The organism is Virgibacillus sp. MSJ-26, assembly GCF_018918075.1.
Classification (GTDB): Bacteria; Bacillota; Bacilli; order Bacillales; family Amphibacillaceae; genus MSJ-26.
Window position 1 is genome coordinate 1 of sequence record NZ_JAHLPW010000007.1, and the last position, 115,343, is coordinate 115,343.

Here is a 115,343-nt window from a genome sequence, read left to right on the forward strand (position 1 = left end):
AAGGCAAAATCACTTGATTCATGGTATAATGTTTAAACATAAGAGCACCTCCGGTGAGTAATGGTTTGGTCACTTTTATCTTACCAGAAGGTGCTCTTTTTGTTTACTAATTATTAGCAGAATAATCAATTATTTTAAATCTAAAGCGAAAAAGGAATCCAGTATACTGAATTCCTTTTTCGCTATTTAGCTGAGTTTTGTCCCAGCCTCGAAATAGCATAAATTTTTTTAAAATAATTTTGTTACTAGCCATGGTGCGGCATATAACGTCATAAACAACACACCATAGTTCACGCCCCAGCGGTGAAGCACACCGGCAACGAGACCAACTAATAAAACACCACCAATATTAATCCAACCTGCATCCATATAAGCGAGCATCAATACGAGTCCAAAGAACAGACCTAGCATTGCCTCATGCGGAATGTATTTAAAGACGAACGCACAAATTTGTTGGGAATACTTTATTGTTACATAATAGGTCAAGCTTATAGCTACAGCTGCGCCAATGACTGTCGCAATGATAAAATCACCAGTTGATAAAATATGATGTAAATTATGCTCTTCAGTAAAGACAGGGGGTGCGTTGAACAAAGCAATTCCTGGCCCTAGTGCTGTTGGAGAAAGTGGGACACCTAAAGCAATTAAAGGCACTAAGACACCTGCCAAATAAGCTGAGTTTGTTAACCCGTCCATACTTGAGATGGCTCGTGCTGCCTTTTTCACTGGATCTTTAATACGACTTGTTAAAGTTTCCCCTAGAAAGATTGTCATCCCGACTGGACTCATAAAAAAAGTCAGGACACCTAAAGACGATGCTAGTGAAGTAGTTCCAATTTCTTTTTTATCCAATATTTTAAAAGGATTGGGAAACCCTTTTTCTCCTGCTCTCCGTTTAACTTTAATTTCCTTCTTATCTTGGTGTGGTAAAGCATTTCGTATATCAACATTCAACAATTCAAAAAGCTTTAAAATAACTGGTCCAATCGTTATTCCTAAGAAAAAGGATGTAAACACCGTCGTATCTTCAGGTACCACTCCAAGTCCCCAATACAAATGCCTGAGACTTTGAATTAATAAGGCAAAAGGGACAATAGCAATAAGGGCAAGCCATCTATTCTTTGTCATAAAAGCTAAAAATAGCGCTCCACCAAAAAATATCTGATCTGAATATTGTGTAATATGACCTCCCCAAGGCGCGATTAAGCCTGCCAAAAGAAGACTTAATGGTACACCTATTAATGTCCCGATGACTGAACCTGACGCCATTTTTCTAATACTGACATCCGGCATGCCATATTTTTTTAAAACCATAGCATGATCGACCATAGGTGCAGACATTACACCGCCTGGGATACCAGCAACAGCTACAGGGATTGAATCTGTCAATTTTTTTGCAACAATGGCTGATATAAAGAAAGATAAAATGACTACTGGTTTAAATCCCATCATAACAAGTACTAATGTAACAGGAGCGAGAACCGCTGTTTCATCTGTACCTGGAGCAATCCCAATTAAAGTATATAATACAGCTGCTAATACAGCTGCTATAATCATTTCCATTATCAACATGATATCCATGGTTTATTGCTCCTCTTCATCTATGTACTCAAATGTTCGTTTTGGTTTAAACAGTACGCTACAAATTACAAATCCTATCACTGCCCCAATCAGTCCAAAAATAAGTGGTTTGGACGCATCGTTTGGAGCAATTAAATATCCACCAAGTGTTGTCACACTACTGATGATCAAACTAAAAATCAAATCTCGAATATTAACTACATCTTCCCAAACTTCAATGTTTTTGCTAGTTGTTTCATTTGACGGTTTTTCAGTCATTCAGACAACCTCCTGTATCCGTATGAAGCATGTTTACTTAAATATTAATAAACAAAAATATCATTGTTCAGAATATCACATAAAGCCCTTTCACTCAACAGTTATTAACGTATATTTTATGCCTTTACGCTCAAAATAACCATGATCACTTAACAAGGAGGAAATTCCGATGCAAAACCAGCAACCACAACAAAATTTTCAACAATCAAGTCAAATGTCACCTCAAATGAATCATGGTGCTCATGAATTGATTGAAGCGCATAGTGCGATTGGTGGACTCGTTGGATCAATGGAACAGTCCCTGCTCTATGAGCAACATATCCAAGACCCCGAATTAAAAGCAATGTCCAAACGTCATAAAGCTTTTAAAACACAGATTTATAACACGATAGTTGATACGTTGCAGTCCGGCCAAGATCCTAACACACCGACTCAAACGTATGAAATGAATGAAAGTAATAATGTCGTTTACGGTATGAAACCTTCTCAACCTAAATCACCAGCACAGTCTGTTAATGAAATTAATGATGAGTGTATTACAGGTTTTATGATGGGGAACATAAAGTCTTGTGCTACCACATTTACAACTGTGGCGTTAGAAGCAACAAACCCTGTATTAAGAAGAGTATTCGCTGATAGCATTCCAAATATCATTGAGATGGGTTACGAACTGTTCCTATACCAAAACAAGCACCAGTATTATCAAGTGCCGCAGCTGAACCAACAAGATATGCAAAATTATATGAATTCATTTTCACCGGTTCAAGGCGGCGGTCAGATGTTCCACTAAAGTTAAAAGTATGAACTAAAAAGGTTCCGAAAATAGAAGAAGTCAGGCAGCTTAGAAGGCGCACCTGACTTTTTTTATGTTAGGAAAGAAAAATTAAAATGTCGATTAGGAAGGGCTAGCGTACCTGGAATAACACCTACTGTGAATTCTAGGGAGGATAAGTGAGCTAGCGTACCTGGAATGCACTCACTGTTTATTCCAGGGGGGATTAAGGGGTTAACGTACCTGGAATTGCGCTCGCTCTGAATTCCTGGGAGGATAATGTGATTATCGAACCTAGAACGACTGCCGACTTTAATTCTTATTCCAGAGATGATATGACGCCTTTCGCATCTTGCAAAGTGATTTCATGGAGTTTCAGAGAATCACCCACAAAAAGTATTGTATCCGGTTAACTTAAAAACAAAGAACCTTGTCTCTGAACTATCGATAATAGATAGTTATCCGAGACAAGGCATTTTTTTGATTTTTGTTTGATCTGTGAGTTCATTAGTCGCATTTAATCTAACAAACGATTGTTTTCATCAACAGACATGACTTTGGTATTTACAGTTTTATGGATGCCGTCGCCGTGACATACGCTACACTCATACTGCCATCCTTCGTCGTCAGCTAACATACCTGTTCCATCACAGGCTTTACAGCGATCAGTTTTTTCTGCCATGACTACTTTCTCCTTTTATTAGATATTATGTCCGGTCTTTTACCCAGTTAATAATACCGCCTTTGAGCATGATATCAATTTGCCTTTCAGATAAAGCATGTTCAACGTTAATTTTTTCATTTTTTCCTTTGACCGCAATATTAAATGGCTTAGCTTTCCTCACATTTTCCCTTAGGTTATTAATTTCTAATACGTCACCTTGTTCAAGCAAACCATAATCTTCTTCGTGAACAAAGGTCAAAGGTAACACGCCAAAGTTAACAAGGTTCTGCCAATGTATACGGGCAAAGTCTTTAACGAGTGCGACTCTAAGTCCAAGATAGCGAGGCGCTAAAGCTGCGTGTTCGCGGCTTGATCCTTGCCCATAGTTATTTCCCGCAACTACAGCATGGCCTCCTTCTTCTACTGTTTCCCTACCCCGGGTATAATATGTCTCATCCACAATTTCAAATGTAAATTTACTTATCTCAGGCAGATTACTACGATATGGTAGGACCCGCGCTCCACCTGCTAGGATTTCATCTGTCGAAATATTATCTCCCATTTTCAGTAAAACAGGAATCTCAACTGAATCCGGTAAATCATCCATCGTCGGGATGGAGGCAATATTAGGTCCTTTCTCTAATTTTACCTCTTTTGCTTCTTCATATGGTAAAGGTTTATCCAATAAATTGGCGTCAATTGTTGGTTGCTTAGGATCTTCTAGTTTTGGATACTTCATGTTCAACGTTCTTGGATCAGTAATCTTTCCTGTTAATGCAGAAGCTGCTGCAGTTTCGGGACTACATAAAAAAACACTATCTTCCTTTGTTCCTGAACGTCCTGGGAAATTTCTCGGGGTTGTTCTTAGGCTATTTTTACCTGATGCTGGCGCCTGCCCCATACCGATACACCCGTTACATCCAGCCTGGTGCATGCGAGCACCTGCTGACAGTAGACTAGCTATATGGCTCTCTTTTACAAGATCAGTCAGCATTTGCTTAGATGTTGGATTAATATCAAAAGAAACCCCATCTGCAACCCGTTCACTATCAACAATTTCTGCTGCTACTGCAAAATCTCGGAATCCAGGATTAGCAGATGACCCAATATAGGATTGATAAATAGGTGTGCCTTCCACTTCTGTAACTGGAACAACATTTCCCGGGCTAGAAGGCTTCGCAATAAGCGGTTCAATCTGTGATAAGTTTAATTCTTCTTCAATATCATAGGTTGCACCCTTATCTGCCTTAAGTTCTATCCAGTCATCTTCTCTTCCTTGAGATTTCAAGAATTTCTTAATCTCTTTATCAGAAGGGAATACTGTCCCTGTTGCACCGAGTTCAGCACCCATATTAGCAATCACATGGCGATCCATTGCACTTAAAGTCTCTACTCCTGGACCATAGTATTCAATGACTTTTCCAACACCACCCTTAACATCATATTTCCTTAATAATTCTAAAATGACGTCTTTTGCACTAACCCAATCAGGGAGTTCGCCAGTTAATTTAATTCCCCATACTTGAGGCATTTTGACAAAAAAGGGCTCTCCTGCAATTGCTAAAGCAACATCTATTCCACCTGCTCCCATGGCTAACATCCCCATACACCCATTTGCACACGTATGGCTGTCAGATCCCAGTAACGTTTTTCCCGGTTTTGCTAAATGCTGCATATGAACAGGGTGACTGACGCCGTTGCCCGGTCGACTATGGTACAGGCCGAACCTTCTCGTTGCACTGTATAAAAACAAATGATCGTCTGGGTTTTTACTATCTTCTTGTATAAGATTATGGTCAACATACTGGGCTGAGGCTTCCGTCTTTGCCCTGTCCAGTCCCATCGCTTCTAATTCCAACATCACTAAAGTACCTGTCGCATCTTGAGTTAATGTCTGATCAATTTTCAAACCAATTTCTGTACCAGGTTGCATTTCCCCAGAAACAAGATGATCCTTGATTATCTTTTGTGTAATATTTAAGGCCATTACGTTATCTCCTCCCATTAAAATATAATCTTCATTACTTGCCTTATTAAAATTGGCTAATGAAAAAATATCTCCCTCCTCAATGAAAGGTTTTGTTTATGATTGAGTCAATTTCATAATCATTAAGTAACATCATTGATTTCCATGTAACACTTACTCATGATATTGATTCGATTAAAATGATAATAAGTATTTCGGAATTTTGATAATAGTGTAGGTAACATTTAGTTATTAATAGGTCTCTTTTGGATTATTCCCTTAGATGTGTTTTTTACCCGAAGAAATTTGTAGAAGTATTTTGTTTTGGTGAACTATGTAGTATGTTATTAAATGTAAAAGACATATAAAATCGCCGTCAATCCCATCATACCAATGCTTTGAATTGAATATCAAGATAAGCAAGACTAGGCCCACTATTATTATATGAATGTTTTTAATTAAGTATTAATATTTTCATAAAAAAGCTGTCGGTTTGACAGCTTTTTTTATGTTTTTTTGATTGTTAGAGCTTTTGACCATAATACTTTTCTAATGAAAACCCACGTCCTAATATATCTGAAGCATCAAGGAAAATCACAAAAGCATTTGGTTCTTCCTCTTGCAATATTTTTCTCAAGAAAAATGCTTCTTGCTTTTCTGCAACACAAAGAATCATTGTTTGGCTTTGATTGGTATAGCCCCCAACTGACCTTACTTTTGTCAATCCACGATCTATACCATCTTTAATAAGTGATTGAATTCTTTCCTCTTTATTTGTAATAATCATAACTAACTTAGTTGCTGAAGTCCGTAACTGAACAGCGTCAATGGCTTTACTTGTTATATAGATAGCCGCTAAGGCAAATAAAGTTAATTCTAAATTAAATACGATTAATGAAGATGTGACTACAATTCCGTCGACAATTAATTGGGAATAACCACTTGAAAGGTTGGTGAATTTCTTAACGATTTGTGCTATTGCTGCAGTGCCACCGGTTGATCCATTTCCTTTATATACAATGCCAAGACCAATACCGAGTATAATTCCTCCATACAAAGAGCCTAACAATGGATTTGTAACAGTAATTGGAATGTCTTTGCTCAACCAAATGACAAACGGTACCCAAAATGTACCTAGAATTGTTCGACCGCTAAATTCTTTTCCTAATGTTATCCAGCCTACAATAAAAATAGGGATATTCATAATAACTTGTGTATAAGCTGGACTCCATTCATATAATTCAAATAAGATGGTACTTACACCTGATAAACCACCTGCAGCAATCTTTGCGGGCAGCAAGAAAATATTATAGCCAAGACCGACCAGTGTCGCACCAATAATAATATATACATAATCTTTAACACTTTTGTTTTTAAATATCTTGTTGACCATTCCTCTTCTTTCCCTTCATTAGAAACCTTATCAATCATCACAGACCGTGATATCAAATTGTTATACGCTTGTACTTAGTTAAGACTACCTTTTTAAAACACAAAATTCATTTTAACATAAACCCCTTATATTGACAGGATGTAATTCAGCTCTTTGAAGAATTTAGTTTAGATTTCGTCATTAGGGATATAGGGTAGTTAATAGAATGCAAGTGGCGAGCAATTCAAGTAGTTAGAAAGAATGGTAATTATTGTAGAAATAGATATGATTACAAGGTGATAATTTTTAAAAGTTTGTAATGGCCACATTCTTAACTATCCATAGTTCAATAGTCACTACTTTTATTTTCGCTTTTTAAAGTTGCTTTTTTGACTCATATCAATTATAATAAGTTTTTGCAAGAAAAAATGAGGTGACATATATGAAAAATATAAAAGTGTCAAAAATGAACTTCTTTTTCATAGCAGTTATTCTACTTTGGCTGAAATCGTATGTAATTTATCTTACCGAATTTAATTTAGATGTTTCAAATACTATACAACAATTTCTATTATTCTTTAATCCTTTAAGCTCTGCGTTAATCTTTCTAGGGATTGCTCTTTTTGCCCGGGGAAGGCGTGCAGGAATTTGGGTCATAGTCATTCAATCATTGATGAGTATTTTCCTTTATGCTCAAGTCGTTTTCTTCCGAGCAAATTCGGATTATATAACACTACCAACTCTAACACAGACGAATAACTTTGGAAGTCTAGGTGGAAGCATCGCTAGTTTGGTGACTTGGACTGACCTGTTTTTCGCACTAGACATTGTCATACTGATTGCTCTTTATGTTGTCTCTAGAAAAGATTGGTCATTATCCCGTTTACAAATCAGAAAACCTCTATTTGTTTTAATGGCTGGTGTTATTGCTTTCACAGTTAATCTTGGACTAGCTGAAGCAGATCGCCCACAACTACTAAAGAGAACATTTGACCGAAACTATATTGTTAAATATTTAGGTGCTTACAACTTTGCAGTTTATGATGCTGTTCAAAACATCAAAACATCGTCACAACGTGTTTTAGCTGATAGCAGTGATATTACTGTAGTTGAAAACTATACTAAAAATAAATTTGCAGAACCAGATCCAGAAATGTTTGGTATAGCGGAGGATAAGAATATAATTAAAATTCACCTTGAATCCTTTCAAACTTTCTTAATAGACTACGAGCTTCATGGTGAAGAAGTAACACCTTTCTTAAACTCTCTTGTACATGATCAAGATGAAGATTATACGTATTTTGAAAACTTCTTCCATCAAACCGAGCAAGGTAAAACAGCTGATGCTGAACTTATTTTGGATAACTCGATATATGGAACACCACAAGGTGCAGCTTTCATGACTAGAAGTAATAACACGTATCAATCATTACCGGCGATCATGCACCAAGAAAAAGACTATACATCAGCAGTATTCCACGGTGATGATAAATCATTTTGGAACCGCGATGAGATGTATAAAAAGTTAGGTATTGATCAGTACTTTGATGCAAGTTACTATGATATGAGTCCTGATAAAGTTATTAATTATGGTTTAAAAGACAAACCATTTTTTGAAGAATCCGTACCCTTACTTGAATCAATGGATGAACCATTTTATGCACACTTGATGACACTGACACACCATCATCCTTACTTAATCGATGATGATGATACTACCATTGATCCAGCTGAAACAGGCGATGGCTCAGTAGATAGATATTTCCAGACGGCGCGTTATTTAGATGAAGCTTTAGAACAATTTATCCAAGACTTAAAAGACGATGGCCTATATGATGATTCCGTTATTTTAATCTACGGTGATCACTACGGCGTATCAACAAATCATAACCGTGCAATGGAAGAGTTACTTGGAGAAGAAATCACGCCATTTAAAAACGCACAACTACAGCGCGTGCCTTTACTAATAAAAGTACCTGGTGTTGAAGGAAAAGGAACTGTAGACGAATACGCAGGACAGATGGACGTTATGCCTACACTGCTTCACTTAGTAGGGGTTCATGGTCAAGATTATATCCAATTCGGTACGGATCTATTTTCCGAAGATCATAAAGACTTTGTGCCATTCCGTAATGGTGATTTTATTACACCTGACTATAGCATGATACAAGAAACATTCTATGACACAGATACGGGTGAAAAATTAGAACCAACTGAAGAAATGGAAAAAATGCGAGATACAGTTCGTAAAGAATTAGAGCTTTCAGATAAAATGTTAAATGGTGACCTGCTCCGTTTCTACTCACCAACAGATGACTGGGAGCCTGTCACACCATCAGATTACTCATACGGTAACAAAGAAGAAAAAGAAGTGACCAATGACAATTAAACAAAAGCGCAGGTGCCCGGTTAGCCTCGAATAGCTTAAGTAGAAAAACGTAGTGGTGGCTTTTGCCACGCAGTTTTAATGCTTAAGACCTCGAGGGGCTGGGCCCCTGAGCTGGACATGGCAACTTCAAGATGAATGTATCCACAGAAATTTTAATATTTTAGTTTCCTAAACAACAAGCAATCCAAAAGGCTTCCCCTTTTTGATTGCTTTTTACATTTTTAAAAGCTTTCACCACATACTAAAAGCTAAGCTTAAGTGAAATGAGGTGAAAAAGATGGGAAGAGATGAACACAAAAAGTCACGAGGGAAACGCTTTATGGCACAGACTCCAAAAAATCAATTATCAGATGGTGTAGATGTGGAATTATCAGCAGAGCTATCCGATGAGGATGATAAAAAAGCGCTAGAAAGAAGCCGCCAAGCAGATCGACGTGCTAGGAATAAATAAGTAGTAAGTTATTTAATCCGAACAGATTCGAATCTTTTAAAAAGTCCATTGAGATAACTGTTCGGATCTTTTTATTCATTTGGTATCATTCAAAAGTTTCTTCTTTCTTTAACTCGGATTAACGCTATTTTTTTGCATATTCAACCTTATCCTCGTACAATTAAATTAGATTAAATAAAGTGAGGAATTTCTATGACTAACAAAAATATTGATGATTATCTCACCGAAGGCATGCATGGAACACGTTTACCTAAACAAGCTGAACGTGATTACTTTTTAGGTACCCTAAGAGAAAGAGTCATCTTGGCACTTAAAATTGGTGAAGTGATGCAAGATAGAGGTCTAAAGGAACTAGATCAATTTATGCGTGAGTATCCTGAGGCTAAATTAATATTTAACGGACATGTGGCACATCGTTTTCAGGTTGAAGAAAAGAAATTAGCCGCTAAACATAAAATTGACTATACTGTCATAACGAATGAAGAAAACCAAACTGATATCGGTGCAGTCCTAGCATTTGATACAGCGGTTGATCGAGAGAAAATTTATCTAGCTGACTTTCAAACACAAGAGGATCAATTGCCTGATAAAAAAGAAGAGTCATCGCAAACATCGTCAAAATTTTTTTCGCGAATTAAAGATTGGCTTTCATAACCTTTCCGCCTTTGCCTGCCCTAAACCACTTATCACTTTTTCTTAATTAGGGCGGGCAGCTTTTTCTTTGTATAAATCACCCACCATATCAAACACTAACGAATGGAGGTGTTCGATATGAGTCATAAATATTTATGCCCCAACTGCAAAACTAACCGTTCACGATTCAACTTAATTAAACAAATAGCTGAACCGATAAAAGTGGATCCAAAAACCGGCGAAATTACAGGTGATTATAAACATGAAGAGACAGCCCTGTTTCACGTACAATATCAAGGCCCAGATTATCGGGTGCAGTGTGGTGTTTGCGGATTGATTGAAGAAGAAAATTCTTTTATCCAGTATGCTAAATATGATCCCCTCTAATAAGGCAATCCTCTCCCGCTACATAAAATCATCTTTCTGTTAGATTGGTGATTAATAGGGATAAGTGCAGATGTGATTAAAGGATACACGAATCAATTTAGCCTCTGTAGCATAACGTTACAGAGGTTATTTTATTTGCAGACAGTTCTTTAAGTATTTTTTCACCTTTACACAAAGTAAACGGTTTCATATAATGGTAGTTATACAATTATTGTTTGCAGGAGGATTTAGATGAATAAGATACAGGAAGGCACATTATTATGGGAGCCAACCGAGGAAGACAAAGTACAGACTGCTCTCTATGATTATATGAAATGGCTTAAAGATCATAAACAAATTTACATTGACAACTTTACTGACCTATGGGAATGGTCTGTTAATGAAGTAGAATCCTTTTGGAAATCTCTTTGGCAGTATTTTGATATTCAATCTAAAGATCCATATCAAACCGTTCTTACGACGCATGAAATGCCAGGCGCAGAATGGTTCCCTGAGGCAACCATTAATTATACTGAACATATTTTTAAAAAATTCGTTAATCAAGAGACAGCCATCATTCATGCTGCTGAAAATCGCAAGACGACGGAGACAACGTGGAATGAATTATATAAAGACACTGTCGGCATGCAGCAGACATTAAAAAATTTGGGCATAGAAAAAGGAGATCGGGTTGTTGCATATAGTGCAAACATCTATGAAACTATTGTTGCCTTTCTTGCTACAGCAAGCCTTGGAGCCATTTGGTCAAGCGCTTCGCCAGACTTCGGAACCGAAAGTGTGATTGATCGTTTTAAGCAAATTGAGCCTAAAGTTCTTATTACTGTTGATGGCTATTTTTATGGCGGCAAGGAATTTGATCGCTTGCCTATTGTTAAAAAGATACAAGATGAGCTTCCGACTCTTGTAGCAACAATTGGAATTCCTTATCGAGATGAGCAGGCAACATTCAAGGAATTGGATCAGATTATGTTATGGAAAGATGCCATCAAGCCTGGTGACCAAACAGAACTCGAGTATGTTCATGTCCCGTTTAATGATCCGTTATGGGTGTTATTTTCTTCAGGGACTACAGGTAAACCAAAACCAATTGTCCAGAGCCAAGGTGGAATTCTAATTGAACATCTCAAGGCCTTAACATTTCATTTAGACCTATCAGAAGATGATCGCTTTTTCTGGTTTACAACAACAGGTTGGATGATGTGGAATTTCCTTGTTGGCGGTCTGTTAACCGGAAGTACAATTGTTTTATACGATGGAAATCCTGCCTATCCAGATCCGAAAAGTTTATGGAAATTTGCAGAAGAAACCAAAATGACAGTCTTTGGAACAAGTGCCACCTATATTACAGCTTGCATGAAAGATGAGTCTCTCGTCCCTAAAGATGAGTTTGACTTAAGCCACTTAAAAAATATAAGTTCAACGGGATCTCCACTTCCTCCTGAAGGCTTTCAGTGGTGTTATGACAATGTGAAAAGTGACTTGTGGATTGCATCTTCTAGTGGGGGCACTGATGTATGTACAGCATTTATTTTAGGAGCTCCCATCCTTCCTGTATATGCAGGTGAGCTTCAGTGTCGTGGTCTTGGAGCTAAAATAGAAAGCTTTAATGATCAAGGTAAACCCGAATTAGATGAGGTGGGTGAACTGGTCTTAACAGAGCCCTTCCCTTCCATGCCAATCTACTTTTGGGGCGATGAAGATGGAACACGTCTACATGAAAGTTATTTTGATGATTTCCCTGGTATTTGGCGTCATGGTGATTATTTAAAAGTAACAAACCGTGGTACATGTGTTATTTATGGTCGGTCTGACGCAACAATTAACCGCGGAGGCATCCGAATTGGTACAAGTGAAATATACCGAGCAGTCGACTATATAAAAGAAGTGTCTGATAGTTTGATTGTTGACATTCCTGATGGAGAAGGAGATTCTTCTGTATTTTTATTTGTTATGATGAAGGAAGGCGCTGACTTGGATGATTCTATAAAGAAAAAGATAACTAAGCAAATTAGGACACAATGTTCACCAAGACACGCACCAAATGAAATATATCAAGTACCTGACCTTCCTCGAACTTTGAACGGGAAAAAACTTGAAGTACCCGTTAAGAAAATACTTATGGGGAAAGATGTGGATAAAGTTGTTAATAAGGGATCTCTCAGCAATGAAAAAGCCCTAGACTATTTCATTCAATTTGCAAATAAACAAAAAGAATTGAGTTAATGTATAAAAATACGCCTTCCTCTTTTAAATGAGGAGGGCGTATTTTGTTTTTAAAAAGTAACATCATAATATTGTCTATACCGTATTAACTTAACTTTCGCATCAATAGAATAAGCTTAAATAGCGAACAGGCTATGAGCTTACAGTTCATCTAATCATCTTCTTGACACAACCTATTTAAAGGGGGTGTTTCTAAAAAGTTGAACTATGATTACCCGTTGAACCATTAAAAAATAACTATTTATACACAAAAGATATATAATGTGCAGTGACATTAGACTGAATTTCTCTATCCACTTGAAAAATAGTATTAAACCATCGCTACGGAAATACATTTCGCTTTCCAGGGGCGGCTGGTGAGCCTCCGAATGCTAACGCATTTCGGGGTCTCACCGAAGCCTCTGGGGCTGCGCGTGAATGCTCGCCCCACCGAAGACCATAGCTCCCCTAGGAGTCTCAATGTATTTCCTTCGCTAGATAAAGACTCCTGATTCCAATATATTGAAAATTATTATTTTGGTAGTTTGAGGTGGAGGTTTTTCGACTCTCGCGAGAAAAACGGTTTTCAATGGCGAGTAATTGCAGCTCAGTAAGTGTCTGAAGTTCCCCGGAGAGAGTACTACTTAATTTACTCCTCGTAAGGAAGCTGTGACTTAGCATTACTAGAAAGCAAGGCGAATAGTTATAGAAAAACAACATAGTGACTCTATTAGACAAAGTTTCGTTTATAATTATGCTTAATACGCGGGATTAGTCCGTCATAACATCTTGTAATCCTTTTTTAGCGGAGGAAAAAACACGGAGACTCCAGCGGGAGAAAAAGCCTAGGTGAGACCCCGCAAGAGCGACAGCTCGAGGAGGCTCAGCAGCACCCGCGGAAAGCGTAGTGTTTATTTCCGTAGCGTGGTCTAGCACTTACCCATCATTAAAGATATGAGAAAATCCTATACCTAGTTACTACGCTTTATATATCAACTGTACAATAATAAAGATTTTGTGAACTTGATAATCCCGGTTTTCTTATGGTTGGTTCATTAGCGAAAGTTGAAATATTAATTAAGTTAATTTCCCGGGATGGTCAATCCGTTGATGTGTTGCTAAGCTCACGAGCACATAGGCAAAAAAGGCTATCACTACTGGTAGGACAACTGAGTGCAGTCCAAATGGCTCGGGATAAAACGTATCAGACAAAACATATAACCCGACTCCAGCCACGATTGATGCCAAGGCTCCATATTTATTCCCTTTTCTCCAGTATAACCCCATAACAATTGGCCAAATAAAGGCTGCTTCCAGACCACCGAATGCAAATAAGTTCAGCCAAATAATTAGATCTGGTGGGTTTAACGCGAGTAAGAAAACAATGACTCCAAGAAATGCTGTTACACCAATGCTTAAACGCTTGATTTGGTGATGACTTGCGTCGGGCTTCAAATAATTAATATAGACGTCTTTCACTATTGCTGAACTAACTAGTAAAAGCAACGAATCCACTGTTGACATAATCGCTGCCATTGGCGCAGCAAGAACAATACCCGCAAGCCAAGCCGGCATCACTTCAAGAGCAACAAGTGGCATGACTTTATCAGGAACGTCAATTCCTGGCAAAATAGGTCTAGCAAAAACCCCAATTAAATGCATATTCAACATAATAAATCCAACGACAATCGTTCCAATAATTAAAGCGCGATGCATCGATTTAGAACTTTTATAGGACATTGCTCGAACAGCAATTTGCGGAAGCGCTACAACCCCTACCCCAACTAAAATCCAAAATGACGACACAAATTGAGGTGTTAATGTCCCCTCCGCCCCATAAGGTGTGATCAAATTAGGATTTTCCGCAGTTAAATCGGAAATGATATTAGGAATGCCCCCGCCAGCAATAATGACAGCGATTAATAGAATCAAAGTTCCGATAAACATGATCGAACCTTGAATGGCATCTGTAATAGCTACAGCTCGAAAACCACCAATCGTCACATAAACAAGCACAGATATAGCAAAAATAAATAAGGCAGAAATATAAGACATTCCTGTCAATGATTCTATTAATCGTGCGCCACCAATCCACTGGGCAGCCATAGCAGAAAATAAAAAGATAATAATACTAAATGCTGACAACAAGACGACCCACTTCGATTGGTAACGTTCTTTTAAAAAATCTACCATTGTTACCGCTTTAAATTTTCGCGTAACAATAGCAAACTTTTTCCCAAGGACCATTAAGATAAAATAACCTGTTGCAACCTGTGTCATGGAAAGCAATACCCAAGCAAGTCCCTCATTATATGCAGCTCCAGGTCCTCCTAAAAAACTACTCGCACTTCCATAAGTAGCTGTCATGGTCATCGCTAAGACAAAGCCGCCTAAGCTGCGTTCACCAAGAAAGTACTCTTCTAAGAAAGATTTAGATGAGGCAACATATTTACTCGCCCAAAATCCAATAACAAAGATAACTATTAAAAATACTATAAGAGGTATTAGTGCTTCCCAATTCATGTGTCATCCCTCTTTTCTTCCTCATCAAAAGAGACTTCTACAAAAAATAATTTAACAACTACTGTGACCAAGATTGACATCACGACAAACCCTAAAACACAACTATAAAAAAACCATGCAGGCAAACCAAAGATGTATGTATACTCTGATGGATCACGACTGCCTAACCCATAGGCAAAACCATACCACCAGATGAAGTTGAAAATCACTAGTCCAACGCCAATCAAAGCTTCCCGATTAGCTATATGAAACCGACTATCTTCTTCCGGCCACATAAAGCACTCTCCTTCCTACTTCATAACTATATGTATTAATATAGCTTATATAGCAAGTAAATGTAAATACTAGAAAGCTTTCAATTGATCATTTTTAAAATAAAAGAGGTTGGGACAAAACTAAGTATTAGTAATTAAAAGACGAACAATTTTAAGCGAGCGTTATTCGCTTCGGAAAAATACTTCGCTTTCCGCAGGCGCTGATGAGCCTCCTCGAGCTACGCTCTGCGGGGTCTCATCTAAGCTTTTCATCCTGCAGGAGTCTACGTATTTTTCCTACGCTGATTTTAAAAGTGTATATTAAAAGAAATATACTTTAATACGTTCGCTTTTACATTAACTAAAATACTTATGTCCCATCCTCTCTATCACAGTAACTTATTTTATCTAACACCTTTCATATAACTTTGAATTTTAGGTGATAGAAGGTATAACATTAATCCAAGTAAAATGGATATCCCACCAATGGCGCCAAAATATATAATTTCTGTTTCAGGTTTATACAATTTTACAATTTGCGCATTAATAGCTTGAGCAGACGCATTTGATAAAAACCAAAGACTCATCGTTTGGGCCGAAAAAGCTTTAGGTGCTAATTTTGTTGTCGCTGATAACCCCACTGGAGATAAACATAATTCCCCAATCACTACAAATAAGAAACTAAAAACAAGCCATATCGGACTTACTAAGGTATCCACACCTCCAAGCATAGCAGGAATGATCATCACTAGAAATGACAGACCTGCAAAAAAGAGTCCATATGAGAACTTTTTCGACGTGGTTGGTTGGCGTTCGCCCATTTTCAACCAAAGTCCAGCAAAAAGGGGTGATAACGTTATAATAAATAAAGGATTTAATGACTGGAACCAAGATGATTGCAGGTTAATTCCAAAAGCACTTAATTGTGTGCGTTTATCCGCATACTCAGCAAGTATGATTGAACCTTGTTCAGCAATCGCCCAAAACATAATTGCTGCAATGAATAATGGAATATACGCTATCAAACGTGACTTTTCATCTTCGTTCGTTTTCGGACTACGGTACATAAAGATAAAGTATAAAGTAGGTATGATGATTCCTAGAATACTAACCAAATATGTGAAGCCGTTAATCGTTAATATGCCTGTTGGAATCGTAATCGCAGCAATAACCGCAATAATGATACCACCAATGACAAATCGGGAGTAAACTTTTTTCTTTTCGTCACCTTGAAGCGGATTCGGAACATATGTCCCGGCAAGCCCCAAATATTTCCCACGAGTGATTAAAAAGATCACCAACCCTAAGAACATTCCTACAGCAGCTGTACCGAAACCTAAATGAAAGTTATACTCTTGACCAAGCGTACCCACGATAAATGGAGCAATAAAGGCTCCCATATTAATACCCATATAAAAAATACTAAAGCCAGAATCACGGCGTAAATCTTGAGGACTATACAGATCCCCTACAACGTTCGACACATTCGGCTTCAATAGTCCAGTTCCAATAACAATCAAGAACATCGAAACAAATAAAGCTATAGCTCCTAATGGCAAGGCTAGAACAATATGCCCTAGCATAATAAGTACACCACCGTAAAACACGGTCTGCTGAGTCCCCAGTAACCTGTCAGCTATCCAACCTCCGATAATACCTGACATATAAACAAGAGATCCATAGATAGCCATAATTGATTTTGCCGTACCATCGTCTATTCCAAGACCACCTGCTGAGACCTCTGTATACATATAAAATAACAATAAAGCTCGCATGCCATAATAAGAAAAACGCTCCCAAAATTCAGTGAAAAATAATGTAAAGAGACCTTTAGGTTGTCCAAAAAAACCTCTTTGCGGCACACTCTTCAAAATTTCTTCTTTGCTGATATTGGCCATGATGTAAAACTTCCTTCCCTAATATTTAGACAATTTATAATTTAAAAGTAGAGATATAGCCATTTTATGATTCATCCCCCCTATCGTCAATGGCGTATAATTTAGTCATACTTTTTAGAATAGTTGCCTTATTTCGATAGTACTATAAAAAAACTTTGCCCTTGCCAAATCAGTTATAAGGTTATATAATATTCTTTGGTAAGTCCTTCGGGGCATTAGCTCAGTTGGGAGAGCGCTTGCGTGGCACGCAAGAGGTCAGCGGTTCAAGCCCGCTATGCTCCATCTACATGAAACGCCTATACATCAATATGTATGGGCGTTTTTACTTGTGGCTTATTATTATTACTGTTAGACCTATTCTACCGAAACTAATTGTTACAAAATAATAGTGTTAAACTGGCCTCACTGTAATTTCATTCACATTCACATGGTCCGGCTGTGTCACAGCATAGATAACTGCTTTTGCAATATCAGCTGGGTCAAGTTTTTTTCGATCAGATTCAAAAGGACTTTTTGAGCTTAATGGAGTTTCCACCATTCCCGGTGAAATGTTGGTGGCCCGTACACCAGTATTGGCGAGTTCTTTTTCTAATCCAGTGGAAATTGCGCGCACGGCAAATTTTGTGGCACAATATACCGTAAGTCTTTCAATAACCTCAAAGCCTGAATCAGAGGCTATATTTACAATGTGTCCACTCTTTCTCTCAAGCATCGCTGGTAAAACTGAATGAATGCCATACAAAACACCTTTAATATTGATATCAATCATTTGATCCCAGTCAGAGACTTCCCCTTCCAAGACTCTACTAGACCCCATCTTCCCAGCATTATTCACATAAACATCTATACTTCCAAAGGCTTCTCTTGCACGTTCTGCTAAAAAATCAACATCTTGTTGCTTTGTCACATCAGTTTGGACACATATTATTTTATCTTTTTCACCAATTTCTGTAACTAAGTTTTCAAGTTTTTCTTTATTTCTTGCTGCAAGGACTACATTGGCACCTGCCTTAGTAAGTTCTTTAGCAATTGCAGTCCCAATACCACTACTAGCTCCAGTAACAATGGCTGTTTTGTTGTTCAATTCGTTTGACATAATATTTTTCCCCCTGTTTATAACTTAACCCGATAATGGGTTACAAAATCCTTTATTCGATTAAAGTGACCATTAAAAGTAATCTAGTTAAACCCAACTGATATTTTAAATTTATCTAGTATTCATTGTGATAAGAATATTAATGTTCATAATTAATTTTATCAACAGGTTTACTTTTGGCTTCTCTTGGGCCAAGCATTATTGAGATAATACCCATAAATCCATAGATAACAAAAGTTGGAGCAAATCCGACAAAGTCAATAATCACACCGGCAAATAAAGAACCGATCACTTGCCCGATTGCCAGAAGTAAAAAGGGTGTTCCAATGCCTAACGAAGCATTCGTCATAAATACTCTAATTCCCCAAACCATTAACAAACCTGTGATAAAGATATATGAAATTCCGAATAATGCAGCCGAAAGATAAGACATAGACCATTGTTCTGGATGCCAAGCAAGCAAGAAACTAGCTGCACTAATGATAAGGCATCCCCACTTGTAGGTAAATGAAAGACCGAATTGTTTAACAAGTCTTCCAGAGAACCCTCCTAATAAACCAAAAATGCCAAGGATAACCCAAAATAGAGGAAGCTGCCAACTACTATAATTACCCGTTGATTTTATAAAATCAATAGCAAAGGTCCAAAATACTGCAGTCGATATTCCGAGCGTGGTGGAACTGATAATTAAAAGTGTGGCACCTCTCACTCCTTTAAAGGATAATTTCCCCATTTTAAAAATGACGTGCTGGTTAGCCTCGGCACGTGGTAACACTTTTGCATTCCATATGAATGCAATCAATCCAATAAAGGCATATATCAAATAAGTGAATCGCCATGATGATGCTAGAAGGATTGCACCGATTCCTGATAGGACAAGGCCAATGCTGGTTCCAGAATTAATCCATGTATTGGCGCTTCCTTGCTTGTCACTTTCAATCCAAAGCGTAATCGCTGTACCATATGGTGGTGATGCAAACCCTGTACTGGCACCAGCTAATAGGACACCAAAGCCTAGCACCCATACATTAGGGGACACTCCCATGATGATTAATCCAACAATCGCGAGAGCCCCAGCGATAAGAACTATGACTCGAGGTCCCTTATCCACTGTCAAAACGGTGGAGAGAACAATAGCAAAGCAATAGGATAAATAAAAAAGAGATGAAATGATGCCAGAAATCGATGGGGACATGGCTAGATCTTGGCTAATATTTGGAAGTAATAAACCATAGCTGAATCTTGCCAGCCCATAAGTAACGGCAATCATCGTAATCCCCGGAAAGACCAACCTTGACATTCTCATGACATTCGTCCTCCCTCTCCATTATATAGAACGACCTTTCTATTCCTTGGTTAAAAAAATATTATATAGAATAAACAATCTTTTTTGCAATATCTTTTGCGTATGCTGTCGCTTCCTTTGGTCCAATTAATGGTGTCATTGAAGTGGCTCCTTCAAGTAATAGCGTAAAATAGTAAGCTAAATCTTGATGGTTTTCCTCATCAATTCGTTTAGCTAGGTCTTGAAAATAACTTAGTAATTTTGATTTATGTGAACGAGCGATATTTTCAATATCATTATTTGTTCCTGCATAATCTTCAATAGCTCGTAAAAACATGTCTCCTTTATATGATTCTTCCTCTAGCCATTTTCCATGTGCTTCGACTGCAACAAGAAACGGTGTATCGTTTTCTCCTTGTACAAAATAATCTAGATATGACCAATATCTTTCTTCTCTTTGCTTTAGAACCTCTTCAACTAAATGTTCTTTAGATGAAAAATGATTATACAGCGTCATGTTTGCGACGTTTGCCTCACTAATAATTTGTTTTAAACCAACGCCTCTGAAGCCATGTTCATAAAATAATCTTTCTGCCGCATTTAAAATATCTTCTTTTTTCTGTGATATATTCATCAATCCTCCAATTATAGATAGAATGACCTTTCTACCCAAGATATCATTTTGTTATTAATGAGTCAATCATTATTTGTCCATTCCAGAGCTTCGCATTCGCACTGCTTTTCACCTAATCATTAAGAGCGGATGACAGGGTTATGAGACTTCAAAAGTGCCCGTGTTTCACTGAAAGTATTTTTAGGATAAAAATCAAAATATAAAAGTTTTCTTCATCTGGATAAGTAGTTAAGATGATGAACCGTCTTATTCATCAAAACGACACTGCCTATTCAGAATCCATGCCAAAAAAGAAGATAACGTGTAAAATAAATACAGTACTCTTTTAAAGGAGGTTGTCAATATGAAACGAAGAGTGGTCGTGACTGGGACAGGCACTGTTTCCCCACTTGGTCATGATACAGAAACACTGTGGGAAAATATTAAGCATGGGAATTCTGGTATAAAGCGGCTAACTTCTGAAGGTTTCAAAGAAATTAACACGCAAATCGCAGGATATATTGAAGACTTTCAAGGTGAAATGTATCTCAATTCTAAAGAAATGAGACGATATGATTTATTTATCCAATATGCTTACGCTGCAGCTGTCCAGGCAATTAACGAATCCCGTGTAAATCTAGAGAAAATAGATAAAGACCGGGCGGGAGTTTATATTGGATCAGGTGCCGGTGGGCTCACAACTATGCTTGACAACTATCAAACTATGCTTAATAAAGGAGCTAAGCGCGTGTCTCCATTCATGCTGCCAGCTTCAATCACCAATATGGCAAGCGGGTTAACTGCAATTAAAACAGGATTTAAAGGACCGAGTTTTTCACCTGCATCTGCTTGTGCAACAAGTAACCATGCCATCGGGGAGGCTTACCACAACATCGCACATGGTTATTCAGATGTTATGCTTGCGGGTGGTACTGAGGCAACGATTACTCCATTTTACTTTGCGGGTTTTTCAAAAATGAGAGCCATGTCTACATATAATGATGATCCTGAAAAAGCATCACAACCTTTCAACAGGGATCGAGATGGGTTCGTGATGTCTGAAGGTGCTGGCGTATTACTACTTGAAGAGTATGAACATGCTAAACGTCGTGGAGCTGAAATTCTAGGTGAAATCATCGGTTATGGAAGTACAACAGATGCCTATCATATTACAGACCCCGCACCCCATGGAGCACAGAAAGCAATGCAACTTGCGATTGAGCGAGCCAATATTCAGCCTGAGGATGTTGATTACATCAATGCTCACGGAACGAGCACTCCAACGGGGGATGTATCTGAAACAAAAGCCATTAAGGACACCTTTGGTAACCACGCCTACAAACTAAAAGTCAGCTCTACCAAATCAATGACTGGTCATTTGTTCGGAGCTGCCGGTGGAGTAGAAAGTATTATTACATTAAAAAGTATGAATGAAAATATTTTTCCACCAACAATCAATTTGCATAATCCTGATCCGGATTGCGACCTTGATTACGTTCCGAATGAAGCAGTGGAAGGAAATATTAATATCGGCTTATCCAATGGATTCGGCTTTGGCGGTCATAATGCCGTCCTTTGTTTTAAAAAATGGAATGAATGAATAGATAGTTAATATTTTAACGAGGTGATTACATTGTCTAAACTTTCATTAGAAAGCATTGAGGATAGACGAAATAACATAGAAAGTCGTTTTTCTGTCTGGTCCCGTGATACTGTAGCCAGACATTTCGAGAAAGCATCTAAAACATATACTGACAAGCCTTTTCTTTACATAAACGGTGAAGAACATCGTTACGGAGACATTTGGGATCAGGCAGTCGACTATGCAAAAAGCTTCATGCAGCTTGGAGTAAAGCGCCGTGATCATATTGCGATTTTAATGGAAAACGATGCGTCATTCCCTTCTTTCATGATTGCTACGTCCATGATTGGGGCTGTATTTATTCCCATTAATTCCATGCTTACTAAAGAAGAAATAGAATATATTTTAACTCAGTCAGACACAAAGTATTTAATTTTACAGGAAAAGGTTAAAGATAAACAGCATGGAAAAGCTGTGAAAGAACTTTTGTCCACTCCTTCTTTCCAGAAACAAAGTAACCTTGAGGAAGTTATCTCTTTTGACACCGAGGTAAAGGAACTAGTAGATGAGCAATTCCTGACTTGGGAGACCTTCTTAAAAGGAGCAGAGGCAGTTTCCGATTCTGAATTGAACGCACGCTGGGAGCTATCTCGTTATCCCTATGAAGTCGCCATTATTATGTATACATCAGGCTCCACCGGTAGTCCAAAAGGGGTGATGCTGACTGATGACATGCTCCTCAGGTGTGCATATGGTACCGTCTTAAGCAGGGCGATTGAAGAAGGTAGAGTGACATTTGCACCACTGCCATTCTATCATTGCTTTGCGATTGTAGAAGCAATATTAGCTATGTCATTTGTCGGTGGTTGCGTGATTTCCGCGTTAGGCGCATCCCCACTAAAATCACTAGAACTCATGGAGAAATATAAAGCAAATGATTATCTCTGCGTGCCGTCCACCCTCATGCCTTTATTGAATCATCCGAGGGTAGAGGAATTTGATTTATCTAATCTTTTTGCAATGTGGTGCGGAGCCGCTGCAGCTCCCGTGTCAGTCTGGCAAAAAGCGATTGACGTCCTCGGAGTAACCGAAATGATCACCGGATACGGTCAAACAGAAGTCGTCTCATCTGGAGTAACAACGGAAATTGGTGATCCATTAGAACGTATCTCTTCCCGGGTCGGCCGACCTAAATTAAATGGTGTGAGCGGGCTGCCTGAGTTTAACGGTAGTAGTGTGCAATATAAAACAATCGACCGTGACACTTATGAAGATTTACCAGAGGGCGAGGTTGGCGAGCTTGTTGTTAGAGGCGCCACGGTAACACACGGCTATTATAAAAAACCTGAGGAAACGTCAAAAGTCATTGATAAAGACGGCTGGTTAAGGACAGGGGATGTCGGTCGAATTGATGAAAATGGATATATTCAAATGTTAGGCAGAAGTAAAGAGATGTATAAAGTGTCCGGAGAACTTGTTTCACCAAGAGAAGTTGAAATTATCATTTCTCATCATCCGGCAGTTGAAGAAGTGCAAGTCATCGGAGTGAATGATAAGATGACCACGGAAATTGGAGCAGCTTTCATCGAAGTAAAAGAAGATAAAAGCTTAAAACGAAAAGACGTCATCGACTGGTGTGCCGAACGATTAGCCAAGTTTAAAATCCCGAGACACGTCTGGATGGTCGAGTCCTCAGACTGGCCCATGACAAGCACGGGCAAAGTTCAGAAGTTTCGTTTGAAAAAAATTGCTGAGGAGCGGCTCATGAAATAATGAATTCTCAACCATTAATTAGCTTTTTCACTGAAACTAAACAAGAAAGGAGATAGTCATATTGACAGCAGCATGGCATCAAACAAATTACCGCGTCCCTTATAAGGACACAGACCGTATGGGAGTTGTCCATCACGGAAATTACATCAACTGGTTTGAAGTAGCTCGCACCGAATGCATGCGTCATTACGGAGTCGCCTACAGCGATGTGGAAAACAAGGGCTTATTACTTCCAGTCCTCAATGTTGAATGCAATTACAAAAAGTCAGCGACGTTTGACGACTGTATCGCAATTTATACAAAAATTGCTGATTATTCACCTATCAAACTAACATTTACTTACGAGGCAAGAAAAATAACGGAAGATGATTTTGCAAAAAGCCATAATAAAATTGTCACTGATCCAACAGGTGAACTTATTACAACTGGCATCACGAAGCATATGTGGGTCAATAAAGACTTTAAACCAACCCGACTCCATCGGACTGCACCTGAATTTTATAGGGTTCTGGAAAGGTTTGGAGAGAAAAAATAAAAGATTCGCATTATAAATTTCAACTTTTTTGGCTGGAACTTTACTGGCAATGATGAACCTCTTATTATTAACCTGAACGATCATTCGATTTCTTAAAAGAATTCGAAAGTTCGTTCGGGTTTTTTTATTGCAATTTTAATCCGAAAAATTGTTTTTCTACTTATATCTAGCAGCAAACCTATCACCTCTTAACTCAACTCGCGATGACCTTTTTTAACATGATGTAAAAAGTATGTTACCAATAAACAAAATTTCCATGCAGACAGCAGCACTATTCTTGTTTTTCATAAAAATTTTCTCTGATATTGAATCGGGACATAAGGCACGTATAACGGAAAGTTTTCCAGTACTTTTTATCCATCAAATCTTCTTTGATATAAATGATACTATGAAAAATCAAGAGGTATGGGAGAGGCAAAACTTAATAGATATATCTATGGTCAAATCGATTCATTTTTCTTTCATTTTATCGAGAAATGATTTTCAGCTTTTCAATGAAGGACGGTTTATATAACTTAGTAAAACCTCTATGACGAATCTCACAGCCTATTTTAAGTTTTGTCCTCAGGTCGATAGAATTGGCAGAACAATAGGTAAAATTGTTTATTTTGCAATACCTGAATTTTATTCGACGAAATCCGACACATTTAAGTTATCTTTTATTCTATAGTTTAGTTAGCACCATGAAGGGATAGACAACCATTTCACTTCATTAAGAAAGGAGGCCTTTTAGGAACTTTCTATTTTAATTAAATTATTAAGGGAGGACTAGCATATTGAGTTATAACAAAAAACGATTTGCAAAGTTATTTAGCATATTCGCAACAATTCTGATGGTCTTTTCGTTATTTGCTCCAACATTAAGTGCTGAATCCTTATCAGTATCAGTTGGAAAAAATGATAATAACGGAAAACTACATGAATCAGCAGTTGATTCTAATAAACTTGCCAAACAAAAAGTAAGCGATCGTTTAGTGAATCAATTTAAAGATAATGATTCCGTAACATTTTTAGTGAAATTTGAAGAAAAGGCAGATACGACAAAAGCGGCCAATGAAGCTAGGAAAGCAGCTGAATCCAAGCAACTTTCTTCACACAAAGCAGAGCTTAGTCAAAGATCTGCTGTCATCTCAGAATTAAAATCCGTTTCAATTGAATCTCAGGCTAACGTAAAGGAATTTTTGGAAGAACAAGTTGAAAATGGAACGGTAGAGGACTTTCATTCTTACCACATTGTTAATGGAATGGCTGTCACAGCACCTAAAGAAATCGCTGAGAAGATAGCTAGTTTTTCTGAAGTAGAAAAGATTCTACCAAACGAAGAACGTACATTAAATGAAACAGTCACTATTAAAGAGGAAGCACCAAAAGCGAGTTTACAAGATGACGATATTGAGTGGAACGTCAATCAAGTTAATGCGCCAGATGCATGGGCATTGGGCGTTGACGGATCTGGTACGGTAGTGGCGAGCTTAGACACAGGTGTTCAGTGGGACCATCCTGCATTAAAAGAACAATACCGTGGATATGATGCTGAAACGGGTGTTGTAGAGCATGAATACAGCTTCTACGATGCTACTTCTGATAATTACGACGAACCAGCTGATGATAACGGCCATGGAACACATGTAACTGGTACCATGGTTGGACATGAAACAGATGAATCCAATCAAGTCGGTGTTGCCCCAGGTGCAAAATGGATTGCTGCAAGAGTTTTTGATGCTAGTGGTAATGCTATGGATGCGGATTTACTTGATGCTGCAGAATGGATTCTAGCTCCTGGTGATCGTGCTGACATGGCACCAGATGTTGTTAACAACTCTTGGGGTGGCGGTCCAGGCCTTGATGAGTGGTACCGTGATGCTGTTCAAGCATGGAGAGATGCTCAAATTTTCCCGGAATTCGCGGCTGGTAACACAGATTTATTTAATCCGGGTGGACCTGGATCAGTTGCAGCTCCAGCTAATTACCCTGAATCATTCGCTGTTGGTGCAACAGATAAAAACGATGACTTAGCAGACTTTTCCTTACAAGGACCTTCACCATATGATGAAATAAAACCAGAAATTGCAGCTCCGGGTGTTAATATTCGTTCTGCTGTACCTGGTGATGGATACGGATCAATGAGTGGAACATCAATGGCTAGTCCAGCTGTTACAGGAATAGCTGCACTACTTCGTCAAGTTAATGCTGATATTAATGTTGATGACATGGAAGAAATACTCATGAATACAGCTAAACCTTTAACAGATAGTGAGTTTGAGGAGTCTCCAAATAATGGCTATGGACATGGATTAATTGACGCTCAAGCTGCTGTCTCGTCGATACTAGACGGTGTTGGATCGATTGATGGAACAGTCACTGATTCTAGTGATAACTTACCATTAAGTGCAAAAGTTAGTGTACTTGAAACAGGTAGCTCAACTAATACAAATGCTGAAGATGGAAGCTACTCTATCATGAGTTCAGAGGGTACGTTCAATGTCAAAGCAGAAACATATGGATATGAATCAGCTGAACAAGAAGTTTCAGTAGAAGTAGATGAAACAACAGAAGCAAATTTCGAATTAGACGAACTTGCTCAATCTACAGTTTCAGGAACGGTTACAGATGAAGCAACAGGTGACCCAATTGCTGGAGCAACCCTTCTTCTTGTAGAAGATGCTAACATTGACCCTGTTGAAACAGATGAAGATGGAAACTTCTCTCTGACGGCTTATGAAGATTCCTACACATTAAAAGTTATGGCTAAAAATTACCACAGTACAGAAGTAGAAGTTGATCTAAATGAGGATGTCGACTTAAACATCGAGTTAGAGCCATTCTATACAGTACCTGGTGGAGAAATAGCATATGATGACGGCGTTGCAGATAACGCTCGTGCCTTTTATGATGCAGGTAATAGCTGGGCTGTTAAGATGTCCCTTCCTGAAGGCAAAGAAAAAGCAGTCGTAACAGATGGTGTATTCAAGTTCTGGAATCCTGAATTCCCAGTACCAGGCGGAACAGACTTTGCGGTTGAAGTATGGGATGCAGGCGATGATGGTCTACCTGGTGAAAAACTAGCAGGACCTGTCGATGCTGAAGCAATCCGCGATGAAACAGATTGGACAGTCGTTGATCTATCAGATCACAATATCATCGTTGACGGAGATTTCTTCATGGTTTATGTGCAAACTGCACCTAATACAGGCGCCCCTGGTTTAGCTACAGATGAAACAAGCCCGAATGCGGAAAGAAGTTACCAAGGAGTTGGCGGTTCATGGGAGCCCTCTCCAGCAAATGAAGGAAACTACATGATCCGTGCTCGTGTAGCTTATGAAGTCGAAGAACCAGTCATTACTTCACCTTCCGATGGATTGATTACAAATGAAACAGACGTTACTGTTGAAGGTAATGCATCTGAGGGCACAACTATCGAACTATTGAAGAATGGTGAAGCGGTTGAATCAGATGAAGTTGGTGATGACGGTGCCTTTTCATTTGAACAGGAATTAGATGAAGGAGAAAATGAGTTTGAAGCTGTTACGAAGGTCGATGGTGCTGCAACAGGGGAATCTGACCCGGTTGTTGTCACACTTGATACTGAAGCACCTGAATTAACAATTGATAACCCAGTTGATGGTGACAAAACTAATCGCGAAACAGCTACAGTTGAAGGAACCGTACAAGATGAACATCTAGATTACGTTGAAGTTAATGGACAAGATGCAGATGTTGACGAAGACGGGAAGTTTTCTAAGCGCATCTTATTAGATAACGGTGAGAACACTATTGAAGTTGTTGCAGCTGACGAAGCTGGTAATACAACAACGGAAACTGTGACTCTTGACGTTAAATATGATGCTCCTGAAATTGATAACTTAACTCCAACTGAAGATAAAAGTCTTAATGCCGGAGAAAGTGTCATGATTGAATTTGATAGTGAGCCTGGAACTCGCGCAACATTCGTTGTTCATATGCCACTAACAAATGCAGGTCTTACGCAAAATCCTACAGAACTACCTATGATGGAAATGGAAGACGGCCATTATGTAGGATACTGGACAGCTACGAATAACGCCTATGCAGAAGGCGCGGTTATCGAAGTCATTGCAGAAGATGCTTACGGTAACAAAACACGCGAACAAGCAGACGGTAAATTATTCATAAATGTAGAAGATTAATAGTTTAAATTAAGAGGCCGAACTCTTTTATAGAGTCCGGCCTTTTTTATTCAACTCTTACACACCCTTCGAGCCCCTTTAAGTATATTTTATAAAAATTGACGTCTGTCAAAGCAAAGTTTTCTCTTCTAACAGATAATGAAGAAAAAGCAGGTACTAGGAGGGTGAATCAAAATGAGAAAATACATTTATTTAATTTTAATATTCGTATATGCCTTTATTCCTTTATTCGTTATGAGTGATCAAATTGTCAATAAAAATTTTGATGAAACACTTAATATTTCTTCACATGAGATCTCAAAATTAACCATGGATACGCCGAGCAATCGGCATTATAAAAGCACTACAAATAAGAAGGAAATCAAACGCATTACTGATTATTTTAATTGTGTAACATATGAGCGTATGTTAGCTGACCGTACTGGCTACATGCCTGATCGTGCTTCAATTATATATTTAGATGGTAACGGCCACACGAATTTTATTGTGCCTTACAAAAAAGAAGTGATGATCAACCATAAACTTTACAAAGTGAAAAATGGCGAAATTGAAGGCAAATTTTTAAAGTCCTTTTATGACTCTCTAGGTGATTAATTTACTAAACATAAGCACTCATTCTTTTATCTTCCAGCAAATCTTTTCTTCTCACGTCTCCCTTCTCTTGAACTATCATTTTAATCTGATTAACATGACAAAACCCTTTTCTTCTGATATGGTGAAAGTAACAACTGAATAATAAGTAACTACTAGGGGTGCCCAATATGCGGGCTGAGAGGAAAGCGCAACAAGCTTTCTGACTCTTACGGACCTGATCTGGTTAATACCAGCGGAGGGAAGTAGTCGGAGAAAATATATATAATAGTCCGAGCCAGGTCCCGTCCGTAGACCTGGCTCTTTTTATTATTATAAGGAGGTAAATAAACAATATGAATCGAACCCGTTTACTTACCCTAATGGCAGTATTTGTAGCTATTGGGACATTAGGCTCACAATTTCTATGGTTTCCTGCAGGAATAGCTAAAGCCTACCCTGTTCAACATGCCGTCAATGTGATGGCCGCAGTAATGCTCGGCCCCGGACCCGCTGTAGGCATTGCATTTATGATTGGATTGCTTCGTAATTTACTTGGCATTGGCTCATTGTTAGCTTTTCCAGGTGGTATGATCGGTGCTTTTCTAGCAGGATATCTTTATAAAAAGTTTCGTAGGGATGGATGGGCAGCTTTTGGAGAAGTGGTGGGTACTGGGATACTCGCTTCATTATTCTCCGTACCTTTTGCCAAGTTATTGATGGGAAGTTCTTTCGGTGCACTTTTCTTCATGCCGTCATTTCTCGTCAGTAGTATCTCAGGCGCAGCGATAGGATGGTTGATCGTCGGCAGAGTTAAACAAGCCGCTCAAGTACCACGTATGTCAACAAAGTAATTTTTTTGAAAATCTATCTATTATTTTATATCAACTGTTTTTAAATACTTTTGTACCTTAGGTGCAATCAGAAAAGGATGAGACTTATAATGAGTAAAACATCATGTGCTTTAACAATTGCTGGAACAGATCCAACAGGCGGCGCAGGAATCCAAGCCGATTTAAAGACGTTTCAAGAATTAAAAAGCTACGGAATGTCAGTGGTTACTTCTGTCGTGGCTCAAAATACAACAGGCGTTCAAGACGTCCATCATCTGCCCCTCTCCATGATTGAATCGCAGTTAAATTCAATCATAGACGATGTGTCACCTCAAGCATTTAAAACAGGCATGATTGCTAATATCGAAATGATGAAAGTTATTAAAGATAAAATACCATATCTAAATGCACCATATGTGATGGATCCCGTCATGGTAACAACAAGTGGGGATACTTTAATAGATGAAGATGCCCGTTTGTTTTTAAGAGATGAGCTGCTTTCTATGACAACAGTTGTGACCCCTAATATTCCTGAAGCAGAGCACCTACTGGAACGAAAAATCGAAACAAGTGAAGATATGAAAAGAGCAGCGAAAGATATTGTGACGACACTCGGTGCAAAAGCTGCTCTCGTTAAAGGCGGTCATTCTAAAGGAGATGCAACCGACTTTTTATACGATGGAAGTGAATTTCACGCGTATTCAGTTAAACGAATAGATACAGAAAATACACACGGAACTGGGTGTACTTTGTCGGCGGCTATCACGGCATATTTAAGTAAAGGAAAGTCACTAACTGAAGCTGTTCAACAAGCTAAAAATTATGTGACGCTTGCAATACAGCATTCGCTCGACATCGGACGTGGAAGTGGACCGACCAATCACTTTGCACCGCGCCTTGAAATGGTGATAAAATGAACCAAAATATTATTGCAGATGTTCGCCGCAACCAGCCGCTCATTCACCATATTACAAATCAAGTAGTCATGAATTTTACAGCCAACGGATTACTAGCCTTCGGTGGCTCGCCTATCATGGCTAAGGCCACTGAAGAAGTAGCCGATATCGCTTCAGTTTCTGACGGTTTACTTATTAATATAGGCACATTAATGCAAGCAGACCATAAAGCTATGATCTTAGCGGGGAAAGCTGCTAATGACAAGGGCATCCCTGTTGTTCTTGATCCAGTTGGCATCGCCGCTACGCCTTATCGAACAAAGGTCGTTCATGATATTCTCGACCAAGTTGATGTGACAGCGATTAAAGGAAATGCTGGAGAAATGGCCCACCTGGCAGAGATAGCTTGGGAAACCAAAGGTGTCGAATCACTTGGGGATGGTAATGTCGATGAGATCGCCCGAAAGGTAGCAAAGACATATCGGACCGTAGCAGTCGTCACAGGAAAAACAGATACCATTTCAACAGGTAAACGTCTTTTGCATAATGATAAAGGACATTCTTTGCTTGAACAGGTAACGGGGGCTGGCTGTTTACTAGGATCCATATTAACAGCATGCCTAACAACAGATCACCCTACTGAAGAGCAAGCATTATCAGCCCTCATATTCTATGGACATGCAGCAGAATTGGCTGCTTCTCAACCTAATGTATTAGGACCAGCATCATTTAAAACTAATTTTATAGATGCATTATCTTTTGACGTCACACGACTTCAGGGGAGGTAGAAGATGCCTGAACTTAGACAAAAATTGCGGAAATACTTTATTATGGGAAGCCAAAATTGCACCGGAAATCCGGTTGAAATTTTAGAAGAAGCTATTGCCGGTGGAATAACAGCCTTCCAATACCGTGAAAAAGGAACTGGTTCCTTAACAGGGCAAGCTAAGCTAGAACTAGGTAAACAACTAAGGGAAATATGCCGAGTTAACGGTATTCTCTTTTTTATTAATGATGATGTTGATTTAGTAGTTCCATTAGAAGCAGATGGAATTCATGTTGGCCAAGACGACACTCCTGTCGATGTAATTCAACGGCAATTTCCCAATAAAATTATTGGTCTCTCTGTATCAAATAATCAAGAAGTAACTCAGAGTCCAATTGAATTGGTCGACTATATAGGGGCCGGCCCCATGTATGCTACAACTACAAAAAAAGATGCAAAAACACCTGTTGGCGTGAAATGGATTCATACGCTAAGGGACAGATTTCCACTACTACCCATTGTAGGAATTGGTGGAATTACTACCAACAATGCTTCCTCCGTTATCGAGGCAGGAGCAGATGGCGTCTCAGTCATCTCAGCTATAACAGAAGCAAGGGATATAAAGAAAGCGGTTGGAAAGTTGTGATGGAAGTGTTTTTAATGTAGTGTCGCTCGATTTGGGTGGTTTGCTGTCGATTTGGACGGGATGTCGCTCGACCTGGGGGTGGCACCGCTCGAGTTGAACAAGTTGTCGCCCGAGTTAGGAGGGATGTCGCCCGACCTAGGGGCAGTACCGACCGAGTTGGGCGAAGTATCGACCGAGTCGGAGGTGGCACCGACCGACCTGAACAAGTTGTCGCCCGAGTTGGGGGCGTCACCGACCGAGTTGGGCGAAGTATCGACCGAGTAGGATATTTACTACCCGAGTGCTTAACAAAGGGAGGTTGATGTATTGCCACACCTCCCTCCCTTTAAAATTTTACGAGTGGCGATTCGCATAAACTGCCATCGCATCACACATAAATTGGGCTAAGCCTTCCCCGTATCTATCAATGTTCTTTGTAAATCTTTCATCACTGACATACATCTGCCCTAATCCTTTAAATGCATCTAATGGGTAGGTTCCTATTTTATTTAAATAGTGATACCATTCTTCAATCTCTGCTTGAGCTTCTTCTGAATCTGGTGCCTGATGACGAAGTTGGGCAAGCTTTTTATAAATCATATCAAAGTCATGAGCCAAGTCCTGTTTCCCCTCTTCTGACATTTTGTTAATCTTATCTTTTGATTCCTCAACCGCTTGGTCACCCCACCGCTCGCGTGCTTCTTGTTCATAAGGATTATTTTTAAAATCAAATCCTGAAAATCGTTCGTGCTCTGACATTTTCCGTTCTCCTTTCATATGCTGGATTGTTTTATCAATCGTGTGAAGCATGTCGTTGATATGTTCTTTTTTCTTACGCAACATCTTTTGTTGGATGATTAATGCTTCTTCTTGATTGAATGAAGGGCTGTTCATTATTTCTTTAATCCTTTTCAACGGGAATTCTAACTCTCTAAAAAACAAAATTTGTTGAAGCATCTCCAAGTCACGCTCAGAATAAATCCGATAACCAGAGTCAGTTATTGAACTTGGCTTTAGTAAGTTAATGTCATCATAATGATGAAGTGTCCGCACACTAACACCTGCTAAGTCAGCAACTTCTTTCACTTTCACTTTTTAACCTCCCTTCAAATTTTACTATAATCTATTACGTAACGTCATAGTCAAGGTTTCTTTTCAGACATACAAAACCCGTTTATTCATCCATGATGGAATAAACGGGCTATTGTTCAGCTTAAATAATATATTAACCTTCATTAGTTAAGGCTTCCTTAATGGCTCCTTGTGTAATACTGGAATGAGACGTATTCCATAGTACTTGCTTATCTTTGACCAAAAAAATTTGCGGTGACTGATGTTGAATTCCAGTTTCTTCTGCAATTTGATTTGATAGTTCACGTGTTTCTCTTACCTTAACAAAATAAGTTCCAACATCTAAATCTGTTTCGTCGATGAAAGCATTATATTGTTTGAAAGCCTCAGCGCTGATCGGACAAGTTGTGCTTTGTTTAAATAATAAGACTGGCTTTTCTTTTGACATATCCCAAGCTTTTTCTAAGTCTTCTTTTGTTAGTAATTCAGTTAATTGTGCCATTTCTTTTCCCACCTTCGATTATTTTTGTTTATATCTATTCTTCCCTTTATGTCCAAAAATTAACTTATGAAAAGTACCATACTAGACATTTGTTCATATATTAGTACTGTAAGTTATCATTAAGGAGGAAAATAAGATGTATCATCATTATCCACCCAATTCAAATGAAGAAAGACAGATGAATATCCCAGGGATGATAGGTGGCTTGTTTGGTTTTCCGACTACCAGTCCACCTTTTTACGGACCACCACCTATGCATCCTCAATATCCATATTATCCAGGAGGAGGTTCATATCCTAATCAACCAACAGCTCCACAGACAGGAGGCCCACCAACAACCCCACCACCAAATTTTGAACCGACACAGCCAAGCTTTCAAACATTTGCTATAGATCCAGGGGCCATTCGTGGATGCTTGTATAAGTTCACGTATGTTTGGTTGAACCGTGAGTCGTTTTGGTTTTACCCTGTCTATATTGGGCGTCAGTCAGTCGCTGGATATCGCTGGAGAAGAAACAGGTGGGTCTACTTTGGTATCGATTTAGATCGAATCCAATCTTTCCAATGTTTTTAATTATCTCTCTGACATTCATACAATCTAACCCCCTTTCCATTTCATAGAAATATAGTGAAAGGGGGGTAAAACTATGAATAATTTAGTTTTGACTTTTTTAGCGTCAATATTAGCTGGTTTTGCATTAGCTAACCTACCCACCTCTACTGTTATCACCGCTGGAGTAGCCCAGTTCTTTACAGTTATCGGCGGAATAGCGATTGTCGTATTTGCTTTAGCTTTATTATATCTTGGCGTAAAGAGCTTAATAAATAATCGTCGGTACTAAATTCTAGAGACCATTTATTTGGTCTCTTTTTTACGTACCAAATAACGAACCTGCTCTCCTATACAAATTCTTGCGAGATTCTCATAGATTTTTAATCTTTCACACAGAGAACTATAAGGCTCCAAGGTTATTGTATAAGTATCGAAGCGAAAGGAGATTGTATGACATGGCCATTGAGATATTTACACGCCGTGAACAAAAGTATCTTATTACCATCGAACAATATGAGGCATTAATTGAGAGAATTTCCCTCTACATGAGGCCAGATCTAAATGGAGTGAACGGCAGGTACACGGTTACAAGTCTATACTTTGATAATGCGCAGCACTCTATTTATTTTGAAACAAAAAACAAACTAAGGTTTCGTCAAAAACTGCGATTACGTGTGTACGATGAAACTGATATTAATGGAACTGCTTTCTTTGAAGTAAAGCAAAAACATAAAAAGGTTGTGAATAAGCGACGAATGGTTTTACCGTTAATGGAAGCTTATCGGTATTTAATAGAGGACTCTAGTATTCCACTAGAAGAATATAAAACATCAAACACCCAAGTTTTAAAAGAGATTGACCATTTTCGCCATCTGTACAATTTACGTCCCGAGATGGTAATTAGCTATGACAGACACGCCTTGCATGGAATTGACGATGACGGTCTACGAATCACCTTTGACTTGAACTTACGTTGTAGAAATCATGATTTGTTCGTCGAAAATGGCCCTCAAGGTGAACATTTTATCGATAGCAATCTCGTTATACTCGAGGTGAAAGTAAATAATAGTGTTCCATTATGGCTAACACGTATTTTGCAGGAATTGGAGTGTAAGCAACGAGGAGCCTCAAAGTTCTGTACAAGTTTAGAGCATTTAAGAAAAGATGAATTACCAAATGGAATTGAAGAAGAAAAGATATTAATTGGAGGAGGCGTTTAAAATGGACTTTTTAGAGAATTTATTTTCATCACAATCGGTTGCTGACGAATCAACAATATTTATGATTTTACTAGCAATGGTTACAGCAACAATATTGAGTCTAGTTATTACTAAAGTATACCAAGTTACGTTTACAGGTGAACGTTACTCACAAGCATTTGTGCATACAATTATTATGATGAGTGTCATTGTCTCCGTTGTAATGAATGTGATTAGTGATAATGCTGGAGTAGCTTTTGGATTGTTTGCTATATTTTCATTAATTAGGTTTAGAAGTGCAGTAACTGATGCTAAAGATATTGCTTATATTTTCTTCGGGCTTTGTGTAGGGATGACGAGTGGTCTTTATCATTTTGATCTAGCAATTATTTTAACCTTGTTTGCTAGTTTCATATTTTATTTGTTGTACAAATTTGAATATGGTAAGGGAAAAGATACACAAATTTTAAAAATAACTGTTCCAGAAAATTTGAATCATGAGAATATGTTTGACGATCTGTTTGAAAAGTTTACAGAGAATCATTCTCTGCGTCAAATTGAAACGACGAACTTGGGAACTATGATTCTATATACGTATGCTATTCGTAGTAAAAATTCTACCAAAGATAAGGAATTATTAGACCAAATACGAGAAAAAAATGCTAATTTAAAAGTATCTCTCACTTATTTAAACAATGAGGACTAGCTTCATTAACAGGTTGATCGGTTGTTAAAGATTCCCAATAAAAAATACCGATGCTCACCGTGGACATCGGTATTTTTTCAAGGTTTATTATTTAGTCATTAATAATTTCATCGACGGTTTCTTCAACTTCTTGACGTGACATCTTTTCTTTGCCACTTTTAAGTGCTTTTAACGTTCTTTTAGCTAAGCCGAGTGGGATTTTACAAAACAGAGTGATGTTTCTTGTCTTAATGTCTTTCATATATTCATCTGCTTTGTCTAAATTCTCATTTGCATACGCAAACATATCATCTCGTGTCCAGTTTTCAGGGAAGAAACGCACCCCGCGCTCTGCATCTTCGTCTTTATTTCGCAAGACGTTAACAGCTTGCAGGCCACGTCCATAACCAATCGCCAAGTCGCGGTCTGTTTTCGTCCCATCATACCATTCCCATATATCAGACAGCATGACTCCAACCAATCCTGCTACATAGTATGTATAGTCATCAAGGTCTTCTTCTGTTTTAACTTGCCATTCTTTCCCAGCCCATTTTGCCATTCCTGTTGCCATAACGCTTGTTGACTCGGTCACTTTTCCAACAATTCCTTCTGGACAAAAGCGAATCCAATCTCCTAGTCTTAGGGTCACTTCAGGCAGTATATCCCTGTAAGGTGCCAGAAGTTCTGAATAAGCTTCCTCATCAAAATCACTTTTTAACAAGACGCTCGTCTCATTAAGAAGTTGTTGTTTGACGTCAATATCTAAGGTCTCATGATCTTCAATTTCATCAATTGCACGCATGCATAAATAAGCAGATCCCACGGTCTCTCGCAATGTTGGCTTTAATAACTTTATCGGTATATAAAATGTCCTGCTTGTCAGCTTTAACATATGCATTGCTTCTTTTTCTAAGATCTTATCTGTTTGGCTCACTAAAGTTCCTCCTTAAAAATGAGGTTACTTTAAGTATATCAAACAATTGCTATTTTTTCCTGAAGAATGACCATTTTTGTTTTTCCTTTTCTCATTCTATAATAATTGAGTTCTTGTATTTTGAAGGCTAGGAGGTTAAGATTAAATTTGTATCTTAACTAGGAAGGCGTCTGTTATATGGATAAACGTGTTTATTTTTTAATGATCGTATCTTTTGTAGTCGGTATGGTTGAGCTTATCATTGGTGGAATTCTTGATTTGATTGCTGACGATTTAAATGTGACTGTTGGAATGGCGGGGTTACTAATCACGATATTTTCATTGATTTTTGCCATTGCCGCTCCGATTTTACTCGTAGTAACTGGTAACATCGAGAGGAAAAAGTTAACCCTTATTTCTTTGTTAGTTTTTTTAGTTGGTAATTTTGTCACGATTTTCAGTCCTACCTATACAGTTCTTTTTATCGGTCGTATTATTTCGGCATTAAGCGGGGCTTTACTGATTATTTTATGTTTAGTGATGGCTCCGAATATTGTTGAACCTAAGTACCGTGGTCGTGCGATTGGCATCGTATCTATGGGTGTCAGTGGATCGATTGTACTTGGTATTCCTGTTGGGCTAATTCTAGGGCAGGCCTTTGGTTGGCGAGCGCCGTTTGTGCTCATTGCCTTATTAACCATCCTTTCAATGGTTGGTGTGTACTTCTTAATGGAACGTGTGGAACCACGACCAGCCGTGCCACTTAAAAACTTATTAACAACCCTTAAGGTTCGTAAAATACTCACAGCTCAATTAACGACATTCTTCTTTTTAACTGGACACACTGTTTTATATGCCTATTTAACTCCCTTTGTAAAAGAGACTATGGGAATCGGTGGCGTTTGGATTAGTGTTATTTATTTAATATTCGGGATAGCAGCTGTTAGTGGTGGTGGAATCGGAGGAGCTTTTTCGGATCGATTTGGAGCAAAACTAACTATTTTCATTTGTACTATCTTATTTACATTTGTGCTGTTTGCCGTTCCCTACACAACATTTTCAATCCCCGTTTTCTTAGTTACACTAATGATATGGGGCATATTAAGCTGGGCTATTACACCCGCTGTGCAAAGTTATCTGATTGTCACTTCACCAGAGACGTCCGATATTCAACAAAGCTTGAACAATTCGGCTCTTCATTTTGGAATAGCATTTGGATCCTTCATTGGTAGTCTTATTATTGATCACGCTACGGTTGAAAGCAATGCCTCTGTTGGCGCTATATTCGTTATAATTTCTCTAATCACAGCTATCATTTCTGTTAAGTCGAAAATAAAAACGACCTCAAAAATGAGTGGTCATACAGAAGCTTAAATATAAAAAGCTCTTTCATTAAACAAAAGAGTTCCTTATATTTAATATCTTCTGTATACTTCTAATAAGTAATTAACTTTCGCAGAATGGCATTAACAACTAACCTTTAGGATCATGGGGGTAGGATAAAATCCATTGCACCAGTTGACATTTTAATGAATTGACCCGAAGGAACTGGATCATCAAGCCAAAAAAAATCTTTATTACTGCGCAATTGATATAAACTGCACTGCGACATAGTTTGGATTAAGAGTCTTTCCCACTTCTGTGAAAGTAAGCAATAATCCGAACGCTACGGAAAAAACGCTGATTTCAGCGTAATATCATTGTACAGAAATGCCTTATAATAGCATTAAATAACTTTAATAGTCTGGGTGAGCGCAGGGCGGTGACTCCTGCGGGAATAGCGCGAGTCCGAAGACCCCCGCAAGAAGCGTTCTTTGCTTCTGAGGAGGCTGAGGCCGTGCCCGCGGAAAGCATCCGCCCGGAGCGATCCCAGACGGTGGCGATTACGCTTGCTCTGAAAACAACCTTATTGGTACTGCACAGTTTATAACTTTTGTGTATAAACAGCTATTTTTTAATGGTTCAATGGTAAGCATAGTTCGATTTTTTAGTCTCATTTAAACAGATTGTTAAGAGGATGATTAGACGAACTATAAGCTCAGGTCCTGTTCAATATTTAGGCTTATTCTATTGATGCGAAAGTTGAATAATTAATTTAAGACAGGAGTGTGTTAACGTGCTATCTGAGAATAAAAATGAAACTTTACCTGAAAAATCTTGTACGATTGAAAAGCTGGTCACTATTCCCGAAGATGTCGCAAAAGTGGTTAACGGTGAAAAGACAGCTACAAGGCGAAATGGCATTTATGCAGATATTGGCGAGGTTATGGAACTAGAAGGCCATCAATTTAAGGTCGAACGCATCTACTCTCAGTATTTAGGCGACATGTCTGATGAAGATGCGAGGCAAGAAGGATACACGGACCTTGAAGCTTATAAACAATCCATTTTAGATATTCATCCAGGGATGAAGTGGGCTCCAAAAATGAAAGTATGGGTTCATGAATATGCGCCCCTAGAAAAATAATAACTTTTTCCATAAAAAATAAGCGCGTGTTAATCCGTCACAGAGCCATTAACACGCGCTTATTTTATATTTAATTTACCAAAGGACATTAGACTCACTAAAGTACCCCCTGATCCATCATTTCTACAATGTCATCGATGATAAATCTTTTCCCTTTTAAGATATTTTGCTTTGTAGTTTTGACCTTTTCCTTAAATTCTTCGCACTTAATATCATTATTTTTTATCTGTTCAGGCTCCTCAATCAGTGATAAATAATATCGCTTATCATCCATTTCAATCACTGCATCATTTTCATGAATAATATCCTTAATGAGGCTAGCTTCCTTTTCTTTTAACTTTTTCACTGAAGTACCTCCTATACACTTTTTTGTATGTTCCCTATGTAAATTTCCTCTAAATTCATATACCCGACTTTAGATTTCTTTAAACCATTCGAGGGAAAACTTATTTTTATGAGGATAATAATCAAAAAGTAGTTCACAGCTCATACTTTAATTATCTTAGTAAGAGCTTTAATATATTAATAAGAGAATTTTCTTTTGAAATCAGTTATAATATGTAATTAAGTTTTTCTAATAATTGTACTCATTTATCGATGAAGGAGCGATGTATAGTGAATCTCAAACGGCCAACCCCTTTAATGAAGTTCATTGGGGGGCCCAATTTAATTTATAGTTTAATTGTTTTAATTTTAATTGGTATTACTATATTCATTTACAGTAAGGTATCTTTTATCTTCCATCCATTGATTATTGTATTTTCAACTATTGTTGCTCCGACTATTTTAGCTTTTATAGCTTATTACTTATTGAATCCCATTGTAGATTTGTTAGAGAAACTTCATATAAAAAGAGTTTGGGGCATTATAATTATCGCATTAACTGTTACTGGTATTTTAACCGGGATTATTTTAGTGACCGCCCCTATCATTGAAAGACAAATTACAGAATTAATAACTGCCTTTCCGCGGTATCTCAACCAAATGGGTGATAATATTCAATCATGGTTAAAACATTCGATTCTCGGCCCTTATTATGACGAAGGCTATAATTGGCTTGTGGAAAATTTAAGTGATTTACCTAGTAAAATAAGTGACTATCTTGGTGGGGCGGTTGAAGGTTTTAAAAATGTGGCAAGTACTTTAACCAACGTAGTTGTCGCCATCATTACGTTCCCTGTCATCTTATTTTTCCTTTTAAAAGATGGCAAGCGATTCAAGGAATATTGTCTAACCTTATTGCCGCCAAAATTTCGGAAAGATATTGATCAAATCCTTAAAAACATGGACAATCAAGTTGGTTCCTATATCCAAGGACAAATCATCGTTGCACTATGTATTGGTATATTACTTTACATTGGTTATTTAATTATCGATCTAGATTATGCGATTGTGCTAGCAATTACGGCGGCAATCACGAGTGTTGTTCCTTATCTCGGACCAATGATTGCTATTTCACCTGCCATTATTATCGCGATTGTGACGTCTCCGTTTATGCTGCTTAAACTTGCTGCAGTCTGGGGAGCTGTTCAATTTTTAGAAGGAAATTTCATTTCACCGAACGTGATGGGAAAAACTATGAAAATTCATCCTCTCACTATTGTCATTGTCTTACTTGTTGCAGGAAATTTATTCGGGCTAATTGGAGTCATCTTAGGTATTCCAGGTTATGCCATCGTTAAAGTCCTTGTCGTTTATTTATATAACAAATTTAGGTATAGATATAATCGCTACTTTGGTGATGATTATGGTTATTATCAAATCTCAGATAAGAATGATGACTGATTTTATATAAAAGAGGAGGTAAGTTATGAATAAGAAGGCTTTTGCTTTGGCTTCAATCGCCATTATTATCTGGGCTTCCTCTTTTGCTGGAATCAGAGCGAGTTTATTAGGCGGCTACACACCGGCCCATTTAGTCCTTGTTCGTTTTTTAGTCGCCTCTGGTGTCTTTATTCTTTATAGTCTGCTACCGAACGTTCACTTTCAAATACCTAAAACGAATGATTTAGGTCAAATTTTCCTTTTAGGTTTTCTCGGTATTACTGTATACCACATCGGTTTAACATTTGGCGTAGAAACAATACCCGCAGGAACTGCAAGCATGATTGTTGGAGCAGCCCCAATATTTACGGCTCTTATTGCCGTTCTTTTTATGGAAGAGCGCCTAGAATGGTTTAGTTGGATTGGTCTAGTGATTGGATTCATTGGAATTATATTGATCACTATTGGAAGTTCCGGCGCTTCGTTTTCCTTTAATGTAGGAGCCCTTTTCGTCTTAATTGGGGCTATATCTACTGCGGCTTTCTTTGTTCTGCAGAAACCACTCTTTGCGCATTACAAACCGATTGAGCTCACTGCCTATTTCACATGGGCTGGAACCCTCCCTCTGCTCATTTTCTTACCTGGCCTTTGGAATAATGTACAGCAAGCAACAGTTGAAGCCAATTTATCAGCTATATTTGTCGGTATTTTCCCTGCAGCCATTGCCTATACAGCCTGGACCATCGCCCTTTCGTTAGGTAATGCCACCAAAATATCAATGATGCTTTATATTGAGCCTGCTATAGCGATAATCATAGCTTGGGTATGGCTTAATGAGTGGCCTGAGAACCTCTCGTTAATTGGTGGATTAATTGCTATTTCAAGTGTGTTAGTTGTCAATATCTTAGGCAGAAAGTCACGAATAAAGGAAGAAAAGTCATAAGCATAATATTGAACCGTTTAGGAATCCCAAGCAATGATGTCACCGCTTGGGATTCTTTTTTATATAATCTGTTGGTTAATTTTCTAGTTACCATATTTTTTTATAGTATTTTGAAGTGGAGTGTTATATAATTAGATTGTGAATAAGTGAACTTTATTTCATGTTAAAACTTGTTACTATAATAACAATTCATTAACAGAGTTTGAACAAAACATTAAAAAGTCATAAGTCATACATTGTACAAATCTCCGACATCAAATCGTCAATAAACCTTGCCAATTCTGTAACCTATAGGTATTTATTTAAATGAATAAAGTTATATAATAGTAGTGTATAAGGTTTTCAACACATCCATAGTATTAAATTTAATTATAAACATTTGCTATTAATTTATGGAAAATATGTGAATAACATCACTTATTAATAGGAGGTTAACCATCTTGGGCACATTAGAATTAGCTAGACTTCAATTCGCGTCCACAACGATTTTTCACTATTTTTTCGTCCCTATGTCGATTGGTTTAGCTCTCATTATTGCTATCATGCAGACGCTGTACGTAAAAAAAGGCGATGAGATTTATAAACGAATGACAAAGTTCTGGGGAACTCTCTTTCTTATTAACTTTGCGGTCGGAGTCGTTACTGGTATTCTGCAAGAGTTTCAATTCGGTATGAACTGGTCCACTTATTCTCGTTTTGTTGGAGATGTCTTTGGCCCTTCATTAGCCATCGAAGGTTTGCTTGCATTTTTTATGGAATCTACTTTTATCGGAATTTGGATTTTCGGTTGGGATCGACTTTCTAAGCGAGTACACCTGATTTCAATTTGGCTTGTTTCAATCGGAACAATCTTATCTGCGTTTTGGATATTATCAGCGAACGCTTTTATGCAACATCCTGTTGGTTATGAGTTAGCTGACGGTCGAGCACAAATGACGAGTATTAAAGAAATTTTAACGAACGGGCATTTATGGGTACAATTCCCTCACACTTTATTTGCAGCATTCGCAACAGGAGCTTTCCTAATCGCGGGTGTGAGTGCTTGGAAGATTGCTAAGAAACACGACGTCACTATGTTTAAAAAGTCATTTAGAATTTCAATTATTGTAGCGACTATTTCGGCTATGTTTGTGATGGTCTTTGGCCACCAACAAGCACAGAATTTGGTTGAAACCCAACCAATGAAGTTAGCTGCTGCTGAAGCGTTATGGAATACAAGTGATGATCCAGCACCATTTACTGTACTTGCAGGAATAGATACGGACGCTAAGGAAAATAGTTTCGAAATTCAAATTCCATATCTTCTCAGCCTATTTTCTTATAGTAAGTTTAGTGGTGAAGTTGAAGGGATGAACCAAATTCAAGCAGCCTATGAAGCAAAATATGGACCGGGAGATTATATCCCACCTGTCAAAACCGTATTTTGGAGTTTCCGTGCCATGGTAATGAGCGGAACAGCAATGCTATTACTTGGCCTTTATGGCTGGTATGCTTCTCGAAAAGATTTACTAGAGAAAAAACCCTGGTTTACAAAAATTATGGTTTACGCTATATCACTTCCATTCATCGCCAATACAGTTGGTTGGATTATGACGGAAATGGGACGCCAGCCTTGGGTTGTTTTTGGAGTGATGCAAACAAAAGATGCTGTTTCACCATCTGTAACCTTTAATGAAGTGTTATTCTCCTTTATTTCATTTACGTTAATGTACGCCATTTTAGCTGGCGTCACTGTTTATCTATTTGTGAAACATATTAAAAAGAAAGATCAACCAGAAGATACATCTGGTAATTTAGACGATCCGTTTGATGTATCAGAAGAGGAGGCTACTCCAAATGTCACTTAATGAATTTTGGTTTTTACTCATTGCAATTCTTTTCGTTGGTTTCTTCATTTTAGAAGGGTTTGACTTTGGCGTTGGAACCGTTGCACGGTTTTTAGGTAAAGATGATGCAGAAAAACGAACGTATATTGGAACGATAGGACCATTCTGGGATGCAAACGAGGTATGGCTGATCACCGCGGGAGGTGCGATGTTTGCAGCCTTCCCTCATTGGTATGCGACTTTATTCAGTGGCTTTTATATTCCGTTCGTTTTTATGTTACTGGCGCTTATTTTACGAGGAGTTTCATTTGAATTTAGGGAAAAAGTTAATACAGAACGTTGGAAAAACATCTGGGATTGGACCCTGTTTATTGGTAGTGCCCTTCCTCCTGTCCTTTGGGGTGTGGCTTTAACCAATTTTATGACTGGGATGCCTATTGACGGCGATAAAGAAATGGTTGGAGGCTTCTTACAGTTTCTGCATCCTTTCGCGTTATTAGGTGGCGTGATGTTTCTATTGCTTTGCATTGTGCATGGTCTGCAATTTATCACGATCCGAACTGAAGGTGAATTACAAGAGAGGGCGCGACGAGCCAGTAAGAGATTTGCTCCTTTCGCCTTGATCTCTTTGCTCGCCTTTGCAATAATCGGATGGTTAACAACAGATATCTTCACGTATCATGGAACTTTCTGGATCATACTTCCAATTGGAGCATGGGCAGCACTTTTAGTTGCGAGCATGCTTAATATTAAAAAATCAGATATCTGGGCATTCACATTAACAAGTGTTACGATAGGGCTACTTATAGCAAGTGTCTTTATTGGTATGTTCCCACGTGTCATGATCAGTACAATCAGTGAAGCCCATAATTTAACGATTTTAAATGCTGCATCGGGAAGCTATACGCTTAAAGTTATGTCTTACTTCTCGCTCACGTTGTTACCATTTGTGTTAGGTTATCAAGGATGGAGTTACTACGTTTTCCGTCAGCGACTTAAAAAAGATGATGAGTTGGGATATTAATGAAACGAAAAAAAGGTCTGCCTTCCTATCCGGGAAGTCGCAAGCTTTACGCTAGTCTAACCATATTAATAATCTTTGAAACCATTGGTATAATTGCCCAAGCTTATTTTTTAGCTCGGGCAATTACACTTTTATTTGATCGTGTACCTCTTAATGACACCGCTCCATATATAGCGTTATTCTTTCTCGCTTTTATTCTGCGTCACGCCTTATCACATTTCCAAGAGTATTTAACTGAAAACTATGCTCAAAAAACGAGTACAAATTTACGAAAGAAACTAGTGAAGGCCTATTTCCGTCAAGGACAGCAATTTATTCAAACAGAAGGAACAGGACGCTTAGTTACACTCGCTATTGAAGGTATGGATCAATTAAAAAAATACCTTGAAATTATTTCAATCCGTATGATTCGGACGTTCATTGTACCGCTGATGATTGTACTTTATGTGTTCACTCTTGATAAAATCTCAGCTGTTATCCTCGTCGTGACTGTACCGATTATAATAATTTTTATGATTTTATTAGGACTTGCGGCACAAAAAATGGCTGATAAACAATATGCGACTTATCGTGTTTTATCAAACCACTTTCTTGATTCGTTAAAAGGCCTGGAAACTCTTAAATATTTAGGACAAAGTGTTAAGCATGTCTATAAAATAAATAAAGTTAGTAAGCGATACAGAGAAGCTACAGTAAAAACATTGCGTGTGGCATTTCTTTCTTCATTTGCCCTTGATTTTTTCACCAGTCTTTCAATAGCTTTTGTGGCTGTTGGACTTGGTTTTCGCTTAATTGACGGGGCAATGGTACTTTTTCCGGCTTTAACAATCTTGCTTTTAGCTCCTGAATACTTTTCACCAATTAAAGAAGTTGGTAGTGATTTTCACGCTACACTAGACGGGCAAGTAGCGATGGGAGAAATTGATAAAATTATTGCGGAAGACGAAAAAAGTGACATGACAGATCAAGTCACTTCATTTACGTGGACACCATCGAGTCAGATCACTTTAAAAGAAATCAATGTTGGCGATAAAGGATCGCTTATATTAAAAAATATTAACTTCTCTTGGCAAGGTACAGGTATGATTGGCATTATTGGCGAAAGTGGGGCTGGAAAATCGACACTGATTAACTTATTCGCTTCATTTTTAAGTCCAACAAGTGGGGAATTTAAAATAGACGAAAAAGATGTTAATACGATGAAAAATGATTGGTTGAAAAACATTGCATATATTCCTCAACATCCGTATATTTTCCCTGCATCACTTGCCGATAATATTCGCTTTTATGCTCCAGAAGCGACTGACGAAAGAGTCAAACAGGTTATTCGTGAAATTGAACTTGAGGATTTTGTAAATGAAATACCAGAAGGCATGCACCAAAAGATTGGTGAAGGCGGGCTTACGTTAAGTGGTGGTCAAGAACAACGTATAGCGATGGCTCGTGTTTTACTAAGTGATAAACCAATTATCTTACTTGATGAACCAACAGCACATCTTGATATTGAGACAGAATACGAGGTAAAGCAAGTCATGTTGCGCGTCTTTAAAAATCGTCTTGTTTTCCTAGCGACTCACCGCCTGCATTGGATGCATCATATGAATGATATCATCGTTTTAGATAATGGACGAGTTGCTGAACAAGGAACTCATAACCAATTAGTCAAAAAAACTGGCACTTACTTTAACCTACAACACCGGCTTAAAGGAGGGACTTGAAATGAAGGATTGGATTTTGCCATATTTAAAACATCATAAAGGACGAATTAGCCTTGGTATTTTCTTTGGTTTATTAGGCATTGGCTCAGGTGCCATGTTACTATTCGTATCCGGTTATCTTATTTCAAAATCCTCCCTCCGTCCGGAAAACATCATGCTAGTTTATGTGCCCATTGTCGCTGTAAGAGCGTTTAGTATTGGGCAAGCCGTTTTTGTTTATTTAGAGAAGCTCGTTAATCATGATATCGTGTTACGCATCCTTGAAAAGATGAGAACCCGATTATATAAAATGGTCGAGCCACAGGCTTTATTCTTAAGTAGCCGTTATCAAACTGGCGATTTACTCGGTGTTTTATCGGACGATATCGAACATTTACAAGACTTTTATTTACGGACTATTTTTCCAAGTATCTTCGGAGTGATTACTTATGCTGTTTTCGTAAGTGTTCTTGGAGTGTTTGATTGGATTTTTGCTTTATTGATGCTCCTTGTTTTAGGTACGCTCGTCTTCCTTTTACCACTTTTATCACTGTTAACGACGAGACGACAGCATACAGATGAAAAACAACAGACAAATAAATTATATAGTCAATTGACAGACGCCATTTTTGGGCAAGTTGATTGGCAAGCCAGTGGCAGAACTGATGAAATTCTAGGACGCTTGGAGGAAGAAAATCGTCTTCTTGTAAAAACGGAAAACAATCTCCGTAAGTGGAAACATGTCCGTAATGCTCTGCTCCGCCTCATTATAGGTTTTGTTATTGTTCTGATGATTATTTGGACAGATAAACAGACAGGTCAGGGAGCCTTTTCACCGACAGTCATTGCTGCTTTTGTTCTAATGACTTTTTCCATTATGGAGGCTCTTTTACCGATATCAGAGGCCGTTGAACACGTTCCGACATACAAGGACTCTTTAACGCGTATTCAGAAAATAGAGGACGAACAAGCGGAAGCAGTTGAATACGCAAATGATATTTCCCTGGACAACACCTCCCCAACGGTAACGCTTAAAAGACTCAGCTATCACTATCCAGGCCAATCGAAAAAAGTAATTGATCAACTATCTTTAAACATATTACCTGGTAAGAAAATAGCTATTCTCGGGAAAAGTGGCATGGGGAAATCAACATTGTTAAAACTCATGGCTGGAGTGCTTCAGCCTAATGAAGGCAATGTATTAGTTAACGGACAGTCAATGACAAATGAATTATTATCAAAAACGGTATCAGTTTTAAATCAAAAACCTCACTTATTTGATACAACAATAAAAAATAATATACGTATGGGACGACCTCAAGCAACAGATGAGGAGATATTAGAAGTTATCGAGCGAGCTCAATTAACCAACTTAATCGCTTCCCTACCTCAAGGTTTAGATACACCCATGCAAGAAATGGGCCAGCGATTTTCAGGAGGAGAACGACAGAGAATTGCATTCGCACGTGTGCTCCTTCAAAACACGCCGATTATTTTATTTGATGAACCCACTATAGGGCTTGATCCAATGACAGAGCAAGAAGTGTTAAATACAATACTAACAGCAACAAAAGAAAAAACAATCATCTGGGTAACCCATCATTTAGCAGGAATTGAAAAAATGGATCAAGTCATTTTTCTAGAAGATGGCAAAATTGCCATGCAAGGATCCCACGAAGAATTAGTACAAAACAACAAACGTTACCAAAAATTGTATCAAATGGACCGCGGGACATAGGGGCAGGTGCGCTGTCCCAGTTTTACTGGGACGCAGTGCCTGTCCCCACGTCCCGAATTAAGAAATCACTGATTAGTGACATATACTTATCCGTTTCCTCTATTCCTGGAGCATGGCCAGAGTTTTCAAATTCTACAAATCTTGCGTCAGGAATCAAATCAGCAATTTCTTTTCCTTCTTCAGGTGGGTTAAGCCCATCATGCTTTCCGCTAATGATTAGAGTTTCTGCTTTTACATTTTTTAGGTTTGGTCTGAAATCAAAGTCAGCAAGTGCATCAGCCGCAATCACTTGTTGTTCAGGTGTCAATCCTCCTGGAATACTCTGCAACCACTTACCGACTGCTTCCATATTATAAAAAATATGACCGGCCATCTCTCCCATCTGGTCTTCAAAGCTTAAATGTCCAATTTCCTCCCGATGTTCAGCTAGCAAACCCTCGGCTTCACCCTTGGCATGTGTGTTGCCGGAAACTAGAATCATTTTTTTAACTCGTTCAGGAACCTTAATAGCCACGCCTTGAGCAATATAAGTCCCCATTGACATACCAATCAAGTTGACTTGATCTACGCCTAGTTTATCCATTATAGCAATGGTGTCCTCTATATGGTCATCAAGTGTGTAGGATGACGGTTTTTCCGACTTACCATGTCCTCTGGCGTCTATAGCGATTACTCGGAAATAGTCTTTAAAATACTCCATTTCTTGCTTAAGCATTAGATGATTACTGGTTAAGCCATGGAGTAAAATTAATGCTTCACCTTCCCCTTTTTCTTCATAAAAGAGTGTTGTATTATTTACATTTACTTCAGGCATTCTACTTTCCTCCCATTCATTAAACTAAAGCTTCTCTTAGTATAACATGTCCCAACACTGCCTTCGTAATAATCCGTTATCGCACTCTAAGAAACGGGACGCAGTGCCTGTCCCCTTGTCCCGCACTAGATTAATTGACAAATGAACTTTACTCCTTTTACATAGAGTTTGAGAATTGATAAATGAGCAACAAAGGGGTTTATTATGAAAATATACGTTGATGCGGATGCAAGTCCGGTAACAGATATTGTGATTAATGAAGCTAAGCAATACCACATTCCTGTTGTACTTGTGAAAAGCTACAGTCATTTTTCACCAAAACAAGAAAATTCAGGTGTACAAACTATCTATGTCGATACGGGGGCGGATTCGGCCGATTATCGAATTTTAAAAGAAGCTAAAGCAGAAGATATAATCATTACTCAAGATTATGGTTTAGCTTCTTTAGGTTTAGCAAAAAGTTGTATAGTGCTTCATCATAAAGGGTTTTCTTATACTGATAAAAATATAGACACACTACTGCAAACACGCCATTTAAGTGCACAAGCTCGGAAAGCTGGCAAAAAAACAAAAGGACCCAAACCTTTCACGGAAGAAGACCGGAAAAAATTTAGGGAACTACTTATTTTTACATTAGAAAAATATCATACCAAGGGGGAATAGAAAGATGCCACGATCAAATGTTTATCAAACCATTTCCAACCGTTTCCCAGAGATGAGTAAATCTCAAAGAAAAATTGCCACATATATTTTGGAAAATACCCATTCAGCTCCTTTTTTAACAGTCGGCAAATTAGCTAAGATGTCTGATGTTAGTGAAGCGACAGTCGTACGATTCGCTACATTTCTAGGCTATAGTGGCTATAATGAACTACAACAATATATGTATGATTCTGCTGAAAAACAATTGAACACGGTTGAACGACTACAAATGTCACGTGACGTTTATAGTGAAGAAGAAAAGGGTATCTATGAAGTATTTGAGGATGACATTACAAATATTCGAATGACAATGGAAAATTTAAAACTGAAAGACTTTGAAAAAACAGCTTCATATTTATTAGAAGCTGAGAATATTTATATTGTGGCTAGCCGTAGTGCCGTTTCATTAGCGTCATTTTTACATTATTACTTAGATATTATGTTTGGAAACTGTGAACTCATCCAATCAAATGAAACAGCCATTGAACGACTTTATGATTTAAATAAAAACGATGTCGTCATTGGCCTTAGCTTCGCTCGCTATACCAAAGCCACTCTCGATATAGTTAACCATACTAAAGGTAAAGATGTCCCCATCATTGCCATAACAGATAGTTTATTATCACCAATCACTCAACTCGCGACGATATCTTTAGTAGCTTCGAGTAAAATGCCCTCATTTCTTGATTCCTTCGTCGCACCCTTAAGTATAATCAATGCTCTTGTTACCTATCTCGGAAAGCAAAAACCTGACCAGATTAATAATAGATTAAGGGAATTAGAACAATTATGGGACGATAACGATATTTTTCATCAACACAGAGATCATATGTAATGAAATTAATACTTCATCAATGATTATATTATGAAATATTAATTGCATAAATATCCTTTAATGCATATACTATAATTAAGTCATATAATTAAGGGGCTATAAAAATGGGATTAAAAGTTTCCTTTGAAAGTGGGAAAAAAGTACAATCACAAGGTTTGTTTCAAAAAGCAGAAAAAGTGATACCTGGAGGAATTTCGGCTAATATCAAATACTTCCCACCACATCCTATCGTGATGGAAAAAGCGTCCGGAAGTAAATTATTTGATGTTGATGGTGAGGAATATATCGATTATTCATTATGTTATGGCGCGCTCATTACGGGGCACGGTCATGAACGGATTACCTCGGCGACTACTAAATACATGGAATCCATCGGGACAGCGATCTTCGGCACACCGCATAAATTAGAAATTACAATGGCAGAAAAACTAATCGAACTTTATCCCGGCATCGATATGGTGAGATACACGAATTCAGGTCTAGAGGCGACGTTATTCGCCATCCGTTTAGCAATCGCTTATACAGGAAGAGGCAGAATCGGTAAGTTTGAAGGTCATTACCATGGTGGTTATAACGAGGTTCTCGTTAGTGTCAATCCTAATGAGCAGGAAGCAGGTGAAGCAGGGAATCCTTCAGCTGTCCCAGAATCAAAAGGAATCCCAGAAGATAAACTTAACCAAACAATTATTCTACCCTTCAATGATTTAAAAGCAACAGAGCAACTTTTACGAAAACATGCTCATGAGCTTGCAGCAGTTATTTTAGAGCCAGTTCAGGGGGGCTTTATTCCAGCTGAACCTGAGTTCTTAGAAGGATTGCGGAAGATTACCAAAGAACTTGGCATTCTACTCATATTTGATGAAGTTAAAACAGGTTTTAGAGTCCATCTTGGCGGAGCTCAAAGCGTTTATAATATTACACCTGATTTAACAGCGCTTGGAAAAGTCCTTGGTGGGGGATTTCCGGTCGGAGCCATCGGAGGCCGTCGAGATATCATGATGTTAAGCGCACCGAATGCGGGTAGCGATGTCTTCTCAGTCGACGGAAAGAGTCACAAGAAAAACGATGTCGTATTCCATAGCGGAACATACAATGGGCATCCAATTGTCTTATCTGCTGGACTAGAAACCATCCAGTTACTAGAAGAAGACAATACAATGGGACAACTTTTTATGCAAACAAATAAACTAAGAAAGCAACTGGAAGAACTTTATGCCTCCTACGATATTCCAATGCAAACGATTGGCATGGGTAGTATTTTTAATATCGTTCTCAGCTCAAATCCCATCCGAAATTACCGTGACATGTGGCAAGCTGATAATAAGCTTCGTGAAGCGATTGACCGTGAACTGCTCGATCTTGGTGTGTTCTTGAAGCCACTTAACCGGTATTCCATGTCAACAGTTCATGACAACATTGATATCAGAAAAACTGTCGATGCACATGAAAAAGCGATTAGACGTTTATATTATTAATTAGGTTGGAAAAGGCTAGGATAAAAGCTCGGACATAAGTGTGTTTAGCACAAAAGTATCCGAGCCATCGTAGCTGCATATCACCCGCTCCGGAAATATACTTCGCTAAGACAGCAAAAGATTTCCATTTCAAGTTAACTATCCCAATCTTCTTCCTAGCCTTGTTAGTTTCATCAAACCTTCCTAACTTTAAATTCGTTTTTTAGCACTGGCCAATTTTGGGGAAAGTCATTCCCAAGCACCCAGTAACTTACACCCCTTATGCCATATTTCTTAACCGTTTCATATTTGACCTGCATACTTCTAGCATCTTCGAACCATACTTCATGTTCCTGTCCCGTATTATCTGTATATCTAAAGAAGGGCGATTGGTATGTGTCATTGTATTGAATGGACACACCATTTCTAGCAGCCAAATCAACTGCTCCCTCTGGACTAACGGTTCGTGCAAACGTTCCTTCTTGCCACGGAACTTTCCAATCACGTCCATAAAGTGGCGCACCCATCATAATTTTTTGTCTTGGGATGACCGTTACGGCATAGTCCAATACATCGCGCACTTTATTAATCGGCGCAATTGCCCATGGCCTACCGCCTGCCCAACCCCATTCATAAGTCATAATGATGACAAAATCAACAATTTCACCGTGAGCCGCATAATCATGTGCTTCATACAGTAACCCTTGCTGGTCGCCACTTTCTTTTGGAGCGACAGCGGTGGATAGTAGGAAACCTTCTGGACGTAACCGAGCCGCAAGTCTTCTTAAAAAGTCATTATAGTTCTTTTGGTCTTCTGGATAAACATATTCAAAATCAATATTAAGCCCTCGATAACCTTTAGCTCGCATTGTTTGTAGTAAGTTGTTGATAAGTGTATTTTGAAGTGTCGGATTCCCGAGGATTGTCGCTGCCAAATCCGAATCAAAATTATTGTTTCTAAAGTTCGTTAGCGCAAGGAGTGGTGCGACGTCATTTACTTTAGCAGCATTAAGAAGTGCTTCTTCTTGCATTGATGTCAATGAACCATCTTCTTTTACGCTGTACATAAAGGGCGACAAATAAGTAAAATTGTTTCCAAGTAAGAGAACTTCATCTCTCCCTCGCTCATTGATCGCCGTCGTATACGCATTGACTTCTTTAATTGGCCGTGGTTTTTGTGGAATTCGTAAGTCCTGACCTACTGTAAGTTGGGAGGGATTGGTTAAATGATTTAATTGAATAAGATTATTCACTGAAACATTAAAGCGCTCACCAATCGCCCACAATGTATCTCCCGCTTGAACAGTATACGTGGAATAAGGTAGTTTTAACAATTCACCAACATGGATTAAAGTTGGGTCTGTTATATTGTTAGCGTGCGCTAATTCTTCAACTGACACCCCGGACTGAAAAGCAATTTTCCCAAGTGTGTCACCTGCTTCGACAACATAGTCACTCCCTGGTTCAGGAATAACAATCGATTGTCCGACAACAAGCACACTTGGATCCTTAAATTGATTAACTAAGATAATTTGATTCAAATCCGAACCATACTGAGCGGCTATCCGCCATAAGGATTCGCCACTTTTAATAACATGAATTTTCATCTTTCTTTCCCCCAATAAAAATAAGATCTCTTTTCATGTTATTCTAGTGGCCTATTTTTGTGTTGTGTTACAAAAGGGAAAGTTATTTTCTCTTAACGTTAGTCATTATAAAACGGCTCTTCGGCAAACTAGGCATCCGGTTCATACTAAAGTCTAAATCTTGTGGTGGAACGTCATATTCCATATGATTAACCATCATATCTAGACAAGCCTTCATAATTTCAATCGTTAACCATTCGCCTGGACAACGATGCCCCATATAATAATCCCCTCCACCTTGTGGGATAAAATCAAAGGGGGTTCCATTCCAATCTTCAAAACGCTCAGGTATAAATTCATTAGGCTTATCCCATAAATTCGGATGATGATTTGTTCCATAAAGATCTAATATAACTAATTGATCTTCTTTAAAGTCATGTCCATTCCAAACAAAATCATGACGAACCCTTGCTGCCAAGATTGGGAAAAACGGATAATAACGGCGTACTTCTTGGACAAACATTTGAAAGTCGCTTTCATTTGATGTATCTCTTAACTTTTCTTTTTCTTGAGGATGATCATGAAGAGCAAGCGCACAGAATGCAATATAAACTGAAACAGCAACTGTCGGACGTAAAATATTGACCAATTCAACAGCAGCAATGTCTGTACTCATTAGTTCCCCATCCAATTTGCGATGCCAAGACATTTTATAAAGGGCTTTTTCTTCAGGAACATCTAATTGTCCATTCCGCACCTGATCAATCAATTCTCCAGCCCACTTTTCAGTTTTTTCTCGAGCGGCTCTTCCTTGCCAGTGTCTTAATCCGACAGCTCCACCCGCTTCAAATAGGGCATTTAAATCTTTTGTTCGTTCCTCAACTTCATTTGCCCGCAGTGGAACTCCTGCCCATTCACATATGGTGATTGTCAAAATTTTATTGGCTTCTTCATATAAATTTACTTCACTCATTCTATCCCACTCGTCAAGAGCCTCGTCCCATCTTTGTTTAAAAATTTGGGCGATATCAGATATACGCTCCGAACCCATCAGGGACATAAACAATTCCTTCCTGTTCTTATGGGCATCATCATCTAACGTTTGAAGACCACCTTGTCCAAATAAGGTTTTTAATACACGTTTTGGCATAGCATCCGCACGTCTGAACTTATCATTATCATAAAAAAGACTCGCTCCATCTTCTCCTGTTAAGCAGACTGCCTTTTGTCCTCCAAGAAGTCGTGTTTCAAACATATTCGTATCTAAACGACGACGCTGGTTAGGGATGTAGCGGTAGCCTTCAATAAGAAATTTGAATGTATTATCAATTCCACGATCAACTTTTATTTCTTCTCTATATACCATGTTTATCCTTCCTTTTTCCTTAGTTAATGTTAGAATTTACTTATCTTCTAGCTTTATTCAAACTATAATTGTTCTCTACCCGTTATTCTCCTTTCAAACGCGTAGTAAGCAATTAGTTGCGAAAATGGATAAACAGGCTATTCTTTGTTAAAATCAGTCGTAAGATAAAATAAGGAGTGATACTTATGAAAATTGTTTCGATTGAACCCACACCTAGTCCACACTCCATGAAAATAAACGTCGATGAACATCTAGAAGATGGCGAGACATTAAACTATAAATCCGGTGATGACTTAAGAGAGGCGCCCGAGTATATACAAAAGTTGTTTGAAATCAATGGAATAAGTGGCATTTATCGTGTGATTGACTTTATTACCATTCAGAGACGACCTCGTGTGGAGTGGGAGGATATCCTTCCAAAAGTGCGGGATTTGCTGGGTGGAGCAACAAATGAAGCGATAGAAGATATCTTTGCGCCTTCATCTCAGTCAAGTGAAGACGCTTATGGAGAGATCAACGTCTTCGTTCAAGAATTCCGGAATATTCCGATGCAAGTCAAAGTGGAAGAACATGATCATGAAAAACGCTTCGGCCTCCCAGAACGTTTTACCAATGCAGCTATTGAAGCGTCAGAAGCCTCAGATAATATGTTAATGGAAAGAAAATGGGTCGAGAAAAACCCACGATATGGGAAGATTGATGACATTGGCCAAGAAGTCGTTGAAGAGTTATCTGCAAGTTATGATAAAGAAAGATTGAATGAACTCATCAAAGCCGCTTTCTCAGAAGACCCGGAACAACTTTCTTCAGACAAGCAGAAAAACAAAGTGACATTAAGTATGTTGGATCAGCCTGACTGGCGTGACCGCTATGCCGTCATGGACAGGATGGATCCTACAATAGAAGATTTACCCGTATTAGATAAAGCGCTGGAAGATGATAGGTCATCAATTAGAAGACTGGCAACTGCTTACTTAGGTATGATTGAAGAACCAGAAGTCTTACCTTATCTTTATAAAGCATTGAAGGATAAAGCAGTTAACGTTCGTCGCACAGCAGGGGATTGTCTCTCAGATCTCGGCTTTACTGAAGCCATGCCTGAAATGATTCTCTCATTATCAGATCCCAGCCGCCTCGTTCGCTGGCGTGCAGCCATGTTCTTATACGAAGTGGGTGACGAATCAGCTATCCCTGCACTAGAAAAAGCTTTAGAAGACCCGGAATTTGAAGTAAGAATGCAAGTTAAAATGGCTTTGGACAGAATTCAAGAGGGGAAAAAAGCAGAAGGTTCCATTTGGCACCTCATGAATCAAGCAACAAAACAAGATTAAATAAGTATCTGATTGTCTAATCTTTTCTAAACATAAGAGGTTGGGACAGAAGAATGAACTACAATTCTTCTTTGCCCGCAGAAAGCGAAGTATATTTCCGAAGCGGGTGATAAACAAACCATAGTTTGGATATTTCCGCAAAACACTTATGTCCCAGCCTCCCATTTAGTTAAAACTAAATCTATTATATTTACTTTAACAACTCGTCCATTTTCTTATCTCTTTCTAATTGTTCTTCAGGTGAGGCAAGATCATACTTTTTTAATAGATGAAATAACTCATTTAAAGTTTCTTGTGATCTGGGGCTAGATAAAAATCCCTTAATCACATAATATGAATCACTGGTAAGATATTCTTTTTGACTATTCAACTTCTCAACAACAGCTTCTTGTGAATGATCTATATTACATTTACTCATAATCTATCATCCTTTCCCCACTATTTTACTCAGCATACCATATCAGAAAAGTTTATTCATTCCATATCTCACGAACTATTTTGAATATAATCACTTATCTCCCCTATACCATCTATAATTTAAAACTAAACATCTGCAGCCCGTTCATACTGCATTCATACTGCATTCATACTGCATTCATACTGCATTCATCCATTAGACACATCGACTTCTTATAATTAAATCAGCTTATAAAAAGGAGTCGAAACTGAATGTTAAAACCGATAAGAAGCTTAGTAAAATACACAAGCAGCTCAAAAGGAGCGAAAGTAACACTCATTGGATGGATTTTGGCAGTTATTCTTTTAAGTGTTCTCGCCCCTTCTGCTAAAGATTATGAAGGGAACAGTACTGAGGGAAGTGTTAATCAAGATCAACCATCTGAAATAGCAAATCAATTGGAAGAAGAAGCTTTTCCAACGGATGAAGGACTCACTGCTCTGCTTGTCTTTCATCGTGACAATAAAATCAACGATGACGACAGAGTAAATATTACTGAGTTAAGTGAGTGGCTCGCCTCTGAAGATAAACCTGAATATATTGCAAGTGCTTTGCCATTTCATCAGTTTCCTGAAGAGGTTCAAGATCAAATGTTTTCTGAAGATGAAACAACTTTATTATTTAATGTTGCATTAGAAGATGATCTTGACTCTAGTCAAACCAATGAAACGCTGGAAGCACTCTCAGACAAAGTGGAATCCATTGGCATAAATGATTTACAATTTGAAATTACTGGGCCGGCTGGTATTTCCGCAGACACTTCTAACCTATTTAAAGATGCGGACTTTGTCTTAATGTTTGCAACGATTGCGTTAATCTTTGTGATTTTAATCTTAATCTATCGGTCGGCTATTTTAGCAATCACACCGCTCATCATAGCAGCCATTGTATATGGAGGTGTCGACAGGGTCCTTGGGATTGCTGGAAAATATGATTGGTTTGTAGTCGAAAGCCAAGCTGTTTCTATTATGCTTGTCCTATTATTTGCGGTCATTACAGACTACAGTCTATTTATATTTTCCCGTTTTCGTGAGGAATTGAGGAAAAATGAGTCGAAGTATGAATCGATGGGTGAAGCGATATATCATGTTTCTGAACCGATCTTCTTTAGTGGTGGAACTATATTTATCGCAATGATGACTTTATTTGTCACCATTTTTCAACCATATAATCATTTTGCGCCTGTCTTTTCAATTGCCGTTGTATTTATTTTAATCGCGGGATTAACATTAATTCCAAGTTTATTTGCTCTTATGGGCCGACGTGCTTTTTGGCCATTTATTCCAAGAGTGAACGATAAGGAAAAGAAGAAAGAACACTTTTGGCATAAAGTTAGTCGCCGTGTTAAAAAACATCCTGCTGTCATTGCCGGTGTACTCTTAATTGTCTTACTAATTGGTGCGTTTAATTTCACATCAATCAATTATTCATTTAACCTATTAAAATCATTTCCAGATGACATGTCGTCAAGAGTCGGATTTGAACTATTAGAGGATCATTATCCGGCTGGACAATTAGCTCCTCTCGATGTAATTTTAAAATCTGATGAACAAATTGATACTGATGAGGATTTTTTAAAGCATATTAATGGACTTAAAGAAAATATTGAAAGTCAGGGTAATATTGCTTCGACGTCTCCAGATATTACAGATGAAATGATTAATGGAGACGAAGACTTACCAGACAACTTTATTGGCAACGAAAAAAAAGCCATTAAATTAAGTGTCGTTCTTGATAGTAATCCATACGAGGATAAAGCGTTAAACACCGTACAAGACCTTCGAGATAATGGGAAAAAAATAATTGAAAACAGTGGACTTTCCAAAGATCAATATGAACTTCATATTGCGAGTCAAACAGCTGAACAGTTAGATGTGAAGCAAATGAACACAAGAGACACTATCTTACTGTTCTCGGTCGTTACGATTTTACTCACGTTCATTCTTGGTTTCCAAACTCATTCTATCAAACTACCTTTATTGATGATGGGAACTATTTTATTATCTTACTTTGCTACGGTTGGATTTGGTTGGTGGATATTCGAACATCTAATGGGGTATGACGCCATTAGCTATCGTTTACCAGTGTACACATTCATTTTCATGGTGGCACTAGGAATTGACTACAACATTATGCTCGTTTCGCGCATTAAAGAAAAAGCAGAACATTTACCATGGAAGGAAGCTGTTGGAGAAGGGATTGCCTTAACAGGCGGCGTGATTTCTTCAGCCGGACTTATCCTAGCCGCTACTTTCTCAGTGTTAATGACCCAGCCATTACAAGAACTATTCTTATTCGGGTTCACCATGGCCATGGGAATATTACTTGATACGTTCTTAATTAGAGGATTCCTATTCCCATCCATTTTGCTGTTAACTCACAGAGAAAAGAAAAACAAAGAAAAGTTTAGTATTTCATATAAATTTTAAAATGGTACCCGGAAAAAAGGGTAGAAAGTTAAACACTATAAAAACATCGCTGATAGTGTATCTGCTTTATCCTCTCTGGATTTACTCCTAAACCATATTCCAGGTAAAAGTCTGTTGGAGATTATGTCATAACGTTGAAGCACTTTTTCACCGGCTTCCTACGCACTGCGGGGTCTCATCGAGTCCTTAACTCCCACTAGAGTCTCACATATTCCATTTGCTAGTATTAGTATCATTTAAATTTTCCCACATACTAAAACACTTTCCTTCAAAAAACGTCTATACTCTTTTAAAGAATAGACGTAAAGTTGAATCCTATACATATTTAAAGAGTACTCAATTTCTTATAATAATATAAATAAAGTATAGTATATATACGGCAATAAGGGAAAGTCCTTCAATTTTACCGATCTTAAAGTTAGTTCGGGAGAAGATTAATAATATAGCAGTTAAGATAAGCATGACAAATACGTCAGTAAATACTTTATTATTCACAGCAAGTGGACTAATCGTGGAAGTAATACCAAGCACAAATAATATATTAAAGATATTGCTGCCTACAATGTTTCCGAAAGCAATTTCACTTTGCTTTTTTAAAGCTGCGGTAATTGACGTTACGAGTTCAGGAAGTGATGTCCCAATTGCAATCACAGTGAGACCGACCAGAGTCTCACTCATGCCGAGAGAATAAGCGATTGTAGTAGCATTATTTACAACCATGTTTCCTCCAAATAGAATACCAACGAGCCCAATAAGGATAAGCAAAAGGCTTTTTCCCCATGATTCATCAACCGGTTCTGTGTCGCGGTGAGCCTGTTCTCGATTATTTCTACCTACTTCAAACACATAACACAGAAAAATGCTTAAAAACAGCAACAAAATAATACCATCACTACGATCAAGTGCGTTATTTAATCCCCGTAATGTCGCATCACTCATAAATACCAATAAGACAATACCGGAAAGAAATGTAAACGGGATTTCTTTTTTTATTGTTTGAGTTTCCACTTTTATGGGATAAAAAAAAGCCGCCGCCCCAACGACCAAAGACGTATTCAAAATATTACTTCCGACAATATTACCGATGGAAATATCGGAACTGCCGCTGATTGCCGCCATAATACTCACCGTTGCTTCAGGCGCACTTGTCCCAAAAGCAACAATTGTTAAGCCGACGAGCAATGGAGAAATCCGCATTAAATGGGCAATTGCTGATGCTCCATCAACAAAAAAGTCAGCTCCTTTTATTAATAAAACAAATCCAATTACAAGCAATATATAAGCCATTATTTATCTCCTTTGATTCCTCTTCCTTTATTGTATATCTTTACCCTTTTATCGTGCAGGCATGCTTAAAATAATCAACATGTGGAATTTATACAAGGAATTCATGGCTTATTCGAAAACTAGTCTTGGTCAGTTTTTTTCTGTTCATCATAAAGTTCTTTTAATTCATCTACGGTTGTTGTTTCGGTCATTTTCACATTTGATTTATACGCGGCCCTAATAATAAGATGCCCAGCAGTTGGTGAAGTGATAAATACAAACACAATTCCTAAAATCAATCGCACACTAACCGTACCATCAGTCATCCAAAAGAAAAGGAATGCTCCAACAAGCGTTAAGAGAACAGCGAGTGTCGAACTTTTTGTAGCTGCATGAGCACGACTATAAACATCTGGGAAACGAATAATTCCAAAGGCGCTTATGACACTAATAATACTTCCAATTAAAATTAAGAGTGCCGCTATAAACTCATCGATCTCGTTTATGTTCAATAATGACACCCCTCTCGATAAACTTAGAGAGGGCAATGGTACTTATAAATGCCAAGATGCCCAGGATTAAGATCACTTCAAGATATGCTCTTGTATTAAATATGACAGATATGACAGCAATAGCAGAAATCAAGTTTACTCCAATAAAGTCTAAAGAAATGACACGATCAGGAAGACTTGGCCCTCGAATGATACTAAATAAAGCAATCCCTATTGCAATCGCAAATAAAATCATCGATGTTACCAACATAGCTTTAATCATTATCGTGTCACCTCCATAATTGCTTTTTCAAATTTAGCTAATGATCTTAATAAATTATCTTTATATTTTTCAATATCCATCGCATGTACATAAAAAACGTTCCCCTCTGGCATCACTTCCATAACGACTGAACCTGGCGTTAATGTAAGTAATAGAGCAATAAGTGGCACTTCCCACTCTCCTCTTAGCACTGTTTCATATCTGAAAATACCAGGTTTTAAATCTAACTTTGGAGTGAGAATCGTTTTAAGAACAAGATAAGCTGATTGAAATAACTCGGAATTGAAGATGAGAATTAACTTTATGATCGCGTAAACTCGGTGTAAATAAAATTTTCTTCCAAAGAAACGGTACATTAAAAAGATAATGATAATACCGACGAGATAGCCTTCAAAGAAAGTTGTATATAGAAACATATCCTCATCTTTAAACAAAACCCACAGGAAAGCAATAAATATATTTAAAAGAAATTGGGCGGCCATATGCATCTCCTCCTCATCATTTTAGCAACTTGCTTATCCTTATTTATCAGGTAAAACAGCATCTATATAAATTTCTGGATTCATTAATGTATGTGCCGCATCATTGACATAAACAGCAATTGATTCTGCTCCAACACCCAAGACAAAGGTAGCAACACTTAGAATTATTGAAGGTATTAACCAACTCTTTTTTAATGGTGGTTCATCTTCAATACTTAAAATGGTCTCGCCCCAGAAACAGTTCATAAAAATACGCAATAACGAATATAAAACAAATAGACTTGAGATAAACGCTAGAGCAAGAAGAACAAAATTCCCCTTTTCGACTGCCGCTCCTCCTACAAGCACTTTACCCAGAAATCCGCTAAAAGGTGGAATGCCCGCTAAGGAGAGTGTCACGATAAAGACAAGCCATCCTAAAACTGGGTAGTTGCGAATGAGTCCACTCATCTGATTCAATCGGTTTTTTCCCGTTAAGGCAATCATTGTTCCTACCAGTAAAAATAGAAGTGCTTTAACGATCATATCGTGAATAAGATAGTATATTGACCCTTCCAATGCCACTGTACTAAATACTGCTAGTCCAACCATGATAAATCCAACGGCAATTACAACATTAAAAGCTGCTATTTGCCTCAAATCTTTATAGGCAATTGCGCCAATGCTACCAATGATTAACGTTACAGCTGCCATAACTCCTATTAACGTATGGGTAATGGCTGGTTCATGATTGAATATAAGTGTAAAAATCCGAAACATCGCGTAAATACCGACTTTAGTTAAAAGTGCTCCAAATAATGCCGCTACGGCTGTGGGCGGTACACTGTATGATCCAGGCAGCCAGAAGTAAAGTAATAATCCAGATTTCAAACTAAACACAATTAATAATAAAATACTAATTGTCGTTAACAACGGCGTTTGACCAACTTCTGAAACCCTCACGGCTAAATGGGCCATATTCAATGTTCCTAAAGTTCCGTATAAGTAAGCAATTGCTACAAGGAATATCCAAGATGATAAAACATTGATTGCAATATATTTAATCGATTCACGAAGCTGATCTTTTTTTCCACCAATCATAACAAGAATATAAGACGCCACAAGCATAACTTCAAAACAAACAAAAAGGTTAAATAAATCGCCTGTTAGAAAAGATCCGTTTACACCAGCAATAAGAAATTGAACAAATGAGTAAAAAAACATCGATTCAAGGGCTCTTCCAATCGTCGCAAAGGCATAGAGTAAACAGACCAATGTCACAAAACTGGTCGTTACAACTAGTAACATTGAGAATGAGTCAGCCACGAAAACAATCCCGAAAGGGGCTTTCCACTCTCCAAACTCTAATGTTAAAATACCATTTGTTTGAATTTGTTTAAGAAGATAAAGCCCCAAACCACCTGAAAAAATAACAGATAGAACACTCACCCAACGCTGTATTTTTATATATGGTCTAAGAAATATAAGGATAATTCCAATCAAAATAGGAATCACCATGGGTAAGACAATTAGATTACTCATCTTTGAAACCTCTCAATGCATTTAAATTATCAGTTCCCGTCTTTTGATACGTCCGATATGCCAAAACTAGAAAAATGGCTGTTACAGCAAAGTTAATGACTATGGCTGTTAAGATTAGAGCTTGTGGCAGTGCGTCTGTATATGTTTTTAGTTCTTCACCGAGAAGTGGAGGTCCCCCTTTTTTTAGACCGCCCATCGCCATTAAGAGTAAATGTACAGCATGAGAGAGGAGTGCTGAGCCCAAAATGATTCTGATAAGATTTCTAGATAAAAATAAATAAGTGGCAATCATAACTAAAATGCCTGCTAGAATAATAATTACACTCTCCATCAGCTACACATCCTCACTTATGCCTAAAATAATTGTCACCACAACACCCACAACAGCAAGGGACACACCAGCTTCGAATAATGTGACTGTCCCCATTTCAGTCTTCCCAATAAGAGGAAATGTTTTGCTCGTAAACGTATGTGTTAAAAAAGACTTTCCGTTAAATATTGCTAAAAAACCAGTTGTTACTGAAAGAAAAACACCTACCGCAGCAACCACAACGAAATTTAATGGCAAGCCACTATTGACTGTTTCAACATCAAACGATAAATAAAGTAGAACAAAAGCGGAGGAAAGAACCAATCCTGAAATAAAACCACCACCAGGTTGGTTATGCCCAGCGATAAATAAGTAAATCGCTAAAGTTAGGATGATAAACACAACGACTTTAGTCACCATATGCAGTATGACATCATTAGTCTCCTTCAATATTTTCCTCCCCTTTCCACTTCTTTAATTTTAGTATCGAATAAACACCAATACCTCCAATGAATAAAACAACCACTTCAAGCATCGTATCAAAGGCACGGAAGTCTCCTAAAATAGCATTCACGATGTTATTTCCACCAGCCAACTCATCGGCATCTTCGAAAAATAATGACACTTGTTCAAATAAATTACCACTGTTCACAGAAAGTCCGATAACGATAAAAATGAGACCAACAGCAACGGAAATAAGCATATTCGTTATTTTTGAAGACGGAGGAGAACTTTCTTTTTTCCATTCAGGCAGAAAGTAAAAACAGAGTAAAAACAAGACAGTGGTTACCGTTTCAATAATCGTTTGAGTCAAAGCCAAGTCAGGGGCGCGGAATAAAACAAAGAAAAAGGCGATTGAAAAACCTATAACGCCATTTAGTAAAATTGCAGTCAACCTTGACTTAGCAAATAATATTGCAAATCCCGCAGTGAGTATGATGACAACAAAGATCCATTCATACGAGCTAACAGGAGAATCTTGAGATAAATCAAATGAAAATGCCCCAGTATAGATAAATACTCCACCTGTTACGGCAACTAGGAAAAGATAAATATAAACTAAATAATCACGTAAAAACCCTGTCATATAGAGTTTTGTAAGTTTTGCTGATCCTTTTTCCATTCCTGATAACGAGTGATTGTACACGGCATCAAATGACCGTGTCTCCGGGAATAATCGATAAACCCCTCTCCAACGATGAAGGGTTAGATAAAGGAATCCTCCAACCAACACAATGGCTATAGTCATCATAAGTTCCGTATTAAACCCATGCCAAGCTGTAATGGAATACGCATCAAGTTGCAATGTCATTGAGGGAAATATATGCCCCAAAGCCGGGTAAATTAAATACTTTCCAACAAGGTTTGGGAAGAAGAAAATTCCAACTACAAATAAACCTAAAATAATAGGTGAAATAAGCATTCCTATTGGAGGTTCAAATTGCTTGTTTTCATGATGTCTTCCTTTGTACTCTCCGAAAAATGTTTTAAACACGATAATCATACAATAAACAAACGTAAATACACTAGCACCCCATGCAATAACCGAGAAAAGAGTTCCCCAAGTGTTTAAAGAAAATATATCCAAATTCGAAACATTTAAAGCTGAAGTAAAAAACATTTCTTTACTCAAGAAACCATTGAAGGGTGGTAATCCAGCCATTGAAAAACTACCTATCATAGCAATTGTAAAAGAGACTGGCATTAATGATATTAAGCCACCTAATCTGCGAATATCTCTCGTCCCCATTTGTAAGTCAATAATTCCAATGACCATAAATAAGGCACCCTTAAATGTAGAGTGGTTCACTAAATGAAATAAAGCTGCAAACACGGCCTGAGTATAAACAACCGATTTCGGACTATAACCAGCATGTAAAGCAGCTGAACCAAACCCAAGCATACTCATAATCATTCCTAGCTGACTAACGGTTGAATACGCAAGAAGGGCTTTTAAATCGGTTTGTTTCACGGCAAAAAAGGATCCCACAAACAAAGTAATAATTCCAACTCCACTCACAAGCCAGAACCATAAATCGCCTCCACCAAATATTGGCGTAAACCTGGCAACGAGATAAATCCCCGCTTTAACCATTGTGGCTGAGTGCAAGTAAGCACTAACAGGTGTAGGTGCCTCCATTGCGTCAGGCAACCATATATGGAAAGGGAATTGAGCCGATTTTGTAAAGGCACCGATTAAAAGTAATATGAGGGCTGGAATAAATAAAGCATGATCTGAAATTGAATCAATTGATGAGGCAATCTCTCTAATACTCAATGTTCCAGTCATCGCATAAATCATAATAAAACTCGCAAGCATCGCAAAACCGCCACTTACCGTAATGAGTAGTGACTTCTTAGCACCATACCGGGATTGTTTACGATGGTACCAAAAAGCAATCAGTAAAAATGATGAGATACTCGTCAATTCCCAGAACACGTATAATGCCATCAAATTATCCGAGAAAATGACACCAAGCATTGCTCCCATAAATAAAAGCAGGTAAATATAGAAGTGAGTTAATGACTCTTTTGTGGATAAATAATAGATAGAATACAAAATAACAAGACTGCCAATCCCGGTAATCAACAAGCCGAAAATCATACTTAACCCGTCTAAATATGTAGTAAACTCAATCCCATACGAGGGAATCCACTGCGATGAATTAATATAAGTTTCACCACGAGCAATCGTTGGGATGAATCTCAGTAATGCTATAAATAATACAACTGGCACAACAAGTATGAACCAGCCAATGTGAGTTTGTTTGAATCGATTATTTATAAACGGAATAAAAATAGCGGCTAAAAAAGGAATGAAAATCGCTAAATTAATAGTTAACAAAATGAATCCTCCAGTAACATGCCAGATATTTCAAAAGTTTCCTTTTAGACTTCTTTTAGCAAGACAATTTGAGATCATTCTATTTAAGTCACCCTTTTAAGACTTATACCTTGAAAACATATGGTCACTTGACTTATCGCACGGCAAGCAGGATAATTAGAAGTTAAAAAAGGAAGTTAAAAATGACTTACATATATGGATAATAGGTATTATATATATCACCATCTATCCATAGTGGTATAATGAGGTTTATTTTTATATAAAGTTAATCAACTGTCACTCTAATTCACTAAAATACAACTATAGAATAAGCTATAGAGATAGTACAATACCTTAATTATACAATAAAGAAGTATGCTCTGCATTTATAAGGTTTTCATACAGCAAATCACACACAAAAAGTTCATTATAATTTGGTTTATCTATGCGATTTTAATCACTAAATTACAATTTAACCGGTTAGAGGTTTACGAAGTGTAAACAACGTGTTAAAATGATTTAGCTTTTGAAATACATTCTTAATCATAAATACATTTTTCATTTAAAATTATTGCAGATTATGCGCATTTGGAGAGGTGAATCGTCATGAAAAAAATCAAAGGTCGGATGGATGAAAGTATTCTTGTTTGTACCTACTATGGTCCAAATGGGGAACGATTAATCAGGCGCGGCCATAAATTGGCGACTATTCTTGATTGCCCTTTATATGTGTTAACTGTAGACCCACTTCCATATGATAAGTTTGATGCTGAAAAGTCGGGATATGTTGACCATTGGAAAGAGTTGGCTGACGAGCTTGATGTCGAAGAATTCATGCTGATTGACAACGAAAGGCGTCCTGCTGCCAAAGTCATTGCTGAAGTGGCTTATAACCTTAATATTACACAGATTATTATTGGGCAAACCCCTCAAAATAGGTGGGAAGAGATTACGAAAGGATCTTTCTCCAATGCATTATTAAGGGAAATTACATTTATTGATGTGCATATTGTTTCAGTTGACCGAAGAATTAAAAGTACAGAAGAAGCTACGTTTGAAACAGGCGTCCTCGGTTACCTGCGAAAATATGAGCACGAGTACCGACTAAGCTTTACGAGTTCGCATGATAATCATTATGAAGGTATTTTTTATAAAGAAATCGGAACAGACTTCAATAATGGAATCTTTAAATTTGTCATTGACGGAAAGACATATCAAGTAAACGTCCAAGATGATAAAGTGCTTGATCCAATCAAACCACCGCCTAACTTAAAAGTTTAAAACAAAGGCCCGGACAGGGGATTTAGCTGACTAATCAAAAACGCAAGCGTCTTATTAGACACTTGCGTTTTTATATTCTATTTATCACTTATTTTAGTAGGCAGGTCATGTAATTCATTGTTTAACTGTTCCATCATGACTTCCATACCTTCTTTTCGTGACATGCCTTTAGGTAAATAAATTGGTTCTCCAAAAATGATTCGCGGTTTTGTTCGTTTAAATAAATCACCAAAGTTATTTGGACCAACATAGGCAGCTGGAATAATGGGTACTTTTGAATGTCCTGCAATAGTCACAGCACCCCGTTTTAGAGGTACTTCTTCACTAGTACGCGTTCCACTAGGGAATATGCCCACAACTTTATCTTCAGCTAGTAAACGACGAGGAACTTTAATGACACTGGGCCCCGGGTTTTCACGGTCCACTGGAAAAGCATTTAACTTTCTCATTAACCATCTGAGCGGTCCCTTTTCAAACAGTTCTTTCTTCGCCATATAATGAACTTGAGTAGGCATCACTGAAACACCGAGCCAAAGAATGTCCACCCAACCTGTATGTGTACATGCAATTACATAACCGCCTGATTTAGGTAAATTCTCTTTTTGAAAAACCTTAATCCTACCAAATAAACTTAAAAAGATTTTCACAACATTCGCTGCAAAATTATACATAATCGACCCCTCTTACAATTCTCTAATTTAATACCATTTTACCACAAACTCTTATGACCTGATACTAATTTCTTGAAAAAGTCGCTTTTTATTTGAGTTTGCTCTAACATTATATAGTAAATCAATGTATTAATGAATCAAATAACTTTTCAAAGGGTGATTGAAATGAATAAAAATATTAAAGTCAAACAACCCATGCTTCCTCCCCACCTTGACGAGAAAACCTTTAACGTTCCACAAGATCACATCATATCCAATTGCATAATTGAGAGCTGTACTATAACTAATGATGACGTTGAACGTTTGATTTTTGAGCAAGTCATTTTTAACAATGTTGTATTCGAAGAGATTAATTGGCCAAGGGCTGAGTTAACCGATGTTCAATTTATTAATTGTGATTTGTCAAATGCTGACTTTAGTGAAAGCATTCTTCACAGAGTTGAATTTATCGACTGTAAAATGCTGGGGATCATCTTAGCAGATGCAACGTTCGGCAACGTTCTGTTTAAAAATGGACACGCCAATTTAAGTTCATTTGGATTTTCTAAAATGAAGCAAGTTATCTTTGATTCATGCGCACTTGAACAGACAGATTTTTATGAATGTGAGTTTAATAAAGTAGGCTTTGATGCCTGCCACCTTAATGAAGCAAATTTTGCTAATACATCCTTAACTGGAGTTGATTTAAGTAATAGTTTCTTTGAGAGATTACAAATTACCTTAGATGGCCTAAAAGGGTGTACGGTAACTAACGAACAGGCAGTTGGGTTTGCTAAAGCGTTGGGATTAAGGGTTAAGGATACTGAAGAAGGAGAATTATAATACTTATATTGTGAAAACTTTTGCGGTCACAGTGACTGAAGTAACGTGACCGCTTAGCATATATTTTGCTCATTGTTTAATCCCATAAAACTGAATAACGTGGGACTTTCCTTGGTGGAGTTCTCCTTCCTCCCGTTCCACTTCACCTAAGAAGAAATGCTTTATATTCCAATCTTGAAATGTTGCAAAAAATTCTTCAGGTTTATATAACATTTTTTCATCACGTGGCCCGCCAGTACCGTAGTTTAATTGATCTGGTGAATACACTTCACACAAAAAGCTTCCTCCGGGACGGATTGCCTTTTCTATGTTATTTAACGTTTTTTTCCTAAGTTCAGTCTCTAAATGACCGAAAACAAGTATAATATGGTCCCAAGTTTCTCGTTCCCAGGGTGCTTCACTAAGATCAACAAATGCTGTTTCTACATTAACACCTTTTTCTTCGGCGAGTTGATTTGTTTTCTTTAGGCCTTCTGAAGAAAAATCCCATGTCGAAACATCGTGCCCTAAAGTAGCTAAGTATACAGCATTTCGCCCTTCACCTTCAGCGACCGCCAACACTTTTCCTTGACGGAGTAGTGGCCCTTTTTCTTTAATAAATACGTTTGGTTCTTTGCCATATGCATAATGTTTTTCACCAAAACGATTGTCCCAATGTTCTTTCGCCATGATCAACATCCTTTAATATATTGCTTTTCTACATAATAGAATAACGTTAAACTATAACTTAGTCGATTTATCAGTCTCTACTTCATATTAACATTTAAGACTTATCTAATACATTTTGAAATGCCGATTATTGAGGCTTCCTATTTTCCCTTTTGATTTTTAATAAGGAAACGTCTATAATTAAATAGTTTAATATGATGCTTTCGTGGTTCGAGACCATCCCACGTTAAAAAACTAAGGAGAGAATTAAATATGAAAATAAGAACACTTGTTACCAATGGACTGATAGCTGCTCTTTATATTGCAGTAACAGCACTTATTCAACCGTTTGGCTTTACAAACATCCAATTTCGTTTATCTGAGTTATTTAATCATTTAATTGTATTTAACAAAAAGTATTTCACAGGTATAGCTTTAGGTGTTTTGTTAGCAAACTTACTTATGTCGGAATTCGGTATTTATGAAATTCCCTTCGGCTTAGGAATGACCGTGATTTCGCTTTTAATATCGATGGCTGTTGGGAAAGTTGTTAAAAACATATGGGTGCATATGACTTTAAATACAGTAATTTTTTCATTCAATACAGTTTTTCTTGCATGGATGTTTAAATTAGCAGCAGGATGGCCCTTTTTATTCACCTGGGCGACATCAGCGATTAGTGAGTTTCTTGTGATGACTTTAGGGATGCCAATCATCTATATTCTTCATAAACGCCTTCATTTTGATAAACTCATTTAATATAACGCACTGTTGATGATGAAGGACAAGGTTCAAGGTTTTCACGAGATTTTGTACTTCATCTTGTACATTTATCACGTATAATAGGTTATAGTCTTATTTAAACTCTATTAAGAGAGAAGGGTCTATACGTTGAACTCAAACAAACAATCAATCATATTTATTTCAGTAGGTATTTTATTTCTTCTGTTATTTGGTGTTATTAGCTTTGGTGTTTATTTTGAAAGTAGCTGGGTAAATTCACTCGACATGAACTTAATAGAAAAAATTCAGGGCAATATTACTGAAGGTAAAACATCATTGTTAAAAGTATTGACCGAAGTAGGAAACATTCGCCTGGTCATTGTGTTAACAATTATCTTGGCAGTCATCCTTTTTATTAAAAAATGGTATGCAGCCGGGCTCTGGTTTGGTGGAACTATACTAGTCTGTGCCGCGATTGGAACAAAAATCCTCAAAGAAGTTTTTGATCGAACACGACCGGATTTTATGCAGCTCGTTGAAAAGTCAACCGAGAGTTTCCCAAGTGGGCATGCAACATCAACAACAATCTTTTATGGCTTGTTAGGTTTAGCTTTAATTTTACTAACAACTCATGTGTGGAAAAAAGTTGTGGTTGGTTTTATTACCTTGTTAATAATCAATTTTATTTTAATTTCTAGAATTTATCTCGGGGTTCACTTTCCGACCGATGTCATTGCAGGGTTCTTATATGGAATGGCATCAATTTTAATATCTGTTGGGGTCTACCAACTATTAGCCCAACCGCTCCAAAAGTTGCTTAAAAAAATTGGTTTATCAGATCAGAGTGACACTTTCACAAAAGAAAAATTATATATTCGTGGATAAAACGTTTAGATGTATTCTAAATTAAGAAAAGGCACCTTCATAGCTAGGTGCCTTTATATTTTACTAAACCCCCATAATTTATCATCCTTCACTTTTTATATCCCGCTTTTTATAGCCAATCATGCCAGCCACTGACGTTAATGCAAAAACAATTGTTAATATAATGACGTTGTTCCACTCCATATCTTCGATGGGCAGTTTGGATATATATCCGAATGGTGTCAATTTACTAAGCCAATCGGGCACATCGAGCAATCCTCCTAAGTACAGCACAAAAAATGTATAAAATATGTATATCCAAATATAACTGCTTGCTTTTGGAATATAGCCAATTAATAGCATAGTAAATCCAATCATAACAAGAACTGCTGGATAGTATATAATTGCTGAACTATATATCGTTCCAAATGAAAGAGGATTGTCCATGACAGAATATGCTGCAGTCCATAGCCCTATTGCCGAAAAAGAAATCATCATAAAACCAGTTAAAATGGAATTAAATAAGTAACTCCCCAATAACTTTATCCTAGAAACCGCTCCCCCAATAATTAGTTCGATTCGTCCTTTTTTCTCTTCGCCATAAACTTTCAACAAAGACATAAGCGTAGGAATGGCGGCAAGAATAGACATAATAACCATTAACATTGGCAAAAATTGTTCAGTAAATGAATAATTTCCCTCAGTGACTAGCATTTGTTCAAGTAATTCATTTCCTTCAAAGAAGGAATCTAAATCGCCGAACACAGATCCATATGAAGCGCCGAGTACAAACATTCCAATCGCCCAAAAAATAAGAGTCACACGTTGTATTCTGAATGTTAAACCTAAGGGGCCTTGAAGAAATCGACTTGCATGTTTTCTACCAGGATTTTCAGGTAAAAATCCAGCTTCTAAATCACGAATCGCATTTAAATAATTTGCGATGATTACTAGAACAATAGATACAATAACTATTAGTGATACTGGCCACCACAAGTTATTAGAATAAGTTTCTGTCTTGGTCACCCACCCAAAAGGAGAAAACCATGATAAAGTCTCATTACTCACATCACCAATAGCTCGAACAAGGTAAGCAATGAGCAAGAAAGCAATTGAAAGTCCTAATGTCCCACGTGCACTTTCTGTGATTTGCGCGAATAATGCTGTTAGACTTGTGAAAAAAACTCCCGTCGCTCCTAGTGTCGCTCCATATAATAACGAGCCTTCTAAATCTATGCTTTCAATGCCTAACTTATATAAACCAAAACCTGTTATAAATGCGAGAAAAACATTCGTTACAACATATACAATCAAAGTGGCATTTAGATAAGAGAGCCGCCCGACTGGTAAGGAGCGAATCAATTCAATCCGCCCATCTTCTTCGTCTGCTCGAGTGTGACGGGTAACAAGTAAAACACTCATTAAACCCACTGCAATAGCGGTAAACAATAACATTTCATGAGCAGTCATTGCCCCGATCGTATAATTATTTAAATCGCCTGGACCAATCATTGCCGTCATTGCGGGATTTTTCATTGTTTCGGCTAAAGCATCTCGCTCTTGCTGGGATTCGTACATTTTTTCAAAAGCCAGTGGAACAATTAATGTAAAAAAAGTGATTCCAATCAGCCATAAAATAACTTTCATTCTGTCTTGACGTACAATAAATTTAATTATCTTTCCCGTCCGTGCAAAGTCACTTCTTCTCACTAGGAAGCACCCCCTGCTCCTGTTCTCCCTGATTCATTAGTACCTTCATAATGGCGCATAAACAAATCTTCAAGCGTTGGCGGTGTACTTTCTAACTTTTCGATCTCAAATTGACTCAAAAACTTAATTACTTGATTGATATATTCGGTGTCAACTTGAAATGATGATGTTTGTCCCTTTACTTCTATTCCGTGCACTCCGCTTAAATCTTTTAAGCCTTTAATTGGTTCTTCCGTTTGTACCACAAAATTAGTCCGAGTTAAATGGCGTAACTCATTTAATGTACCTGTTTCTATAATTTGGCCTTGGCGAATAATTCCGACCCGATCACATAGTTTTTCTACTTCAGATAAAATATGACTGGATAGTAGCACACTTTTGCCTGCCTTTTTTGCATCCATAACACAGTTTTGAAAGACTCTTTCCATCAGTGGATCAAGACCTGATGTCGGTTCATCTAATATATACAAATCAACATTTGAGGAAAAAGCTGATATTAGCGCAACTTTTTGTCGATTACCCTTTGAATATGTTCTACATTTCTTTGTTGGATCTAAATCAAATCTTTCTATCAATTCGTCACGCATTTTTTTATTATCATTGCCACGTAAGTTAAGAAATAGATCAATAACTTCCCCACCTGTTAAGTTGGGCCATAAATTAACGTCTCCCGGTACATATGCAATCCGCTTATGTATGTCGACTGCGTCCTTCCATGCATCTTTCCCAAAAATATGTGCTGACCCTTCTGTTGCCTTTAAGACCCCTAATAATATTCGGATTGTTGTTGACTTGCCAGCACCATTAGGTCCGATAAAACCATAAATTTCTCCCTCATTGACTTCAAGATCAACGCCTTCTAGAGCAGTAAACTTACCAAACCTTTTCGTCAAATTTGCAGTCTTTAATATACTCAATTTCTCCCCTCCTCTTGTGTATAAAAACTAATTTTTAGGACATCAAGATAATCAAAAAACTCTTCAAAATACGGATCAAAATCAATTGAACTTAATTTTTTATTATATAATCGATATTTCATTTCCTCTTCATAACCAGCAATGGCCCATTTGATTAATTGAAAAGCTTTTTTAACATCAAGATCACTTCTAAATAATGTTAAGTCAATGTTTTCATAGATTTTCAGCCAACCATAGGTCTTTAACTCAGTAAGTTTTTCTTGTATTTCATCACTAAGCTGTTCAGTATTAGTTAAAAATACCGTCCCTAAAAAGTTTAGGACGTCTGGATGTTCATACAGTAGTTTCCATTTTATTTTTGAAGCATGCTTCAGTCGTTCAATTAAATCGGGTTCATTTGTATCAATTAAATCAAGATAGTCAAGTCGATTAATTTCCAATGAGTAATCAATTAAATATAAATACAAATCTTGTTTACTATTAAAGTAATAAAAAAGCATCCCCTTTCCTATCCGTGCTTGTTTCACAATAGTGTTGGTTGACGCTTGTTGAAAGTCTTTTTCTGCAAATTCTCTTAAAGCTGCATTAATTATTCGTCTTTTCTTATCTGACTCTAGATTGTGGAAAGCTTCTTTAATAAGTCTCTCCTCCTATTCACTTAATTTTATGCTCTTCCAAAGTAAATAGACCACCCTGGTCAGTTTGACTATAACAAACTAGACCAGAGTGGTCAATTCCCTATTTCAAATTATTTAATTCATCTTAAAGTTTCCATGGATATTCATTTGGTGGTGGACATTCTATTTCTATGATGTCATCTTTCGTCGGATGCTTAAAGCTTAAATAATTTGACCATAATGCAATTTGTTGTCCTGGTTTATTCACGTGTTGCCCGTATTTTTGATCGCCATAAATTGGCATGCCTTCTTCAGATAACTGGACGCGAATTTGATGCGATCTACCTGTTTGAAGCTGGACAGATAAAAGGCTTAATTGATCGGTCTGCTTTATTAATTCATAATCAAGGATTGCTTTTTTACCTTGCTTATGCTTGTCTGAAACAGTATGAACTTTATTTTTACGATGATCTTTTAATAAAAAATGCTTCAATCTTCCTTTATTTTGTCGAGGTTTCCCCCTGACTACTGTTAAATACTTACGAGTTAATGCTCGTCTACGAAGAACATCAGACAACCTTGACGCTGCCTTAGAAGTTTTCGCAAAAATAATCGCCCCTCCAACCGGCCGATCAAGGCGGTGAACAAGCCCGAGGTAAACATTACCTGGTTTATTATAACGAATCTTGATATCTTGCTTTAAAATAGATAATAAATCTTGGTCCTTTGACTCATCTGCTTGTACTGGGATATTCACAGGCTTTTCAACAACTAATAAATGATTGTCCTCATATAAAATATTGATATCTACCAATCTTTTTGCTCCTTATTTTTTGATTATGAATTAAGATTAAAATGCCAGGAAAGTTGTCCTATCCTGGCAAGTAACACTGTTTTTATAAGTTGCTATATCATGCCTGATGCTTTTCCAAAAAATCTAACATGAGTTTATACACTTTAATTTCATTTTCTTTTTTAGAAAAACCATGCCCTTCATCTTCAAGAACGAGGTATTCAACATCACGATCTTCTTCTTTAAGTTTTGCAACGATTTGATCCGACTCTTCTTTCACAACTCGCGGATCCTTAGCCCCTTGGATAACAAGCATTGGTTTTGTCATACCATCCAAATAAGTAACTGGTGAATCTTTCACAAAACGCTCTTTATCTCTTTCTGGGTCACCTAGCCAGCGTTCCATGATTGGTTTCCAGTGAGGGGGAACAGAATTAATAAACGTGAATAAATCTGACGGACCAAATATATCAACGACCGCCTTAAAGTATTCAGGGTGACGACCGTGAAGTAACAGTGCCATGTAACCACCATAACTTCCACCAACGAGAAACAACTTTTCTTTACTAGTTACTTTATTATCAAATAACCAATCGATACCAGCAATACAATCAAGACGCGGACCATGCCCCCAATCTTGTTCAACAAGTTTCACAAATTCCGAACCATAGCCTGTACTCCCACGGAAATTTGGTGCAAAAATAGTGTAGCCTCGATTGAGAAAGCTTTGAAACATTGCCCGGAATGTTTTCCTTTCAGCTGCTTGCGGTCCACCATGCGGCCAAAAGATTGTGTGTCCATTATCGTATTCAGGTTTTGCTTTAAACAATAAAGCTTCAATTTCCATCCCATCGAAGGATTCATATGAAACGACCTCTGGATCAACCATTTCTTTTTCCTCAATCCCGAGAACACCGTTATTTGTAAGCTTATTCCACTCTTCATTTCTTGGCAATTTAAATATATTAGGCGGCATTGTAGCACGAGTTCCTAATAAATAAAGGTTTCCAGTTTTTGCGACATGCACTTGCGATATGGTATCAACAGGTATCGTAACACCTTTCAATTCACCTGTGTTTAAGTCGTAGGAATAGAGTTTATCGGTAACGCCTTTTGTTGTAATGAAGTAAAACAAATTATTTCGCTTGTCCCATTTTAAATCGTCAATATTCTCATTTTCAATTTCTAAAACCTTAGAGAATGTTTTTGTCTCGATATCAAATTTAGCTATGTAAGCATAATTACTTTCATAATCTGTTGTGAAGTAAATGGTTTTATTGTCAGTGAAAATAGGGTTATACGCTAAATGGACCTTATCAGCGTCGGGTGTTAAGTTGTATGTCTCATCACCGAGTTTAACGAAAGCAGTTGCATATGTGTTAGCAAATTGGCGAACGAAGACATAGGCTGATTCGTCTTCAGAAACAGCTGATAAAATAGTTGGTGAAACTTCTCCCTCATTAATTAATACGTCAGAATCATCTTCAAGATTCCGCATACGTGCATTTAGGAAAGATGGATTATCTTTTGATGTAATATAGTATAATCGCTTTCCATCTTTACTTAAATGACTATAAAAATACTTCTCCGTTTCTTCACCCGTAACAAGGGGTTGTGGAATACCACCTTCATAAGGAATCGCATAAATTTGATGATTCTCATCACCATCTCGATCAAATCCCGCTAGAACATATCTGTTTTCTGGGTCGAATTTAATAAAATCACATGATTCTTCTTTCTGAGCAAATAAGTAAGGAAAAGTATGAGGCAAGTCGATAGCCCATAAGTTCATCTTTCCATTCAAATTCGTATTAAAAACGAGTTGCTTTTCATCATCACTCACTGCAAAATGCGTGATGGCATACGTTCTGAAAAATTGTTCCACTGTTGGCTTTGGAAACTTTATCATTCAAATCCCCCTCGGTCATTAATTAATTTATATCTTAAACTCCTAATATGTTTGCGACTTTTCAGAAGATTAAGCTACATCATCTATAATAACAGAATTGTTGATAAAAATTAATAGCCAAAAGGGGGATATTGGCTCATCCCCAAGTCCTACTTCTTCTATTTTAATTGTCTACTTAGGCAAAATAACTTGAAAAACTGATCCTTCACCAGGTTTACTTTCAATCATAATTGTGCCTTGGTGTAATTCAATAATCTTTTTAACGATGGCAAGGCCAAGTCCTGTACTATTTTCTGTACGTATTCGGGCCTTATCAACTTTAAAGAAGCGATCAAACAAATGAGGAATCTGATCTTTGGCTATCCCTATCCCTGTGTCTTTTACATATACATTAACATTTTCTTTTTTGTTTTTGAGCTGAACAGTGATTTTGCCTCCTTCGTCACTATATCTGATAGCATTTGTAATTAAATTCATCCATACCTGTTGTAATAAACCGGCATCTCCAGTGACGTAACCTTCTTCAATATCCATTTCTATAACTATGTCTTTCTCACGCCACTGCCATTCAGTCACTGAGATGACTTCTTTTAATTGCTTAGAAATATTAACAAACGTCTGCTCAATCTCCTCACCCTCACGCTCTAAGGTGGATAGCGTTAGCAATTGTTTGCTCAGAGCTGATAAGCGTTTTGTTTCACTTTCAATAATCGATAGATAACGGACTCGCATTTCATCAGAGAGTTCTTCTTCACGAAGAGCTTGCGAGAATCCTTGGATTGATGTTAGTGGTGATTGAATCTCATGAGAGACATTTGAAACAAATTCCTGCCGTTTCTCTTCCGTTAACGCTAAGCTACTGCTCATTTTTGTAAAGTCATACGCTAGTCTGCCGATTTCGTCTTGACGATTGACATTTAGTTTCAAATGATAGTTTCCAGCTGCAATCTTTTTCGTTGCATCAGTTAGCTTCTTAATAGGCCTAACAATAAATGTTGTACTCACTAGAACGAGCAAGAAACTAAATAATAGAGCTAAAACCAGCAAAACAACAATAAAAATACGCATTTCGCCAAATTGATGATTAGTATCAGGCCGAACAAACAAAGCATGAGTTTTTCCATTCATTTCGAAGGGAACACCCACTGTATTCGATAATTTATTATTAAAAAAACCAGTAACAAAAAGCTTCCAAGGGTAGTTGGCAATTCCATGATAAATCTCTCCATTTAAGACCCGCTCAATCTCTTCTGAAGGCAGCTCATAAGTTCTAAACGGAACGCCATACATCTTTGTATTTCCTTCTTGGTCAACTATATAAAATTGATAACCTAAATCAGTTAGTGTAGAAAAGTAGTCATCAGCAGATCGATCATCATTTTCTTCATAAATGGCTACACTATTTTCAGCTATATTAGTTATTTTTTTATCATTTTCAGGTTTTAAAGAAAAATGATAATAAATATTAGTAACAATAAAGGCGAGGAGCGCACTGGCAATCATAATACCAATGGTTGTAATGAATATTCTTACGTATAGTGTTCGCATAGTGCCTGCCTCCGTTTAAGCTTCAACTTGACTCAGTCCATATTCCTGAGAGCAAGGATGAAGATCATTTAATTTTTTTCTTTTTTTCTTTTAGTTTATAACCAACCCCACGAACAGTTTCAATGACAAATAAATGCTCTTCAGGATTGAATCGTTCGCGGAGTCGTTTGACATGAACATCAACAGTTCGGTCATTTCCTATAAAGTCGTTCCCCCAAACTAGTTCTATCAATTGCTCCCTGGTAAAAATTCGGTCTGGAAAATTCGCTAGTTGAGTGAGCAACTCAAATTCCTTTAATGGCAAAATAACCGTTTTTCCATTTGCCTCAACCTCATAGCTTTGCAAGTTAATCGTTATATTTCCAACTTTAACTATTTCTTCGTTAATCATTTGAAAGCGTCTAAGTAACGCTTTAATCCTAAATAAAACTTCCTTCGGTTCAAATGGTTTTACAATATAATCGTCAGTCCCTGAAAGGTATGCTTTTTCTTTATCTGATATTTCACCTTTAGCCGTAATCATCATGACAGGGATGTCATAATAACTTCTTATTTCTTCACATAATTCATAACCATCAACATGAGGCATCATAATATCAACAAGAGCTAAGTGGACTTGTTCTTTCTCAAGAACATCTATGGCTTCTTTACCATCTGCCGCCTCTAAAGTAGAGTAACTTTCTTTTTGTAGGTAGAAGCGGAGTAATTCACGGATATTTGGATCATCATCAACGATTAGAATTGTAATCATGATTTATCTCCTCTCAAGTTTGATATGTTTATCCTATCACAAAAAATATAGTAAATTATAGTTTTAACCGCTATCAATTTTAACCCGATAAAAAACCTGCTCTCCTATATGAGAACAGGCTAGTTAAATATACTAGAAGAATCCATTAGTTCTGAGTGCCAAGCACAGCGTTAATCATATCAACAACTCGATCCGCACTTCTTTCACATTCCTCTTCTGTCGGCGCCTCAACCATGACGCGCACCAATGATTCTGTTCCTGATGGACGTACAAGTACACGGCCATTATCACCAAGCTCATTTTCAACAGCTTCAATTTCACTTTGGATTTTGGGGTTGCTCAATACTTCGTGTTTATTAATAACACTAATATTTTTTAATACTTGTGGAAAAATTGTCATCTCGTCAGCAAGCTCCGACAATGGTTTGCCTGTTTCTTTCATGACATTCACGAGTTGAATTGCCGTAAGCATACCGTCCCCTGTTGTATTATAATCTAAGAAAATAATATGACCTGATTGTTCACCACCAAGATTATAACCGCCACGGCGCATTTCTTCCATTACATATCGATCGCCTACGGATGTTTTGTCACTTCGCATTCCATGTTCTTCAAGCGCCTTGTAAAATCCAATATTACTCATGACTGTAGAAACGACCGTATTATCTTTTAAAAAACCACGTTCATTCATATACTTTCCACATATAAACATGATTCTATCCCCGTCAACGATGTTTCCCTTTTCATCTACAGCAATTAACCGGTCGCCATCCCCGTCAAACGCCAAACCTATATCAGCTTCTTTTTCTACAACCAATGCTTGCAATGCTTCAGGATGAGTTGAACCAACACCATCATTTATATTTAAGCCATTCGGAGATGAACCAATGGAATCAATTTCAGCCTCTAGATCCGCGAATAAATGAGTCGCCAAACTTGAAGTAGCTCCATGTGCACAATCCAATGCAACTTGAATACCGTCAAAGTCATTATCGATAGACTCCTTTAAGAAAGAGAGGTATTTTTGCCCACCTTCAAAGTAATCATTTATTACCCCGACAAATTCTCCGGTAGGCCGTGGAAGATCATTTTCCTCATTATCAAGAAGTTGCTCAATTTCTTCTTCTTGCTCATCCAATAACTTAAATCCATCCGGTCCAAAAAACTTAATACCGTTATCTTCTACTGGATTATGTGAGGCAGAAATCATAATCCCTGCCTGCGAACTAGTAGCTCTTGTTAAATAAGCTACACCCGGTGTTGCAATAACACCAAGACGCATCACCTCTGCTCCAATGGATAATAGACCAGCAATTAATGCACCTTCAAGCATATCACCTGAAATACGAGGATCACGACCGATAAGGATTTTTGGTTTTTGAATATTTTTAGTTAATACGTAGCCACCACAGCGCCCAAGTTTATAAGCTAATTCGGGCGTTAAATCTTTGTTTGCTACACCTCTTACGCCATCTGTTCCAAAATATTTACCCATTACGTACCTCTCCTTTTAAATCCATTTAAACTGAATGGAGCCATATCTTCTGAAATTTAAGTTTAGGAATGAACTTATAATTCAACAGTGACCTCACTTATTTTACTATCAATTTTAACGTCAGCTGGCGATTCAATATTGAGTGGGAGAGTATGCTTCCCTTTATCTAAATCTGCTACGTCAATTGATACTTGAATATCTTCTGGTTTTAAGTTCTTAATGTCTTTCTTATCTCCAGAAGCTGTTAAACTAATCGACTGATTTTTCGGTTTAATAAAATTCACAGTTAAATCTTCATCATTGTTTAAAACGTTTATAGGAATATCTTTAACAGTCTTTGTTGAATCTTGAGATTCCTCTTCATCTTCATCTTCTTCGTCTTCTTCTGCTTTTGTTTCTTCTACTTTGGCCGTTTCTTTTAATTGCTCTATCTCTATGTTAACATCCACAGTATTGTTACCAGGAGCGACAACTCCATCCGGTAAATCCAACTCTGCTTCCACGGTGCCTGATTCTTTAATGTCCGATAAATCGATATCTTTCGTTTTAATTTCGTTAATCTCATCTAATAAATTACTTGCAGCAAAGACTTCCACCTCATCTACCGCTGCTTCTATGGAGTTTAATGAATAATCATCAGGTAGCGAGCCTGTAGTCGAGATATCAATTGGAACAGTTTTGCTTGGATTATCAACTGGTATAGAGACTTCGACAACTTCAGGCTCAATTTTGGCTCTGAGTTCGTTACCTTGTCCATCATACACGTTTACCGGAACTTCACGATTATCAATAGGTTCTGTTAAACCAGCTACATCCACATAAACTTTTACAATCGCCACTTGATCAATAACGCTTTTTGAACTTGTTAATGTTACAGTCTCGGGCTTGACGACTGGTGTGCCAAGTTCAAAACCATCTGGTACTTCATCTTGATTTATAAGATCAACAACAACTGAGACGTCTTTCGTTGCTTTTTCTTCAATGGTTACGTCGATTGATTTTGGTTCGATATAAACTGCAATATCATGAGGAATATTGTCATATTGTATTTCGACTGTATGTTCACCCTCGCCAAGCCCTTCTAAGTCAACAAATATATCGAAATTTTGCTGCCTAACAAGTTGTGTTAATATACTTGTTTTTCCTTCCAAAGAAACTGAAACATGCTCGGGTACACCACTAACAACGTATTTTTCGTTATTTATGTGTATTTGAACTGGAACCTCATCAATTGTTTTCATTTCTTCTGAGGTACTAGGGAAAAAGATTGAATTTTCATTTTTGGATAATTCAGCTTCTTCAATACTTACAAACATAAATAACATAATTGAAAAGGCTAAAGAGATAATACGTACAAACCATTTGCTTTTAAACCATTTATCCATTCTTTTTTCCCCTCTTTCTCTCATTCGATAGCTTTTCAGGGGGCTTGAAATTGATTGATAAATTGCCACGTAAATAATCACGTAAAGCTTCTTCAGATATTTCGCGACGTAATTCTCCATTTTTAGTCGCCGAAATATAACCAGTTTCTTCGGATACCACAATGGTGATTGCATCTGTCACTTCACTAATCCCCATCGCTGCCCGGTGTCTCGTCCCCAGTTCTTTAGAAATAAAAGGACTTTCTGACAATGGTAAGTAACAAGCTGCCGCCACAATTGTGTCGCCTTTTATAATAACAGCGCCGTCATGAAGTGGTGTATTTGGAGTGAAAATGTTCGTTAACAATTGATGAGTTAACTCAGCGTTAATCGGGATACCTGTTTCAGTGTATTCACCGACACCCGTTTCACGTTCAATTGTAATTAAGGCACCGATACGTCTTTTTGCCATATAGTTGCACGATTCAACAATACTATCAATAATCTGTTGTAAGATTTCTTCCTCTGATTTCGTACTTCGGCTGAAAATACTTCCACGCCCCAGTTGTTCGAGGGCCCTCCTAAGTTCGGGTTGGAACAAGATTATGATAACTAGAAATCCCCAGTCAATTGCCTGGTCTGTAATCCATTTAATCGTTTGAAAATCAAATAAAAAGCTGATCAATCTTACTACAAAAACAACCACAATTCCTTTTAATAGTTGGATTGCCTTTGTACCTCTAATCAACATGATTAACTTATATAAAACATACCAGACAAGGCCGATATCGATAACGACTCTAAGTATATTTAAAAAATCGATTCCCCCATCAAGCATGTTGACACTTCCTTTTGCGCATGTATTCTACCCGCCTATAGTTTAGTGATGATGTATATTATATCATATTTTCCTACGTCATATGCTATTATTATCCCGCTCCCTCAAAAGAGAATACGCCTTTGAATAAGTTTTTCATTTGGAACCATATCCATTCAAAAACGCGATCAACCGTTTCGAACTCACCATTCACTTCCCCAACAGAGGCCATTAACCCTTCTTCGTCAAGTGTGCCATCATCATCTCGAATCAACTTCCCATTAATCAACGTGACATCTCCATCTACTGTTCCATCTATTTTTAAGTTCCCATTCTCAACAACCAAGTCACCTTTGACAACAACATCTTCGGGCACAATAACTGTGTCACCTTCAATAATTAAATTATCTTGTTTTGATACGGTCAGTTTTGCATCTTGGTTCCAAGCAGAAAGCAACCCACCAAACATGAAAATAAAGAAAATAGCAGCAGCAGTTAAAACAGGATGTATTTTAAACCAACGCATATATTTAACATGTCTTTTCTCAGTCGGTAACTGTTCCATAACATTTCTCGCAAAATGGCTAGGTGCAGAGATGCTCTCAGTACTCTGAATAAGAGTTATTGTTCGTTTCAACTCATGAAAATGCTTTTGACAATCACTGCAATCCTCTAAATGACTACGAAGCTTGTTTTCATTTTCTTTCGTTATGTCACCATCGAGATAATGATGCATTAATTTAATGGCGTCTTCTTTACAGTTCAAATGGATCACTCCTTTACACATTGCGAAGTTTTTTCCGCAGTACTTCTCTTCCACGATGAATCCTCGTTTTAACTGTCCCCAAAGGTATATCTAATATCTCACTTATTTCTTTCAAGGAAAATTCTTCTAAGTATCTAAGCATTATAATTGAGCGATAAATTTTTGGTAAACTAGCTATTTGCTTGTGAATATAATTTTGTAGTTCTAAATTCTGCACTTCTTCTTCAGGAAGTCGTTCTTTTGTAGCTAGTTGTGAATACCAATCAAGACCTTCAGTACCCCTTATTTCTGCATCAAGATGATAGTCAGGTTTTCTTTTCCTCAATCTGTCAATGGTTAAATTAGTTGCAATCCGGTATAACCATGTGGAAAATTTACGATTGTGATCAAAGGTGTGGATATTAACATACGCACGTATAAAAGCTTCTTGGGCTATGTCTTCCGCTTCGTGGGTATTACCGAGCATCCGCAAACAATGTTGATAAATTCGATCTTGATAATATGCCACCACGTCTTCAAAAGCAGTTTGATCCCCTTTTTTGACCTTTTTTATTTTTTCTATAATCAGTACATCCATAATTTATACCTCCGCTAACTATGCGGTCCTTATAGTTACGTTTCTACTCATCAAAAAGATTCACTTAATAAGAAGTTTATACTTTTTGAATATAGGGAATTAAACTAAACAACTAGTTCAATCGTCTATTGTAAGGTTATATTTGAAATTTTTCTAAAAATGTCAAAAAAAATATTGATATTTCTATTGCAATTTCTATTCTAATTCCATATTATATTATATTGGATGGGAGGACAATATTGTGGGAAATTTATTAAAGGAAATTGAGCAGTGCCGAAAAGAAATGATTAAACTTAGTATTATCCACGGGTTAACTTCAGATGTTGTCGTCCAGTCAAGCCAAAGGCTCGATAGATTAATTAACGAATACCAAAAACAATCTGCAAGTTGACCATCATCATAAAGGATAAAGGCAACTTAGAAGAATACATAAAGAGAGAGAAAAAATAGTATATAGGGTAAAAAGACATCAACTTTCTAATAGAAAATTAATGTCTTTTTTATTTTCATTAATTTCACCTAAAATTACTTAAGCTTCTCTCCAAATAAAGAGCCCATAAGTCCTACAGCAACTGTTGCTGTTGTATTTTTATCGTCTAAGATCGGATTAACCTCCACAAACTCTGCTGACGTTAATATATTAGCTTCAGCAATCATTTCCATAGCTAGATGACTTTCTCTATATGTGAGCCCTCCCATTACGGGCGTACCAACACCTGGTGCTTCTGAAGGGTCAAGTCCGTCTAAATCAAGGCTGAGATGGACACCATCCGTTTTGCTTTCAAGATAAGTAATCGCATCTTCCATAACATGTGACATCCCTTTCCGATCAATCTCATGCATCGTATATACCTTGATTCCTTTTTCTTTAATAAGTTCTTTCTCACCCTCATCAAGTGATCTCGCTCCAATAATAACGATATTTTCAGGTTTAACCTTTGGAGCGTAGTTTAAAATATTGACTAACTTCGGATCACCAAGGCCAAGACTGACTGCCAGAGGCATACCGTGAATATTACCTGATGGACTTGTTTCTTCCGTATTTAAATCACCATGCGCATCATACCAAATGACACCTAGATTTTCGTAATGATGGGCAATTCCTGAGAGACTACCGATAGCGATACTATGATCGCCGCCTAAAATTAAAGGAAATGCACCCTTTTTCACTTCCTGATCAACCATCTCAGCTAATTTTTCATTAGCTTTTGCTACTTCTTTTAAATTTTTCAACCCTTGGTTTGTCTGTGTATTGTTGTAATCGGGATCCACATTGTTCACAACGATATCACCAAGATCATCTATTTCATAACCAAGTGCAGCTATTCGCTTAATTACTCCCGCATATCGAATAGCACTTGGTCCCATGTCGACACCACGCCGACTTTGGCCAAGATCCATCGGCAAGCCTATCATTGAGATTTTCTTAGACATCAAATCCCCTCCTCGAAACTAGTTTAGCGAATCAAGAGGGCTTGGTTCAACTTGACATCTTTTTGTATAAATATACATTCCGACTCAGCTGTATGCGAATTGAGAAGTCACTCACTTAATACCGTTACTCCATAAGGATAGACAGTCAGGTCAAGTACTTTGATGTTCTCCTTGCTCCATGCTTGTTTGAGTTGCTCAACCTTCTCTTTAGACGGCATAAATGCAATTCCACAATCTCCACCACCAGCGCCTGATTGTTTTCCAACACCACCATTTTCTTCAGCCTGATCGCTTAATGTCTGAAGTAATGGCGTTTCTAACTGGACATGTGCTTCTTGACCGACTTTGGCTAACGCATGCCGATTTCTTTTGATTCCTTCAAATAAAAGTGGAATATCACTGGTTTTCATTCCCTTTAAAAAGTCACGGACTGCCTGATCACTATTGTGAATAAATGTATCAAATTTGCTTGGTTCATTCCTTTTCAATAAAAGAATATGATTCACCAGGTCAGATGTTGATGCGGGATTTCCTGTCCATCCGATACATATTTCGAGCCTTTCTGGTATTGTAATTGATTTAACCGTTAAATAAGTCCACTTCTTTTCAACTAAAGCAGTTAGACTTTCCGTGCATTGAATTTCTTCTAAAAGCCAATCAGCTTGAAAGGAAGAGTATTCTAGGACACCACCATACGTAGCTGCTGCAATATCTGCACCAGAACCATTACCTTGTGTTTTCACATGTGAAATTGCCGCTAATTTAAATATAAGCATATCTGCTGGTTTAATTGGTAAGAAGTAATTTAAGATGGCTGCAACTGCCGATGTGACAACAGCCGCGCTTGAGCCAAGCCCATATTTCTTTCCAGATTCATCATCTAACTCGCTCTTTATTATTAAAGAGAAAGGACTTAGCTCTATATCATGTTCACGTAAATAAATAAGCGTATTCTTCATCGCTTCCTGGACAAAATTAACATGCGGATTTTCTGAAGCAATCAATACCGAAGTGCCATCAAAATCCCAACCAGTATTTATATTAAAGTTTTCCAGGGTCAATGAATTAATGTTACTAGCTTGAATTTGAGCATAAACAAACCGATCAACAGCCATGACAGCTAACTTTTGATACGGCTCTAGAACAGCAAATTCTCCTGCAATCATTAGTTTACCCGGTACTTTGATAGTCATTGATTTATTACTCATTTATCCCAACCCCTATTTATAGGTAATTCCTTTCCCAGCACGACTTAATACAACGTCTTTTACTCCCGGTAGAGCTTGGAGTTCATTTTTAATTATATCTTCAAATTCAGGAAGATAAAGAACTTTAACATTTGGCCCAGCATCGATTGTAAAATAAGCAGGAATACCCTTTTTACGCATAGATTGAATGGCTTGCATGACAAGAAGCGTTGAATGATGCCAATATGTAAAAGGCGGAGTCGCTCCTAAAGTAGTCGCATGCATCTTTAAGCAATTTGCTTCGGTAACTTCGCCTACTTTTGTAAAGTCACGACTTGAAATGCCCTCTTTTATTGTCTTTAAGTCAGCAGGAATACTATTAACCCATCCTTCAAAAAACGGAGAAGTATCCACTGTCCGTTTCATACCTTCTCGACTTGATACGTCTTTTTCTTCCGCAGATAAAACGAGGGCTGCCATACGGACATCCCAGTGGTCTTCAGATGCAATTTGAACGGCGTAAGAATCCGCTCCGTCTAGTTGACTTCCTTGCTGCCACTCGGCAAAGCCACCATATACAGACCGGCAGGCAGAACCTGAACCTTGGCGAGTTAATCGAGATAACTCTTGTTCGTTTAAATTTAAATTTAAAGCACGTGATGAAGCTGCAGCAAGTGCTGCAAAGCCAGAAGCTGAAGAAGCGAAACCAGCTGCTGTTGGAACTTTATTCACCGAGCGTATTTCAGCAAACAGATTCTCCTTCCCCGCCAATGATCTAACTAAATCCAGAAAAGACGTCACACGGTTAAGTGGGACGCCTACTACCTTTTTGTTATCAAGAAAAAACCGATCTTTTTCTAAATATTCACTAAAATGAACTGTTGTTTCAGTATAAAAACCATCCAAAGTAAGGGAAAGACTATTATTCGTCGGTAAAATCAATGATTCATTTCTTTTTCCCCAGTATTTTATTAGAGCAATATTCGTATGTGCTTTCGCCGTAGCCTGCATTGTTTACTCCCCTTATTCACTCTTTTAACTTTATGTATTTTAAAAATAAGCAAAGAAGGATATAACCAAAACGGCATACCCTTCTTAATTTCTACAGCCAAAATAATTTCTATCTAGTCATTCCTATTATAGGATACTTATTCCCCGTCCTGCTTACTTAGAACGAAGGGCCACACAGCCTGTGCTCCGACTTGTTTTAATTTCTCTGCTAATTGTCGTGAATGGACTTCATTTTGCGCTAAGGCAATTATGCATCCACCATTCCCCGCACCAGTTAACTTGGCACCAAGAGCACCTTCTTGTCGAGCGAAATAAATTAACCTATTTAAACCAGCATCACTAACACCAAGAGATTCAAGTTCCTTTTGAGCTTCATTTAGCATTTGTCCTAAAAAACTCTTCCCTGCTTCTTCAAGTGCATGTTTTGCTTGAAAAGTCAGTTCGCCTATTCGCTCAATTTTTCGCTGAATCTTTCTTGGAGCTTTCTTTAATAAATTAGCAACAGATTCAACAGCAGTTCTCGTATCACCAATACGGCCAGAGTCCGCTACGATAAAATGAAAATCATCACTCGGTTTAATAAAACAAGCGGTATGCTCCTTCTCAAACCAAACAGGAGATCCTGACGTAATCGTTAACGTATCGATGCCGCTCGGTGCACCGTGGTTATACGTCTCAGCAATATTGGCTAGATTTAATAATTCTGTCTTTGAATACTGCTTACCAACATAAGAAAACAATGACTTAACAAGTGCAATTGCGACCGATGCACTTGAACCTAGGCCTTTCCCAGGTGGAATTGATGATTTAATTTGAATTAATAAATCTTTAGCGGGTAATTTAAGATAGTCCAATGTGGCTTCAACACTATTCGCTATCCCTTTCAGCGAAGATGGAACTGATGTCATGGGACCATGGTAAAATGAACTGTCAAGTTGTATTGACCCTGGGACATGTTCGACAGTCGCTTCGACTCCCACTAATGGAAATGGAAGAGCAATAGCTGGTTGTCCGTGTACAACTGCATGCTCACCAATCAATATTAACTTACTATGAGCTATCCCTTTAGCTATTTTTTCGGTTGTTGTAGCTTTCTCTGCACTCATTTTGTATAACTATCCACCAATTCTTTTGCTTTACCCACACGGATTTCTTTTGATTCAATTAATTGTTTAGCAATCACATCAACCATCTCCCCCGACGCTCCAGCTGCAATCGCAACTGAGCGAGAATGTAGGGCCATATGACCTTTTTGAATCCCATCTGTTGCAAGTGCCCTTAATGCGCCTAAGTTTTGCGCTAATCCAACTGCAACAATAACTTGCGCTAACTCTTGGGCCGAGTCGACTTTTAAAAGGTTAAATGCAAGCTTTGATACTGGATGAATCTTAATTGACCCACCGACTGTCCCAACAGCCATAGGCAACTCTAATTCCCCAATGAGATGGCCATTTTCTCCGATAGACCATGTTGTCATCGAACCGTACTGACCATGACGAGCAGCATGAGCATGAGCTCCCGCTTCAACCGCGCGCCAATCATTCCCAGTAGCAATCACAACCGGATCAATTCCATTCATAATCCCCTTATTATGAGTCACTGCCCGGTAAGGATCTGAAGCTGCAAACTCATAGGCATGGACAATGCCATCACGCACTTCTTCTCCACTAAAGCCATCTGTATCCAGAAGTTCAGGTGGGATAGAACATGTAGCTTTAGCAAGACAACGGTCTGCATAATTAGATAGGATTCTTAAATAAACTTTCCCCGCTGTTAACTCTTCAACAGTTGGTGCTAGAGATTCGACCATTGTATTAATCGTATTAGCGCCCATCGCATCACATGTATTTATATATAAGTGTAAAACGAGCATTTGCCCGTATTTAGAGTTTGATTCTTCATTAAGCACTCTAACTTCTAAATCTTCCGCTCCGCCGCCGCGGGCAACTAAACTTGGATATGCCGCATTCGCATCTGCGATCAACTGATCCTTTTCTTGTAGTATTGCTCTTTTAGCCACTTCAAAATCAGGGCAGCCGACTACCTGTATTTGACCAATCATAACCCTATCTGTAGCTTTCGTTTTAAACCCACCGGCATCCCTAACTATTTTTGCCATATAACTTGCTGAGGCAACAACTGAAGGTTCTTCAATAACCATTGGAATAACATAGTCTTTTTCATTAATTAAGAAGTTTAAGCCCAATCCAAGCGGGAGAGGGTATGTCCCAACAACATTTTCAACCATATTATTGGCAATATCTATTGGTAACGGGCCTTCTGATGAAAGGGTTGCCATGTCTTCTTGGGGAAGTTTGCTATTTTCATTTAAAAATTCCCTGCGTTTTTCAACAGTCATTTTATAAAAACCGGGGATTCTCGAAGACTTCATAAATATATCATCCTTTTATAGATTATGGTTAAGCCTCATAGAGCGGAACTTGTCCTATTATATTTAAATTATAGTATATATAGTAACTTTCTGCATTCTAAAACTTTAAATAAATGACTTCTCTGATTTTCACTCTATCTATTATGTAAAAACATTTGATAAAATGCAAATAAACAAGGCTGTCTGCATTCATAACAGCCTTGTTTATTTAACCATAAATTCTATGAATGGTTTTAAAAGGATATAAAATCGCCTTATTGATGAGCCATGCAGGAATCGAACCTGCGACCCTCTGATTAAAAGTCAGATGCTCTACCGACTGAGCTAATGGCTCGTGTTGTTTAATGTTCTGATATTTAATGGTGCATAATGTTTAAAAGATGCTCGTCGTGTTGTAAGATTATTCGATGAAGTGGGCACTCCTCGCAATCCTACACATGGTAGATAATTCGATGAAGCAGGCGGCTTGACTCTATCGACTGAGCTAATGGCTCGTGTTATTTGGTATTCCTCATAAACGCTGATTTCAAACTTATTTTAAGCAATAAAAAAACTGGGCTACTAGGATTCGAACCTAGGGAATGACGGGACCAAAACCCGTTGCCTTACCGCTTGGCTATAGCCCAATGTGAAATAATATATGGTGGAGGGGGAGAGATTCGAACTCCCGAACCCTGAGGGAGCGGATTTACAGTCCGCCGCGTTTAGCCACTTCGCTACCCCTCCGTAATTATCTTATACTAGTTTATTCTTTTTAATACATAAAAGATTAAAAACAAAAATGCCGGCCAGAGGACTTGAACCCCCAACCTACTGATTACAAGTCAGTTGCTCTACCAATTGAGCTAGACCGGCATATGGTGACCCGTACGGGATTCGAACCCGTGATACCGCCGTGAAAGGGCGATGTCTTAACCACTTGACCAACGGGCCAGTACTTTTTATGTAAGCATGAAAATTTAATTAATTGCTGTTCCAAGCCAGCGACATTTATTATATACATTATTTTTTAATTTGTAAAGGGGAAATTTGATATTTTGTAAAAAACATTACTTTTATCAAACTTGATGCTGCTTAACTTACTATTTTTAGAAACTTATTTAACCTTTGGTTATATTATTTTTCGTATAATTAATGCTAATTATCACAGAATACCCTATAAAATATTCTGTTTTAGAAATTTGAGTTATAGATTATCTTACCTAGTAATTGCTAAGTGAAGTAGTTATCATGTGAATTATCGTTCTTAGTCTTTGTTCATTTATTTATACAGTGGGGAGAAAGAGATAGCCCCCACTGTATAAGATTATTTTAAAGTGCTAATTTTTATTGAAATTGATCAATTAAATATTGAGTATCAATATTTAAAACAAGGTAAGCATCTTCTGATATTAATTTATTTTCCTTTTGATAATCAAGTAGAGAGCTAAAGCTATTAAGATGCTTAACAACTTTCTCGCTTGAACCAACTTTTTCATAATGTTCTATCGCAGTTAGATGTATCTGCATTATACGAGCTGTAGTCTCATCTTCAAAAGCACCTTTTTCATCATAGTATTCCATGACTTCTATTAAATCAGCTGTTGTTTCTGGAGATGTTCCTCCGTTATGACCAGTTGCATCATTGAATGCTTCAACTCCACCTATAATTGGAAGTTTCACATGACTCTCTTCAAGAATCACATCAACAGTTGCTTCATTGTCATCAGTTGTTAACCAATTGCGATCACTTCCCGTTATTATAATCCCAAAACGGTGCCCCTCTTTAAACACATAATCCTCTGGAAGCGCATCCCATTGAAAATTATACTCTTCCTCAGGCTCCAATGGAGTAGAATAGTCGAGTGATTGCCAGTTTTGCGCGTCTAACCACCCATGTGTAACAATTTCATATGGTGCTTCATGTGTAACCTTTTCAGTTTCTTTGTAGCAGGCACTATCATCATCCGAACTCTCACCCCAACACGTTACAGTATCAAGTGTTCGAATACCTTCTTCATTAGAACGGTGATCTACTCTTTCGTCTCTACCATAGTCTACAATTAAAGCAGTTAAGTTGGTATCTTCTTTATCTACAGTTGCATTAATACTTATTTCCGGAACACCACTTAATCGCATATCCTCTTTTAATTCATCTGTTAAGAATATCAATCTACTCTCTTTTTCTGTAAATTCATCTTCAACCATTTGTTTCTCCGTCTGTCTAGGATTATCAACAAACAACTTATTTGACTTATCTAAAAGCGGAGCTGTTGTTAAAGTACCGGGTAAATCATCACTGCCAGGTGCGAATTTGACTTCTATTGTTTCAGCCTCCTCATCTGGCCAAGCATTATGTGTTTCCCACTCATCAGCACTTCTTTCAATATCTACTGCTGGTTCATCCATAATTCCATTTTCAATTCCTAATAACCAATAATCAAACCAACGATGTAATGTTTCAACCCATTCCTCTCTTCTAAAGTCAAATGGATCAACATGACCAGTTTGAGTGATCCATAGTTTTCTAGGTACATCATTTTTCGCCAATTCTTCCCACCAATTAGAAAAGTGATTTGCCTTCACGTTATAATCATTTATTCCATGTATAGCAAAAACACTAGCAGTAACGTTTTCGGCATCTTTAACAAAGTCACGCTCTGCCCAAAACTCATTATAATCTCCTGTTGTGTCGTCTGAACCGACTGTTAGTTCTTCACGAATTGGGGCACAATGATTAATACGCTCACTATTTGTTACGGTTTTAGATAAACCTGCAGGGCCATTAAGGTAAAATGGAATTCCTCCATAACGATAATAGTCATACCAGCTACTAATAGCACCAATTGGTACAATTGTTTCCAAGCCTTCTATACCCCTTGCAGCTGCCCCATTTGCTAATGTTCCATCATAAGACTTTCCAATCATACCTACTTTACCAGTGGACCAATCAGCAGTAACTTCCTGCCCGTCTTCATTCCAGGCTTTACCTTTACCATTAAGCCAATCAATGACAATTTCAACACTATCTATTTCCTCATGACCGCCAGTCGTCGGACAGCCATCTGAATTATTAGTTCCTACCATATCAAGTAAGACGACAGCATATCCTCTTGGAACAAAGTAATTATCATAATACAATGGAAACATAGTGTTTTCTCCATCACCGTTAGGATCTTTAATTTCACCTTCATTTCCACGACCTAGACTCTCATAATAAGGGCTTGCATCCATGATAATTGGAACTTCTAAACCATTTTCAGTTTCTTCTGGTCGCATCACATCAATAGCGATTCTATCAGAGTTACCATCGTTATCACTATCAATAGTAGATTCAACGTAAATCGTCTCTTTAATCGCATCGTCATAAGAGTAGACAGGCTCAGTAACGCCTTCCTCTAGATCAAAACTAGGAATATCTATTATCTGTTCTGATTCTTCAGCTGTAACTGTTGACATCATTGGTGTCAAAATCATTATTATTGTAATAAATGAAAGAAAAATTCTATGAATGTTTTGTTCTGTCTTTTTAAACAAGATAATACCTCCAATATTAGTTTCACTCTATCTACTAAATCTTTAATCTTTGTTCTATTAAATGAGAAGGGGGAATCTCTCCCCCTAACTAGTAGAAGCTTAACTCCATTTATTTATTACTCTATCAGCCTCGGCATTTAATATCTTGAAGGCTCTCTCGGACATATCTCCAGATGCTTTCTGATGTTCTAATAACAACTTTAACCCTTTTGTATGTTTGACAACCTTATCCGCTATTTCCCTATCTTCAAAATGATTGATAGCAGTTAAATGTAAACGGAGGGCATAAATTGTATCTTCACCTGAAAATTCATTTGTTTTAGTAAATTCTTCAACTAATAGTTCGATACTTTTCGTAGTTGTCTCATAGTCTGAATCATCGCCAATCTCTAGACCTGATACTTCATTAGGGACACCAAAATCTTCTAATTTATCATTGTTATTATAAGTAGCCAACATACCGTCAATTGAGTTTCCGACTACAACTGGACCATAGTCACCATACTGTTCATTAGCAGAAACCTGTTGATTATGAATTAACATGAACCATCCTTTAATTTCATTTCCTACTAAAGTGATATCTTCACTTGTATTAGATATTTCTACTTGTCCATTAATCTCAGAATCAAATATTTGAATAGCATTAGCATAACTTGATTGTATATCTCCATTCACTTCACTATTAGAGATCATTAATGAAGAGTTTTTATTAATGATTATATCTCCATCAATTGTTATATTTTCTAGACATGTTACACCTTCCTCACTAATAACCAAATCACCTGTAATATCATTGGTTTGCGTTTGGGTACATGCAAGTAATTCTCCTGGTAACACAGTTGCTGTAAATTCACTAGCATCCCCGATGTTACCCGCAGCATCTATTGCACGATGTTCAATCTTATGTGTGCCAAAACCAGGGATGAACTTTCCACCTGGATCATCTTCTGTGTAGGATTGTTCAAAGGTCGCCTTCGCTATACCACCTGCTCCAAGATTACCGTAAGTCAACTCCGCCTCATCAATTCCAGAATGGGAGAAATTAAATGGGTCTCCTACCATTTCCTTAGGAAAACCAGCATAGCTATACCACCCATCATCATTTAGACGTAACTCTCCAACAACAAATCCATCTTGGTCATCCTGGGGATCTATTATCATATCAAACTCATTAAAATAAACATGATGTTCATCTTTTTCATATAATGTTACTAGAGATTCCGATAACTCTTTGTGAGCTTTTGGTAATTTATTATCTATTGTCCAGCTAATCGTTTCAAAACCATTATCTTCATTCTCTAAATCAGTGACAGTTGCACTCAATGTAGATGCACCTTCTGGCAAATCAAATTTGTCCAATTCTATGAATCGACTATTATGTGAGCTAGTCATTTTCTCACCATTAAGTTTCCAAGTAACATCTAGCATTCTATCAGTTGGATTAGTAGTATGGACAAAGACCACTTCATCATAAGCTAAATTATGTTCTAACGGAGAATGATTGGTAAACTTCACATCTACCTCAGTTTCTTGGTTTTGTTCACCTACAATCCATTCACGATTTTGTGACATTCTTGGGCTTTTTAAAAAATCAGGGTCTCTTACAAATTCTGTTTGATCACGTACTGTAACCTTAATTACATCATCACTTTCAACATTTAATTTTCCCAAGTCAAGATAACGTGCATTGTCTGTTCCACTAATTTTTTTACCGTTAACCTCCCACTTAACATCTAATACATGAAACCTTGGGTACATTGTCTCTACCCATAATATTTCTTTCGTACCAACTTCACCTTCTGGGGTTGAAGATAATGGCATCTGTCCTGTTTCACGCATACCTGTAATACGTTGAGTTATCTGTTCCCGAGACACTTGATCAAAATAAAAACCAGTATGCCTCATCATTGAATGATTACTAGGACGCCAAACATTCGATTTGCTGTATAGACCACTTTCATAACCATCTGGGTCTGCAGCCTTTATAACGCCTCCAGATTCACTTTCTTCACCCAACCAACGCCACCACTTGGCTTTATTTTCAATCATTTCTTCGGATGTCATGCGTGTATGATGTATTGATGAAGGTTCGTTGTCTGAATGTGCCTCTCCTGGGACACCGCGATTATAATACGCATATTCATCTTGAAGATTTCCTAGTGAATGTCCTAATTCATGTAAAGAAACAAGTGGTCCTTGTGGGCTACCACCCGTTGTCGTTGCATAAGATCCCCCGGCCCCACCATAAGTAGTTGTATTAGCCATTGCTAGTATTTGTAAGTTTTGTGAGTCTGCTGGAATGCCAAGCTCTGGTCCAACCTGTTCCTCAAGTATTGTATTAATAATTTGTTGCCCACCAGGACCAAACGTAAGAAGACGTTCAATATCTTGCGCAAACTCCATATTTAACGCTGTATCACGTTTAACATTACCGTCGCCCCTATCATAACTTACACCGGAATCAACTGATGGTGTTTCAACGATGTACACATTAAAGTAGTTTCTATAGCTACGGAAAGGCTCCTGACTCCACTGTATATTCTGATTTCTATCAACATCTTCGTGAAATTTGTCCATTTCATCAGCCGTGTAACCATCTCCAAAAATAATTAAGTTTAAACGTTCCTCTGCTGGTCCACTTACCTGTAATGGAATAACATTGACATCCCCTACTTTTAAATCATTTGCTTCTCCTGATACACTCGGTCCCTCTAACCATCCCAACTTATCCGCTGATATAGTTAATAAAGGTAAAAGAATGATTATTAAAAAAACTTTTTTTATAAAAGAATCTCTATGAGGCATTAAACCACCCTTTCGTTATAATACTTAGCCTTCATTAAAACGGCTCAATGCAAAAGTCTAGATAATCTCTTATCAGAGAATTAATTAAAAGTGATTCAATTCTATTGCCATTTATTCAGCAAAGCATCCGTATCCTCAATCAGAATGTGATATGCATCATCAGAAATCAAATTACCTTCCAACTGATAATCAAGCATTATTTTAAATCCGTTCAAATGTTTAATTACTTTCTCCATTTTCTTGGTGTCTTCATAATGTTGAACAGAGTTTAAATGAGTCTGTAACATTCTTACAGTTTCTGAACTCTCAAATTCACCTTCCACATCAAAAAATTCTATTAATTCCTTCATATTTTCAATACTTTTTGGCTCTTTCGTAATATCACCTACTAATGGTAATGTTATATGGCTTTGTTCTGGATAAACAGTGATATTAGTTCCTGGTTCTGGGCGAATAGTATAATCATAATCACTGGATACTATCACCAATCCTATTTTATGTCCTTCTTTAAACTCATAATCTTCGGGTTGCATATCCCATTCAAATGTATACTGCTTGTTTGGGATAATTGCCTCTGACTCAGATATTGAATTATAGTTCTGCGGGTCCAACCATCCCCGAGTAACTATCTTTGCTTCATCTGGTCCATAATCAACAAGTAAGGCTGTTAAGTTAGCAACTGGACGATCAATACTAGCTCTAATGGAGACATCTACTGTTCCACTCAAACGATATGCATTTGTTAATTCCGAGCTCAAATAAACATCACGATTCTTAACATGTGACAGAGGGTCCTGGATAAGTTCGTCAACAGCTTTTGAAGAATCGTCGCTAAAATGATTAACTTGACCCGAATCTTTAACAGGGCGATATCTTAAACCACCATCTTCATTGCTATTTGCAGCTAAATATAGTGTACTATCCTTTGCATCGGGATTTGGCCAATTTTCTTCTGTTTCCCAACTCTCGTCTTGCCTTTGTATATCGACCATCGGTTCATCCATTACATCGTTATCGATATCGTATAGCCAGTAATCAAACCATTTATTTAATGTTGTTAACCATTCCTCAGTTCTGAAACTATATGGGGAAGAATGCCCATTTTGATGTAGCCATAGTTTTCTTGGGACATCGTTTTCTTCTAGAGCATCCCACCACTGAGAAAATTGTTTGGTTTTTACGTTCCAATCATTTAATCCGTGAACAACAAACACACTCGCTTCAATACCTTGAGCATTATTTAAATAGTTACGTTCATCCCAAAATTCATTATAATCTCCAGTTAAACGATCTTGAGATTCCTCTATTTGATTCATCATATCTTCACATACTTCAGAATTATTACGTGTCAGTACTGCTCTAGCCAGTGAATCGGCGTCTTCACCTTGATAACCGCCCGGAGCAATCACAGCACCATTTGCACGATAATAGTCATACCAACTACTTATTGCACCAATTGGAACAATCGTTTCCAGTCCTTCTACACCAGTTGTTGCTAAGCCATTTGGTAATGTACCATTATAAGAAACTCCGGTCATACCTACTTTACCCGTAGACCAATCTGCTAGGACTTCTTCTCCATCTTCATCATAGGCTTTAGCATTGCCATTTAACCAATCAACAACCGCTTTAGTAGCTAGAATTTCCTGCTCATCTCCAGTTGTAGGGCAGCCGTCAGATAGTCCGCTACCAATACCTTCAGCTAAGATAACAGCATAACCTCGCGGCACAAAATAATCATCATAGTATCCTGGTAAACCTTGAGCATAAGGTATCCCACCTTGCTGATTATCATCAACCGGATTTAACTCAACATCTACATCATGAAAATCTATTGGATTAAGACCAGCTCTATAAGGACTCATTTCATAAATAACAGGAACCTTTAATCCATCTTCAGTTTCCTTAGGGCGAATCAAATCCGCACGAACTTTGTCATATTCCCCATCACCATCACTATCAACTGTTGTTTCCACATAAACGGTTTCAATGATTGCTTCTTCCGAGGAAAAAACAGGTTGTGTCATACCATCTTCTACTTTTATCGTTTGATGATCTTCTATATTGTCACCTATATCTAAACCCATCAAAATGGGAATAAATAATAACAACGATACCGATAAAGATAAAAGCCTTTTCATCTAATATTACTCCTCCTTTGTTAAACCTCAAAAGTAAGACTCTCCCTGTATCAGCTTGTTCTACAGGGAGGTCTACTTAATCTAATAATCTACTTGTTCAATAAAATATCAGTATAATCTTCGAGTGATTCAAAGGCCTTATCAGTTATCAAATCACTTTCTTTATAATGCTGAATTAAAGGTTTAAAACCTTCAAGATGTTTAACTACCTTTTGGTTATCTCCTTGTTTCTCATAGTGCTCAACAGCTGTCATATGCATCGTTAAGGCATGTCCTGCTTCCGCTTCAACATCTCCTGTTTCTTCTAACATTTCGATAAGTTCTTTAACACTTGAAGCACTTACCTCGCTTAATAAAACATCTTCCGATACAGCGACTTGTTCAGAATCCGTTTCAGATGTAGCCGTCAATTTTAGCTTGGTAGGTTCTTCTTCACCTTCTGGTACTTCTACATAAACAGGAACATCTACAGTCTCACCTGGTTCTACTTCGATAACGTTATGCTCGACCATTGTTTCCCAGTCTAAGTCCGTTTCAACACCAATTCTAATGAGGTCTGTTGCTTCTCCAGTATTTGTTATACTAAAATTCTGTGTTGCAATTTTACCTGGCTCAGCATATTCAACTGTACTAGTGTCGGTAGATACACTACGATTAAAGTCACCTGCACCGTCCAAGTGGCGTACGGAAACTCGATATGATAGGATACCATCTTCGTCATATGTCTTATCTAGTACATAGAAATGTAAGCGATTATGTTCATCAACATATTCGCTAACAATATCTTCATCTGTTCCCGCTTTAAATAAGGCATCTGATAATTGTCTGTAGTCACCAAGTGAATATTTCGCCTCTGTACCATCTGGTCTTTCAAAGTCTACCTCATCGATGTCTTCTTCATTAGCATCAATAACCCAAATATTAGGTGCCGATTCAGCGTTCTTTGTCTTAGCCATTAACACACCAGAATCAGGTGTAAATGAGTCAAATCCTACACGATCAACGACTTCAACCGTATAATTGTCATACCATTTCTCACCATTTTGCATATCTGCACGCCAATCATCATCTAAAGAATTAGCTGGTGTTAAGTCCTCCATCTCAATATTAATTCCGTGTATTCCTGTACGCCCAAATACTTCCCCTGTCGGGGTTGACCGAGCAAGAATATCAGCTGTCACTGGTCCTGTTTCAACTAACTCATCACGGTCTACGTTGAGATACTCATCTTCCGTGAGAAAGCCCTGTTTAATTTTATTACGTAACATATGGTGTGACGGAGCTGATCCACCTTCTGTCGGTGTAATCATCCATCTTGTATGAGGTCCACCTGGTCCGTTAAAACTTCCTCGACTCATCAACTCCCATGGTCCTGAATATGAACGAGAAACAGGTTCCCCATAAGGATTATTATAGTTATCTAAAAGTTCCATTATATGTCCGAATTCATGTGCAAAGGTTCCCATACCATCGTTTTCACCTTGAACTGAAATGCCATTTCTAATGTCAGCATGTGACCAAATAGATTTAGCTGCAAACCAGGATGTCCATGGTACATAGCGTGTCTTTGCCCAGTTGGGTACACCATCTAAGTAAGATGGTGGGCCAAATTCATCTGTTACTGAATCTCGGTCATGAAACATCATTTCGCCAAATTCCTGCCAAACACCTGATTGATCATACCCAGCATGAAGAATAAATGTAAAGTCATACTCTTCTTCCGAGGCATCTAAGTCCTCTTGTGCTAAATCCATTGCCTCGGGCTTAATATCTCTTGATTGGAAGCCTTCTGGCATTTCATTTCCATAGGAAAGGCCATATTCAAATTCATTACCTTCTAATTTGTAAGGACCAAACCCGTCTAGGTCAACTCCCCATTTTCCAAATGAGTTCTCACGCCAGTATTCATCAATAGTTCTATAGTTATTTAACATCTGAGGTTTATTTAAAAAGTCCACCCAGTATTCACTAAGTTCTTCCCGTGGCACATCTCCCTTGTTCACTGGGTTGCCTGCTACATCTGAACCTTTGGTTTGACTTGATATAAATTCTTGATCCTGAAAGTCCACCAGTACAATAGCACCCTTAATGGTTCTCTCAGGATCTACTGGAGCATTATTCCAATCAATACCTGGAATTGGATTATAATCCTCCCATGCCATATCCTCTGGAAGAACCCATGATTCTTTATCAACGGCTTTCGGAAACTCATCTAAGCCAGAGTGTTCCGCTGCAAAAGTGGTTGGTGAAATTGATAGAAATAAGGCTGCAGATAAAGCAAATGTTCTTTTGAATAGTTTCACTATAATATACCTCCATTAAATTTTCATAAATTATTAATAGATATTAGCACCTTCATTTTTTATTCTATCTCCTCACCTTCACCTTGCTCTGCAACAAATGTCCACTCTAGATTTAAAGAATCTCCTTGAAATTGATTTTGGTCTTCATCATTATCAATAAAGTTAAACTTAACTACTAAATCATTTTCAGATCCTACAGCAAGACCTTTTTCTCCGAGCGCAGGATAAAATATATGCTCGCTTATCGCTTCAGGTGACATTTCTTTTAATTCACTTAAAGTAGTTTTATAGATTACTTCATCTAACTTATCCGCATTATATAAAAACTCAACTTCAATATGCTCTCCAAAATCTTCAGTATTGTCACCGTTTGCATCAATCACTGAATAATCAGTTTCCAAGGTTACTTTTTCTATATCCAGAGTTCCATTATTTTGAAGTTCAAAATTTCTTGTCATTGAATCACCTGGTTTTAGATTATCAACATCAATGATTGCTGTCGGCTCAACTGATAAATCTAATGTACCGGCTGCAAATGTATTATTAGTAACCTCACTATCACTAAAATAAGCGTAAGTCCCTCCTGATACCAACGTCAATCCCAATGCCGCTGACATGACTCCCATACCAAGTTTCTTTTTAATATTCATTAAATTTTCCTCCCCTGACTTTTTAATCTCTGAAGGGGGGGTAAACTTCTCAATATCTATTTACACCTCCCAAACAAAAGCGAAGTAGTCCCCTTCGTTAGTAGGCTCATAGATGTCTGGTTTTGTTTGATAGTATTGTAACAAAGTTGGTGATTAAATTCATTAAATTTTCAAAAAACAGTGATAACCTCCTATCATAATGTTTTAACATCTAGTATTTAATGCCTGGAATATTAGTTGTAGCCTGAAATCTTTAGCAACTAAAATCTACTACTTTATATACATGTAATTTCTATCTGAACATGAATAAACTCAAAACCCCCGAGTTCATATACTCGAGGGTTTCAAGGTAATTATTTTAATACATATGCTAATTTTTCATCTTAGGGTCAAGAATATCTCTTAAACCATCACCAATTAAATTAAAACCAAGAACCACAAGCATAATTGCTAACCCTGGTATGATTAAAGTCCAAGGTGCTATTTGAATAAATTCCCGTGAATCAGCAAGCATCTTTCCCCATTCTGGTGCAGGTGGTTGTGCACCTAACCCAAGGAAACCAAGTCCAGCCGCGTCAAGGATTGCTGTTCCGAAACCCAGTGTACTTTGTACAATAATTGGCGCTAAACTATTAGGGAGAATATGATGAAAAATGATTCTCCCGTTTTTCAAACCTTGAGCTCTTGCCGCCATAACAAACTCTTCTTCACGTAAACTAATGACTTGAGATCTTACAAGTCTCCCAAAAATAGGCACATTAACAATTGCAATTGCAATTAGTGCATTTTGAAGTGATGCACCTAGGATAGCAACAACTGAAATCGCCAGTAAAATACTAGGAAACGCTAATAGAATATCAAATATACGAGAAATGACCATGTCAATCCAACGCCCATAAAAACCAGCAATAAGTCCTAAAAGTGTTCCAAAGAACAAAGCACCGCTAACCGCAAAAAATCCAATTTGTAAGGAAAGTCTTGCACCATATGCAATTCGCGTAAAAATATCTCTTCCAAGGTTGTCCGTACCGAATAAGTGTTCAGAAGAAGGTGGTAGTAGTCGATCAGATAAAACTTGTTCCTTATATCCATAAGGGGTTAAGAGGGGGGCGAATAAACCTAATAAAACAAAAAATATAATGATAATAATCCCAATCATAGCAAAGCGGTTTTTTCTTAACTGGTTAAAGAAGTCTTTCACAGGTGATTCGGGTTTAGAATCATCTTCTACAATCAAATTATTATTAGTTGCTAAAATCAAATTTTCATCTTTTTCTTTTATTTTCATCGTCTACCCCCCCTTTAATATTTAATCCTTGGATCGATATATGTGTACAACAGGTCGACAATTAAATTGATTAAAACAAAGAAAATGGCAATAATTAAAATACCTGATTGAACAACTGGATAATCACGATAATTAATAGCATCGAATACATAGCGTCCAATGCCTGGCCAACTAAAAATTGTTTCCGTTAAAATTGCTCCTCCCAATAAAACCCCAGACTGGAGACCTATAACTGTTATAACTGGTATGGTTGCATTTTTAAGAGCGTGTTTATAAATAACTAACACTTGTCCAGCACCCTTAGCACGCACTGTACGGATATAATCTGATTTCATCACTTCTAACATACTAGAACGTGTCATCCGAGCAATGATTGCCATCGGAATTGTCCCTAAAGCAATAGCAGGTAAAACTAAATGCTTTAAGACAGTAAACGCTCGAGAAAAATCTCCATTTAAAATAGAATCAAGAACAAACAAGTGGGTAATTGGTTCTATGGGATCTCGACTTTCCTGCCTACCGAACGCAGGAAGCCAGTCAAGTTCTTGTGCAAAAATCCATTGTTCCGTTAAGGCAAGCCAAAAAACAGGCATAGATACGCCTAGCAAAGCAACGATCATGGCAAGAATATCAAACCACGAATTTTGTTTCCATGCACTGATAATACCCGCATTGACACCAATAACCACAGCAAAAATCATTGCAAAAAAGGTTAATTCAAATGTTGCAGCTAGGCGAGGATATATTTCCCCGGAAATTTCACTTCTAGTTTTTAAAGAAGTTCCTAAATCACCCTGTAGTAAGTCTGTGACATAAACCCCATATTGAACAAGGTAGGGCTCATTTAAACCTAACCTTTCTTCCAGGTCTTCAACCGCTGAGGGTGTTGCAGCTTCACCTAGTATTACTTGTGCAGGATTTCCTGGAATGAGATGTACAATCGCAAAAGTAATAATTGTCATACCGATCAAGACTGGTATTAACAACAAGAGTCGTCTAACGATGTATGCAAACATGGTTCCACCTCGATTTTATATTTCCACAATATATAATGCCTAAAGCATGACTATGATGATTACTAGTGTTTAATTTACAATAGAACTGCTCTAGTTAATAATAAGTAAAACCTATAAAGAGGCTGGGACAAAATTAAGTATTAGTAATTAAAAGACGAACAATTTTAAGCGAGCGTTATTCGCTTCGGAAAAATACTTCGCTTTCCGCAGGCGCTGATGAGCCTCCTCGAGCTACGCTCTGCGGGGTCTCATCTAAGCTTTTCATCCTGCTGGAGTCTACGTATTTTTCCTACGCTGATTTTAAAAGTGTATATTAAAAGAAATATACTTTAATACGTTCGCTTTTACATTAACTAAAATACTTATGTCCCATCCTCTTTTACACCTTATTAATTACTCAGACAGCTCTACTTCCTCCAAAGGATCAGACGTAGACGGATGTGGTATAAAGTTCTTTACTTCACTTCTTGAAGCTACAAGTGGAGTAGAGTGAACCATAAAAACAGATGGAGCATCTTCAAGAATCAATTCTTGTGCCTTTACATAAAGGTCAGCACGTTCATCTTCATCAACAGTACCTTTCGCTTCATCCAATAATTTGTCAACTTCTTCATTAGAGTAAAATGCGCGATTTTCTCCTCCTATACTGTCACTATGCAACAAACTTGTTAAGAAATAATCTGGGTCACCATTAGAACCTGACCACCCGAGCAAGAACATCTCATGCTCACCATCTGTCGTCTTCTCAATATATGGAGCCCACTCTTCTCTAACAATCTCCGCATTCACTCCAATTTTATCCAAATCATTTTGAATAATTTCGGCAACTTTTTCAGGATCCGGCATATATGGTCTAGATACTGGCATCACCCAGAACTCAATGTCAACGCCATCTCCATAACCCGCTTCAGCTAACAATTCCTCTGCTTTATCAAGATCAAATTCATAGCCTTCAAGGGTTTCATCATATCCAAGATATCCTGGTGGTAATAGGCTCGTTCCTTCCTCTGCATAACCAGAATATAAAGCTTCAACAAGTGCCTCAGTATCAATTGCATGGCTAATAGCCTGACGAACTAACTTATCATCCAATGGTTCCTTTTCGACTTGGAAACCTAGGAAACCAACGTTATTTGCTTCACGAGCATATAGTTCTAATCCATCTTCAGCTTCAAGATTCTCTCCCTCATCAGGGTTTACATCGTCAATAATATCTACTTCTCCTGAACGTAGTGCAATTAAACGCGCAGCATTATCGGGAATTACTTCGTAAATAACTTTGTCTAATTTTGGTAAACCGTCTTTTCTATAATCTTCAAACTTTTCCAATACGATTTGTTCATCTTTACTCCAACTAACAAACTTAAATGGTCCTGTCCCAACCGGATTTTCATCAATGTCTGGCCCGTATTCCTCAAGAGCCGCCGGAGAGGTTATCGCAAAGTAATGTGACCCTAGATTTTGTAAGAAAGGGCCTAGTGGCTCTTTTAATACAAATTCAATTTCATAATCATCAATAACATTTATTTCATCAATAACATGCCCCTCATCTCCTTGATATCCACCGAATAAAGATTCATAAAGTGCATAAACATATCCTTCATCTAAAAAAGCATATTCATGATCTGGATCTGACCAACGTTCAAAGTTTAATTTAACTGCATCTGCATTAAAATCAGTTCCATCATGAAACTTAACGTTTTCTTCTAAATAAAAAGTATATATTTTACCATCCTCTGAAATATCCCAGTCCTGGGCGAGTGCAGGGACAATTTCAAATGAATCTTTATCATATGTGACAAGACTTTCAAAAATATTCCTTGTGACACGAGATGACTCACCATCTGATGTACTTGCAAAATCTAGACTTGTTGAATCCCCACCACGTGCGTAAATTAATGTCTGTTCATCATCGCCAGTTGTACTCCCTTCCCCTTTACTCGTCTTCTCGTCATCCCCTCCACATGCTGCAAGCAACACAACAATAATGAACATTGTAAATAGTGAAAATTTTTTCCTCATATTAGATTCCCCCTTGTGTTAATTCTCATGAATGCTAGATTAAAGCATTGACTTCTTTATTCATAAAGGTGACATGCCACGAAATGGTTCTCTTCAACTTCTTGAAAATTTGGAGTTATTTCCCTACAAACATTCATTGCTTTTGGACATCTTGTATTAAATGGACAACCTTTTGGTGGGTTTGAAGGACTTGGAACATCACCTTTTAAAATTATTCTATCTTTTATTTCATCTGGGTCTGGATTTGGTATAGCCGAGAGCAGTGCCTGTGTATAAGGATGTTTTGGATCATCATACAACATTTCTTTGTCCGCCAACTCAACCATTTTCCCTAAATACATAACTCCAATTCTATCGCTAATGTGCTTGACAACGCTTAAATCGTGAGCAATAAAAATATAAGTTAAATTGAACTTTTTCTGTAAGTCTTCCATTAGATTTAATATTTGGGATTGAACAGAAACATCCAAAGCAGAAACCGGCTCATCACAAATTATTAATTTGGGATTATTAGCTAGGGCACGTGCTATTCCTATCCGTTGGCGTTGGCCACCACTAAATTGGTGTGAATATCTTGAGGCGTGGTGTGGTTGTAAACCAACTACCTCAAGTAATTCTTTTATACGTTCTTTACGTTCTTTTGCTGATTTCATTCCATAAACCAATAACGGCTCGCCAATTATTTTTTCAACAGTATGTCTTGGGTTTAATGATGCGTATGGGTCTTGGAAAATAATTTGAATATCTCGGCGCATTTTCCTCATTTGTTCTGGACTTAAGCTTAATAAATCTTGTCCCTCAAATTTAACTTCACCTTCTGTAGGTTCAATCAATCGTAAAATTGATTTCCCCGTTGTAGATTTTCCACACCCAGATTCCCCTACAATTCCTAATGTTTCACCGTTTTGTACATCAAAGGAGATTCCATCAACCGCTTTAACCTCGCCTACCTTTCGACCAAAAACACCTCCTTTAATATCAAAGTATTTTTTCAAACCATTAACTTCTAAGAGTTGTTGCTGCATCTTTTGCTACATCCCCTTCTTTGTTGTCATGTAGGAAACATCGACTTTTTCGACCACTATCCCCTAATGAATATAATTCAGGGTTTTCCTTAAAACATCGATCAAATGCAAACTCACAACGTGGTGCAAACTTACAACCTACTTCTCCCAATTTAGGTTGTTTAACAGTCCCAGGGATAGAGTATAATTTTTGGTCTCTTTCTTTAATATTAGGTAATGATCGAATGAGACCTTGTGAATAGGGATGTTGAGGATCCTTCAACACCTCTCGCTTTGTTCCCTCTTCAACAAGTTGTCCAGAATACATGACAACAACGCGGTCACACACTTCTGATACAACACCTAAATCATGAGTAATAAGTAAAATGGCTGTATTTTTCTTTTTATTTAATTGGATCATTAGATCTAATATTTGCGCTTGAATCGTCACGTCAAGGGCTGTTGTTGGCTCATCTGCTATTAACAATTCGGGTTCACAAGACATCGCCATCGCTATCATAACTCTTTGTCGCATCCCACCAGATAGCTGATGCGGATACTCGTCAACGACCTCATCCGCTCTTGGAATTCCGACTTGTTTTAGCAAATCAATTGATTGATTGTACGCTTCTTTTTTCAAAGTTTTTTTATGTAACCTAATACCTTCCACTAATTGGTTACCAATAGTATATAAAGGATCTAATGATGTCATTGGATCCTGAAATATCATAGCAATCTCATTACCACGTATGTCTCTCATTCTTTTTTCTGAAACCTTTACAAGATTTTCGCCTTTGAAATTAATTTCACCTTCTACAATTTTACCAGGCGGACTGGGTACTAGTTTCATAACTGATAAAGATGTAACACTTTTTCCAGAACCTGACTCACCAACAATTCCGACAATTTCACCTTTATGTACACTTAAATCAATCCCATTCACAGCAGGAACTTCTTCTTTATCTGTTAAGAAATGTGTATGCAAATTATTAAGTTGCAGCAGAACATCCGACATAGTTTACCCCCTTATTTCAAAAGTATAGCAATAGCTTTATAAATATTCAACTTAATTTTAAGAAATTTTAAAATCAATTAAAATTATATAAAATTCGTAAAAATAGGTTTGGACTTTTATTGTCATTATATAGATACTCCCGTAATTTATTACCGCTTTTATTATTATAAATAATTACGAAGTAAAAACTTATTCACGTAATAATACAGAAAAATATACATTAAATTTGAATTTTATTTCTTTCAAATAACTTGTTATGTATAATGAAAAAGAAAGAGCTATTTATGGAGGTGCAATCATGTCAGAGTTATTAAAAGGAAAAAATGTGGTTGTGATGGGAGTTGCCAACGAACGTAGTATTGCTTGGGGGATTACAAAATCCTTACATAATGCCGGGGCGAATTTAATATTCACCAATAGACAAGAGCGCTCCTATAAGAAATTAACGAAACTTCTAGAGAAGAATAACATAGAGGCAGAACTTATTGTGTCATGTGACGTTGCTAGCGACGAAAGTATTAATGAAGCTTTTAGTGAAATTAAGGAAAAAGTTGGTGTTATTCATGGTGTCATACATGCTATAGCTTTTGCCAATCGTGATGAGTTACAAGGAGAATTTGCGGACACATCCAGAGAAGGATTCCTTTTAGCCCAAGAAATTAGCGCCTTCTCACTTGCTGCTGTTTCACGTGCAGCAAAGGATTTGATGACTGAGGGTGGAAGCATTGTTACACAAACATACATAGGTGCTGAACGTGTTGTGAAAAACTATAATGTTATGGGTGTGGCAAAGGCATCCTTAGAAGCAAGTGTCAGATACTTAGCAGAGGATTTGGGTAAATACGATATTCGTGTGAATGCTGTATCAGCCGGTCCAATTAGAACGCTATCTGCCAAAGGGGTTTCTGGCTTTAATGAGATTAACCAAACAATTGAAGAAAAAGCACCTCTAAGACGTCATGTAGATCAAGATCAAGTAGGCGACGCAACCATGTTTCTTGTCAGTGATCTTGCTCGCGGGGTTACAGGCGAAGTCTTACATGTAGATTCCGGTTACCATATAATGGGGCTTTAAAATTCTCAATCAAGGTAGTGCAATTTTCATAAAACGCCAGTTCAATATTTGAAGCTGAACTGGCGTTTTATTATAAGACACGTCTACTATTTAACCTTCTGGCATTTTCAATTGTTGCATTGCAAATTCACGGTATTTTTCGTGTTGGTCAAAGAGTTCTTTATGCGTACCACTTCCTGTGATTAAGCCTTTATCAAGAAACAAAATTTGGTCCGCTTCCACAACGGTGGATAACCGGTGGGCAATCACAAGTGTCGTGCGTCCTTTCATAAGGTTCTTTAATGCCTTTTGAACGATAATCTCTGATTTAGAGTCAAGGCTTGACGTTGCTTCATCGAGCATCAGTATTTTTGGATCTCTAAGTAATGCACGTGCAATTCCAATACGCTGACGTTGTCCTCCTGAAAGCTTGATACCTCTTTCCCCAACTTCTGTTTTATAGCCATTTGAAAGTTCTTCAATAAACTGATCTGCGTAGGCTAATTTAGCTGCTTCGATAACGGCATCCTCACTTATATCATCATTCAAACCATAAGTTATATTTTCACGAACTGTTCCGGCAATAATTGGGCTCTCCTGTGATACATATCCTATTTGACTCCGCCATGAATAGAGCGAAAAGTCGCTAATCGATTGATTTTTTAAACTAATAATCCCTTCCGTTGGAGTATAATATCGCTGTATTAATGAAAAAATGGTCGTTTTTCCGGCGCCACTCGGTCCAACAATTGCAGTAACCTTACCATGCTCAACTGAAAATTCTATTCCTTTAAGGAGCATTTCGCTTTTTTCATAGCCAAATGATATATCGTTAAATACTAAAGGGTGAGCAAAATCGTTCACTATTATACCACCCTCTAAGTCTTCTTCATTCTCTTCTAAGGTTGTTATAATACGTTCAGTCGCTCCCTTAGCTTTTTGTAATTGGGTAAAAAAAGTTGCGAACTGCGCCATTGGTAGAATGATTTGGAATAAATATAAAATAAATGCTACCAAATCTCCTGCTGAAAGAACGCCAGTCGAAACACGCATACCTCCATATCCAATAATGACGACAAGTAAAAGCATTAATACAAAGGAAACAAGTGGGCTGATTAACGCTTGAATTTTCCCCTCTCGTACACCGAAACTAAATAACTTATTAATGCCTTTCTTTCCACTTTTATATTCTGGGGTTTCCGCATTTGACGATTTTACAAGCCTGATTTCAGATAATACTTGGCTAATGAGAGCGGTGAACTTTGCTGTTTCATCCTGCAATCCTTTTGAAATTTTATGCATTTGCCCACCAAGTGGAAATAAGATAGCTAAGGTTAGCGGGGCGGCAATGAGCATGATTAACGTCATTTGCCAATCTAAAATAAGTAAAATGATAACTGAGCCGATGATAGAAATTATTCCTGTGAAAAAGCTCGTGAGGTGGTCAGTGATCAAACCTCTAATAATAGCCGTATCGTTCGTCATGCGACTGATCATTTCTCCGGATCGATTTTTATCATAAAATGGAACCGGTAGTAAGAGGAATTTTTTCCAGAGACGCTTTCTTAGTTGCGAAACAACATTCTGACCAACATAATTCAGTAGATAAATTGATAGCCCACCTGCTATAGCTTGTAAAATAAAAGCTATTACGAGCAGTAAAACGGTTGATGTTTTCAAAGACGCCATTGAAAAGTGATCAACTAAGTTTCTTGTGAACAACGGAATAAGCAACCCTACTGCGGTCGTAATTAAACTCATCGTCACAGCAATAGCTATCATCCATAATGAGGGTTTTGTTTGCTTTACTAAGTCAATAAATTTTCTCCAATTGACATATTCCTTTTTCTCTCTTGTTTCCATAAAAGCCATCCTTCCTATATGTCCCACTCCTACTATACATAGTTTATAGCAATTCTTGTAAGGATATATGCTATATTTCTCAGGAAGTTATCTCTTCCCCCGCTTGGAGCTACGTTTTTTTCATAAGACTGGTTAGAACCCAGCAAATCTAAAATATTTATAACGACAAATTACTCATAATCTTTCCTTATTATATCGGCTATAATAATTAAAAGGAGGTGAACATAATGAGTCAACAGAAGCAGCAATTAGATAGAATGGAAGATATGTTAACATCTTTAATTAAGACAGTTGGAAGCATGAGAGAAGAGCAAACTACTATGAAAGAGGAGCAATCATTTTTCAAAATGAACTAACTTCTTTAAACACGGACGCTGAGAACAGGCATAAAGATATGAAGGAAATGCAGTTTATGAAAGTAGATAATGACCTTCTTTGGGAAAAATATAATGAACATGAGCGGGAATTAGGACATATTAGCAAGACGATTTAATCACCAATAGCCTCTAAAAGATTGCATTCAATACTAATGAAAAATACTTCTCAGAACTCTTCACACATTAATTTCCTACAAAATAATAGGATGCCTGTCATCAATATAAAGCTTGTAGATTGGTATGCTATCATTTTAGACGACAGGCATCCATAAATTGAAACCTCATTCTTTAAACGTTCTCAGTTTGTTAACCCGCGATAAACACACTCCAAAACTTCTATTTTCTCTTCTTATTACACAATCAATCTGCTACTTTGCAATATATCAACTACTCAAAAGCATTGTTAATCATCCCGTCTCGTTCTAATAAAGCAAATATAAGCAAATAAAGCTGCGCCAATCACCCATAAACTGACAACACCTAAAGGTGCCCAGGAATTGTCTTCGTGCATTTTGAGCAATTGTATAATTGGAAAGGTCTCCGCTACCTTCATGGCTGTATCGGCAAGATTGAAAGCTTCAAACATCGGTGTAAAGCCAAACAAGAACATAATTGGCAATAAATAAGCACTAGTGATTCCCACTGACTTTACAAATAGACCCACTCCCATACCTAGAAACAAGAAGAACAGAAATAAAAGTATTAAGCCTGTCATTGCTTTAATATTGAAAAAATGTTCAATATCAGTAAATAGTAATGAAATAATTAAAGTTACTAAGGTTAATAATGCAGTTACGAGACTTTTCCCAATTATAATATCCCAAAATGAAGCCGGTGACATAATGAGACCCCGAAGTGTCATTTTTTCATTTTCTTCAGCCATCATTATCATGATAAGACCAGATGTTGTTGTAGAGAAAACAACGCCCACCACTAAATAAACTAAAGAGATAGGCATTCCATCGCCTTCTCCCATACTCATCTGACTATATAGTGCTGCTAGAAGGATTGGAGTAACTGGCATGAAAAGTAGCATCGTATTTTTCATAAAGTCTTTCATGTCTTTTTCAAAAATCGCATTTATTCGTTGAAAATTCATTATACTAGCTCCCTTCCAGTCACTTTTAAGAAAATCTGTCCTAATGTCGGGTTATCCGTGTACATTCTTTTCACAGATCCTTCGATAATCAGTTCTTTTATTTGTTCCGCGTTTTCTGGTACATTTTCAATTTCCAATTTTTCTCCACTAAATGTCTCGATGTGAAAAGTATTGTTTGAATACTTATAGCGTAAATCGTCAGGTTTATCTAGCTCCTGAATCTGTCCTTTATGCAAAAAGGCCACCCGATCACAGAGCTCAGTTGCTTCTTCCATATTATGTGTAGTTAAAAAGATCGTTGTACCAGCTTTATTTAAAGCTCGTAACCCTTGATGAATATGAGCCATATTCCCCGGATCAAGGGCCGACGTAGGCTCATCTAAAAAGATAAGTTTCGGTTTATGAATAAGTGCTTTAGCCAGTAATACACGTTGTTTCATTCCTTTTGATAATTTTGAAACAACCTTTTTACTATCGTTCTTTAAATTAACTTGAATTAAAACCTCGTCAATTTGTTGTAATGGAGCATTATATAACTTACAAAATAACTTTAAGTTATCATAAACAGTCAGTCGCTCATATAGTGTGCTATTATCTGATAAGATACCAATTTGTGATTTGAAGTCAGATGATGTGAATAAATCTGGTTTCATATCCAGTACACTCACATTCCCAGATGTTTTTTTCAACTCACCTGTTAAAATTTTAATCGTCGTCGTTTTTCCCGAGCCACTCGGACCGAGCAATCCAAAAATTTCTCCTTGATAAACTTCAAAATCAACATCCTCAAGAGCCGCTTTTTTATTAAATTCTTTACGTAACTTTTTTACCTGAATGGCATGTTTCAACTTCCTCACCTCCCTTTCTTTTAACAATTCATATATTACATTACTTTTCACTTAAACTCAGTCATATCAAGGCGAGATGTACTTAAAAATAGTTGAAATGTACTTATTTCAGGTTGAAAATCCCCTGAATTTCCTGTATTTTTGTTCGAGATAATGGAATAGTTGACTCAACTTGATTATCGATTTTAAGTGAATATGTATTCTTGGACCAAGTAATAATTTCTCTCACTTTTTGCAGATTTACAATATAGGAACGATGACAACGGAAAAAACCATAGACCTCTAATTTCTTTTCAATTTCAGCGAGTGTTGAATCCAGTGCAAAAGATTCATTATTGATAACGATTTGAGCTTTTCCTTCCTGGCTTTCGATATAATCTATTTCTGTTGGGTCAAACAGAATGACTTTATCGTCCACTTTCGCCGGCACTTTGTATAAATTGGCTATAGATGGAGATGCCGCTTGCACCTCAGGAATCTCTTCTTTATCTGTTTCTAACTCGATATGATGAAGCCCCTTTTTATCCACTCTATAGGCTTGATCTCCAATTAATAATGCATGTTCAAGATTAGTTACTAAAACAAGAACAGGAGCCCCGATGTCCTGTAGTTTTTTGATCATATTTAAAAATGTATTGATTGTTGTAATATCCACGCCATGTACTGGCTCTAAAAAGACAAGTGGCACATTCGAACTGCTCATAAAATATTTAGCATAATAAACGCGGCGAATTTCAGATGGTGTACATTTATGTAAATGCTTTTTTGCACAGCTTTGCAGCTGGAATAATACCAATACCTCGGCGAAAGGAAACTTACAAGCAAACCATTTGTGATAAAAACTTACATTATCTTCAACCGTTAATCGTTCATATAATCCATCATGCCAGTCAAAAATCATGGCTCGTCTACTAGATTGTAAACCATTTATAAGTTCAGCTTGCAAATCTGTATCGCTATACAACGCCAATACATTTGAAGCTTCCACAATAAAAGAAAACTCAGGAACATTAAACTTCTTTATTAATTTATTTGTTATTTTAAAATTGGTCATATTCAAAGCTCCTAGGTTATTTCAATATGTCTCAAAAGATAGACAACTAGGCGATAATCTTACCGAAATCAATACATAGCTGCACATCATCCGTTCATTTTACGTATTTTTACTTTAACACAATTTAATCTTATTTTAATATTTTATTTTTTATGTCTGTTTAAGGGGAAAAATCAGATGAGGTGGTTTAAATAGGTTAAGAGGTAACGTGTTAAATGTAAAAATTAAAACCCATCTTAAGATGAGTTTTTTTGAATCACTATTCTTCTTTGTCTTCATCAAATGGAATAGCAAAGTTCCTTTTCTTCTGGGTAGGACTTAATAAAAGGTGACTTCTTATCGAATCGTTTTTCATGTACTTGTGGCCT

At 37.5% G+C, this 115,343-nt stretch carries 102 protein-coding genes, 6 tRNA genes and 2 riboswitches (1 of these 110 running past the window's edge); of the genes, 42 read left to right on the forward strand and 66 right to left on the reverse strand.

Annotated features, from left to right (window positions below):
* Positions 1 to 228: 228 nt before the first annotated feature.
* Complete coding sequence (locus KQI49_RS08055) at positions 229 to 1,581, reverse strand: tripartite tricarboxylate transporter permease (protein WP_216487868.1); 1,353 nt, start codon at positions 1,579 to 1,581, stop codon at positions 229 to 231.
* Between the two features lie 3 nt (positions 1,582 to 1,584).
* Positions 1,585 to 1,839 (reverse strand): hypothetical protein, encoded by a 255-nt coding sequence (locus KQI49_RS08060; RefSeq protein ID WP_216487869.1) that lies wholly within the window; start codon positions 1,837 to 1,839, stop codon positions 1,585 to 1,587.
* Between the two features lie 169 nt (positions 1,840 to 2,008).
* Here KQI49_RS08060 and KQI49_RS08065 point away from each other — a divergent pair, with 169 nt between their 5' ends.
* Complete coding sequence (locus KQI49_RS08065) at positions 2,009 to 2,629, forward strand: spore coat protein (RefSeq protein WP_216487871.1); 621 nt, start codon at positions 2,009 to 2,011, stop codon at positions 2,627 to 2,629.
* 499 nt (positions 2,630 to 3,128) lie between these two features.
* Here the strand turns inward: KQI49_RS08065 and KQI49_RS08070 are convergent, their stop codons facing one another.
* The 3 genes from KQI49_RS08070 to KQI49_RS08080 all read right to left on the reverse strand — a co-directional run bounded on the left by KQI49_RS08070 (position 3,129) and on the right by KQI49_RS08080 (position 6,634).
* Positions 3,129 to 3,293, reverse strand: a complete 165-nt coding sequence (locus KQI49_RS08070; protein WP_216487872.1) for a hypothetical protein — start codon at positions 3,291 to 3,293, stop codon at positions 3,129 to 3,131.
* 25 nt (positions 3,294 to 3,318) lie between these two features.
* Entirely contained in the window at positions 3,319 to 5,262 is a 1,944-nt protein-coding gene (locus tag KQI49_RS08075) for an aconitate hydratase (RefSeq protein ID WP_216487874.1), read from the reverse strand.
* Between the two features lie 502 nt (positions 5,263 to 5,764).
* Positions 5,765 to 6,634 (reverse strand): YitT family protein, encoded by an 870-nt coding sequence (locus KQI49_RS08080; RefSeq protein WP_216487876.1) that lies wholly within the window; start codon positions 6,632 to 6,634, stop codon positions 5,765 to 5,767.
* Positions 6,635 to 7,055: 421 nt separating this feature from the next.
* Here KQI49_RS08080 and ltaS point away from each other — a divergent pair, with 421 nt between their 5' ends.
* The 5 genes from ltaS to KQI49_RS08105 all read left to right on the forward strand — a co-directional run bounded on the left by ltaS (position 7,056) and on the right by KQI49_RS08105 (position 12,696).
* On the forward strand, positions 7,056 to 9,002 hold the full coding sequence (ltaS, locus tag KQI49_RS08085; protein WP_216487877.1) for a lipoteichoic acid synthase: 1,947 nt from the start codon (positions 7,056 to 7,058) through the stop codon (positions 9,000 to 9,002).
* A 277-nt stretch (positions 9,003 to 9,279) separates the two neighbouring features.
* On the forward strand, positions 9,280 to 9,453 hold the full coding sequence (locus tag KQI49_RS08090; RefSeq protein ID WP_216487879.1) for a YfhD family protein: 174 nt from the start codon (positions 9,280 to 9,282) through the stop codon (positions 9,451 to 9,453).
* A gap of 192 nt (positions 9,454 to 9,645) precedes the next feature.
* Positions 9,646 to 10,107: a YueI family protein gene (locus KQI49_RS08095; protein WP_216487880.1), complete on the forward strand. Its 462-nt coding sequence runs from the start codon at positions 9,646 to 9,648 to the stop codon at positions 10,105 to 10,107.
* Between the two features lie 117 nt (positions 10,108 to 10,224).
* On the forward strand, positions 10,225 to 10,473 hold the full coding sequence (locus KQI49_RS08100) for a DNA alkylation repair protein (protein ID WP_216487882.1): 249 nt from the start codon (positions 10,225 to 10,227) through the stop codon (positions 10,471 to 10,473).
* 231 nt (positions 10,474 to 10,704) lie between these two features.
* A complete protein-coding gene (locus tag KQI49_RS08105; protein WP_216487884.1) occupies positions 10,705 to 12,696 on the forward strand; it encodes an acetoacetate--CoA ligase in 1,992 nt (663 codons plus the stop codon).
* Between the two features lie 1,056 nt (positions 12,697 to 13,752).
* Here the strand turns inward: KQI49_RS08105 and panF are convergent.
* The 3 genes from panF to KQI49_RS08120 form a co-directional block, all read right to left on the reverse strand.
* The gene (gene panF / locus KQI49_RS08110; RefSeq protein WP_216487886.1) at positions 13,753 to 15,198 is read right to left on the reverse strand and encodes a sodium/pantothenate symporter; all 1,446 of its coding nucleotides are present in this window, start codon (positions 15,196 to 15,198) and stop codon (positions 13,753 to 13,755) included.
* Positions 15,195 to 15,473, reverse strand: a complete 279-nt coding sequence (locus KQI49_RS08115; protein ID WP_216487888.1) for a YhdT family protein — start codon at positions 15,471 to 15,473, stop codon at positions 15,195 to 15,197. Before KQI49_RS08115 ends, panF begins: the two co-directional genes overlap by 4 nt.
* A 383-nt stretch (positions 15,474 to 15,856) precedes the next feature.
* On the reverse strand, positions 15,857 to 17,350 hold the full coding sequence (locus KQI49_RS08120; RefSeq protein ID WP_216487890.1) for a peptide MFS transporter: 1,494 nt from the start codon (positions 17,348 to 17,350) through the stop codon (positions 15,857 to 15,859).
* A gap of 209 nt (positions 17,351 to 17,559) precedes the next feature.
* On the opposite strand from KQI49_RS08120, the gene KQI49_RS08125 reads away from it, so the two are divergent.
* A tRNA-Ala gene (locus tag KQI49_RS08125) sits at positions 17,560 to 17,632 on the forward strand.
* A gap of 109 nt (positions 17,633 to 17,741) precedes the next feature.
* Here KQI49_RS08125 and KQI49_RS08130 read toward each other — a convergent pair.
* The 3 genes from KQI49_RS08130 to KQI49_RS08140 form a co-directional block, all read right to left on the reverse strand.
* Positions 17,742 to 18,446 (reverse strand): SDR family oxidoreductase, encoded by a 705-nt coding sequence (locus tag KQI49_RS08130; protein ID WP_216487891.1) that lies wholly within the window; start codon positions 18,444 to 18,446, stop codon positions 17,742 to 17,744.
* A gap of 139 nt (positions 18,447 to 18,585) precedes the next feature.
* Complete coding sequence (locus tag KQI49_RS08135; protein WP_216487892.1) at positions 18,586 to 19,752, reverse strand: MFS transporter; 1,167 nt, start codon at positions 19,750 to 19,752, stop codon at positions 18,586 to 18,588.
* Between the two features lie 61 nt (positions 19,753 to 19,813).
* Positions 19,814 to 20,365 (reverse strand): TetR/AcrR family transcriptional regulator, encoded by a 552-nt coding sequence (locus tag KQI49_RS08140; protein WP_216487894.1) that lies wholly within the window; start codon positions 20,363 to 20,365, stop codon positions 19,814 to 19,816.
* Between the two features lie 343 nt (positions 20,366 to 20,708).
* Here KQI49_RS08140 and fabF point away from each other — a divergent pair, with 343 nt between their 5' ends.
* The 11 genes from fabF (at position 20,709) to KQI49_RS08195 (ending at position 32,413) form a co-directional block, all read left to right on the forward strand.
* Positions 20,709 to 21,944, forward strand: a complete 1,236-nt coding sequence (gene fabF / locus KQI49_RS08145) for a beta-ketoacyl-ACP synthase II (RefSeq protein ID WP_216487896.1) — start codon at positions 20,709 to 20,711, stop codon at positions 21,942 to 21,944.
* A 33-nt stretch (positions 21,945 to 21,977) separates the two neighbouring features.
* Positions 21,978 to 23,699, forward strand: coding sequence for a class I adenylate-forming enzyme family protein (locus KQI49_RS08150; RefSeq protein WP_253286733.1), 1,722 nt, complete (start codon positions 21,978 to 21,980; stop codon positions 23,697 to 23,699).
* A 61-nt stretch (positions 23,700 to 23,760) separates the two neighbouring features.
* A complete protein-coding gene (locus KQI49_RS08155) occupies positions 23,761 to 24,234 on the forward strand; it encodes an acyl-CoA thioesterase (RefSeq protein ID WP_216487898.1) in 474 nt (157 codons plus the stop codon).
* A gap of 232 nt (positions 24,235 to 24,466) precedes the next feature.
* Entirely contained in the window at positions 24,467 to 24,748 is a 282-nt protein-coding gene (locus KQI49_RS08160) for a hypothetical protein (protein ID WP_216487900.1), read from the forward strand.
* A gap of 319 nt (positions 24,749 to 25,067) precedes the next feature.
* The gene (locus tag KQI49_RS08165; RefSeq protein WP_216488131.1) at positions 25,068 to 28,400 is read left to right on the forward strand and encodes a S8 family peptidase; all 3,333 of its coding nucleotides are present in this window, start codon (positions 25,068 to 25,070) and stop codon (positions 28,398 to 28,400) included.
* A gap of 174 nt (positions 28,401 to 28,574) precedes the next feature.
* Positions 28,575 to 28,994, forward strand: a complete 420-nt coding sequence (locus tag KQI49_RS08170) for a hypothetical protein (protein ID WP_216487902.1) — start codon at positions 28,575 to 28,577, stop codon at positions 28,992 to 28,994.
* A gap of 144 nt (positions 28,995 to 29,138) precedes the next feature.
* A riboswitch (TPP riboswitch) is annotated at positions 29,139 to 29,252 on the forward strand.
* A gap of 74 nt (positions 29,253 to 29,326) precedes the next feature.
* Positions 29,327 to 29,824, forward strand: coding sequence for an energy coupling factor transporter S component ThiW (gene thiW, locus KQI49_RS08175; RefSeq protein ID WP_216487907.1), 498 nt, complete (start codon positions 29,327 to 29,329; stop codon positions 29,822 to 29,824).
* An 89-nt stretch (positions 29,825 to 29,913) separates the two neighbouring features.
* Entirely contained in the window at positions 29,914 to 30,720 is an 807-nt protein-coding gene (gene thiD / locus KQI49_RS08180; protein ID WP_216487909.1) for a bifunctional hydroxymethylpyrimidine kinase/phosphomethylpyrimidine kinase, read from the forward strand.
* The gene (thiM, locus tag KQI49_RS08185) at positions 30,717 to 31,487 is read left to right on the forward strand and encodes a hydroxyethylthiazole kinase (protein WP_216487911.1); all 771 of its coding nucleotides are present in this window, start codon (positions 30,717 to 30,719) and stop codon (positions 31,485 to 31,487) included. Before thiD ends, thiM begins: the two co-directional genes overlap by 4 nt.
* Before the next feature lie 3 nt (positions 31,488 to 31,490).
* A complete protein-coding gene (gene thiE, locus KQI49_RS08190) occupies positions 31,491 to 32,111 on the forward strand; it encodes a thiamine phosphate synthase (protein WP_216487912.1) in 621 nt (206 codons plus the stop codon).
* Between the two features lie 35 nt (positions 32,112 to 32,146).
* The gene (locus KQI49_RS08195) at positions 32,147 to 32,413 is read left to right on the forward strand and encodes a hypothetical protein (protein WP_216487913.1); all 267 of its coding nucleotides are present in this window, start codon (positions 32,147 to 32,149) and stop codon (positions 32,411 to 32,413) included.
* A 31-nt stretch (positions 32,414 to 32,444) separates the two neighbouring features.
* Here the strand turns inward: KQI49_RS08195 and KQI49_RS08200 are convergent, their stop codons facing one another.
* Together KQI49_RS08200 and ytxJ are read right to left on the reverse strand one after the other, a co-directional pair.
* Complete coding sequence (locus KQI49_RS08200) at positions 32,445 to 33,182, reverse strand: MerR family transcriptional regulator (RefSeq protein WP_216487915.1); 738 nt, start codon at positions 33,180 to 33,182, stop codon at positions 32,445 to 32,447.
* A 133-nt stretch (positions 33,183 to 33,315) separates the two neighbouring features.
* Complete coding sequence (ytxJ, locus tag KQI49_RS08205; protein WP_216487917.1) at positions 33,316 to 33,663, reverse strand: bacillithiol system redox-active protein YtxJ; 348 nt, start codon at positions 33,661 to 33,663, stop codon at positions 33,316 to 33,318.
* 136 nt (positions 33,664 to 33,799) lie between these two features.
* Between ytxJ and KQI49_RS08210 the strand changes: the two genes are divergently transcribed.
* From KQI49_RS08210 to KQI49_RS08225, 4 genes are all read left to right on the forward strand, one after another.
* On the forward strand, positions 33,800 to 34,237 hold the full coding sequence (locus KQI49_RS08210) for a hypothetical protein (RefSeq protein WP_216487919.1): 438 nt from the start codon (positions 33,800 to 33,802) through the stop codon (positions 34,235 to 34,237).
* Positions 34,238 to 34,310: 73 nt separating this feature from the next.
* Positions 34,311 to 34,505: a hypothetical protein gene (locus KQI49_RS08215; RefSeq protein ID WP_216487921.1), complete on the forward strand. Its 195-nt coding sequence runs from the start codon at positions 34,311 to 34,313 to the stop codon at positions 34,503 to 34,505.
* A 166-nt stretch (positions 34,506 to 34,671) separates the two neighbouring features.
* On the forward strand, positions 34,672 to 35,436 hold the full coding sequence (locus tag KQI49_RS08220; RefSeq protein ID WP_216487923.1) for a polyphosphate polymerase domain-containing protein: 765 nt from the start codon (positions 34,672 to 34,674) through the stop codon (positions 35,434 to 35,436).
* Between the two features lies 1 nt (position 35,437).
* On the forward strand, positions 35,438 to 36,121 hold the full coding sequence (locus KQI49_RS08225; protein WP_216487925.1) for a DUF4956 domain-containing protein: 684 nt from the start codon (positions 35,438 to 35,440) through the stop codon (positions 36,119 to 36,121).
* A 91-nt stretch (positions 36,122 to 36,212) separates the two neighbouring features.
* Here the strand turns inward: KQI49_RS08225 and KQI49_RS08230 are convergent, their stop codons facing one another.
* On the reverse strand, positions 36,213 to 36,998 hold the full coding sequence (locus tag KQI49_RS08230; protein ID WP_216488132.1) for a squalene/phytoene synthase family protein: 786 nt from the start codon (positions 36,996 to 36,998) through the stop codon (positions 36,213 to 36,215).
* A gap of 213 nt (positions 36,999 to 37,211) precedes the next feature.
* Between KQI49_RS08230 and KQI49_RS08235 the strand changes: the two genes are divergently transcribed.
* Both KQI49_RS08235 and KQI49_RS08240 read left to right on the forward strand, forming a co-directional pair.
* Complete coding sequence (locus KQI49_RS08235) at positions 37,212 to 38,387, forward strand: MFS transporter (RefSeq protein ID WP_216487926.1); 1,176 nt, start codon at positions 37,212 to 37,214, stop codon at positions 38,385 to 38,387.
* Between the two features lie 742 nt (positions 38,388 to 39,129).
* On the forward strand, positions 39,130 to 39,480 hold the full coding sequence (locus tag KQI49_RS08240; protein ID WP_216487928.1) for an ASCH domain-containing protein: 351 nt from the start codon (positions 39,130 to 39,132) through the stop codon (positions 39,478 to 39,480).
* 97 nt (positions 39,481 to 39,577) lie between these two features.
* Here the strand turns inward: KQI49_RS08240 and KQI49_RS08245 are convergent, their stop codons facing one another.
* The gene (locus tag KQI49_RS08245; protein ID WP_216487929.1) at positions 39,578 to 39,826 is read right to left on the reverse strand and encodes a hypothetical protein; all 249 of its coding nucleotides are present in this window, start codon (positions 39,824 to 39,826) and stop codon (positions 39,578 to 39,580) included.
* A gap of 251 nt (positions 39,827 to 40,077) precedes the next feature.
* On the opposite strand from KQI49_RS08245, the gene KQI49_RS08250 reads away from it, so the two are divergent.
* From KQI49_RS08250 to cydC, 6 genes are all read left to right on the forward strand, one after another.
* Positions 40,078 to 41,265, forward strand: a complete 1,188-nt coding sequence (locus KQI49_RS08250) for an AI-2E family transporter (protein WP_216487931.1) — start codon at positions 40,078 to 40,080, stop codon at positions 41,263 to 41,265.
* Positions 41,266 to 41,290: 25 nt separating this feature from the next.
* Positions 41,291 to 42,187, forward strand: coding sequence for a DMT family transporter (locus KQI49_RS08255; protein ID WP_216487933.1), 897 nt, complete (start codon positions 41,291 to 41,293; stop codon positions 42,185 to 42,187).
* 440 nt (positions 42,188 to 42,627) lie between these two features.
* Positions 42,628 to 44,034 carry a cytochrome ubiquinol oxidase subunit I gene (locus KQI49_RS08260; RefSeq protein ID WP_216487935.1) on the forward strand — a complete coding sequence of 469 codons (1,407 nt, stop codon included), beginning with the start codon at positions 42,628 to 42,630 and terminating at the stop codon, positions 44,032 to 44,034.
* The gene (cydB, locus tag KQI49_RS08265) at positions 44,024 to 45,037 is read left to right on the forward strand and encodes a cytochrome d ubiquinol oxidase subunit II (RefSeq protein WP_216487937.1); all 1,014 of its coding nucleotides are present in this window, start codon (positions 44,024 to 44,026) and stop codon (positions 45,035 to 45,037) included. Before KQI49_RS08260 ends, cydB begins: the two co-directional genes overlap by 11 nt.
* Positions 45,037 to 46,755, forward strand: a complete 1,719-nt coding sequence (gene cydD, locus KQI49_RS08270; protein ID WP_216487945.1) for a thiol reductant ABC exporter subunit CydD — start codon at positions 45,037 to 45,039, stop codon at positions 46,753 to 46,755. Before cydB ends, cydD begins: the two co-directional genes overlap by 1 nt.
* 1 nt (position 46,756) lies before the next feature.
* Positions 46,757 to 48,472 (forward strand): thiol reductant ABC exporter subunit CydC, encoded by a 1,716-nt coding sequence (gene cydC / locus KQI49_RS08275; protein WP_216487953.1) that lies wholly within the window; start codon positions 46,757 to 46,759, stop codon positions 48,470 to 48,472.
* Positions 48,473 to 48,494: 22 nt separating this feature from the next.
* Here cydC and KQI49_RS08280 read toward each other — a convergent pair whose 3' ends face one another.
* Positions 48,495 to 49,286: an alpha/beta fold hydrolase gene (locus KQI49_RS08280; protein WP_216487954.1), complete on the reverse strand. Its 792-nt coding sequence runs from the start codon at positions 49,284 to 49,286 to the stop codon at positions 48,495 to 48,497.
* A 204-nt stretch (positions 49,287 to 49,490) separates the two neighbouring features.
* Between KQI49_RS08280 and KQI49_RS08285 the strand changes: the two genes are divergently transcribed.
* The 3 genes from KQI49_RS08285 to KQI49_RS08295 all read left to right on the forward strand — a co-directional run bounded on the left by KQI49_RS08285 (position 49,491) and on the right by KQI49_RS08295 (position 52,298).
* Positions 49,491 to 49,949 (forward strand): YaiI/YqxD family protein, encoded by a 459-nt coding sequence (locus tag KQI49_RS08285; RefSeq protein WP_216487955.1) that lies wholly within the window; start codon positions 49,491 to 49,493, stop codon positions 49,947 to 49,949.
* Positions 49,950 to 49,953: 4 nt separating this feature from the next.
* Positions 49,954 to 50,823, forward strand: coding sequence for a MurR/RpiR family transcriptional regulator (locus KQI49_RS08290; protein ID WP_216487957.1), 870 nt, complete (start codon positions 49,954 to 49,956; stop codon positions 50,821 to 50,823).
* A gap of 104 nt (positions 50,824 to 50,927) precedes the next feature.
* Positions 50,928 to 52,298 carry an aspartate aminotransferase family protein gene (locus KQI49_RS08295; protein WP_216487959.1) on the forward strand — a complete coding sequence of 457 codons (1,371 nt, stop codon included), beginning with the start codon at positions 50,928 to 50,930 and terminating at the stop codon, positions 52,296 to 52,298.
* Positions 52,299 to 52,471: 173 nt separating this feature from the next.
* Here KQI49_RS08295 and KQI49_RS08300 read toward each other — a convergent pair whose 3' ends face one another.
* Both KQI49_RS08300 and cypC read right to left on the reverse strand, forming a co-directional pair.
* Positions 52,472 to 53,884 (reverse strand): glycoside hydrolase family 18 protein, encoded by a 1,413-nt coding sequence (locus KQI49_RS08300; protein WP_216487961.1) that lies wholly within the window; start codon positions 53,882 to 53,884, stop codon positions 52,472 to 52,474.
* Between the two features lie 82 nt (positions 53,885 to 53,966).
* Positions 53,967 to 55,229 (reverse strand): CYP152 family fatty-acid peroxygenase CypC, encoded by a 1,263-nt coding sequence (gene cypC, locus KQI49_RS08305; RefSeq protein ID WP_216487962.1) that lies wholly within the window; start codon positions 55,227 to 55,229, stop codon positions 53,967 to 53,969.
* A gap of 185 nt (positions 55,230 to 55,414) precedes the next feature.
* Here cypC and KQI49_RS08310 point away from each other — a divergent pair, with 185 nt between their 5' ends.
* The gene (locus KQI49_RS08310; protein WP_216487964.1) at positions 55,415 to 56,560 is read left to right on the forward strand and encodes a conserved virulence factor C family protein; all 1,146 of its coding nucleotides are present in this window, start codon (positions 55,415 to 55,417) and stop codon (positions 56,558 to 56,560) included.
* A 190-nt stretch (positions 56,561 to 56,750) separates the two neighbouring features.
* Here the strand turns inward: KQI49_RS08310 and KQI49_RS08315 are convergent, their stop codons facing one another.
* A complete protein-coding gene (locus KQI49_RS08315; protein ID WP_216487966.1) occupies positions 56,751 to 56,978 on the reverse strand; it encodes a group-specific protein in 228 nt (75 codons plus the stop codon).
* A gap of 251 nt (positions 56,979 to 57,229) precedes the next feature.
* Here KQI49_RS08315 and KQI49_RS08320 point away from each other — a divergent pair, with 251 nt between their 5' ends.
* Positions 57,230 to 59,446, forward strand: coding sequence for an MMPL family transporter (locus tag KQI49_RS08320; protein ID WP_216487971.1), 2,217 nt, complete (start codon positions 57,230 to 57,232; stop codon positions 59,444 to 59,446).
* A gap of 336 nt (positions 59,447 to 59,782) precedes the next feature.
* Here the strand turns inward: KQI49_RS08320 and KQI49_RS08325 are convergent, their stop codons facing one another.
* From KQI49_RS08325 to KQI49_RS08360, 8 genes are all read right to left on the reverse strand, one after another.
* Positions 59,783 to 60,733, reverse strand: a complete 951-nt coding sequence (locus KQI49_RS08325) for a calcium/sodium antiporter (RefSeq protein WP_216487973.1) — start codon at positions 60,731 to 60,733, stop codon at positions 59,783 to 59,785.
* 119 nt (positions 60,734 to 60,852) lie between these two features.
* Positions 60,853 to 61,224: a Na+/H+ antiporter subunit G gene (locus tag KQI49_RS08330; RefSeq protein WP_216487975.1), complete on the reverse strand. Its 372-nt coding sequence runs from the start codon at positions 61,222 to 61,224 to the stop codon at positions 60,853 to 60,855.
* On the reverse strand, positions 61,202 to 61,486 hold the full coding sequence (locus KQI49_RS08335; RefSeq protein WP_216487976.1) for a Na(+)/H(+) antiporter subunit F1: 285 nt from the start codon (positions 61,484 to 61,486) through the stop codon (positions 61,202 to 61,204). The genes KQI49_RS08330 and KQI49_RS08335 overlap by 23 nt, the downstream gene beginning before the upstream one ends.
* Positions 61,486 to 61,968 (reverse strand): Na+/H+ antiporter subunit E, encoded by a 483-nt coding sequence (locus tag KQI49_RS08340; protein WP_216487977.1) that lies wholly within the window; start codon positions 61,966 to 61,968, stop codon positions 61,486 to 61,488. The genes KQI49_RS08335 and KQI49_RS08340 overlap by 1 nt, the downstream gene beginning before the upstream one ends.
* A 39-nt stretch (positions 61,969 to 62,007) precedes the next feature.
* On the reverse strand, positions 62,008 to 63,489 hold the full coding sequence (locus KQI49_RS08345; protein ID WP_216487978.1) for a Na+/H+ antiporter subunit D: 1,482 nt from the start codon (positions 63,487 to 63,489) through the stop codon (positions 62,008 to 62,010).
* Complete coding sequence (locus tag KQI49_RS08350; protein WP_216487980.1) at positions 63,482 to 63,820, reverse strand: Na(+)/H(+) antiporter subunit C; 339 nt, start codon at positions 63,818 to 63,820, stop codon at positions 63,482 to 63,484. The genes KQI49_RS08345 and KQI49_RS08350 overlap by 8 nt, the downstream gene beginning before the upstream one ends.
* Positions 63,821 to 63,823: 3 nt before the next feature.
* Complete coding sequence (locus KQI49_RS08355) at positions 63,824 to 64,219, reverse strand: MnhB domain-containing protein (RefSeq protein ID WP_253286740.1); 396 nt, start codon at positions 64,217 to 64,219, stop codon at positions 63,824 to 63,826.
* 16 nt (positions 64,220 to 64,235) lie between these two features.
* The gene (locus KQI49_RS08360; RefSeq protein ID WP_216487982.1) at positions 64,236 to 66,644 is read right to left on the reverse strand and encodes a Na+/H+ antiporter subunit A; all 2,409 of its coding nucleotides are present in this window, start codon (positions 66,642 to 66,644) and stop codon (positions 64,236 to 64,238) included.
* A 585-nt stretch (positions 66,645 to 67,229) separates the two neighbouring features.
* Between KQI49_RS08360 and KQI49_RS08365 the strand changes: the two genes are divergently transcribed.
* Positions 67,230 to 67,904 carry a universal stress protein gene (locus tag KQI49_RS08365; RefSeq protein ID WP_216487983.1) on the forward strand — a complete coding sequence of 225 codons (675 nt, stop codon included), beginning with the start codon at positions 67,230 to 67,232 and terminating at the stop codon, positions 67,902 to 67,904.
* A gap of 77 nt (positions 67,905 to 67,981) precedes the next feature.
* Here KQI49_RS08365 and KQI49_RS08370 read toward each other — a convergent pair whose 3' ends face one another.
* Positions 67,982 to 68,575, reverse strand: a complete 594-nt coding sequence (locus tag KQI49_RS08370) for a lysophospholipid acyltransferase family protein (protein ID WP_216487984.1) — start codon at positions 68,573 to 68,575, stop codon at positions 67,982 to 67,984.
* Positions 68,576 to 68,740: 165 nt separating this feature from the next.
* Here KQI49_RS08370 and KQI49_RS08375 point away from each other — a divergent pair, with 165 nt between their 5' ends.
* A complete protein-coding gene (locus tag KQI49_RS08375) occupies positions 68,741 to 69,397 on the forward strand; it encodes a pentapeptide repeat-containing protein (RefSeq protein WP_216487985.1) in 657 nt (218 codons plus the stop codon).
* A 69-nt stretch (positions 69,398 to 69,466) separates the two neighbouring features.
* On the opposite strand, the gene KQI49_RS08380 is transcribed toward KQI49_RS08375, so the two are convergent.
* Positions 69,467 to 70,066, reverse strand: a complete 600-nt coding sequence (locus KQI49_RS08380; RefSeq protein WP_216487986.1) for a class I SAM-dependent methyltransferase — start codon at positions 70,064 to 70,066, stop codon at positions 69,467 to 69,469.
* A 199-nt stretch (positions 70,067 to 70,265) separates the two neighbouring features.
* Positions 70,266 to 70,310: riboswitch (PreQ1 riboswitch) on the forward strand.
* Between the two features lie 8 nt (positions 70,311 to 70,318).
* Between KQI49_RS08380 and KQI49_RS08385 the strand changes: the two genes are divergently transcribed.
* A complete protein-coding gene (locus tag KQI49_RS08385) occupies positions 70,319 to 70,804 on the forward strand; it encodes a QueT transporter family protein (RefSeq protein WP_216487987.1) in 486 nt (161 codons plus the stop codon).
* Positions 70,805 to 70,936: 132 nt separating this feature from the next.
* The gene (locus tag KQI49_RS08390; protein WP_216487988.1) at positions 70,937 to 71,653 is read left to right on the forward strand and encodes a phosphatase PAP2 family protein; all 717 of its coding nucleotides are present in this window, start codon (positions 70,937 to 70,939) and stop codon (positions 71,651 to 71,653) included.
* Between the two features lie 81 nt (positions 71,654 to 71,734).
* On the opposite strand, the gene KQI49_RS08395 is transcribed toward KQI49_RS08390, so the two are convergent.
* From KQI49_RS08395 to sigW, 12 genes are all read right to left on the reverse strand, one after another.
* Positions 71,735 to 73,342, reverse strand: coding sequence for an ABC transporter permease (locus KQI49_RS08395; protein ID WP_216487990.1), 1,608 nt, complete (start codon positions 73,340 to 73,342; stop codon positions 71,735 to 71,737).
* Complete coding sequence (locus tag KQI49_RS08400) at positions 73,342 to 74,259, reverse strand: ABC transporter ATP-binding protein (RefSeq protein ID WP_216487991.1); 918 nt, start codon at positions 74,257 to 74,259, stop codon at positions 73,342 to 73,344. Before KQI49_RS08400 ends, KQI49_RS08395 begins: the two co-directional genes overlap by 1 nt.
* On the reverse strand, positions 74,256 to 74,897 hold the full coding sequence (locus KQI49_RS08405; RefSeq protein ID WP_216488133.1) for a TetR/AcrR family transcriptional regulator: 642 nt from the start codon (positions 74,895 to 74,897) through the stop codon (positions 74,256 to 74,258). Before KQI49_RS08405 ends, KQI49_RS08400 begins: the two co-directional genes overlap by 4 nt.
* Before the next feature lie 124 nt (positions 74,898 to 75,021).
* Complete coding sequence (locus KQI49_RS08410; RefSeq protein WP_216487992.1) at positions 75,022 to 75,690, reverse strand: RluA family pseudouridine synthase; 669 nt, start codon at positions 75,688 to 75,690, stop codon at positions 75,022 to 75,024.
* Between the two features lie 97 nt (positions 75,691 to 75,787).
* A complete protein-coding gene (locus KQI49_RS08415; RefSeq protein ID WP_216487993.1) occupies positions 75,788 to 77,578 on the reverse strand; it encodes a S9 family peptidase in 1,791 nt (596 codons plus the stop codon).
* Between the two features lie 171 nt (positions 77,579 to 77,749).
* Complete coding sequence (locus KQI49_RS08420; protein ID WP_216487994.1) at positions 77,750 to 79,126, reverse strand: HAMP domain-containing sensor histidine kinase; 1,377 nt, start codon at positions 79,124 to 79,126, stop codon at positions 77,750 to 77,752.
* Positions 79,127 to 79,190: 64 nt separating this feature from the next.
* Positions 79,191 to 79,877: a response regulator transcription factor gene (locus KQI49_RS08425; protein ID WP_216487995.1), complete on the reverse strand. Its 687-nt coding sequence runs from the start codon at positions 79,875 to 79,877 to the stop codon at positions 79,191 to 79,193.
* Between the two features lie 145 nt (positions 79,878 to 80,022).
* Complete coding sequence (gene glmM, locus KQI49_RS08430; protein WP_216487996.1) at positions 80,023 to 81,372, reverse strand: phosphoglucosamine mutase; 1,350 nt, start codon at positions 81,370 to 81,372, stop codon at positions 80,023 to 80,025.
* A 74-nt stretch (positions 81,373 to 81,446) separates the two neighbouring features.
* A complete protein-coding gene (locus KQI49_RS08435; protein ID WP_216487997.1) occupies positions 81,447 to 82,757 on the reverse strand; it encodes a CdaR family protein in 1,311 nt (436 codons plus the stop codon).
* The gene (cdaA, locus tag KQI49_RS08440) at positions 82,750 to 83,574 is read right to left on the reverse strand and encodes a diadenylate cyclase CdaA (protein ID WP_216487999.1); all 825 of its coding nucleotides are present in this window, start codon (positions 83,572 to 83,574) and stop codon (positions 82,750 to 82,752) included. Before cdaA ends, KQI49_RS08435 begins: the two co-directional genes overlap by 8 nt.
* A 91-nt stretch (positions 83,575 to 83,665) precedes the next feature.
* Positions 83,666 to 84,319, reverse strand: coding sequence for an anti-sigma-W factor RsiW (gene rsiW / locus KQI49_RS08445; protein ID WP_216488007.1), 654 nt, complete (start codon positions 84,317 to 84,319; stop codon positions 83,666 to 83,668).
* Positions 84,320 to 84,332: 13 nt separating this feature from the next.
* Positions 84,333 to 84,896 carry an RNA polymerase sigma factor SigW gene (sigW, locus tag KQI49_RS08450; RefSeq protein ID WP_216488008.1) on the reverse strand — a complete coding sequence of 188 codons (564 nt, stop codon included), beginning with the start codon at positions 84,894 to 84,896 and terminating at the stop codon, positions 84,333 to 84,335.
* Positions 84,897 to 85,137: 241 nt separating this feature from the next.
* Between sigW and KQI49_RS08455 the strand changes: the two genes are divergently transcribed.
* On the forward strand, positions 85,138 to 85,287 hold the full coding sequence (locus KQI49_RS08455; RefSeq protein WP_371817537.1) for an aspartyl-phosphate phosphatase Spo0E family protein: 150 nt from the start codon (positions 85,138 to 85,140) through the stop codon (positions 85,285 to 85,287).
* A gap of 134 nt (positions 85,288 to 85,421) precedes the next feature.
* Here the strand turns inward: KQI49_RS08455 and rocF are convergent, their stop codons facing one another.
* The 20 genes from rocF to KQI49_RS08555 all read right to left on the reverse strand — a co-directional run bounded on the left by rocF (position 85,422) and on the right by KQI49_RS08555 (position 108,680).
* Positions 85,422 to 86,330, reverse strand: coding sequence for an arginase (gene rocF / locus KQI49_RS08460; RefSeq protein WP_216488009.1), 909 nt, complete (start codon positions 86,328 to 86,330; stop codon positions 85,422 to 85,424).
* 107 nt (positions 86,331 to 86,437) lie between these two features.
* Positions 86,438 to 87,538: a phosphomevalonate kinase gene (locus KQI49_RS08465; RefSeq protein WP_216488010.1), complete on the reverse strand. Its 1,101-nt coding sequence runs from the start codon at positions 87,536 to 87,538 to the stop codon at positions 86,438 to 86,440.
* 12 nt (positions 87,539 to 87,550) lie between these two features.
* Complete coding sequence (gene mvaD, locus KQI49_RS08470) at positions 87,551 to 88,528, reverse strand: diphosphomevalonate decarboxylase (protein ID WP_216488012.1); 978 nt, start codon at positions 88,526 to 88,528, stop codon at positions 87,551 to 87,553.
* Positions 88,529 to 88,665: 137 nt separating this feature from the next.
* Positions 88,666 to 89,634 (reverse strand): mevalonate kinase, encoded by a 969-nt coding sequence (gene mvk / locus KQI49_RS08475; RefSeq protein WP_216488013.1) that lies wholly within the window; start codon positions 89,632 to 89,634, stop codon positions 88,666 to 88,668.
* On the reverse strand, positions 89,631 to 90,920 hold the full coding sequence (locus KQI49_RS08480; RefSeq protein ID WP_216488015.1) for a hydroxymethylglutaryl-CoA reductase, degradative: 1,290 nt from the start codon (positions 90,918 to 90,920) through the stop codon (positions 89,631 to 89,633). The genes mvk and KQI49_RS08480 overlap by 4 nt, the downstream gene beginning before the upstream one ends.
* A 261-nt stretch (positions 90,921 to 91,181) precedes the next feature.
* Positions 91,182 to 91,254, reverse strand: a tRNA-Lys gene (locus KQI49_RS08485).
* Between the two features lie 219 nt (positions 91,255 to 91,473).
* Positions 91,474 to 91,546: transfer RNA gene (locus tag KQI49_RS08490), tRNA-Gln, on the reverse strand.
* A 15-nt stretch (positions 91,547 to 91,561) separates the two neighbouring features.
* A tRNA-Tyr gene (locus tag KQI49_RS08495) sits at positions 91,562 to 91,646 on the reverse strand.
* A gap of 56 nt (positions 91,647 to 91,702) precedes the next feature.
* Positions 91,703 to 91,775: transfer RNA gene (locus tag KQI49_RS08500), tRNA-Thr, on the reverse strand.
* 3 nt (positions 91,776 to 91,778) lie between these two features.
* A tRNA-Glu gene (locus KQI49_RS08505) sits at positions 91,779 to 91,853 on the reverse strand.
* A gap of 393 nt (positions 91,854 to 92,246) precedes the next feature.
* Positions 92,247 to 94,436, reverse strand: a complete 2,190-nt coding sequence (locus KQI49_RS08510) for a Xaa-Pro dipeptidyl-peptidase (protein WP_253286734.1) — start codon at positions 94,434 to 94,436, stop codon at positions 92,247 to 92,249.
* 99 nt (positions 94,437 to 94,535) lie between these two features.
* Positions 94,536 to 97,241: a M64 family metallopeptidase gene (locus tag KQI49_RS08515; RefSeq protein ID WP_216488017.1), complete on the reverse strand. Its 2,706-nt coding sequence runs from the start codon at positions 97,239 to 97,241 to the stop codon at positions 94,536 to 94,538.
* Between the two features lie 101 nt (positions 97,242 to 97,342).
* Positions 97,343 to 99,328 carry a Xaa-Pro dipeptidyl-peptidase gene (locus KQI49_RS08520; protein WP_253286742.1) on the reverse strand — a complete coding sequence of 662 codons (1,986 nt, stop codon included), beginning with the start codon at positions 99,326 to 99,328 and terminating at the stop codon, positions 97,343 to 97,345.
* A 143-nt stretch (positions 99,329 to 99,471) separates the two neighbouring features.
* Positions 99,472 to 101,685 carry a M6 family metalloprotease domain-containing protein gene (locus KQI49_RS18895; protein WP_216488021.1) on the reverse strand — a complete coding sequence of 738 codons (2,214 nt, stop codon included), beginning with the start codon at positions 101,683 to 101,685 and terminating at the stop codon, positions 99,472 to 99,474.
* 59 nt (positions 101,686 to 101,744) lie between these two features.
* Positions 101,745 to 102,335: a CalY family protein gene (locus KQI49_RS08530; protein WP_216488023.1), complete on the reverse strand. Its 591-nt coding sequence runs from the start codon at positions 102,333 to 102,335 to the stop codon at positions 101,745 to 101,747.
* A 370-nt stretch (positions 102,336 to 102,705) separates the two neighbouring features.
* Positions 102,706 to 103,623 (reverse strand): ABC transporter permease, encoded by a 918-nt coding sequence (locus tag KQI49_RS08535; protein ID WP_216488025.1) that lies wholly within the window; start codon positions 103,621 to 103,623, stop codon positions 102,706 to 102,708.
* A 14-nt stretch (positions 103,624 to 103,637) separates the two neighbouring features.
* The gene (locus tag KQI49_RS08540) at positions 103,638 to 104,639 is read right to left on the reverse strand and encodes an ABC transporter permease (RefSeq protein WP_216488026.1); all 1,002 of its coding nucleotides are present in this window, start codon (positions 104,637 to 104,639) and stop codon (positions 103,638 to 103,640) included.
* A 393-nt stretch (positions 104,640 to 105,032) separates the two neighbouring features.
* The gene (locus tag KQI49_RS08545; RefSeq protein ID WP_216488027.1) at positions 105,033 to 106,661 is read right to left on the reverse strand and encodes an ABC transporter substrate-binding protein; all 1,629 of its coding nucleotides are present in this window, start codon (positions 106,659 to 106,661) and stop codon (positions 105,033 to 105,035) included.
* 56 nt (positions 106,662 to 106,717) lie between these two features.
* Positions 106,718 to 107,686 carry an ABC transporter ATP-binding protein gene (locus KQI49_RS08550; protein ID WP_216488034.1) on the reverse strand — a complete coding sequence of 323 codons (969 nt, stop codon included), beginning with the start codon at positions 107,684 to 107,686 and terminating at the stop codon, positions 106,718 to 106,720.
* Complete coding sequence (locus KQI49_RS08555; protein WP_216488035.1) at positions 107,661 to 108,680, reverse strand: ABC transporter ATP-binding protein; 1,020 nt, start codon at positions 108,678 to 108,680, stop codon at positions 107,661 to 107,663. The genes KQI49_RS08550 and KQI49_RS08555 overlap by 26 nt, the downstream gene beginning before the upstream one ends.
* A gap of 298 nt (positions 108,681 to 108,978) precedes the next feature.
* Between KQI49_RS08555 and fabI the strand changes: the two genes are divergently transcribed.
* Entirely contained in the window at positions 108,979 to 109,755 is a 777-nt protein-coding gene (gene fabI, locus KQI49_RS08560; protein WP_216488036.1) for an enoyl-ACP reductase FabI, read from the forward strand.
* 90 nt (positions 109,756 to 109,845) lie between these two features.
* Here the strand turns inward: fabI and KQI49_RS08565 are convergent, their stop codons facing one another.
* Positions 109,846 to 111,606, reverse strand: a complete 1,761-nt coding sequence (locus tag KQI49_RS08565) for an ABC transporter ATP-binding protein (protein ID WP_371817538.1) — start codon at positions 111,604 to 111,606, stop codon at positions 109,846 to 109,848.
* Positions 111,607 to 111,824: 218 nt separating this feature from the next.
* On the opposite strand from KQI49_RS08565, the gene KQI49_RS18745 reads away from it, so the two are divergent.
* Complete coding sequence (locus tag KQI49_RS18745) at positions 111,825 to 111,953, forward strand: hypothetical protein (protein WP_256438997.1); 129 nt, start codon at positions 111,825 to 111,827, stop codon at positions 111,951 to 111,953.
* A gap of 424 nt (positions 111,954 to 112,377) precedes the next feature.
* Here the strand turns inward: KQI49_RS18745 and KQI49_RS08570 are convergent, their stop codons facing one another.
* The 4 genes from KQI49_RS08570 to KQI49_RS08585 form a co-directional block, all read right to left on the reverse strand.
* The gene (locus KQI49_RS08570) at positions 112,378 to 113,073 is read right to left on the reverse strand and encodes an ABC transporter permease (protein ID WP_216488040.1); all 696 of its coding nucleotides are present in this window, start codon (positions 113,071 to 113,073) and stop codon (positions 112,378 to 112,380) included.
* Positions 113,073 to 113,921: an ABC transporter ATP-binding protein gene (locus KQI49_RS08575; protein ID WP_216488041.1), complete on the reverse strand. Its 849-nt coding sequence runs from the start codon at positions 113,919 to 113,921 to the stop codon at positions 113,073 to 113,075. The genes KQI49_RS08570 and KQI49_RS08575 overlap by 1 nt, the downstream gene beginning before the upstream one ends.
* A gap of 103 nt (positions 113,922 to 114,024) precedes the next feature.
* Entirely contained in the window at positions 114,025 to 114,975 is a 951-nt protein-coding gene (locus KQI49_RS08580; RefSeq protein WP_216488043.1) for a response regulator transcription factor, read from the reverse strand.
* A gap of 259 nt (positions 114,976 to 115,234) precedes the next feature.
* Positions 115,235 to 115,343, reverse strand: the end of a protein-coding gene (locus KQI49_RS08585; protein WP_216488045.1) for a hypothetical protein. 116 nt of this gene lie beyond the right edge of the window; 109 of the gene's 225 nt are visible here — the last part of the coding sequence; its start codon lies off the right edge, out of view — the gene reads right to left on this strand; it ends in the stop codon at positions 115,235 to 115,237.

Excerpts from the sequence above, each read along its gene's own strand:
- KQI49_RS08055 (WP_216487868.1), bottom strand. The coding sequence starts at position 1,581 with ATGGATATCATGTTGATAATGGAAATGATTATAGCAGCTGTATTAGCA.
- KQI49_RS08060 (WP_216487869.1), bottom strand. The coding sequence starts at position 1,839 with ATGACTGAAAAACCGTCAAATGAAACAACTAGCAAAAACATTGAAGTT.
- KQI49_RS08065 (WP_216487871.1), top strand. The coding sequence starts at position 2,009 with ATGCAAAACCAGCAACCACAACAAAATTTTCAACAATCAAGTCAAATG.
- KQI49_RS08070 (WP_216487872.1), bottom strand. The coding sequence starts at position 3,293 with ATGGCAGAAAAAACTGATCGCTGTAAAGCCTGTGATGGAACAGGTATG.
- KQI49_RS08075 (WP_216487874.1), bottom strand. The coding sequence starts at position 5,262 with ATGGCCTTAAATATTACACAAAAGATAATCAAGGATCATCTTGTTTCT.
- KQI49_RS08080 (WP_216487876.1), bottom strand. The coding sequence starts at position 6,634 with ATGGTCAACAAGATATTTAAAAACAAAAGTGTTAAAGATTATGTATAT.
- ltaS (WP_216487877.1), top strand. The coding sequence starts at position 7,056 with ATGAAAAATATAAAAGTGTCAAAAATGAACTTCTTTTTCATAGCAGTT.
- KQI49_RS08090 (WP_216487879.1), top strand. The coding sequence starts at position 9,280 with ATGGGAAGAGATGAACACAAAAAGTCACGAGGGAAACGCTTTATGGCA.
- KQI49_RS08095 (WP_216487880.1), top strand. The coding sequence starts at position 9,646 with ATGACTAACAAAAATATTGATGATTATCTCACCGAAGGCATGCATGGA.
- KQI49_RS08100 (WP_216487882.1), top strand. The coding sequence starts at position 10,225 with ATGAGTCATAAATATTTATGCCCCAACTGCAAAACTAACCGTTCACGA.
- KQI49_RS08105 (WP_216487884.1), top strand. The coding sequence starts at position 10,705 with ATGAATAAGATACAGGAAGGCACATTATTATGGGAGCCAACCGAGGAA.
- panF (WP_216487886.1), bottom strand. The coding sequence starts at position 15,198 with ATGAATTGGGAAGCACTAATACCTCTTATAGTATTTTTAATAGTTATC.
- KQI49_RS08115 (WP_216487888.1), bottom strand. The coding sequence starts at position 15,473 with ATGTGGCCGGAAGAAGATAGTCGGTTTCATATAGCTAATCGGGAAGCT.
- KQI49_RS08120 (WP_216487890.1), bottom strand. The coding sequence starts at position 17,350 with ATGGCCAATATCAGCAAAGAAGAAATTTTGAAGAGTGTGCCGCAAAGA.
- KQI49_RS08130 (WP_216487891.1), bottom strand. The coding sequence starts at position 18,446 with ATGTCAAACGAATTGAACAACAAAACAGCCATTGTTACTGGAGCTAGT.
- KQI49_RS08135 (WP_216487892.1), bottom strand. The coding sequence starts at position 19,752 with ATGAGAATGTCAAGGTTGGTCTTTCCGGGGATTACGATGATTGCCGTT.
- KQI49_RS08140 (WP_216487894.1), bottom strand. The coding sequence starts at position 20,365 with ATGAATATATCACAGAAAAAAGAAGATATTTTAAATGCGGCAGAAAGA.
- fabF (WP_216487896.1), top strand. The coding sequence starts at position 20,709 with ATGAAACGAAGAGTGGTCGTGACTGGGACAGGCACTGTTTCCCCACTT.
- KQI49_RS08160 (WP_216487900.1), top strand. The coding sequence starts at position 24,467 with ATGTTACCAATAAACAAAATTTCCATGCAGACAGCAGCACTATTCTTG.
- KQI49_RS08165 (WP_216488131.1), top strand. The coding sequence starts at position 25,068 with ATGGTCTTTTCGTTATTTGCTCCAACATTAAGTGCTGAATCCTTATCA.
- KQI49_RS08170 (WP_216487902.1), top strand. The coding sequence starts at position 28,575 with ATGAGAAAATACATTTATTTAATTTTAATATTCGTATATGCCTTTATT.
- thiW (WP_216487907.1), top strand. The coding sequence starts at position 29,327 with ATGAATCGAACCCGTTTACTTACCCTAATGGCAGTATTTGTAGCTATT.
- thiD (WP_216487909.1), top strand. The coding sequence starts at position 29,914 with ATGAGTAAAACATCATGTGCTTTAACAATTGCTGGAACAGATCCAACA.
- thiM (WP_216487911.1), top strand. The coding sequence starts at position 30,717 with ATGAACCAAAATATTATTGCAGATGTTCGCCGCAACCAGCCGCTCATT.
- thiE (WP_216487912.1), top strand. The coding sequence starts at position 31,491 with ATGCCTGAACTTAGACAAAAATTGCGGAAATACTTTATTATGGGAAGC.
- ytxJ (WP_216487917.1), bottom strand. The coding sequence starts at position 33,663 with ATGGCACAATTAACTGAATTACTAACAAAAGAAGACTTAGAAAAAGCT.
- KQI49_RS08210 (WP_216487919.1), top strand. The coding sequence starts at position 33,800 with ATGTATCATCATTATCCACCCAATTCAAATGAAGAAAGACAGATGAAT.
- KQI49_RS08215 (WP_216487921.1), top strand. The coding sequence starts at position 34,311 with ATGAATAATTTAGTTTTGACTTTTTTAGCGTCAATATTAGCTGGTTTT.
- KQI49_RS08220 (WP_216487923.1), top strand. The coding sequence starts at position 34,672 with ATGGCCATTGAGATATTTACACGCCGTGAACAAAAGTATCTTATTACC.
- KQI49_RS08225 (WP_216487925.1), top strand. The coding sequence starts at position 35,438 with ATGGACTTTTTAGAGAATTTATTTTCATCACAATCGGTTGCTGACGAA.
- KQI49_RS08230 (WP_216488132.1), bottom strand. The coding sequence starts at position 36,998 with ATGCATATGTTAAAGCTGACAAGCAGGACATTTTATATACCGATAAAG.
- KQI49_RS08235 (WP_216487926.1), top strand. The coding sequence starts at position 37,212 with ATGGATAAACGTGTTTATTTTTTAATGATCGTATCTTTTGTAGTCGGT.
- KQI49_RS08250 (WP_216487931.1), top strand. The coding sequence starts at position 40,078 with ATGAAGGAGCGATGTATAGTGAATCTCAAACGGCCAACCCCTTTAATG.
- KQI49_RS08255 (WP_216487933.1), top strand. The coding sequence starts at position 41,291 with ATGAATAAGAAGGCTTTTGCTTTGGCTTCAATCGCCATTATTATCTGG.
- cydB (WP_216487937.1), top strand. The coding sequence starts at position 44,024 with ATGTCACTTAATGAATTTTGGTTTTTACTCATTGCAATTCTTTTCGTT.
- cydD (WP_216487945.1), top strand. The coding sequence starts at position 45,037 with ATGAAACGAAAAAAAGGTCTGCCTTCCTATCCGGGAAGTCGCAAGCTT.
- cydC (WP_216487953.1), top strand. The coding sequence starts at position 46,757 with ATGAAGGATTGGATTTTGCCATATTTAAAACATCATAAAGGACGAATT.
- KQI49_RS08280 (WP_216487954.1), bottom strand. The coding sequence starts at position 49,286 with ATGCCTGAAGTAAATGTAAATAATACAACACTCTTTTATGAAGAAAAA.
- KQI49_RS08285 (WP_216487955.1), top strand. The coding sequence starts at position 49,491 with ATGAAAATATACGTTGATGCGGATGCAAGTCCGGTAACAGATATTGTG.
- KQI49_RS08290 (WP_216487957.1), top strand. The coding sequence starts at position 49,954 with ATGCCACGATCAAATGTTTATCAAACCATTTCCAACCGTTTCCCAGAG.
- KQI49_RS08295 (WP_216487959.1), top strand. The coding sequence starts at position 50,928 with ATGGGATTAAAAGTTTCCTTTGAAAGTGGGAAAAAAGTACAATCACAA.
- KQI49_RS08300 (WP_216487961.1), bottom strand. The coding sequence starts at position 53,884 with ATGAAAATTCATGTTATTAAAAGTGGCGAATCCTTATGGCGGATAGCC.
- cypC (WP_216487962.1), bottom strand. The coding sequence starts at position 55,229 with ATGGTATATAGAGAAGAAATAAAAGTTGATCGTGGAATTGATAATACA.
- KQI49_RS08310 (WP_216487964.1), top strand. The coding sequence starts at position 55,415 with ATGAAAATTGTTTCGATTGAACCCACACCTAGTCCACACTCCATGAAA.
- KQI49_RS08315 (WP_216487966.1), bottom strand. The coding sequence starts at position 56,978 with ATGAGTAAATGTAATATAGATCATTCACAAGAAGCTGTTGTTGAGAAG.
- KQI49_RS08320 (WP_216487971.1), top strand. The coding sequence starts at position 57,230 with ATGTTAAAACCGATAAGAAGCTTAGTAAAATACACAAGCAGCTCAAAA.
- KQI49_RS08325 (WP_216487973.1), bottom strand. The coding sequence starts at position 60,733 with ATGGCTTATATATTGCTTGTAATTGGATTTGTTTTATTAATAAAAGGA.
- KQI49_RS08335 (WP_216487976.1), bottom strand. The coding sequence starts at position 61,486 with ATGATTAAAGCTATGTTGGTAACATCGATGATTTTATTTGCGATTGCA.
- KQI49_RS08340 (WP_216487977.1), bottom strand. The coding sequence starts at position 61,968 with ATGGCCGCCCAATTTCTTTTAAATATATTTATTGCTTTCCTGTGGGTT.
- KQI49_RS08345 (WP_216487978.1), bottom strand. The coding sequence starts at position 63,489 with ATGAGTAATCTAATTGTCTTACCCATGGTGATTCCTATTTTGATTGGA.
- KQI49_RS08350 (WP_216487980.1), bottom strand. The coding sequence starts at position 63,820 with ATGGAGAGTGTAATTATTATTCTAGCAGGCATTTTAGTTATGATTGCC.
- KQI49_RS08355 (WP_253286740.1), bottom strand. The coding sequence starts at position 64,219 with ATGGTGACTAAAGTCGTTGTGTTTATCATCCTAACTTTAGCGATTTAC.
- KQI49_RS08365 (WP_216487983.1), top strand. The coding sequence starts at position 67,230 with ATGAAAAAAATCAAAGGTCGGATGGATGAAAGTATTCTTGTTTGTACC.
- KQI49_RS08370 (WP_216487984.1), bottom strand. The coding sequence starts at position 68,575 with ATGTATAATTTTGCAGCGAATGTTGTGAAAATCTTTTTAAGTTTATTT.
- KQI49_RS08375 (WP_216487985.1), top strand. The coding sequence starts at position 68,741 with ATGAATAAAAATATTAAAGTCAAACAACCCATGCTTCCTCCCCACCTT.
- KQI49_RS08380 (WP_216487986.1), bottom strand. The coding sequence starts at position 70,066 with ATGGCGAAAGAACATTGGGACAATCGTTTTGGTGAAAAACATTATGCA.
- KQI49_RS08385 (WP_216487987.1), top strand. The coding sequence starts at position 70,319 with ATGAAAATAAGAACACTTGTTACCAATGGACTGATAGCTGCTCTTTAT.
- KQI49_RS08415 (WP_216487993.1), bottom strand. The coding sequence starts at position 77,578 with ATGATAAAGTTTCCAAAGCCAACAGTGGAACAATTTTTCAGAACGTAT.
- KQI49_RS08420 (WP_216487994.1), bottom strand. The coding sequence starts at position 79,126 with ATGCGAACACTATACGTAAGAATATTCATTACAACCATTGGTATTATG.
- KQI49_RS08425 (WP_216487995.1), bottom strand. The coding sequence starts at position 79,877 with ATGATTACAATTCTAATCGTTGATGATGATCCAAATATCCGTGAATTA.
- glmM (WP_216487996.1), bottom strand. The coding sequence starts at position 81,372 with ATGGGTAAATATTTTGGAACAGATGGCGTAAGAGGTGTAGCAAACAAA.
- KQI49_RS08435 (WP_216487997.1), bottom strand. The coding sequence starts at position 82,757 with ATGGATAAATGGTTTAAAAGCAAATGGTTTGTACGTATTATCTCTTTA.
- cdaA (WP_216487999.1), bottom strand. The coding sequence starts at position 83,574 with ATGCTTGATGGGGGAATCGATTTTTTAAATATACTTAGAGTCGTTATC.
- sigW (WP_216488008.1), bottom strand. The coding sequence starts at position 84,896 with ATGGATGTACTGATTATAGAAAAAATAAAAAAGGTCAAAAAAGGGGAT.
- rocF (WP_216488009.1), bottom strand. The coding sequence starts at position 86,330 with ATGTCTAAGAAAATCTCAATGATAGGCTTGCCGATGGATCTTGGCCAA.
- KQI49_RS08465 (WP_216488010.1), bottom strand. The coding sequence starts at position 87,538 with ATGAGTAATAAATCAATGACTATCAAAGTACCGGGTAAACTAATGATT.
- mvaD (WP_216488012.1), bottom strand. The coding sequence starts at position 88,528 with ATGCAGGCTACGGCGAAAGCACATACGAATATTGCTCTAATAAAATAC.
- mvk (WP_216488013.1), bottom strand. The coding sequence starts at position 89,634 with ATGAGTGCAGAGAAAGCTACAACAACCGAAAAAATAGCTAAAGGGATA.
- KQI49_RS08480 (WP_216488015.1), bottom strand. The coding sequence starts at position 90,920 with ATGAAGTCTTCGAGAATCCCCGGTTTTTATAAAATGACTGTTGAAAAA.
- KQI49_RS08515 (WP_216488017.1), bottom strand. The coding sequence starts at position 97,241 with ATGCCTCATAGAGATTCTTTTATAAAAAAAGTTTTTTTAATAATCATT.
- KQI49_RS08520 (WP_253286742.1), bottom strand. The coding sequence starts at position 99,328 with ATGGGTTTAGATATAGGTGACAATATAGAAGATCATCAAACGATAAAA.
- KQI49_RS08530 (WP_216488023.1), bottom strand. The coding sequence starts at position 102,335 with ATGAATATTAAAAAGAAACTTGGTATGGGAGTCATGTCAGCGGCATTG.
- KQI49_RS08535 (WP_216488025.1), bottom strand. The coding sequence starts at position 103,623 with ATGAAAATAAAAGAAAAAGATGAAAATTTGATTTTAGCAACTAATAAT.
- KQI49_RS08540 (WP_216488026.1), bottom strand. The coding sequence starts at position 104,639 with ATGTTTGCATACATCGTTAGACGACTCTTGTTGTTAATACCAGTCTTG.
- KQI49_RS08545 (WP_216488027.1), bottom strand. The coding sequence starts at position 106,661 with ATGAGGAAAAAATTTTCACTATTTACAATGTTCATTATTGTTGTGTTG.
- KQI49_RS08550 (WP_216488034.1), bottom strand. The coding sequence starts at position 107,686 with ATGCAGCAACAACTCTTAGAAGTTAATGGTTTGAAAAAATACTTTGAT.
- KQI49_RS08555 (WP_216488035.1), bottom strand. The coding sequence starts at position 108,680 with ATGTCGGATGTTCTGCTGCAACTTAATAATTTGCATACACATTTCTTA.
- fabI (WP_216488036.1), top strand. The coding sequence starts at position 108,979 with ATGTCAGAGTTATTAAAAGGAAAAAATGTGGTTGTGATGGGAGTTGCC.
- KQI49_RS08565 (WP_371817538.1), bottom strand. The coding sequence starts at position 111,606 with ATGGCTTTTATGGAAACAAGAGAGAAAAAGGAATATGTCAATTGGAGA.
- KQI49_RS18745 (WP_256438997.1), top strand. The coding sequence starts at position 111,825 with ATGAGTCAACAGAAGCAGCAATTAGATAGAATGGAAGATATGTTAACA.
- KQI49_RS08570 (WP_216488040.1), bottom strand. The coding sequence starts at position 113,073 with ATGAATTTTCAACGAATAAATGCGATTTTTGAAAAAGACATGAAAGAC.
- KQI49_RS08580 (WP_216488043.1), bottom strand. The coding sequence starts at position 114,975 with ATGACCAATTTTAAAATAACAAATAAATTAATAAAGAAGTTTAATGTT.